General features: G+C 57.7%; 119 protein-coding genes, 1 tRNA gene and 1 pseudogene (2 of these 121 running past the window's edge). 47 read left to right on the top strand and 74 right to left on the bottom strand.

The window, feature by feature from the left end:
- A protein-coding gene (gene queA, locus AC8GFP_RS09935) for a tRNA preQ1(34) S-adenosylmethionine ribosyltransferase-isomerase QueA (RefSeq protein WP_506612973.1) crosses the window boundary here: on the top strand, nt 1–1,058 show its 3' portion. 58 nt of this gene lie to the left of the window's left edge; 1,058 of the gene's 1,116 nt are visible here — the last part of the coding sequence; the start codon falls outside the window, past its left edge; the stop codon is at nt 1,056–1,058.
- Here the strand turns inward: queA and AC8GFP_RS09940 are convergent.
- Together AC8GFP_RS09940 and AC8GFP_RS09945 are read right to left on the bottom strand one after the other, a co-directional pair.
- Complete coding sequence (locus AC8GFP_RS09940; protein ID WP_506612732.1) at nt 1,028–1,402, bottom strand: type II toxin-antitoxin system VapC family toxin; 375 nt, start codon at nt 1,400–1,402, stop codon at nt 1,028–1,030. The genes queA and AC8GFP_RS09940 overlap by 31 nt on opposite strands.
- On the bottom strand, nt 1,399–1,623 hold the full coding sequence (locus AC8GFP_RS09945) for an AbrB/MazE/SpoVT family DNA-binding domain-containing protein (RefSeq protein WP_506612734.1): 225 nt from the start codon (nt 1,621–1,623) through the stop codon (nt 1,399–1,401). Before AC8GFP_RS09945 ends, AC8GFP_RS09940 begins: the two co-directional genes overlap by 4 nt.
- 114 nt (nt 1,624–1,737) lie before the next feature.
- Here AC8GFP_RS09945 and tgt point away from each other — a divergent pair, with 114 nt between their 5' ends.
- Nucleotides 1,738–2,904: a tRNA guanosine(34) transglycosylase Tgt gene (gene tgt, locus AC8GFP_RS09950; RefSeq protein ID WP_506612736.1), complete on the top strand. Its 1,167-nt coding sequence runs from the start codon at nt 1,738–1,740 to the stop codon at nt 2,902–2,904.
- Between the two features lie 33 nt (nt 2,905–2,937).
- Here the strand turns inward: tgt and AC8GFP_RS09955 are convergent, their stop codons facing one another.
- The 15 genes from AC8GFP_RS09955 to AC8GFP_RS10025 all read right to left on the bottom strand — a co-directional run bounded on the left by AC8GFP_RS09955 (nt 2,938) and on the right by AC8GFP_RS10025 (nt 13,708).
- On the bottom strand, nt 2,938–3,201 hold the full coding sequence (locus AC8GFP_RS09955) for a Txe/YoeB family addiction module toxin (RefSeq protein ID WP_506612738.1): 264 nt from the start codon (nt 3,199–3,201) through the stop codon (nt 2,938–2,940).
- Nucleotides 3,198–3,443: a type II toxin-antitoxin system Phd/YefM family antitoxin gene (locus tag AC8GFP_RS09960; RefSeq protein ID WP_506612740.1), complete on the bottom strand. Its 246-nt coding sequence runs from the start codon at nt 3,441–3,443 to the stop codon at nt 3,198–3,200. Before AC8GFP_RS09960 ends, AC8GFP_RS09955 begins: the two co-directional genes overlap by 4 nt.
- A gap of 73 nt (nt 3,444–3,516) precedes the next feature.
- Nucleotides 3,517–4,776, bottom strand: coding sequence for an FIST signal transduction protein (locus AC8GFP_RS09965; RefSeq protein ID WP_506612741.1), 1,260 nt, complete (start codon nt 4,774–4,776; stop codon nt 3,517–3,519).
- Nucleotides 4,776–5,342 (bottom strand): PhaM family polyhydroxyalkanoate granule multifunctional regulatory protein, encoded by a 567-nt coding sequence (locus tag AC8GFP_RS09970; protein ID WP_506612743.1) that lies wholly within the window; start codon nt 5,340–5,342, stop codon nt 4,776–4,778. The genes AC8GFP_RS09965 and AC8GFP_RS09970 overlap by 1 nt, the downstream gene beginning before the upstream one ends.
- A 9-nt stretch (nt 5,343–5,351) precedes the next feature.
- On the bottom strand, nt 5,352–5,822 hold the full coding sequence (locus AC8GFP_RS09975; RefSeq protein WP_506612745.1) for a copper chaperone PCu(A)C: 471 nt from the start codon (nt 5,820–5,822) through the stop codon (nt 5,352–5,354).
- An 11-nt stretch (nt 5,823–5,833) separates the two neighbouring features.
- The gene (locus AC8GFP_RS09980; protein WP_506612747.1) at nt 5,834–6,247 is read right to left on the bottom strand and encodes an ExbD/TolR family protein; all 414 of its coding nucleotides are present in this window, start codon (nt 6,245–6,247) and stop codon (nt 5,834–5,836) included.
- A 3-nt stretch (nt 6,248–6,250) separates the two neighbouring features.
- Nucleotides 6,251–6,940 carry a MotA/TolQ/ExbB proton channel family protein gene (locus AC8GFP_RS09985; RefSeq protein ID WP_506612749.1) on the bottom strand — a complete coding sequence of 230 codons (690 nt, stop codon included), beginning with the start codon at nt 6,938–6,940 and terminating at the stop codon, nt 6,251–6,253.
- A 9-nt stretch (nt 6,941–6,949) separates the two neighbouring features.
- The gene (locus tag AC8GFP_RS09990; RefSeq protein ID WP_506612751.1) at nt 6,950–7,618 is read right to left on the bottom strand and encodes an energy transducer TonB; all 669 of its coding nucleotides are present in this window, start codon (nt 7,616–7,618) and stop codon (nt 6,950–6,952) included.
- Nucleotides 7,619–7,651: 33 nt separating this feature from the next.
- Entirely contained in the window at nt 7,652–9,202 is a 1,551-nt protein-coding gene (locus AC8GFP_RS09995) for a PepSY domain-containing protein (RefSeq protein WP_506612753.1), read from the bottom strand.
- Nucleotides 9,199–11,316: a TonB-dependent receptor family protein gene (locus tag AC8GFP_RS10000; RefSeq protein ID WP_506612755.1), complete on the bottom strand. Its 2,118-nt coding sequence runs from the start codon at nt 11,314–11,316 to the stop codon at nt 9,199–9,201. Before AC8GFP_RS10000 ends, AC8GFP_RS09995 begins: the two co-directional genes overlap by 4 nt.
- A gap of 9 nt (nt 11,317–11,325) precedes the next feature.
- Nucleotides 11,326–11,475: a hypothetical protein gene (locus tag AC8GFP_RS10005; protein WP_506612757.1), complete on the bottom strand. Its 150-nt coding sequence runs from the start codon at nt 11,473–11,475 to the stop codon at nt 11,326–11,328.
- A 90-nt stretch (nt 11,476–11,565) separates the two neighbouring features.
- Nucleotides 11,566–11,988, bottom strand: coding sequence for a DUF2946 family protein (locus AC8GFP_RS10010; RefSeq protein WP_506612759.1), 423 nt, complete (start codon nt 11,986–11,988; stop codon nt 11,566–11,568).
- Nucleotides 11,933–12,463: a copper uptake system-associated protein gene (locus AC8GFP_RS10015; protein ID WP_506612761.1), complete on the bottom strand. Its 531-nt coding sequence runs from the start codon at nt 12,461–12,463 to the stop codon at nt 11,933–11,935. Before AC8GFP_RS10015 ends, AC8GFP_RS10010 begins: the two co-directional genes overlap by 56 nt.
- Nucleotides 12,464–12,528: 65 nt before the next feature.
- On the bottom strand, nt 12,529–12,879 hold the full coding sequence (locus tag AC8GFP_RS10020) for a DUF2946 family protein (RefSeq protein WP_506612763.1): 351 nt from the start codon (nt 12,877–12,879) through the stop codon (nt 12,529–12,531).
- A gap of 22 nt (nt 12,880–12,901) precedes the next feature.
- Nucleotides 12,902–13,708, bottom strand: coding sequence for an enoyl-CoA hydratase/isomerase family protein (locus tag AC8GFP_RS10025; RefSeq protein ID WP_506612765.1), 807 nt, complete (start codon nt 13,706–13,708; stop codon nt 12,902–12,904).
- 137 nt (nt 13,709–13,845) lie between these two features.
- On the opposite strand from AC8GFP_RS10025, the gene AC8GFP_RS10030 reads away from it, so the two are divergent.
- Together AC8GFP_RS10030 and AC8GFP_RS10035 are read left to right on the top strand one after the other, a co-directional pair.
- Nucleotides 13,846–14,214 (top strand): TraR/DksA family transcriptional regulator, encoded by a 369-nt coding sequence (locus tag AC8GFP_RS10030; protein ID WP_506612767.1) that lies wholly within the window; start codon nt 13,846–13,848, stop codon nt 14,212–14,214.
- A 17-nt stretch (nt 14,215–14,231) separates the two neighbouring features.
- Complete coding sequence (locus AC8GFP_RS10035) at nt 14,232–14,606, top strand: hypothetical protein (protein WP_506612768.1); 375 nt, start codon at nt 14,232–14,234, stop codon at nt 14,604–14,606.
- A 78-nt stretch (nt 14,607–14,684) separates the two neighbouring features.
- Here AC8GFP_RS10035 and AC8GFP_RS10040 read toward each other — a convergent pair whose 3' ends face one another.
- The gene (locus tag AC8GFP_RS10040; RefSeq protein ID WP_506612770.1) at nt 14,685–15,695 is read right to left on the bottom strand and encodes a fumarylacetoacetate hydrolase family protein; all 1,011 of its coding nucleotides are present in this window, start codon (nt 15,693–15,695) and stop codon (nt 14,685–14,687) included.
- Between AC8GFP_RS10040 and AC8GFP_RS10045 the strand changes: the two genes are divergently transcribed.
- Complete coding sequence (locus AC8GFP_RS10045) at nt 15,694–16,878, top strand: DUF3108 domain-containing protein (RefSeq protein WP_506612771.1); 1,185 nt, start codon at nt 15,694–15,696, stop codon at nt 16,876–16,878. The two genes, AC8GFP_RS10040 and AC8GFP_RS10045, sit on opposite strands and share 2 nt — an antisense overlap.
- A 13-nt stretch (nt 16,879–16,891) precedes the next feature.
- Here the strand turns inward: AC8GFP_RS10045 and aptA are convergent, their stop codons facing one another.
- The gene (gene aptA / locus AC8GFP_RS10050) at nt 16,892–18,226 is read right to left on the bottom strand and encodes an omega-aminotransferase AptA (RefSeq protein ID WP_506612773.1); all 1,335 of its coding nucleotides are present in this window, start codon (nt 18,224–18,226) and stop codon (nt 16,892–16,894) included.
- A 216-nt stretch (nt 18,227–18,442) separates the two neighbouring features.
- Between aptA and AC8GFP_RS10055 the strand changes: the two genes are divergently transcribed.
- Both AC8GFP_RS10055 and AC8GFP_RS10060 read left to right on the top strand, forming a co-directional pair.
- The gene (locus tag AC8GFP_RS10055; protein ID WP_506612775.1) at nt 18,443–20,014 is read left to right on the top strand and encodes a response regulator; all 1,572 of its coding nucleotides are present in this window, start codon (nt 18,443–18,445) and stop codon (nt 20,012–20,014) included.
- Nucleotides 20,015–20,059: 45 nt separating this feature from the next.
- Nucleotides 20,060–21,553 (top strand): FAD-linked oxidase C-terminal domain-containing protein, encoded by a 1,494-nt coding sequence (locus tag AC8GFP_RS10060; protein WP_506612777.1) that lies wholly within the window; start codon nt 20,060–20,062, stop codon nt 21,551–21,553.
- Between the two features lie 7 nt (nt 21,554–21,560).
- On the opposite strand, the gene AC8GFP_RS10065 is transcribed toward AC8GFP_RS10060, so the two are convergent.
- Nucleotides 21,561–22,250 carry a YggS family pyridoxal phosphate-dependent enzyme gene (locus AC8GFP_RS10065; RefSeq protein WP_506612779.1) on the bottom strand — a complete coding sequence of 230 codons (690 nt, stop codon included), beginning with the start codon at nt 22,248–22,250 and terminating at the stop codon, nt 21,561–21,563.
- A gap of 25 nt (nt 22,251–22,275) precedes the next feature.
- On the opposite strand from AC8GFP_RS10065, the gene AC8GFP_RS10070 reads away from it, so the two are divergent.
- Together AC8GFP_RS10070 and AC8GFP_RS10075 are read left to right on the top strand one after the other, a co-directional pair.
- Nucleotides 22,276–23,340, top strand: coding sequence for a type IV pilus twitching motility protein PilT (locus AC8GFP_RS10070; protein ID WP_506612781.1), 1,065 nt, complete (start codon nt 22,276–22,278; stop codon nt 23,338–23,340).
- Between the two features lie 57 nt (nt 23,341–23,397).
- Nucleotides 23,398–24,303 (top strand): NAD(P)-dependent oxidoreductase, encoded by a 906-nt coding sequence (locus tag AC8GFP_RS10075; protein ID WP_506612783.1) that lies wholly within the window; start codon nt 23,398–23,400, stop codon nt 24,301–24,303.
- Between the two features lie 47 nt (nt 24,304–24,350).
- Here the strand turns inward: AC8GFP_RS10075 and AC8GFP_RS10080 are convergent, their stop codons facing one another.
- Genes AC8GFP_RS10080 through AC8GFP_RS10090 form a run of 3 tightly spaced genes read right to left on the bottom strand, consistent with a single transcriptional unit; the run spans nt 24,351 to nt 26,031 of the window.
- On the bottom strand, nt 24,351–25,001 hold the full coding sequence (locus AC8GFP_RS10080) for a BON domain-containing protein (protein ID WP_506612785.1): 651 nt from the start codon (nt 24,999–25,001) through the stop codon (nt 24,351–24,353).
- A complete protein-coding gene (locus tag AC8GFP_RS10085; RefSeq protein WP_506612787.1) occupies nt 24,998–25,597 on the bottom strand; it encodes a phosphoheptose isomerase in 600 nt (199 codons plus the stop codon). Before AC8GFP_RS10085 ends, AC8GFP_RS10080 begins: the two co-directional genes overlap by 4 nt.
- Before the next feature lie 53 nt (nt 25,598–25,650).
- Nucleotides 25,651–26,031: a YraN family protein gene (locus AC8GFP_RS10090; protein ID WP_506612789.1), complete on the bottom strand. Its 381-nt coding sequence runs from the start codon at nt 26,029–26,031 to the stop codon at nt 25,651–25,653.
- Between AC8GFP_RS10090 and rsmI the strand changes: the two genes are divergently transcribed.
- Entirely contained in the window at nt 26,031–26,939 is a 909-nt protein-coding gene (gene rsmI, locus AC8GFP_RS10095) for a 16S rRNA (cytidine(1402)-2'-O)-methyltransferase (protein WP_506612791.1), read from the top strand. The genes AC8GFP_RS10090 and rsmI overlap by 1 nt on opposite strands.
- Before the next feature lie 18 nt (nt 26,940–26,957).
- Here the strand turns inward: rsmI and AC8GFP_RS10100 are convergent, their stop codons facing one another.
- The 11 genes from AC8GFP_RS10100 to AC8GFP_RS10150 all read right to left on the bottom strand — a co-directional run bounded on the left by AC8GFP_RS10100 (nt 26,958) and on the right by AC8GFP_RS10150 (nt 37,391).
- Nucleotides 26,958–27,905, bottom strand: a complete 948-nt coding sequence (locus AC8GFP_RS10100) for a D-2-hydroxyacid dehydrogenase (protein WP_506612793.1) — start codon at nt 27,903–27,905, stop codon at nt 26,958–26,960.
- The gene (locus AC8GFP_RS10105) at nt 27,862–29,115 is read right to left on the bottom strand and encodes an aminotransferase class V-fold PLP-dependent enzyme (protein ID WP_506612795.1); all 1,254 of its coding nucleotides are present in this window, start codon (nt 29,113–29,115) and stop codon (nt 27,862–27,864) included. Before AC8GFP_RS10105 ends, AC8GFP_RS10100 begins: the two co-directional genes overlap by 44 nt.
- A gap of 60 nt (nt 29,116–29,175) precedes the next feature.
- Entirely contained in the window at nt 29,176–30,471 is a 1,296-nt protein-coding gene (gene glyA / locus AC8GFP_RS10110) for a serine hydroxymethyltransferase (protein WP_506612797.1), read from the bottom strand.
- A 38-nt stretch (nt 30,472–30,509) separates the two neighbouring features.
- Nucleotides 30,510–31,547, bottom strand: a complete 1,038-nt coding sequence (gene fba, locus AC8GFP_RS10115; RefSeq protein ID WP_506612799.1) for a class II fructose-bisphosphate aldolase — start codon at nt 31,545–31,547, stop codon at nt 30,510–30,512.
- A 32-nt stretch (nt 31,548–31,579) separates the two neighbouring features.
- Nucleotides 31,580–32,452 (bottom strand): phosphoribulokinase, encoded by an 873-nt coding sequence (locus tag AC8GFP_RS10120; RefSeq protein WP_506612801.1) that lies wholly within the window; start codon nt 32,450–32,452, stop codon nt 31,580–31,582.
- Between the two features lie 22 nt (nt 32,453–32,474).
- Nucleotides 32,475–33,569, bottom strand: coding sequence for a class 1 fructose-bisphosphatase (locus tag AC8GFP_RS10125; protein ID WP_506612803.1), 1,095 nt, complete (start codon nt 33,567–33,569; stop codon nt 32,475–32,477).
- A 14-nt stretch (nt 33,570–33,583) separates the two neighbouring features.
- Entirely contained in the window at nt 33,584–34,297 is a 714-nt protein-coding gene (locus tag AC8GFP_RS10130; RefSeq protein WP_506612975.1) for an HAD-IA family hydrolase, read from the bottom strand.
- Between the two features lie 5 nt (nt 34,298–34,302).
- Nucleotides 34,303–35,271 carry a CbbX protein gene (gene cbbX / locus AC8GFP_RS10135; RefSeq protein ID WP_506612805.1) on the bottom strand — a complete coding sequence of 323 codons (969 nt, stop codon included), beginning with the start codon at nt 35,269–35,271 and terminating at the stop codon, nt 34,303–34,305.
- Between the two features lie 19 nt (nt 35,272–35,290).
- Nucleotides 35,291–35,731: a ribulose bisphosphate carboxylase small subunit gene (locus AC8GFP_RS10140; protein ID WP_506612807.1), complete on the bottom strand. Its 441-nt coding sequence runs from the start codon at nt 35,729–35,731 to the stop codon at nt 35,291–35,293.
- An 18-nt stretch (nt 35,732–35,749) separates the two neighbouring features.
- Nucleotides 35,750–37,207 (bottom strand): form I ribulose bisphosphate carboxylase large subunit, encoded by a 1,458-nt coding sequence (locus tag AC8GFP_RS10145; RefSeq protein WP_506612808.1) that lies wholly within the window; start codon nt 37,205–37,207, stop codon nt 35,750–35,752.
- A 61-nt stretch (nt 37,208–37,268) separates the two neighbouring features.
- A complete protein-coding gene (locus tag AC8GFP_RS10150; protein ID WP_506612985.1) occupies nt 37,269–37,391 on the bottom strand; it encodes a hypothetical protein in 123 nt (40 codons plus the stop codon).
- On the opposite strand from AC8GFP_RS10150, the gene AC8GFP_RS10155 reads away from it, so the two are divergent.
- Complete coding sequence (locus tag AC8GFP_RS10155; protein WP_506612977.1) at nt 37,335–38,240, top strand: LysR family transcriptional regulator; 906 nt, start codon at nt 37,335–37,337, stop codon at nt 38,238–38,240. The genes AC8GFP_RS10150 and AC8GFP_RS10155 overlap by 57 nt on opposite strands.
- Here the strand turns inward: AC8GFP_RS10155 and AC8GFP_RS10160 are convergent.
- Nucleotides 38,241–38,316: transfer RNA gene (locus tag AC8GFP_RS10160), tRNA-Arg, on the bottom strand. It lies immediately after the preceding gene.
- Nucleotides 38,317–38,436: 120 nt separating this feature from the next.
- On the opposite strand from AC8GFP_RS10160, the gene AC8GFP_RS10165 reads away from it, so the two are divergent.
- A complete protein-coding gene (locus tag AC8GFP_RS10165; protein ID WP_506612810.1) occupies nt 38,437–38,943 on the top strand; it encodes a c-type cytochrome in 507 nt (168 codons plus the stop codon).
- Here AC8GFP_RS10165 and AC8GFP_RS10170 read toward each other — a convergent pair.
- From AC8GFP_RS10170 to AC8GFP_RS10220, 11 genes are read right to left on the bottom strand one after another with little or no spacing between them, the layout of a single operon-like run.
- Nucleotides 38,936–39,469: a DUF2946 family protein gene (locus AC8GFP_RS10170; protein WP_506612812.1), complete on the bottom strand. Its 534-nt coding sequence runs from the start codon at nt 39,467–39,469 to the stop codon at nt 38,936–38,938. The genes AC8GFP_RS10165 and AC8GFP_RS10170 overlap by 8 nt on opposite strands.
- Before the next feature lie 3 nt (nt 39,470–39,472).
- The gene (locus AC8GFP_RS10175; RefSeq protein ID WP_506612814.1) at nt 39,473–39,925 is read right to left on the bottom strand and encodes a YybH family protein; all 453 of its coding nucleotides are present in this window, start codon (nt 39,923–39,925) and stop codon (nt 39,473–39,475) included.
- A complete protein-coding gene (locus AC8GFP_RS10180; RefSeq protein ID WP_506612816.1) occupies nt 39,926–40,342 on the bottom strand; it encodes a F0F1 ATP synthase subunit epsilon in 417 nt (138 codons plus the stop codon).
- A 38-nt stretch (nt 40,343–40,380) separates the two neighbouring features.
- Complete coding sequence (gene atpD, locus AC8GFP_RS10185) at nt 40,381–41,802, bottom strand: F0F1 ATP synthase subunit beta (RefSeq protein ID WP_506612818.1); 1,422 nt, start codon at nt 41,800–41,802, stop codon at nt 40,381–40,383.
- Between the two features lie 27 nt (nt 41,803–41,829).
- Nucleotides 41,830–42,705, bottom strand: coding sequence for a F0F1 ATP synthase subunit gamma (gene atpG / locus AC8GFP_RS10190; RefSeq protein ID WP_506612820.1), 876 nt, complete (start codon nt 42,703–42,705; stop codon nt 41,830–41,832).
- Between the two features lie 27 nt (nt 42,706–42,732).
- A complete protein-coding gene (gene atpA / locus AC8GFP_RS10195; RefSeq protein ID WP_506612822.1) occupies nt 42,733–44,271 on the bottom strand; it encodes a F0F1 ATP synthase subunit alpha in 1,539 nt (512 codons plus the stop codon).
- A 49-nt stretch (nt 44,272–44,320) separates the two neighbouring features.
- On the bottom strand, nt 44,321–44,851 hold the full coding sequence (locus tag AC8GFP_RS10200; protein WP_506612824.1) for a F0F1 ATP synthase subunit delta: 531 nt from the start codon (nt 44,849–44,851) through the stop codon (nt 44,321–44,323).
- 9 nt (nt 44,852–44,860) lie between these two features.
- Nucleotides 44,861–45,331 (bottom strand): F0F1 ATP synthase subunit B, encoded by a 471-nt coding sequence (locus AC8GFP_RS10205; RefSeq protein ID WP_506612826.1) that lies wholly within the window; start codon nt 45,329–45,331, stop codon nt 44,861–44,863.
- 31 nt (nt 45,332–45,362) lie between these two features.
- Complete coding sequence (gene atpE / locus AC8GFP_RS10210; protein WP_506612828.1) at nt 45,363–45,611, bottom strand: F0F1 ATP synthase subunit C; 249 nt, start codon at nt 45,609–45,611, stop codon at nt 45,363–45,365.
- A 46-nt stretch (nt 45,612–45,657) separates the two neighbouring features.
- Nucleotides 45,658–46,506 (bottom strand): F0F1 ATP synthase subunit A, encoded by an 849-nt coding sequence (atpB, locus tag AC8GFP_RS10215; protein WP_506612830.1) that lies wholly within the window; start codon nt 46,504–46,506, stop codon nt 45,658–45,660.
- A gap of 10 nt (nt 46,507–46,516) precedes the next feature.
- On the bottom strand, nt 46,517–47,032 hold the full coding sequence (locus AC8GFP_RS10220; RefSeq protein ID WP_506612832.1) for an ATP synthase subunit I: 516 nt from the start codon (nt 47,030–47,032) through the stop codon (nt 46,517–46,519).
- An 84-nt stretch (nt 47,033–47,116) separates the two neighbouring features.
- Here AC8GFP_RS10220 and AC8GFP_RS10225 point away from each other — a divergent pair, with 84 nt between their 5' ends.
- The 4 genes from AC8GFP_RS10225 to AC8GFP_RS10240 are packed head-to-tail and all read left to right on the top strand — an operon-like array spanning nt 47,117 to nt 50,279.
- Nucleotides 47,117–47,395 carry an HP0495 family protein gene (locus tag AC8GFP_RS10225; protein WP_506612834.1) on the top strand — a complete coding sequence of 93 codons (279 nt, stop codon included), beginning with the start codon at nt 47,117–47,119 and terminating at the stop codon, nt 47,393–47,395.
- Between the two features lie 59 nt (nt 47,396–47,454).
- Nucleotides 47,455–48,087, top strand: a complete 633-nt coding sequence (lipB, locus tag AC8GFP_RS10230) for a lipoyl(octanoyl) transferase LipB (protein WP_506612979.1) — start codon at nt 47,455–47,457, stop codon at nt 48,085–48,087.
- 24 nt (nt 48,088–48,111) lie between these two features.
- The gene (gene lipA, locus AC8GFP_RS10235; RefSeq protein ID WP_506612836.1) at nt 48,112–49,092 is read left to right on the top strand and encodes a lipoyl synthase; all 981 of its coding nucleotides are present in this window, start codon (nt 48,112–48,114) and stop codon (nt 49,090–49,092) included.
- Entirely contained in the window at nt 49,089–50,279 is a 1,191-nt protein-coding gene (locus AC8GFP_RS10240) for an MFS transporter (RefSeq protein ID WP_506612838.1), read from the top strand. Before lipA ends, AC8GFP_RS10240 begins: the two co-directional genes overlap by 4 nt.
- A 77-nt stretch (nt 50,280–50,356) precedes the next feature.
- Here the strand turns inward: AC8GFP_RS10240 and AC8GFP_RS10245 are convergent, their stop codons facing one another.
- The gene (locus AC8GFP_RS10245) at nt 50,357–53,956 is read right to left on the bottom strand and encodes an indolepyruvate ferredoxin oxidoreductase family protein (RefSeq protein ID WP_506612840.1); all 3,600 of its coding nucleotides are present in this window, start codon (nt 53,954–53,956) and stop codon (nt 50,357–50,359) included.
- Nucleotides 53,957–54,047: 91 nt separating this feature from the next.
- On the bottom strand, nt 54,048–54,740 hold the full coding sequence (gene pyrE / locus AC8GFP_RS10250; protein WP_506612843.1) for an orotate phosphoribosyltransferase: 693 nt from the start codon (nt 54,738–54,740) through the stop codon (nt 54,048–54,050).
- Between pyrE and AC8GFP_RS10255 the strand changes: the two genes are divergently transcribed.
- From AC8GFP_RS10255 to AC8GFP_RS10265, 3 genes are read left to right on the top strand one after another with little or no spacing between them, the layout of a single operon-like run.
- Nucleotides 54,739–55,548 (top strand): exodeoxyribonuclease III, encoded by an 810-nt coding sequence (locus tag AC8GFP_RS10255; RefSeq protein WP_506612981.1) that lies wholly within the window; start codon nt 54,739–54,741, stop codon nt 55,546–55,548. The genes pyrE and AC8GFP_RS10255 overlap by 2 nt on opposite strands.
- A 29-nt stretch (nt 55,549–55,577) precedes the next feature.
- A complete protein-coding gene (gene arfB, locus AC8GFP_RS10260) occupies nt 55,578–55,985 on the top strand; it encodes an alternative ribosome rescue aminoacyl-tRNA hydrolase ArfB (protein ID WP_506612845.1) in 408 nt (135 codons plus the stop codon).
- Between the two features lie 47 nt (nt 55,986–56,032).
- A complete protein-coding gene (locus tag AC8GFP_RS10265) occupies nt 56,033–57,466 on the top strand; it encodes a flavin-containing monooxygenase (protein WP_506612847.1) in 1,434 nt (477 codons plus the stop codon).
- A gap of 20 nt (nt 57,467–57,486) precedes the next feature.
- Here the strand turns inward: AC8GFP_RS10265 and AC8GFP_RS10270 are convergent, their stop codons facing one another.
- The 3 genes from AC8GFP_RS10270 to AC8GFP_RS10280 all read right to left on the bottom strand — a co-directional run bounded on the left by AC8GFP_RS10270 (nt 57,487) and on the right by AC8GFP_RS10280 (nt 59,236).
- A complete protein-coding gene (locus tag AC8GFP_RS10270) occupies nt 57,487–57,810 on the bottom strand; it encodes a type II toxin-antitoxin system PemK/MazF family toxin (RefSeq protein ID WP_506612849.1) in 324 nt (107 codons plus the stop codon).
- A complete protein-coding gene (locus tag AC8GFP_RS10275; RefSeq protein WP_506612851.1) occupies nt 57,804–58,058 on the bottom strand; it encodes an AbrB/MazE/SpoVT family DNA-binding domain-containing protein in 255 nt (84 codons plus the stop codon). Before AC8GFP_RS10275 ends, AC8GFP_RS10270 begins: the two co-directional genes overlap by 7 nt.
- Nucleotides 58,059–58,597: 539 nt before the next feature.
- Nucleotides 58,598–59,236, bottom strand: coding sequence for a hypothetical protein (locus AC8GFP_RS10280; protein WP_506612853.1), 639 nt, complete (start codon nt 59,234–59,236; stop codon nt 58,598–58,600).
- 153 nt (nt 59,237–59,389) lie between these two features.
- On the opposite strand from AC8GFP_RS10280, the gene AC8GFP_RS10285 reads away from it, so the two are divergent.
- Together AC8GFP_RS10285 and AC8GFP_RS10290 are read left to right on the top strand one after the other, a co-directional pair.
- Nucleotides 59,390–59,650 carry a hypothetical protein gene (locus tag AC8GFP_RS10285; protein ID WP_506612855.1) on the top strand — a complete coding sequence of 87 codons (261 nt, stop codon included), beginning with the start codon at nt 59,390–59,392 and terminating at the stop codon, nt 59,648–59,650.
- 43 nt (nt 59,651–59,693) lie between these two features.
- Nucleotides 59,694–60,332 carry an MBL fold metallo-hydrolase gene (locus AC8GFP_RS10290; RefSeq protein WP_506612856.1) on the top strand — a complete coding sequence of 213 codons (639 nt, stop codon included), beginning with the start codon at nt 59,694–59,696 and terminating at the stop codon, nt 60,330–60,332.
- A 19-nt stretch (nt 60,333–60,351) separates the two neighbouring features.
- Here AC8GFP_RS10290 and AC8GFP_RS10295 read toward each other — a convergent pair whose 3' ends face one another.
- The 3 genes from AC8GFP_RS10295 to AC8GFP_RS10305 form a co-directional block, all read right to left on the bottom strand.
- Entirely contained in the window at nt 60,352–60,780 is a 429-nt protein-coding gene (locus tag AC8GFP_RS10295; protein ID WP_506612858.1) for a TA system VapC family ribonuclease toxin, read from the bottom strand.
- Nucleotides 60,780–61,046, bottom strand: a complete 267-nt coding sequence (locus AC8GFP_RS10300; protein WP_506612860.1) for a CopG family transcriptional regulator — start codon at nt 61,044–61,046, stop codon at nt 60,780–60,782. The genes AC8GFP_RS10295 and AC8GFP_RS10300 overlap by 1 nt, the downstream gene beginning before the upstream one ends.
- 73 nt (nt 61,047–61,119) lie before the next feature.
- Nucleotides 61,120–61,950 carry a M48 family metallopeptidase gene (locus AC8GFP_RS10305; protein ID WP_506612861.1) on the bottom strand — a complete coding sequence of 277 codons (831 nt, stop codon included), beginning with the start codon at nt 61,948–61,950 and terminating at the stop codon, nt 61,120–61,122.
- Nucleotides 61,951–61,985: 35 nt separating this feature from the next.
- Here AC8GFP_RS10305 and AC8GFP_RS10310 point away from each other — a divergent pair, with 35 nt between their 5' ends.
- Nucleotides 61,986–63,317, top strand: coding sequence for an AmpG family muropeptide MFS transporter (locus AC8GFP_RS10310; RefSeq protein WP_506612862.1), 1,332 nt, complete (start codon nt 61,986–61,988; stop codon nt 63,315–63,317).
- 56 nt (nt 63,318–63,373) lie between these two features.
- Here AC8GFP_RS10310 and AC8GFP_RS10315 read toward each other — a convergent pair whose 3' ends face one another.
- Nucleotides 63,374–64,993, bottom strand: coding sequence for a hypothetical protein (locus tag AC8GFP_RS10315; protein WP_506612863.1), 1,620 nt, complete (start codon nt 64,991–64,993; stop codon nt 63,374–63,376).
- 97 nt (nt 64,994–65,090) lie between these two features.
- On the opposite strand from AC8GFP_RS10315, the gene AC8GFP_RS10320 reads away from it, so the two are divergent.
- Complete coding sequence (locus AC8GFP_RS10320) at nt 65,091–66,080, top strand: NAD(P)H-dependent flavin oxidoreductase (RefSeq protein WP_506612865.1); 990 nt, start codon at nt 65,091–65,093, stop codon at nt 66,078–66,080.
- Between the two features lie 239 nt (nt 66,081–66,319).
- On the opposite strand, the gene AC8GFP_RS10325 is transcribed toward AC8GFP_RS10320, so the two are convergent.
- The gene (locus AC8GFP_RS10325) at nt 66,320–67,375 is read right to left on the bottom strand and encodes a homocysteine S-methyltransferase family protein (RefSeq protein WP_506612867.1); all 1,056 of its coding nucleotides are present in this window, start codon (nt 67,373–67,375) and stop codon (nt 66,320–66,322) included.
- A 93-nt stretch (nt 67,376–67,468) separates the two neighbouring features.
- Between AC8GFP_RS10325 and AC8GFP_RS10330 the strand changes: the two genes are divergently transcribed.
- From AC8GFP_RS10330 to AC8GFP_RS10340, 3 genes are all read left to right on the top strand, one after another.
- On the top strand, nt 67,469–67,606 hold the full coding sequence (locus AC8GFP_RS10330; protein ID WP_506612869.1) for a hypothetical protein: 138 nt from the start codon (nt 67,469–67,471) through the stop codon (nt 67,604–67,606).
- 117 nt (nt 67,607–67,723) lie between these two features.
- Complete coding sequence (locus AC8GFP_RS10335) at nt 67,724–69,574, top strand: phosphoenolpyruvate carboxykinase (GTP) (protein WP_506612871.1); 1,851 nt, start codon at nt 67,724–67,726, stop codon at nt 69,572–69,574.
- 18 nt (nt 69,575–69,592) lie between these two features.
- Nucleotides 69,593–71,203 (top strand): class I adenylate-forming enzyme family protein, encoded by a 1,611-nt coding sequence (locus tag AC8GFP_RS10340; protein WP_506612873.1) that lies wholly within the window; start codon nt 69,593–69,595, stop codon nt 71,201–71,203.
- A 29-nt stretch (nt 71,204–71,232) separates the two neighbouring features.
- Here the strand turns inward: AC8GFP_RS10340 and rsmA are convergent, their stop codons facing one another.
- The 3 genes from rsmA to AC8GFP_RS10355 are packed head-to-tail and all read right to left on the bottom strand — an operon-like array spanning nt 71,233 to nt 75,925.
- Nucleotides 71,233–72,006, bottom strand: coding sequence for a 16S rRNA (adenine(1518)-N(6)/adenine(1519)-N(6))-dimethyltransferase RsmA (rsmA, locus tag AC8GFP_RS10345; RefSeq protein ID WP_506612874.1), 774 nt, complete (start codon nt 72,004–72,006; stop codon nt 71,233–71,235).
- A gap of 12 nt (nt 72,007–72,018) precedes the next feature.
- Entirely contained in the window at nt 72,019–73,431 is a 1,413-nt protein-coding gene (locus tag AC8GFP_RS10350; RefSeq protein ID WP_506612876.1) for a peptidylprolyl isomerase, read from the bottom strand.
- Nucleotides 73,424–75,925, bottom strand: coding sequence for an LPS-assembly protein LptD (locus tag AC8GFP_RS10355; RefSeq protein ID WP_506612878.1), 2,502 nt, complete (start codon nt 75,923–75,925; stop codon nt 73,424–73,426). The genes AC8GFP_RS10350 and AC8GFP_RS10355 overlap by 8 nt, the downstream gene beginning before the upstream one ends.
- Nucleotides 75,926–75,975: 50 nt before the next feature.
- On the opposite strand from AC8GFP_RS10355, the gene AC8GFP_RS10360 reads away from it, so the two are divergent.
- Both AC8GFP_RS10360 and AC8GFP_RS10365 read left to right on the top strand, forming a co-directional pair.
- Nucleotides 75,976–77,094 carry an aminoglycoside phosphotransferase family protein gene (locus AC8GFP_RS10360; protein WP_506612880.1) on the top strand — a complete coding sequence of 373 codons (1,119 nt, stop codon included), beginning with the start codon at nt 75,976–75,978 and terminating at the stop codon, nt 77,092–77,094.
- Nucleotides 77,091–77,819, top strand: a complete 729-nt coding sequence (locus tag AC8GFP_RS10365) for a 16S rRNA (uracil(1498)-N(3))-methyltransferase (RefSeq protein ID WP_506612883.1) — start codon at nt 77,091–77,093, stop codon at nt 77,817–77,819. Before AC8GFP_RS10360 ends, AC8GFP_RS10365 begins: the two co-directional genes overlap by 4 nt.
- Nucleotides 77,820–77,867: 48 nt before the next feature.
- On the opposite strand, the gene AC8GFP_RS10370 is transcribed toward AC8GFP_RS10365, so the two are convergent.
- From AC8GFP_RS10370 to metX, 3 genes are read right to left on the bottom strand one after another with little or no spacing between them, the layout of a single operon-like run.
- Nucleotides 77,868–78,734 carry an alpha/beta hydrolase gene (locus AC8GFP_RS10370; RefSeq protein ID WP_506612885.1) on the bottom strand — a complete coding sequence of 289 codons (867 nt, stop codon included), beginning with the start codon at nt 78,732–78,734 and terminating at the stop codon, nt 77,868–77,870.
- Between the two features lie 7 nt (nt 78,735–78,741).
- Nucleotides 78,742–79,329, bottom strand: coding sequence for a methionine biosynthesis protein MetW (gene metW / locus AC8GFP_RS10375; RefSeq protein WP_506612887.1), 588 nt, complete (start codon nt 79,327–79,329; stop codon nt 78,742–78,744).
- Nucleotides 79,326–80,456 carry a homoserine O-succinyltransferase MetX gene (metX, locus tag AC8GFP_RS10380; protein WP_506612889.1) on the bottom strand — a complete coding sequence of 377 codons (1,131 nt, stop codon included), beginning with the start codon at nt 80,454–80,456 and terminating at the stop codon, nt 79,326–79,328. The genes metW and metX overlap by 4 nt, the downstream gene beginning before the upstream one ends.
- Before the next feature lie 358 nt (nt 80,457–80,814).
- Between metX and AC8GFP_RS10385 the strand changes: the two genes are divergently transcribed.
- Together AC8GFP_RS10385 and rbp are read left to right on the top strand one after the other, a co-directional pair.
- A complete protein-coding gene (locus AC8GFP_RS10385; protein ID WP_506612891.1) occupies nt 80,815–82,017 on the top strand; it encodes an ammonium transporter in 1,203 nt (400 codons plus the stop codon).
- A 211-nt stretch (nt 82,018–82,228) separates the two neighbouring features.
- Nucleotides 82,229–82,642 (top strand): annotated as a pseudogene (gene rbp, locus AC8GFP_RS10390) (RNA-binding regulator); the annotation flags it as partial.
- 54 nt (nt 82,643–82,696) lie between these two features.
- Here the strand turns inward: rbp and lptC are convergent.
- The 8 genes from lptC to rpmH are packed head-to-tail and all read right to left on the bottom strand — an operon-like array spanning nt 82,697 to nt 88,763.
- Nucleotides 82,697–83,320, bottom strand: a complete 624-nt coding sequence (lptC, locus tag AC8GFP_RS10395; protein ID WP_506612893.1) for an LPS export ABC transporter periplasmic protein LptC — start codon at nt 83,318–83,320, stop codon at nt 82,697–82,699.
- Nucleotides 83,321–83,337: 17 nt separating this feature from the next.
- Complete coding sequence (locus AC8GFP_RS10400) at nt 83,338–83,868, bottom strand: KdsC family phosphatase (RefSeq protein ID WP_506612895.1); 531 nt, start codon at nt 83,866–83,868, stop codon at nt 83,338–83,340.
- A 5-nt stretch (nt 83,869–83,873) separates the two neighbouring features.
- Complete coding sequence (locus tag AC8GFP_RS10405; RefSeq protein ID WP_506612897.1) at nt 83,874–84,863, bottom strand: KpsF/GutQ family sugar-phosphate isomerase; 990 nt, start codon at nt 84,861–84,863, stop codon at nt 83,874–83,876.
- A 29-nt stretch (nt 84,864–84,892) separates the two neighbouring features.
- Complete coding sequence (mnmE, locus tag AC8GFP_RS10410) at nt 84,893–86,302, bottom strand: tRNA uridine-5-carboxymethylaminomethyl(34) synthesis GTPase MnmE (RefSeq protein WP_506612899.1); 1,410 nt, start codon at nt 86,300–86,302, stop codon at nt 84,893–84,895.
- 25 nt (nt 86,303–86,327) lie between these two features.
- Complete coding sequence (gene yidC / locus AC8GFP_RS10415) at nt 86,328–87,989, bottom strand: membrane protein insertase YidC (RefSeq protein WP_506612901.1); 1,662 nt, start codon at nt 87,987–87,989, stop codon at nt 86,328–86,330.
- The gene (gene yidD, locus AC8GFP_RS10420; protein ID WP_506612903.1) at nt 87,986–88,270 is read right to left on the bottom strand and encodes a membrane protein insertion efficiency factor YidD; all 285 of its coding nucleotides are present in this window, start codon (nt 88,268–88,270) and stop codon (nt 87,986–87,988) included. The genes yidC and yidD overlap by 4 nt, the downstream gene beginning before the upstream one ends.
- Nucleotides 88,267–88,611, bottom strand: coding sequence for a ribonuclease P protein component (locus AC8GFP_RS10425; protein WP_506612905.1), 345 nt, complete (start codon nt 88,609–88,611; stop codon nt 88,267–88,269). Before AC8GFP_RS10425 ends, yidD begins: the two co-directional genes overlap by 4 nt.
- A gap of 17 nt (nt 88,612–88,628) precedes the next feature.
- A complete protein-coding gene (rpmH, locus tag AC8GFP_RS10430) occupies nt 88,629–88,763 on the bottom strand; it encodes a 50S ribosomal protein L34 (protein WP_005798102.1) in 135 nt (44 codons plus the stop codon).
- 211 nt (nt 88,764–88,974) lie between these two features.
- Between rpmH and dnaA the strand changes: the two genes are divergently transcribed.
- The 3 genes from dnaA (at nt 88,975) to gyrB (ending at nt 94,357) form a co-directional block, all read left to right on the top strand.
- The gene (gene dnaA, locus AC8GFP_RS10435) at nt 88,975–90,372 is read left to right on the top strand and encodes a chromosomal replication initiator protein DnaA (protein WP_506612908.1); all 1,398 of its coding nucleotides are present in this window, start codon (nt 88,975–88,977) and stop codon (nt 90,370–90,372) included.
- Nucleotides 90,373–90,615: 243 nt separating this feature from the next.
- Nucleotides 90,616–91,722, top strand: a complete 1,107-nt coding sequence (dnaN, locus tag AC8GFP_RS10440) for a DNA polymerase III subunit beta (RefSeq protein ID WP_506612910.1) — start codon at nt 90,616–90,618, stop codon at nt 91,720–91,722.
- A 55-nt stretch (nt 91,723–91,777) separates the two neighbouring features.
- Entirely contained in the window at nt 91,778–94,357 is a 2,580-nt protein-coding gene (gene gyrB, locus AC8GFP_RS10445; RefSeq protein WP_506612912.1) for a DNA topoisomerase (ATP-hydrolyzing) subunit B, read from the top strand.
- Between the two features lie 59 nt (nt 94,358–94,416).
- Here the strand turns inward: gyrB and AC8GFP_RS10450 are convergent, their stop codons facing one another.
- Entirely contained in the window at nt 94,417–95,184 is a 768-nt protein-coding gene (locus tag AC8GFP_RS10450; RefSeq protein ID WP_506612914.1) for a class II aldolase/adducin family protein, read from the bottom strand.
- 96 nt (nt 95,185–95,280) lie between these two features.
- Here AC8GFP_RS10450 and mnmG point away from each other — a divergent pair, with 96 nt between their 5' ends.
- The 10 genes from mnmG (at nt 95,281) to AC8GFP_RS10500 (ending at nt 105,344) form a co-directional block, all read left to right on the top strand.
- A complete protein-coding gene (gene mnmG, locus AC8GFP_RS10455) occupies nt 95,281–97,239 on the top strand; it encodes a tRNA uridine-5-carboxymethylaminomethyl(34) synthesis enzyme MnmG (protein ID WP_506612915.1) in 1,959 nt (652 codons plus the stop codon).
- A complete protein-coding gene (rsmG, locus tag AC8GFP_RS10460) occupies nt 97,236–97,874 on the top strand; it encodes a 16S rRNA (guanine(527)-N(7))-methyltransferase RsmG (RefSeq protein ID WP_506612917.1) in 639 nt (212 codons plus the stop codon). The genes mnmG and rsmG overlap by 4 nt, the downstream gene beginning before the upstream one ends.
- A 442-nt stretch (nt 97,875–98,316) precedes the next feature.
- On the top strand, nt 98,317–98,931 hold the full coding sequence (locus AC8GFP_RS10465) for a LysE family translocator (RefSeq protein WP_506612919.1): 615 nt from the start codon (nt 98,317–98,319) through the stop codon (nt 98,929–98,931).
- A 6-nt stretch (nt 98,932–98,937) separates the two neighbouring features.
- Complete coding sequence (locus AC8GFP_RS10470) at nt 98,938–99,735, top strand: ParA family protein (protein ID WP_506612921.1); 798 nt, start codon at nt 98,938–98,940, stop codon at nt 99,733–99,735.
- A gap of 33 nt (nt 99,736–99,768) precedes the next feature.
- A complete protein-coding gene (locus tag AC8GFP_RS10475; protein WP_506612923.1) occupies nt 99,769–100,680 on the top strand; it encodes a ParB/RepB/Spo0J family partition protein in 912 nt (303 codons plus the stop codon).
- A gap of 113 nt (nt 100,681–100,793) precedes the next feature.
- The gene (locus AC8GFP_RS10480) at nt 100,794–102,095 is read left to right on the top strand and encodes an ABC transporter substrate-binding protein (RefSeq protein WP_506612925.1); all 1,302 of its coding nucleotides are present in this window, start codon (nt 100,794–100,796) and stop codon (nt 102,093–102,095) included.
- A 30-nt stretch (nt 102,096–102,125) separates the two neighbouring features.
- The gene (locus AC8GFP_RS10485) at nt 102,126–103,022 is read left to right on the top strand and encodes a branched-chain amino acid ABC transporter permease (protein WP_506612927.1); all 897 of its coding nucleotides are present in this window, start codon (nt 102,126–102,128) and stop codon (nt 103,020–103,022) included.
- Between the two features lie 3 nt (nt 103,023–103,025).
- On the top strand, nt 103,026–103,964 hold the full coding sequence (locus AC8GFP_RS10490; RefSeq protein WP_506612929.1) for a branched-chain amino acid ABC transporter permease: 939 nt from the start codon (nt 103,026–103,028) through the stop codon (nt 103,962–103,964).
- Nucleotides 103,961–104,710 carry an ABC transporter ATP-binding protein gene (locus tag AC8GFP_RS10495; protein WP_506612931.1) on the top strand — a complete coding sequence of 250 codons (750 nt, stop codon included), beginning with the start codon at nt 103,961–103,963 and terminating at the stop codon, nt 104,708–104,710. The genes AC8GFP_RS10490 and AC8GFP_RS10495 overlap by 4 nt, the downstream gene beginning before the upstream one ends.
- Nucleotides 104,703–105,344 (top strand): ABC transporter ATP-binding protein, encoded by a 642-nt coding sequence (locus tag AC8GFP_RS10500; protein WP_506612933.1) that lies wholly within the window; start codon nt 104,703–104,705, stop codon nt 105,342–105,344. Before AC8GFP_RS10495 ends, AC8GFP_RS10500 begins: the two co-directional genes overlap by 8 nt.
- Before the next feature lie 206 nt (nt 105,345–105,550).
- On the opposite strand, the gene AC8GFP_RS10505 is transcribed toward AC8GFP_RS10500, so the two are convergent.
- Nucleotides 105,551–106,978 (bottom strand): FAD-binding oxidoreductase, encoded by a 1,428-nt coding sequence (locus AC8GFP_RS10505; protein WP_506612935.1) that lies wholly within the window; start codon nt 106,976–106,978, stop codon nt 105,551–105,553.
- 225 nt (nt 106,979–107,203) lie between these two features.
- Here AC8GFP_RS10505 and AC8GFP_RS10510 point away from each other — a divergent pair, with 225 nt between their 5' ends.
- The 3 genes from AC8GFP_RS10510 to AC8GFP_RS10520 are packed head-to-tail and all read left to right on the top strand — an operon-like array spanning nt 107,204 to nt 108,372.
- Nucleotides 107,204–107,419 (top strand): antitoxin MazE family protein, encoded by a 216-nt coding sequence (locus tag AC8GFP_RS10510; protein WP_506612937.1) that lies wholly within the window; start codon nt 107,204–107,206, stop codon nt 107,417–107,419.
- Nucleotides 107,416–107,739 carry a type II toxin-antitoxin system PemK/MazF family toxin gene (locus tag AC8GFP_RS10515; protein ID WP_506612939.1) on the top strand — a complete coding sequence of 108 codons (324 nt, stop codon included), beginning with the start codon at nt 107,416–107,418 and terminating at the stop codon, nt 107,737–107,739. The genes AC8GFP_RS10510 and AC8GFP_RS10515 overlap by 4 nt, the downstream gene beginning before the upstream one ends.
- Nucleotides 107,740–107,796: 57 nt before the next feature.
- Complete coding sequence (locus tag AC8GFP_RS10520; protein WP_506612941.1) at nt 107,797–108,372, top strand: cob(I)yrinic acid a,c-diamide adenosyltransferase; 576 nt, start codon at nt 107,797–107,799, stop codon at nt 108,370–108,372.
- Here AC8GFP_RS10520 and AC8GFP_RS10525 read toward each other — a convergent pair.
- Both AC8GFP_RS10525 and AC8GFP_RS10530 read right to left on the bottom strand, forming a co-directional pair.
- Nucleotides 108,369–108,989 (bottom strand): chalcone isomerase family protein, encoded by a 621-nt coding sequence (locus AC8GFP_RS10525; protein WP_506612942.1) that lies wholly within the window; start codon nt 108,987–108,989, stop codon nt 108,369–108,371. The two genes, AC8GFP_RS10520 and AC8GFP_RS10525, sit on opposite strands and share 4 nt — an antisense overlap.
- Entirely contained in the window at nt 108,986–109,423 is a 438-nt protein-coding gene (locus AC8GFP_RS10530) for a hotdog fold thioesterase (protein ID WP_506612944.1), read from the bottom strand. The genes AC8GFP_RS10525 and AC8GFP_RS10530 overlap by 4 nt, the downstream gene beginning before the upstream one ends.
- Nucleotides 109,424–109,505: 82 nt before the next feature.
- Here AC8GFP_RS10530 and AC8GFP_RS10535 point away from each other — a divergent pair, with 82 nt between their 5' ends.
- Nucleotides 109,506–109,554, top strand: the beginning of a protein-coding gene (locus AC8GFP_RS10535; RefSeq protein ID WP_506612946.1) for an acetoacetate--CoA ligase. Its footprint extends 2,036 nt past the window's final position; the window shows 49 of its 2,085 coding nt (coding positions 1–49); its start codon is at nt 109,506–109,508; the stop codon falls past the right edge of the window.

Consider the following 109,554-nt stretch of genomic DNA (forward strand, 5'->3'; position numbering starts at 1 on the left):
CCCCTGAACTGATCGCCCAAACGCCGGCACCCGAGCGCAGTGCCTCGCGTTTGCTGGATGGACGCAGCAACAATTTCACCGACCGCAGCTTCAAAGATTTGCCCGACTTGCTGCAACCCGGCGACCTGCTGGTGTTCAACGACACGCAAGTGGTGCCAGCGCGATTGTTTGGCGAAAAACCCAGTGGCGGTCAACTGGAGCTGTTGGTCGAGCGGGTGCTGCCCGACACCGATGACGCCGCACACCAGGTGGTGGCGCACATGAAGGTCAGCAAAAAACCGCCGGTGGGCACGGTGCTGCAGATGTTCAACCAAGCGGGCACCGCCCCTGTTTTTGAAGCCACCTTGCTGGGCCGTTGGCCGCATGAGGATGGACCTTTGTTTCGGTTCAGCTTCAGCGCCGAGCCTTTGGGCTTGATGCGCGAACACGGCCACGTGCCGCTGCCGCCCTACATTGCACGGGACAAACACAGCATGAACCCCGAGGACGTGGCGCGTTACCAAACCGTGTTTGCCAAACACCCCGGCGCGGCTGCAGCTCCGACCGCAGCGCTCCATTTTGACCAAGCCTTGCTTGATGCTTTGCAAGCCATGGGGGTGCATCGCGCCAGCGTGACTTTGCATGTGGGCGCAGGCACGTTTTCGCCGGTGAAAACCGAGAACTTGAGCGAGCACCAGATGCACAGCGAGTGGTACAGCATTCCCCCTGAAACACTGCAAGCCATCACCGACTGCCGAGCACGTGGCGGCCGTGTGGTGGCAGTGGGCACCACCACGGTTCGCACCCTGGAGAGTTGGGCGATATCAGGGCAAACCGAGGGTGACACCACCATCTTCATCACGCCCGGTTTTGGGTTCAAGGTGGTGGACCTGCTCATCACCAATTTCCACTTGCCCAAAAGCAGTTTGTTGATGTTGGTGGCGGCCTTCGCGGGCTTTGAACCCATGCACGCGCTGTACCAACACGCCATTTCACAGGGCTATCGTTTCTTCAGCTATGGCGACGCCATGCTGCTGAGCCGACAAGCTCAGGGTTTGGGTACATACGCCACGCCCTGAAGTCCTTGGTAATCCGCATCCTGCGTCCACAACGTGGCTTGCTGTGCAATGGCCATGGCGTACATGGCTGCATCGGCCATCGCAAGTTGGTGTTTTAAGGACAACTCGGCGGCGGCAATGGCCATGGCATCGTCGAAATGGATGATGGGAACGCGGCGCATCAAGTTCAAGCAGGTGTCGCGCAAGTCTGTGGGCAGTTTGCGTGACAACAACCGATGAACTTCGTACAGATTGATGCTGGTGACCAACAAATGGGCTTGGTTTTCGATGATGGGTTTGAATTGGGGACCGTTTGGACCCGCCAAAAAAAACTCAATCCAGCCAGAGGCATCGACCATGTTCATGCGTGATCCTTGTCGGGTTCTTTGGATGGCTCGATGTCACCCAAGTCGTAGCCTTTGAGGATGCCGTAATAAGCGCTCATCGGGAGCAAAGGCGTGATCACAATTTCTTTGCCCCGCACTTCAAACTGAATAGGTGAGCCCGGCTCTATGCCCAGCTGGGTCCGCATGGCCGCAGGCAAAGTGACCTGTCCTTTGCTTGAAACAACTGCATTGCTTGACATATTCAGTCTCCTTTACTTTTTAACATTAGTAAAGCAAATTTTAAAGTAAAGAATTCGAAGTGTCTATGCACCGATGCCCTTCTGATGTTATCTGGGGGCACTTAAACTGCCCCAATGCTGACATTCGATCTGATCAAAACCGAAGGCCTGGCCCGCCGTGGCCGCCTGACCCTGAACCATGGCGTGGTGCAAACGCCGATCTTCATGCCGGTGGGCACCTACGGCACGGTCAAAGGCGTGATGCCGCGCAGCCTGCATGACATGGGTGCGCAAATCATTTTGGGCAATACCTTTCACCTGTGGATGCGCCCCGGCCTGGACGTGATGCAAAGCTTTGGCGGCTTGCACGGTTTTGAGCAGTGGCACAAACCCATCCTCACCGACTCGGGTGGCTTTCAGGTGTGGAGCTTGGGCGCGATGCGCAAAATCACCGAAGAAGGCGTGACCTTTGCCTCGCCAGTGAACGGCGACAAGCTGTTCATGTCGCCCGAGGTGAGCATGCAGATTCAAACCACGCTCAACAGCGACATCGTGATGCAGCTCGATGAATGCACCCCTTATGAAACCAACGGCCACATCACCACCGAGGCCGAAGCCGCCAAGTCGATGGAAATGAGCCGCCGCTGGGCGGTGCGCAGCCAAAATGAATTCGCCCGCTTGAACAACCCGAACGCCTTGTTTGGCATCGTGCAAGGCGGCATGTTTCCCCAACTGCGCCAAGCATCTTTAGAGGCGTTGGTGGCCATGGATTTCCCAGGCTACGCGATAGGCGGCGTCAGTGTGGGCGAGCCCAAAGACCAAATGCTGGAGATCATGGCGCACACGCCGCACCGCCTGCCCGCGCACAAACCGCGCTACCTGATGGGCGTGGGCACGCCGGAAGATTTGGTGGAAGGCGTGCGCTGCGGCGTGGACATGCTCGACTGCGTGATGCCCACCCGCAACGCCCGCAACGGCACGCTGTTCTCCCGCTACGGCGACTTGAAACTGCGCAACGCCCGCCACAAAACCGACCACCAGCCGATCGACCCAAGCTGCACTTGTTATGCGTGTGCGGGCAACTCAGGCGTGAGCTGGAACGACGGTGGGCGCGAAGGTTTCAGCCGCGCTTACATGCACCACCTGGACCGCTGCGGCGAAATGCTGGGGCCCATGCTGGCCACTATCCACAACCTGCACTACTACCTGAACCTGATGCAAGAAGTGCGTGATGCGCTGGACGCGGGCAACTTTGCCGGTATGGCGGCGAGGTTCAAAGGGGACAGGGCGCTGGGCGTTTGACCATTGGCGTTCTCGCTGCTTTCAAGCGGTGGGCTAGTCGTAATGCGTCCACATGCGCAAAACTCGCACGGTGCGCTCTGAGGACAACACCTGGTAGACCAATCGGTGTTGAATGTTGATGCGGCGTGAATAGGCGGCTGCCAAATCACCCACCAATTTTTCAAACGGCGGCGGATTTTGAAACGGGTCTACTGCCAAGATGTCCAACAAAGCCTGTGCTTTGGGTTTGAGCCCTGCTGCTGAAAGTTTGGGTGCGTCTTTCAATGCATGTTTGGCAAACACCACTTGCCAGCTCACCAGTCCAATTCCTTGGCGCTTTCATCCAAGGGCTCGGCCATGCCTTCATGGATGGATTCGCGCATGCCTGGCACCGACAACAAGTGCAATGTCGCTTGGATGGCTTGCCAATCTTCGGCAGCAACCAAGACAGAATCACTCCGCTTGCCGGTGATCAGAATGGGCTCGTGCGTGTCCGCCGCCTGGTCCATCAAGCGGTACAAGTTGGCTCGCGCCTCGCTGGCTGTGAGTACCGTGGTCATCTTGCTTCCTTTCAACGAGGGCAAATGGTACGTTGTTTCGTACGTTCATGCAACTATTTTGGAATAGCTGAGTTCAATCCCCCGTGAACACCGTCAACACCCCCGTGTACCCATACACCTGTTGGTTTGCAATTTCGCCAGCCGCGAAAAACCCCACCAAGGGCACGTCGCCCAAAGCGCGTTGGATGATCTGCAACTCGGCGCTGGGTGCGCCAAAGTGCGGGCCGCCGCGCCCGGTGCAGCTCACATAAATCGCACCAGCGATGCGTTGGCCCGCTTGGCTCACATGGTTCAGCAGATCAGGCGCGCCCATGGCCTCCAGGCTCACTTCTTCGGGCTCCAAGCTTTCACGGATTTCAGTGGCGATGCGAAGCAAATCAGCCTTGGCCGCTTTCGCGTCGCGTTGGCAAAACGCCAAATGCATGCCGGGCTCTACCCAGTGCGCGATGGCCACACCGTGGCGCACCGGGTCCAAGCCAATGATGTGGCGCACCATCACCGCGTCGTCCAAGCCGCCGGTGGGGCGCAGCGTCGGCGTGTGGGGCAAGGACAGGCCGACCAAGGTTTGGCGCACCTTGTCCACGGCCGAGCGCGGGTCGTCGATGGGCACGTTCAGGTCATGCATCAAGGCGTACAGCGCAGGTGCGCCGTCGAGCTTGTAGATCACATGGTCATTGGCTTCGGTGATTTCACGCACCTCGCCCAAGGGTTTGCAGCCTTGCGTCACCCGCGTGAGCATTTGCACCTCGGGTGCAAACGCCACGCCACTCAGGCCCCCTGAATAAACCCCATGGCCTCGGCCCGTGGCGGGTGGTGTGCGTTCACCACCGCGTGCAAATTGCAAGGCCTCGGTGCGGCTTGACGCCAAGCCGCCAAACACAAACCCGCCTGCGGTACTGCGTGCCAAGTCTTCAATCAATTCGCTCAGTTCAGGCGTGTGCGCGTCGGCATGCACCAAGGCGGTTTGCGCTACAAAGCCGCTTGCCAAGGCTTGCCCCAAGGGGGCCTGCCCGCTGAACACCCGGAATTGGCTGCTCGGGATGTCGCACAGCATGACGGCCAAGGCAGGTTCGTCGAAATACTCGACGTTGTTGGAAGAAATGCCCACACCGACAGTGCCCGACCAATGCTCCACTTGGGGCAAGGCCAGCGCCACATGATCCAAGATGTCTTGCGCATGACGCGCCAAATGGTCGGTGATGTAGATCAGGCCCAGGCTGGGTGCATCGGCATAAGCCGGGTTGTGCATGTGGGCACGCAGTTGCGCCAGCACCATGTCAGCTGCCATTTCCCAATGTGGATGGGTGGCGTGGCCGTAGGGAAACAGTTTCATCAACGCGCGGTTTTGCGAGCAGCCTTTTTCGCGGGCGCTTTTTTAGCAGGTGCTTTTTGAGCAGCCGTTTTGGGGGCAGTTTTGCGGGCGGATTTGGGGGCCGCAGGCGCAGCAGCTTGCATGTGTGCGGCGTGTTTTTGCATGTCGTTCACAGCTTGCGCGGCAATGCTTTGAAACTGCTGGCTGATGGCGCCCCACCATTGCATCGGATCCACCATGGGCGCGGCTTCTTTGGCGTTGGCCCTATCAGCCTTGGGTGCTTGTCCGGTCATGGCGGCGGCCACATCGGCCATGCCGACATTCATGCTTTGCAGTGTGGACAAGGTCATGCGCTGCACTTCCATGGCCTGGATGGTGGCGCTCAAGGCTTTGGCGTTTTGATCCAGCCAAAACTGCACCGACTTCAACTCTTGAATGCGCTTGTCCAGCTCTTCGGGGTCCAACGTTGGCGTGACCCATTGGGAGGCCGAGGGCATGCTGGCCGCCGGATTGGCCTGTGCAAACTTCTTCAAAAAATCAAAGCCGGGCAAGAAATTGTCGAAGCTGAAAGCAGGTTGGCTGGCCATGGGCGTCTTTCAATGGTTGTGGTGTTCGCCGCTTTTGTGTTTGTCGGCGCCGCCCATGGGTGACTTCTTGGCCACCGCATGAACTTCTTGCTGGGTTTTAACACCAGCAGCGTCTTCGAACATCAAGGTGACCACCACATGGCTGCCTTCAGCCACCGGCGCTTTCAGGTCCATCAGCATCACGTGGTAGCTGCCAGGCTTCAAAGACACGGTTTGACCGGCTGGCAAATCCAGCGCTTTGATGGACTGCATTTTCATGACGTCCTTGTCCATTTTCATTTCATGCACTTGCGCGACAGGCGTCAACTCAGACTTGACGCCGACCAATCGTGTGGCTTTCTTGGCGGTCAGGTTCATGAAAACGCCGGTGGCTTTTTGGCCTTTGCCGGTGGCGCGGGCCCAGGGGTCGGTGACGTCGACTTGGGCGTGGGCCGAAGCGGCTGCGAGCAAGCAAATTGCGGTGATCAGTTGTTTCAACATGGTTGTCTCCTTCAGGGTGATGTGCGTTCAGTGATGAATCCAATTTGCGTCATGCCAGCGCGTTGCGCCGCAGCCATGGCTTGCGCCACGCGTTCGTAACGCACGGCTCTGTCGCCGCGAATATGCAGGGGCGCTTGCGGTTTTTTCTGTGCCTCGGCTTGCAACAGGCTGTTCAACTTGGCCTCGTCCACAGCCTCGTCGTTCCAGAAGTACTTGCCTTCGGCGTCCACCGTCAATCGGATGGTTTGCGGTTTGGCGTCTTGCGGTTGGTTACTGGCGCGGGGCAACTCGATGTTGACCGCGTGCTTCATGACCGGGATGGTGATGATGAAGATGATCAGCAAGACCAACATGATGTCCACGAAGGGTGTCATGTTGATTTCGTGCATCACCTCATCGTTGTCGTCTTGGGTGCCGAAGGCCATGGCTTACCCCTTGGCTTTGACACGCGAGCCGGTGATCAGCAGCGCGTGCAGATCGTGGGCAAAGCGGTTCATGCGGGTGATGATGAACTTGTTGCCGCGCACCAAGGCGTTGTAGCCCAGCACCGCGGGAATGGCCACCGCCAAACCCAGCGCCGTCATGATCAGGGCTTCGCCAATCGGCCCCGCCACTTTGTCGATGGTGGCCTGTCCCGCCATGCCAATTTGCATGAGCGCGTGGTAGATGCCCCAAACCGTGCCAAACAAACCGACAAACGGCGATGTGGAGCCCACCGACGCCAAGATGGCCAAGCCCGATTGCAAATTGGCGGTGGCATCATCAATCGCGTTTTGCAAACCACGCGTGACCCAATCGCTGGTGTCGAGCTCTTTCAACAACTCGGGTTGACCGCTGCCGGTTTTCAAATGCGCCAAGGCTTCTTGACCACGCAAGGCCAATGCCCTGAAAGGGTTGCCTTCTTCGTTGCCCAAGGCTTGCAGGCCACCGGCCACATTGGCACTGTGCCAAAACGCCTCCACACGTGCGGCTTGTTTTTGCGCTGAAAACAAATTCAGCGACTTCAAGATGATGACGATCCACGAAGCCAGCGACATGACCAACAGCAGCAGCGCCACAAAGCGGGTGACAGCGTCACCCTCGGTCCATAAATTGATGAGTCCAAATTCGTTGTTCATGACTGCTCTTTATTCCAAAGTGAATTGAATCGGTACTTGGTACCACATGGCTTCTGCCACACCGCCGCGTTTGCCAGGCACATAGCGCCAGCGCATGGCCGCGTCCAGGGCCGATTTGTCCAAGCGCTCAAAGCCGCTGCTGGTGACCAACTCGACCTTTTGTGGAGCGCCGTCAGCGCCAATCAAGACTTTCAGCACCACCTTGCCTTGCTCGCCCAAACGTTTGCTCATGCGCGGGTAATCGGGTGGTGGATTGTGCAGGTAGTCGGCCTTGGAGGAAGGCAATTCCACCTTGGCAGGTGCTGCAGGCGGTGGCGGCGGTGCGGGGGGAGGCGGGGCAGGTGCAGCGGCGGGCACCACCGGCGTGGTAACGGACGCCGTGGGTGCGGCCAACACAGCAGGTGGCTCGGGCGTGGCCGGTGCGGGCGGCTGGGGTGTGGGCGGTGGCGTCAACACCGGTTGCGGCGTTTTCGGCGGCGGCGTCAGCTTGGGCGGCTCGGGCGGCTTCACCGGCTCGGGGGGTTTGGGCGGGGGCGGCGGCGGCTCGGCTTGGCTGATGGCCATGACCGGCACCACGACTTCCACCACGCGTTGCAACAAACCCGTGTGCATCGCCCACAGCGCGGCGATGTGAAACAACACAACGCTGGAGACGATGACGGAAGTGCGGGAATTCATGGGTTGGCGATGCAAACGAAGCTTTGAATTCTCTCACCTTGCATTCGCCGCGTCTGGGCGCAGGCCCGATGCCCTGGCCGACCAAGCCATGCGCAAGCCCAAGCCGCCAAACATCAGCAAGATGGCCATGACGAACAAAGAAACGACGCCGTTGTGGACATTTCTGCCGAACATGCCCAGAAAGTTCCATTTGTGCAAATAACTGAAGCTCCAACGCTCGGCTTTGGCCGCGTTCGGGCTGATGTCGGCCAACACCCCGGTCGCGGTGTCGACAAACACACTCGCGTTCACCGGGGCCCCATAGTCCAAGCGCCAAACCGGCACGCGCTTATTGCGAAAGTCGTATTCGGGGCCAAAGCGCGTCACCACCTCGGCCGATTGAATCGCCGTGCGGGAGACGCCGGAAAACCGCTCGCCCAGTTGCAGCGCCAATTCCCGGTCGCCACCTGGCCACACCTCGCCAGTCCCGGCCATCAGGTAAAGCGGTTCACCCAGCGGGGTTTTGCCCTCAAACCGCGCCTTGCGTATGTCTTCGGGGCTGGTGGGTGGCTTGTCTTGTGGCTTGGCCAGGCTGAGGCGGTACATCCACTGATCGCTGCCATTGCTGCGCACCAGGCTCAGGCCCTGCACATTCAGGTCTTTTGTCATCTGATTCCACTGGCGTTCCAGCGCGAAGTCCATCTGGTCCACTTTCATGGGTGCCGACAGCCGCAAATTGGACGGTGGCTTGGGTCCCGCGTTTTGCAACAAATGCCACAAACCACTGATGGCAAGCAAGATCAAGGGCAGGCTCAACACATAGGCCGCCCCTCGGTGCCAATGCTTGACACCTGGGGCTTTGTGTTTGCGCCGCACACCCACGAGCAGACCCACACCCGCCAAGGCTGTCACCAACAAGGCACTGAGCAACAAACCCAATAACAGCACCCGCAGGGATTCGCTGATCTGACCCAACCATGCGCCGCTGTGGACATGTCTGAACAGGTTTTGCAACTGGCTTTTGAGGCGGTTGTTCACTCCGGCCAACACGCTGGTCTCGGTGTAAACAAAGGCCACGGTGTCGTCCGCGTTGTCAAAGGCCACCCGGTAGACAGGCAGCAGGCGATTGACCGAGGGGTATTCGTCGGTGAAGTCGCTGAGCCGGCGCACTTCTTTCACAGGCGCTTCGGGCCAGCCCATGTAGTGACGCGCCAAGTAAAGCGCTTGCAAGTGGTCGTGGTCTTTCAATTCCAGGCCATCGGTCAAGCGGAAATACCGACGCACTTGCGTGGCTTCTTGGGTGACTTGCAGCAGGTTGTCGTCCTCACCCACCACGATGCGCACCATGCTGACCTCGTCGATCTGCGCTTGTCGCAGGATCTCCGCCATCGGCTTCATGCCTTGCAACTGCAATGGCCGTTGTGGCGCTTGAAACACCTTTTGTTGCGGCCCAAACAAACTCAGGTAGGTGTGGATCAAACCCGATGTACACCACAAGACCAAGACCACGCCCGCCACCCACGCCAGTCGCCTGTGCCAACGCATGGCTTGGGCTTGCCAAGACATGCGTTTCGCTGTGGCTTGTGAGGAAGGGGTGCTGGTCATTTCATGCTCCAGGTCAGTCCCACCATGTAGCTGCGGGGTGCGCCAGGTGAGTAGGTGTTTTGGGTGTTGGGTTTGAAAGCACCGCTCTTGTATGAACTGGAAGCACTGACTGCGTAGCGTTTGTCTTCGATGTTTCGAATTTGCGCCCATAACTCCAAACTGCTGAAAATTTGGTGTGTGGCGTTCAAATTCCACAAAGTATGACCGTCATAACTCACGGTGTTGAGGTTGTTCATCCAATAGCGGCTTTGGTGCACCATGCCCAGTGACAAGCGTGAAACAGGTGTGACTTTCCAGCCAACTTGGGCATTCACCGTGTGGTTGGGTGCTTGGGGCATGGTTTTGCCAGAATAATTCTCAGTTGAACTCAGGATGTAGCTCACATAGGTGTGCTTGGCGAAGGAGGAGCTGATGAACCAATCCCAATCTGCCAATTGCTGACTGAGGGCCAGCTCCAACCCTTGACTGCGGGTCTTGCCTGCATTGCGGTTTTCGCTGTTGCCGGGCGAAATCGTGTAAGACACGATGGTGTTTTCACCGTTGAGTTGGTAGAGCGCCGAATCCAATCGAATGCCATTGGCAAACAGACTCCTCCAGCCCAATTCGGTGTTTGCATAAGTCGCTGGTGTCAATTCAGGCACGGCACTCTTGCCATACAGCTGGCTCACCTCGGGCGGCGTGAATCCACGACTGACATTGCCGTACACACTGCTGGCAGAACTCAGCGCGTAAGTCGCCCCCAACTTGGGGCTGAACTTGGCAAAGCTGCGCACCTCATTGGCGGCTCCAAAATCGGCACCTGGCGTCAAATTGTTTTTGAAGTCGTAGGAAATGCTGTCATAGCGACCACCTGCCACCAAACGCCAATCTGGGGCCGGGGAGAATTCCCATTGCGCAAACAAGGCATCGTTGGCAATGCCCGCGCCGTAATCCCTCACCCCCCTTGGGTTGGCGGTGTTGTTCAGCACATTACCGGTGTAGCGACCCGCCGCGTCTTTAGTCACCAACAAGTTGTCAGACACATAGTCGTTTTGACTGCGGTCGATGTAAACACCCGACACCAGACGTGCATTCAACCAGCCCAGTTCTTGCACATGCTTGACGTCCAGACCGATCGATTCCACATGGTTGTTGTTGATGGTGCCATTGATCACCCCTACCGCTGGGCAGGTTGTGCCTGACACCTCGGTGCAGGTGGATATGGTGTAGCTCGGCGTCTGTCCATGGTCGTTGTTGCGCACAAAGGCTGTCACGGTGGTCACGCCATTGGCCGTGGTCTCGCCTTCCCAAGCCAGGTTGGCGCGGGTGGTTTTGTCTTTGCGCCAGGTGAAGGTGTTGATGCTTTTGCCGGGGTTGCTGCGGTAATCGTTTTCAAACACGCTGCCGGTCATGTCAGACACCAGGTTGGTATGAACCAAGGTGGCTTTCAGCCAAGAAGACAAGCCCAGGTTGTAGTCGCCGCGCAGGGTCAGCGAGTCTTTTTTGCCACCGCTGTAGGTTTGCCAATTGTCATGCTCACGGTAAGAGCTGTAATGCGAAAAGCGCAGGCCCAAGTCACCCCATGTGTTGCTGGCACCCGAGTCCAACCTTGAATAGCCCTGAATGGCGTCCCCTCGCAGGCCCAGATAGCCTGTGGGCGTGCGTGATGGCTCCAAAGTCAAAAAGTTCACCGCGCCGCCCACGGCATTGCTGCCATACAGCGAAGAAGCTGCACCCTTGACCACTTCGACGCCACCAGACCCGTTCATATTGGTTTCATTCAGGGCGTTGTGATTGAAAACGCCCAAGGGCCTGATGGGGATGCCATCTTCCAGGTACTGGTACACCGCATTGGTGCTGATGGGCTGGCGAATGCCCATGCTGTGCTGCTCATTGCCCAGGTCGTTCCAAAACACACCAGGAATGCGGTTGATGATCTCGCCCACGCTCTTGGCCTTGTCGGCATTCCATGTTTCCTGGGAAACAGAACCAATAGACACAGGCGTTTCGCTCAGCTTGGTTTCTGCTCGCGAACCCGAAACCACCACCTCTTGCAAGCTGGAAGATTCGGCTTGTGCCAAGACAGAGCCTGTCGACAAACCCAGCATGGCCATCATGATTGAACGTTTCAACATGCGTGCCCCTTAGATGGTTTTAGACAATGACATTGGCGGCTCTGGGCGCTCTAGCGCACCTTGCACATAACCAATGGCCCATGCGGTCCAACAGGACGCAAAAATCAAACAGGGCAACAAGCCACGAACCAAACCTCGAAGTGAAAAATAACGGGACATGATTTCCTCTCTTGCACACATGGCGTGTGCGAACCTAAAACTTTGAAATGAGTGCCTGAACCCAGGTTCAGGCGAGCTGCTAGTGAAGATTCAAAGTGCGGGCGGGCCGCGAGAAGGCAGCGGTGGAGCGGTGGCCAACGCGATGTGCGCCGCTGCAATCGGTTGCAGGGCATGGGACAAGGGAGAAGGTTTCACCACTTGCAGGGCAAGCGGTGCAGGCGGGAAAGCCACGGACAGGCACAAGGCGCAGTCCATGGCGCTGCTGCTTGGGGCTTCGTCGCCGCCATCACTGGCCACCAGTTTCATGACGCCGCCGCTGGAACACACCACGTCGATGGACTTGGGCGAGACCAGCGGTGAAGCCATGGCCACACCCAGCGCCAAAGCAAACCACACCAACAAGAAGCGGGTGAGTTGGCGGGCGTGACGCAGGGTGTGCAACAGGGGTTTCACGCGATCAATGTTGGCCGTGCTGGGCAGGCTTGTGATGGCCTTGGCCGTGACCATCGCCATGCGCGGTGTTGGGCTCGATCTTCAACTCGCCTTGAAACAGTGCAAGTTGCTTGAGCTGGGCTTTGCTCAATTTGGCTTCGGCGGATTGCACCTTGGCCGCCAAGCTTTGTGCGGCAGCCTCGCCCATGCCGGTTTGCGCCAGCACTTTGGCGTCGCGCAAGCCGTCACCGCCGCACACCGTGATGGTCCATTTGTCTTTTTCCTTGACCAACAGTGCGCGACCGCCTTTGTTGGCCTGCATCCATCCCGCCAAGGCATGGTGTCCATCGACCACCACGGGATGCACTTTCAGCGGCGCATCGGGGCGGTCAAATTGCGCTTTCATGACATGGGTGATCTGCTGAGCGTCGCCGTGTGCATGGTGTTTCGATTCGTTGGACCAGGACTGAGTACTGAAAGCAATCAGCAGAACCGACAGCAAACGAGCGAATAACAGGGATGAATGGGGGGGGAAGCAAGGGATGATGGAGCGCATAACAATCTCTGACAAACAAAATCAAAACCACCAACATCTGGGTTGGCAGACGGTTCAAGGGATGGTCAGAGCGCGGGCGGGCCGCGAGAAGGCAGCGGCGGCGCGGTGGCCGACGCGATGTGCGCCGCTGCAATCGGTTGCAGGGCATGGGACAGGGGAGAGGGTTTCACCACTTGCAGGGCAAGCGGTGCGGGTGGGAAGGCCAGGGACATGCACAAGGGGCAGTCCATGGCGCTGCTGCTTGGCGCTTCATCCCCGTCATCGCTGGCCACGAGTTTCATGACGCCGCCGCTGGAACACACCAAGTCGATGGACTTGGGCGACACCAGTGGCGAGGCCATGGCCACGCCCAGCGCCAAAGCAAACCACACCAGCACGAAGCGGGTGAGTTGGCGGGACTGACGCAGGGTTTGCATGGCGGTCATTCTAAACAGCGTTTCAGCCGAAGTTGGGCGGACGCTTGGCTTTGATGGAGGCCACGCCTTCGCGCACATCCGGCCCAGCGAAGCCCATGAACTCCAGCGCCAGCGAGGCGTCAAAGGCCGGACCGGCTTGGCGCAACCAATTGTTCAAAGCGTATTTGGTCCAGCGGATGGCGCTTTGGCTGCCATGGGCCAAACGGTCGGCCACCTCGTAGGCCTTGTCCAACAACTGCGCGTCTTCTACGCACAAAGACACCAGGCCAATGCGCTCAGCTTCTTCGCCGCTGACCGCGTCGCACAGCAACAGGTAGTACTTGGACTTGGCCATGCCGCACAACAGCGGCCAAATGATGGCGGCATGGTCCCCCGCGGCCACGCCCAAGCGGGTGTGGCCATCCATGATCTTGGCGCTTTTGCCCACAATGGAAATATCTGACAGCAAGCCAGCCACCAGGCCTGCCCCCACCGCCGGGCCGTGCATGGCACTGACGATGGGTTTGTCGCAGTTGATGACGTTGTAGACCAGGTCGCGGGCTTCTTTCCAAACGCGGGTGCGGACCTCGAAGTTGTCGGCCATGTCTTGCACCAGCGCCATGTCGCCGCCGCCCGAGAAGCCCAAACCCTCGCCGCGCAACACCGCGCAGCGCACGCTGTCGTCACGGCCCACATCGCGCCACACCTCGCACAAATCTGCGTGGCCTTCGTGACCTGCCGTGGGCAACTTGCCGTTCAAGGCCTTCATTTGAATGTCGAGCACGCTGTCGTTGGGGCCACGGCGGGTGATGGACAGGCTTTGGTAAACGCTGTAGTCAATGGTTTTCATGGGGGGATGCTCTGAGATGAAGTTGCCCAAGATTGTGCCTGCTGCCCACACTGGACTGCTGCTTTGTTGACCAAGGTCAAGCTTGCACGCCTTGGGGCGGCGCAAGATCAAGCCGTGACAAACAAACAGGTGGATTGATGGACGCCCTCGCAGCACAACCCTTTAAAGCGCAATTAGAGCAAGCACGCGAGGCACTGTTGGCGCAAATCGCCGAACAACGCGGTGGGCGCATCAGCCGTGCTGAAGAGGCCAGCGATCACTTTGACAACAGCCATGACGACCGCGGCCAAATCAACACCGCCCGAGACTTGGAGTTCGCCGTGAACGAGCATGAAACCGCGGAACTGCTGGCCATTGAAGAGGCCTTGAAACGCATCCAAACCGGTGCGTATGGGTACTGCCTTGATTGCGGAGCGCCTATTGCCCAAGACCGCTTGCATGCCGCGCTGCACACCTTGCGCTGCCTGATGTGCCAAACCCATTTTGAGAAACAACACCCCGCCTGATTTTTGAAAGGATCACCATGTCTACGTTTCACGCCGTTGTTTGGATCGACCATGCGCAAGCCCATGTGCTGATGTTCGACCGCGAGCATGTGCAAGCCGAGCGCATCAAGTCGCGCAACACGCACAGCCACCAGGGCAAGCACGCCGACACCAAGTCTTACTTTGCCGCCATCAGCCATGAATTGGCAGGCGTCCATGAAGTGCTCTTGACCGGCCCGGGCACCGCCCGCACCGAGTTCCGCACCTGGTGTGAAGAACATGCCAAGGGTTGCGCACACGCCATCATCGACAGTGTTCCAAGCGACCACCCCACCGATCCTCAGCTGGTGGCCATGGGCCGAAAGTACTTCATGAAGTTTGACAAGATGGCGGCCGACCCCAGCCTTTTGTGAATCTAGACAGCCAAGAAAAAAGGCCGCTGTTGCGGCCTTTTTTTGGGTGTCGCTTAAAGCGGCCTTGTTGTGTGTGGGTCAATGCGCCAGCTGCGCGATGGTTTGATCGATGGCACCAAAAACGCTTTGGCCGTCTTTGCCCTTCATCTCGATGCGGATGGTGTCGCCAAACTGCATGAAGTCGGTGCTGGCCTTGCCATCCAAAATGGTTTCGATGGCGCGTTTTTCGGCGATGCAGCTGTAGCCCTTGGGCCAGTCTTTTTGCCCTTTGACTTCCACGGCTTTGTTGCTGACCGTGCCGCTGCCAATCACGCTGCCAGCACGCACATTGCGGGTTTTGCACAAATGCGCAATCAGCTGACCAAAGTGAAACGTCATCTCGGGGCCTGCGTCGCACATGCCCACGCGTTTGCCATTCCAGTCCACCCGCATCGTCAGGTGCAAACGGCCATGGTCCCAAGCCTCGCCCAGTTCATCAATGGTGACGGCCACCGGGCTGAACGCCGTGGCTGGTTTGCTTTGCACAAAGCCAAAGTTTTTCGCCAACTCGTCGGGCACCAAACGGCGCAACGACACATCATTGGCCAGCATCACCAAGCGGATGCCTTCCAAGGCTTCATCGGGCGTGGCTTGCATCGGCACGTCGGCGGTGACCACAGCAATCTCGGCTTCAAAGTCGATGCCGTGGTCGGTGGTGACACACACCACGTCGTCGCAAGCGCCCAAAAAATCATCGCTGCCGCCTTGGTACATCAGCGGGTCGGTGTAGTAGTTGGACGGCACCTCGGAGTTGCGCGAGGCCCGCACCAACTCGACATGGTTCATGTAGGCCGAGCCATCGGCCCATTGGTATGCCCGGGGCAATGGTGCCATGCACATCTTGGGGTCGAAGGGAAAGGCGTGACGGGCGCGACCTTGGTTCAAGGTTTGCGACAGGTCTTGCAACTGCGGCGAGATAAAGTTCCAGTCATCCAGCAACTGCTGCATTTGGCTGGCGATGCCGCTCGCATAATGGGCGATGCTCAAGTCGCGCGACACCACCACCAGTTGTCCATCGCGTGATCCGTCTTTGTAAGTGGCTAATTTCATGCAAGCATTCTATCCATCGCCCCCTCGACACACCCTGGCGCTCGTGCTGTTGGGTGTGTTGGTGTTGCTGTTGCATGGTGTGGGTTTGCATGGCTTGTCATCAGCTTGGCCGGGGCTGAAACCAGCAGCCACACCTGTGCGGGTGCAGCTGCAAATGGCGGCCCAGGCGCCGACATTGACACCGCGTGTGACTGAGCCAACACCTGCTCGACGCGCCAGCAAACCACGCCCAGCCGCATCTTCTGCCCCAAGCACCACGGCCGTGCTGGACACGCCTGCCACACCAGAAGCGTCGAAGGAAGCCGCCCCGGCCGCACCTGTTGAGGCGCCACAGCCAGACGTTGTGGCTGGCGCTCAAGACAACTCGGCTCAAGCCGAGGACAACGCAGCTGCAGGCACAGACAACGCGGCCACTGCGCCCATGACTGAGCCCCCTGTCACTGAAAAAACAGCCACGCCGCCCTTGCCGCCTGTCTCTTCCTCAGACACCACGGCGGCACAAACGACGGCATCAAGCTCGAATGCTTGGTTGAGCCAAGCGGTGTTTTTGTGGCCCGCACCCAGCAAATTGTGGTTTGAAGTGGTGGGTCAGAGCAAGGGCATTCGCTACAGCGCTGACGGCGACATCGTTTGGCAACACGATGGGTCCAACTACCAGATGCGCCAAGAAGTGCGGCACATGTTGTTGGGCTCGCGCAGCCAAACCAGCGTGGGTGTGCTGAGCCTGCAAGGCCTCCAGCCTTTGCGCTTTGGCGACAAGTACAAGCAAGAAAGGGCAGTTCATTTTGAGCGAGATAAACAACGTATCAGCTTCAGCAGCAACGCCCCTTCGCAGACTCTGCAAGATGGTGCTCAAGACCGCTTGAGTGTGTTGGCCCAATTGGCCAGCCTGATGGCAGGCAGCCCCCATTTGAGGCAAGCGGGGCAAGCCTTGCAACTCCAAGTGGCAGCCCCGCGCTCGGCCGATGTGTGGTCTTTTGTGGTGGAAAAGCAAGAGAGCTTGAAGTTGCCCATCGGCAGTTTGCCCACCTTGAAGCTCAGCCGCATGCCTTTGCTAACGCATGACCAAACCGTTGAAATATGGCTGTCGCCCAGCCACGGCTACTTGCCCGCCAAGGTGCGGATTTCGCAAAGCAACGGCGACGTGTTGGAGCAACTGTTGCGCAAAGTGGAAACGCCCTGAGCGTCTGGTTTTTTCAGGCGTGGCGTTTGATAGACGCCGCCAAGGTGTCCACCATTTGCGCGATTTGCGCTGGGGTGACCACAAACGCCGGTGCCAACACCATGTTGTCACCGGCCGAGCGCACCAACACGCCGTGGGCCAAGCAGTCCAGAAAAATCTCAAACGCTTTTTTGCCCGGTGCAGCGGGGTCGGCGGCCAACTCCACGGCAGCGGCCATGCCGAAACTGCGGATGCTCACCACACCAGGCAAGCCACGGATGGCGGCATGCACGGCCTCACCCAACTGCGGCCCCGTCTGGCTGGCACGGGCGAACAAGTCTTCTTCGCGGAACCAATCCAGGGTGGCCACCGCAGCGGCACACGCCACAGGGTGACCGGAGTAGGTGTAGCCGTGTGAAAACTCGATGGCATGGGCTGGTGCATCGGTGTTCATCATGGCCGCGTGAATGCCATCGCGACAAATCACGCCACCCAAGGGGATGACGCCATTGGTGACCCCTTTGGCAAAAGTGATCATGTCGGGCACCACGCCGAACAAATTGGCTGCAAACGGGGCGCCCACGCGACCAAAGCCGGTGATGACTTCATCGAACACCAACAGGATGCCGTGCTTGTCGCAAATTTGGCGCAAGCGTTGCAAATAGCCTTGGGGTGGGATGTACCAACCGGCGCTGCCAGCCACGGGCTCGACAAAGATGGCCGCCACATTGCTAGGGTCGTGCAAGGGCAGGATGCGTTGCTCCAAATCCAGCAAAGGGTCTTCTGCCCACACCGGCAGCTCGTTTTGCACATAAGCGTGGTGCACGGGGTCGTGGATAAAGCGCATGTGATCGACGCGCGACAGCATGGCCGCGCCAAACACTTTGCGGTTCCCCGGGATGCCGCCAATGCTCATGCCGCCCAAGCCCACCCCGTGGTAGCCGCGCTCGCGACCGATGAACACCTGTCGGTGGCCCTGACCACGGGCACGGTGGTAGGCCAGTGCCAGTTTCATGGCCGTGTCTGCTGCTTCCGAGCCGGAACTGCAAAACAACACTTTGTTCAGATCGCCAGGGGCGAGTTCGGCGATGCGTTGCGCGGCTTCAAACGCGCGGTCGGTGCCAAATTGAAAAGCCGTGGCGTAGTCCAAGCGGCCCAGTTGCTGGTGAATGGCTTCGTTGATGGGCTTGACGTTGTGGCCCGCCACCACGCACCACAGGCTGGAAATACCGTCCAACACCTGTTGGCCCTGCTGGGTGGTGAAGTGCATGCCATCGGCACCCACCATGACGCGCGGCGCTTGGTGGAACTGACGATTCGGGGTGAAGGGCAGCCAAAGATGGTCCATCGAAACGGGGGTTGGGTGCATGAAATCGCTCCTTGGGTGATGTGATTCAGTTTAGCGGTGTGCTCATTTGATTCAGTGAAGTCATGAAATTTTGAGAAAAACAACAAATAACCTAATATAATTAAAAATAAACTTGCGATACATCTTTATTCAACTAAACTGAATTCTATCCTATGCTATAGCGTGTGCTTTTGAACTCATTTTTCAGTCCTCTTTGCCCATGCCCCCTTCCTCATCATGACCACACGCCACACCCCAACACCGGTTGATGCTTGCTTGAAAAAATGGCGACTGATTTGGCGTGTCAGCGCGCTCGCCATGGTGGCAGGCTTGCTGATTTTTGGCTATGGGGCCCAGCCCTTGCTCATGCTCGGTGTCGGCCTGGCAGGCACGGCAGCTATGTGGTTGGCCCTGAGCCAATTGGAAAAACCCAAGGCGCCTTTGTCTATCAAAGACAAATACGACCATTGGCAGGCCGAGTTGCAACAGGTGCAGACCGAGTTGAAAGGCGCACAATTTTTGGTGGGCAAGTACCAGCAACAAATCGAACAACTGCGCCAAGAACTGCACACCGCACAACGGCAGCCCGCACCGCCTGCCCCAGCCGCACCGTTGTCATCGACCCCACCAGCAGCACCCGCCGTATCGGCCCACATTCAATCCGAGCAAGCCTTGCAACGCCAGTTTTTGGCCACCTTGAACCACGAAATCCGCACACCGATGAATGGCTTGGTGGGGATGACCCAAATGGCCTTGCAAACCGAATTGACGGCACAGCAACGCGAGTTCATTGGCCTGGCCCATGAGTCGGCCAAGCACCTGATGAACACGATCAACGATGTGCTGGATTTCTCCAAAATCCAAGCGGGCCACCTGAGCTTGGACATGCGCCCCTGCCACCCCGTGGATGTGATGCACCAAACGCTACGCAGTTTTTATCCGCAAGCCGGTGCCAAAGGCCTGACGCTTTACTACGAGGATCTGCCCAACACCGCGCCCGCCATGCTGATGGACCCGCTGCGTTTGCGCCAAGTGCTGAGCAACCTGATTGGCAACGCCATCAAATTCACCCACCAAGGTTTTGTGCAAACCAGCATGCACCTTAGCCCCGGCGACCGCCCTGGCGTTTGGTTGCTGTCTTTTGTGGTGCAAGACTCGGGCGTGGGCTTTGAGCAGGACCAAGTAGAGGCGCTCTTCCAAGCATTCCAAAAGGGCGACCAACCCACCAGCCCCTTCAGCGGCACCGGCTTGGGTCTGGCCATCACACGGTCATTGGTGCATTTGATGGGCGGTCACATCGAGGTGGAGTCCAGGCCCAATCTGGGCTCCACCTTCCGCTTCACCGTGACCTGCACCCAGGCGGATGAGGCTGCCGTCATCCCCTTCAACACCTTGCCAGTGTTGACCCGCGCCAAGCAGCCTTTGCATGTGCTGGTGGCTGAAGACCACCCGATCAACATGAAGCTGATCAGCTTGTTGCTGGACCAAATGGGCCACACCTACGCACAGGCCAAGCATGGCGAAGAAGCGGTTCAGTTGTTTGAACAACAGCGCTTTGACCTGGTCTTGATGGACGTGATGATGCCGGTGATGGACGGCATGACCGCGCTGCGCCATCTGCGCCAAGCCCAAGGCGCGTCACGCACAGACACCCCGGTCATCATGGTCACGGCCTACGCCATGAGTTTCGACCGACAACGCTTTTTGGACGCCGGTGCGGACGGCTATGTGTCCAAGCCCATCGACGCCCAAGCCTTGCAAGCAGAAATCCACCGCCTATTGCCCCAATTTGTGTCGGCCGCCGCCTGAGGAGCGCTTCGTCGTACAGTAGTGGTTTTCGCCTTTGTACAAGCCATGAACGCCACCCTCGCGCCCGAGCGCCAAGCGCTGAATATCCCTAACCCCTTGGTGTTGTCTGCCTTGCGCGCCGTTTTGCCCGCCCATGCGGTGCTGTCCTCTGCCGAAAACACCACGCCCTACGAGTGCGATGGCCTGACCGCCTACCGTCAGCGCCCCCTGTGCGTGGTGCTGCCCGAAACCTACGAACAGATTCAAGCCGTGCTGCGCACCTGCCACCAACTGGGTGTGCCGGTGGTGGCCCGTGGCGCAGGCACCGGTTTGTCAGGTGGTGCCATGCCGCACCCCCAAGGCGTCACGCTGTCCTTGGCCAAATTCAACAAGATTTTGAAAATGGATTTGCACAGCCGAACCGCCGTGGTGCAGTGCGGTGTGCGCAACCTGGCCATCAGCGAAGCCGCTGCGCCCTTGGGGCTTTATTACGCGCCCGATCCTTCCAGCCAAATCGCTTGCACCATCGGTGGCAATGTGGCGGAAAACTCCGGCGGCGTGCATTGCTTGAAATACGGCCTGACCTTGCACAACGTGCTCAAGGTCAAGGGTTTCACCATGGACGGTGAGCCAATTGAATTTGGCGGCGACGCCTTAGATGCCCCGGGTTTGGACCTGCTGCCGTTGGTGGTGGGCTCGGAGGGCATGTTGGCCGTCACCACCGAAGTGACGGTCAAACTCACGCCCAAGCCGCAATTGGCCCGTTGCATCATGGCCAGCTTTGACGACCTGCGCAAAGCCGGTGACGCCGTGGCCGCCGTGATTGCCGCTGGCATCATCCCAGCTGGCTTGGAGATGATGGACAAGCCCATGACGGCTGCTGTTGAAGACTTTGTGCATGCGGGCTACGACTTGAATGCCGAAGCGATTCTGCTGTGCGAGAGCGACGGCACGCCTGAAGAGGTGGAAGAAGAAATTGGCCGCATGAGTGCGGTGCTGCAACGCTGTGGCGCCACAGCCATTGCCGTCAGCCGTGACGAAGCCGAACGCTTGAAATTTTGGAGCGGCCGCAAAAATGCGTTTCCTGCCTCTGGTCGCATCAGCCCCGACTACATGTGCATGGACTCGACCATCCCGCGCAAACGCTTGGCCGATATTTTGTTGGCGATTGCCGAGATGGAAAAAAAATACGGGCTGCGTTGCGCCAATGTGTTTCACGCCGGCGACGGCAATTTGCACCCGCTCATCTTGTTTGATGCAAACGACCCCGACCAACTGCACCGCTGCGAACTCTTTGGCGCAGATATTTTGGAAACCAGCGTGGCCATGGGCGGCACCGTCACCGGCGAACACGGCGTGGGCGTGGAAAAACTCAACTCCATGTGCGTGCAGTTTTCAGCCGCCGAGAACGAACAAATGTTTGGCGTGAAACGCGCCTTCGATCCGCAAGGTCTGCTCAACCCCGGCAAGGTGATTCCCACCCTGCAACGCTGCGCCGAGTACGGCAAGATGTTGGTGCGTGGCGGGCAAATCAGCCACCCCGACTTGCCGCGCTTTTAAACCCAAACTACCTCGCCCCAAACACCGCCGTACCCACCCGCACCATCGTGCTGCCAGCTTGCACCGCAGCCTCCAAATCGGCACTCATGCCCATGGACAAGGTGTCGAACTGGGGCAAGGCCAAGGCAGCTTTCAATTCATCAAACAAGTGTTTGGCTTGTTGATGCACAGCCAACTGCACATCAAAAGTTTCTGCTGGCTCGGGGATGGTCATGAGGCCGCGCAACACCAAGCACGGCAAGACGGCCACGGCTTGGGCCAGCGCCAAAGCCTCGGTCGGCACGACGCCTGCCTTGGTGGCGCCGCCATCAATATTCACTTGCAAACACACTTGCAAAGGCGGCAACTGCGCGGGGCGTTGCTCGCTCAGGCGCTGTGCAATTTTCAAACGATCGACACTGTGCACCCAATCAAAATGCTCGGCCACGGGGCGGGTTTTGTTGCTTTGCAAGGGGCCGATGCAGTGCCAAACCAAGCCCTTCAAACCTTGGAGCACCGCGATTTTGTCGACGCCCTCTTGCACATAGTTTTCGCCAAAGTCGCACTGGCCCAAAGCCGCCACTTGCGCCACGTTGTCTGCACCAAAGGTTTTGGAGACCACCAACAACTGCACGCTGTCGGGGTTGCGGCCTGCTTGCAACGCCGCTTGTGTGATGCGTTCACGCACTGCTTGATAACGCTTGCTCAGTTCATCCATGATGGGACTGTAACAAGCCCCGACCATGCAACACGACCTGAACCACTGGCTGTCTCAAACCCTTTCCCTTGAAGCCTCCGACCTGCACCTGAGCGCGGGCTTGCCGCCCATGGTGCGGGTGCACGGTGAACTGCAAACCTTGCCTGCACCCGCCCTGACCGCGCCGCAACTCGAAGACCTCTTGTGCCAAGCTTTGCCTGACTGGTCAGAGCAAGAACCAATCACCAAGTTGACATCCCCTTTGCCAAGGAATAAAGCTTGGCCACAAGACCACGACACCGCCATCGATTGGCCAGGCTTGGGGCGTTTTCGGGTGAACGTGTTTGCACAGTCGCGCGGCTGGTCCTCGGTGTGGCGGGTCATCCCGCAGCAAGTGCCGCGCTTGGACGCCATCGGTGCGCCTGCATGTTTGACAGATTGGGCGCGTCAACCGCATGGTTTGTTGCTGGTCACAGGCGCCACCGGCTCGGGCAAGTCCACCACCTTGGCTGCCTTGGTGCACCACCTGAACACCACCCAAGCGCTGCACATCCTCACCTTGGAAGACCCGATCGAGTTTCAACACCACAGCCAACGCAGCTTGGTGCAACAGCGCAACGTGCCCGGCCACAGCGCCAGCTTTGACACGGCATTGCGGGCGGCCTTGCGACAAGACCCGGATGTGATTTTGGTGGGCGAAATGCGCGACCTGCCCACGGTGCGCCTGGCCTTGAGTGCCGCCGAAACCGGGCATTTGGTGCTGGGCACCTTGCACACCCGCAGCGCCACGCAAGCCGTCGAACGCTTGGTCGATGTGTTTCCAAGCGAAGACAAAGCCATGGTGCGTCAACAACTCAGTCTGTCGCTGTTGGGCGTGGTGACGCAAACACTTTGCAAGCGCAGCGATGCCCCAGGTCGGGTGGCGGCGCATGAAGTGCTGTACGCCACGCCCGCCGTGCGCAACCTGATCCGAGAAAGCAAAACCTCACAGCTGCCCAATGTGCTGCAAACCGGCGCGCAATTTGGCATGCAAACTTTGGCGCAGTCTTTGGCTGGCTTGGTGGCGCAAGGCCGCATCACACCCGCAGAAGCGCTGCACCACGCCACATAAGCTGCCGCAGCTGGTTGGGCCATTAAGATGCGTGGCTTCCCCGTTTGAAAGCAGTTCATGGCACGCACAAACACCAAAACTTACGAAGCCTCTACCCCCACCAAAGTCGCCTTCATTGGCCTGGGCGTCATGGGTTACCCGATGGCCGGTCACTTGGCATTGGCAGGACACCATGTCACGGTGTACAACCGCAACCCCGCCAAAGCCGCCGACTGGTGCGCGGAGTTTCCCAACCAAGCCAGTGCGCCCACCCCACGTCAAGCCGCTCAAGGCGCCGACATGGTGTTTTGCTGCGTCGGCAACGATGACGATTTGCGCGCTGTCATGCTGGGCGCCGATGGTGCCTTGGCTGGCATGAAAGCAAGTGCGGTGTTGGTGGACCACACGACAGCTTCGGCCAAGGTGGCGCGTGAATTGTTTGCAGCGGCCAAAGCGCTGGGCGTGCATTTTGTCGATGCCCCGGTGTCTGGTGGCGAAGCCGGTGCCATCAATGGCATGTTGACGGTGATGTGCGGTGGTGAGGCGGCAGCGTTTGAGCGCATGAAGCCCGTGGCCATGGCCTTCTCCAAGGCGGTCACCTTGATGGGTGAGAGTGGCGCAGGCCAACTCACCAAAATGGTCAACCAAATTTGCATCGCCGGACTGCTGCAAGGTTTGAGCGAAGGCATGGCCTTTGGCATGAAAGCCGGTCTGAACATGGAGCAGGTATTGGACGTGATTGGCAAGGGCGCAGCACAAAGCTGGCAAATGGACAACCGCGGCAAAACCATGGTGGCCGACAAATTCGACTTTGGTTTTGCGGTGGATTGGATGCGCAAAGACTTGGGGCTGGTCATGGATGAGGCCAAGCGCAACGGTGCAAGGGTGCCTGTCACCGCCTTGGTGGACCAGTTTTATGCCGATGTGCAAGCCGCCGGTGGGAACCGATTGGACACCTCCAGCCTGGTCAAGCGGCTGCGCTGAAACGACAAAGCCACCCGCAGGTGGCTTTGGTTTGAACCCTGTCAGTTTCAGCTTTTGGGTTTGCTGCTGTCCGCTGGCTTTTCCGGCGGTGGCGGTGGCGGCAACAGGTTGCGCAACTCTTCTTCGGTGATGATGTCAAACAAGCGCACCACTTTGTTGACGCCATTCACATTGCGAATCACATTGGTGGCGCTGGAGGCTTCACGCTGGGTCACACGGCCCATCAAGTACACCGTGCCACGCTCGGTCACGACCTTGAAGGAGTTGGCAAACAAGTCCCGGCTGTCAACCAAACTGCCCTTGACCTTGGCCGTGATCAGCAAATCATTGGAGCGTTCACTCAAGGTGCTGATGGGTGTGATCGATAACTCGTTGACCACGCTGCGAACATTCTCAATTTTTTCTACCAAGCCCACCACGGTTTGACGGTCGCGCTCGCTGGCGACTTCACCCGTGAGCAAGACTTGGCGATTGAAGCTGGTGACGTTGACATGGGCCTTTTCTCCCAAGGCGTCGCGAACCCGAGCGGAGCCGCGCAGCTCGATGGTTTCATCTTCAAGCTGGGCGCCTGAGGTTCGACGGTCGCTGGCCACCAAGGCAGAACCCGCAAAGCCCGCCACCATCAATGGCGCACATGCATTCAAACTCAAGCTCAACAACAAAGCGCCGCCTATGGCGCTCACACGTTTGATTTTCATTCTGGAACCTCCTGTTCACCTAACAACTGACTGTCCACCCCATCGCATAAACAATGCAATGCCAACAGATGAACCTCCCGAATGCGCGCAGTGCGCTCGTGCGGTACGCACACATGCACATCTGTTTCGCGCAAAGTTTGACCGATTCTGCCGCCCCCCTTGCCGGTAAGCGCAATCACACACAGCTCTCGTTCGTGGGCCGCCGCAATTGCCATGAGCAAATTGCTGGCATTGCCACTGGTGGAGATGGCCAACAACACATCACCAGGTTGACCCAGCGCGCGCACCTGCTTGGCAAATATCTGGTCGAAGCTGTCGTTGTTGCCAATGGCGGTGATGATGGAGCTGTCTGTGGTGAGCGCAATCGCGCCCAACTCGGGGCGCTCACGCTCAAAATGCCCAACAAACAAAGCCGCGAAATGCTGCGCATCCGCAGCTGAACCGCCATTGCCACAGGTCAAGACCTTGCCGCCACTGGTGACACACGCCAAAAGTGCTTGCACAGCAGCTGCCAGAGGCTTGCTCAAGGATTGCGCCGCTTGATATTTCAAATCAGCACTGTCGATGAACTGTTGTTCAATGCGTTGCTCTAACATGCCATCATCATACCTTTGCCTCATGTCAAGCGCCGTCAGCAGTGCAATCAAGTTCAGACATGAAACGCCGCCTGAAGCCACTCCAAACAACCATGCTCGACCACCACCACATCAAAGCGACACGGCGGCCACTGCCGCCAGTTGCGCAAATAATGCTGGGCAGCAAACACGATCCTCTGTTGTTTGCGCCTGTTGATGCTGGCCAACGCGCCGCCATGGCGTTGGTCGGCCCGACTTCGCACCTCGACGAACACCACCGTCCCGCTGGGCTCGCGCACAATCAGGTCTATCTCGCCGCCGCCGCGACCAGGTGTGCGGTAATTGCGCACCAGCAGTTGCAATCCGCGGTCTTGCAAATAGGACAAGGCCTGGTCCTCAGCGTCATCCCCAAGCTGTTTGGTGGATCGCAACGGTGCATGTCGAAAGGTGCTCATTGAATCCTCGTTTCGAAACTGTGTTGGCTGCTGCAAATGCAGCTTGCGCCGGACAAGACCACCCGGGTAGCTGCTTGTACGTGCTGGCCACACCCATTGGCAACTTGGCCGATATCGGTTTGCGCACCCTGCATTTGTTGCAAGTTGCCGATGTGCTGGCATGCGAAGACACGCGCCATAGCCAAAGCCTGTTGCGCAACTACGGCTTGGACAAACCGAGTGGTTCCTGGATGGCCCTGCACCAACACAATGAAAACAGCGCCGCAGAGCAAGTGATTTTGCGGCTGCAACAAGGTCAACGGGTGGTCTATTTAAGTGACGCAGGTACACCGGGCATCAGCGACCCCGGGGCGCGGTTGGTGGCTTTGGTGCAAGCCGCCGGATTGCGCGTGATGCCTGTGCCAGGTGCCAGCAGCGTGACCACTGTCTTGAGTGCAAGTGGTTGTGGTGGCGATGGACAGTTCGTGTTTTTGGGTTTTTTGTCCAGCAAAGCCAGCGAGCGCCAAGCGGCGGTGCAAGCCATGGCTTCTGAGCCCCGGGCCCAAGTGTTTCTAGAGGCACCGCACCGCATTGAAGCGGTGGCCCGTGCTTTAGAGGTTTTGGGTCCAAGGCCACTGACCGTTGGTCGAGAACTGACCAAACAATTTGAAGAAATAGCTTTGCTGCCTGCCGCTGGGTTCAGCGCTTGGTTGAAGGCCTCGGCTCAGCGCAGCAAAGGTGAATTCGCTTTGGTGCTGCATCCCATGCCACAAGCGAGCAGCAGCTTGTCCGACGCTGAACGGGTGTTGGCGCTGTTGTTGTCCGAGTTGCCAGTCAAAACAGCGGTCAAGCTCGCCGCCGAGATCAGCGGCGCACCGCGCAACCGCTTGTACGAACTGGCATTGCAAAAGACCGCCGCCAAGGACTGAGTGTCCGGGGGCGACGGTTCAAACGACGCGGTTTTGCGGCGTATTGTTGACAAAGGCCTCGATGTTGTCGATGAGTTGATCGGCCAAAAATTGCATGGCTTGTTGAGATGCCCAGGCCACATGCGGCGTCAAAATGAAGTTGGGCGAACGAATCTCCAGCAAAGGGTTTCCATTGCGGGGGGGCTCCTGTGTCAAAACATCGAAACCAGCACCCGCAATCACGCCCGTTTGCAAAGCTTCTTTCAAGGCTTGTTCGTCAACCAATCCACCACGCGAAGTATTGATGAGCAAAGCGCTGCGCTTCATTTGTTTCAGCTGGGGCATGCCGATGAAGTTGCGCGAAGCAGGCGTCAAAGGGCAATGCAAAGAGATGATGTCTGATTCGGCAAACACCTGCTCGGCGGGCACAAACTCAACACCAGCAGCCTTGGGCGGCGCATGGTCTGCAAACAAAACCTTCATGCCCAAAGCACGGGCAATGTTTGCAGTGGCTTGGCCGAGGACGCCTTCACCGAAAATACCCAAGGTGCTGCCATGCAAATCACTGATCGGATAGTCAAAGAAGCAAAACTGCTCTTCTTTCTGCCAGCGCCCATGGAGGACATCGTCTCGATAGGCCATCAGGTTTCGACGCAAGGCGAAGATCAATGCAAACGCATGCTCGGGCACAGTGTGCACCGCGTAGTTGCGAATGTTCACCACGGCCACGCCGTGTTCTTGGCAGGCCTGTGTGTCAATCACGTCATAGCCTGTCGCCGCCATGGCGATCAACTTGAGATTCGGCAGTTGCGCCAGCGTTTCTCGACGAATGGGTACTTTGTTGCTGATGGCAACCGTGGCATGCTGCAAACGATCGACCACTTCATCGGGTCGGGTTTGCACATGCTCAACCCATTCGTGTGAGAAAGCTGGTTGACGCAGCTCAGCTCTTAATGATTGCCTGTCCAGAAATACGATTTTTTGCATGTTCGTCCTTGCTGATATGAGGGGCGCCCAAACTTTCAGGTGCTGCATGGCTGCGCCAGTAATTGCCTGCGGCTGCAGCGCCGCTGCCTGGCGTCACCGCCACGCCGCAATCGAGCATGGCCATTTCAGCACCATTGATGGCCGCCATCAAATGAACTTCATTCATGTCGCCCAGGTGGCCAATACGGAAAAGCTTACCAGCTACTTTAGACAGTCCACCGCCTAGCGACAAGTTGTAGCGACGGTAAGCGCGGGCAATCACTTCCGTGCCTGCAATGCCTTTCGGCAACATCACAGCAGTGACGGTATCGGAATGCCATTTGGCTTCGGCAGCACACAATTTGAGTTGCCAACCCAGGGTCACGGCAGCTCGCACACCCTCCGCCAGGTAATGGTGCCGGGCAAACACATTCTCCAAACCCTCTTCCTGAATCATCTTCATGGACTCGATCAGTCCGTACATCAATGGCAAAGCGGGTGTGTATGGAAAGTAGCCTGTGGCGTTGCTTTGCAGCATGTCTTGCAGGTCAAAGTAAGCACGCTTGAGTTGCGCCGTCTTGTGCATCGCCAAAGCTTTCTCGCTGGTGCACAAAATACCCAAACCAGCGGGCAACATCAGGCCTTTTTGCGAGCCACTGACCGCCATGTCCACGCCCCATTCGTCGAAACGAAAATCGATACAGCCTAAGGAAGAGACGCAATCGACAAACAAAAGCGCAGGATGCGCTGCATCATCCAAGGCTTCGCGCACGCCCGCGATGTCTGATGTCACGCCAGTGGCGGTTTCATTGTGACAAGCCAGCACGGCTTTGAAGCTGTGCTGTGTATCGCTTTTCAAAATGTCTGCGAACTGTTGCAAGGGCACGCCCGTGCCCCAATCGCATTCAACGATGTGCACATCCAGACCGAGGCGCTGGCACATGTCGATCCACAAATGGCTGAATTGACCAAAGCGTGCCGCCAGCACTTTGTCGCCGGGCGACAAGGTGTTGGTGAGTGCCGCCTCCCAACATCCTGTACCTGATGAAGGAAAGATGAACGGCGTGCCGTTCTTGGACCGAAAAATGTCCTTGAGCCCAGCCATGATGGTGTGGGTCAGATGCGGAAAGTTGGGTGAACGATGGTCTTCCATCGAAACCATCATGGCGCGTTGGATGCGCTCAGGCACATTGGTAGGACCGGGGACAAACAAAAAATTACGACCAGCCATAAGAACTCCCTTTGAATTTAAAAAACCACCTTTGACTAACTTAAACCGCCATTGCGTGCATCAGGGATGCAAAACACTGTCGCCATAAACGGGGAACGGCGCCACCAACTCGGCCACCTTGGTGCGCACTTTGGCGATGTGCTGAGCGTCATCAGGCGCTTCCAGCACATCGGCAATCAGGTGCGCAGTCATGCGCGCTTGCTCTTGACCAAAACCACGCGTGGTCATGGCCGGGGTGCCCAAACGGATACCACTGGTGACCATGGGTTTTTCGGGGTCGTTGGGAATACCGTTTTTGTTGCAAGTGATGTGGGCCTGGCCCAAGGCCAGCTCAGCGGCTTTGCCGGTGATGCCTTTGGCGCGCAAATCAACCAACATCACATGGCTTTCCGTACGACCACTGACAATGCGCAAGCCGCGTTCAACCAAGGTTTTGGCCAAGGTGTCTGCATTCAACAAGACCTGTTGTTGATAGGCTTTGAAGGCGGGCTGCAAGGCTTCATGAAAGGCTGTGGCCTTGCCAGCGATGACATGCATCAAGGGGCCGCCTTGCATGCCTGGGAAGACAGCGCTGTTGATTTTTTTGGCCATCTCTTCACTGTTGGTCAGGATGATGCCTCCGCGTGGGCCGCGCAAGCTCTTGTGCGTGGTGGAAGTCACGACATCGGCAAAAGGCATGGGGTTGGGATAGGCGCCACCCGCAATCAAGCCCGAATAGTGCGCCATGTCCACCATCAGGTAAGCGCCAATGCTTTTGGCCACCTGGGCAAATTTTTCCCAGTCAATCTTCAGCGAATAGGCAGAAGCACCCGCAATGATCAGCTTGGGTTTGTGGGTATGCGCCATGCGTTCCATGGCTTCGTAATCAATTTCTTCGGCAGCATTCAAGCCATAGCTCACGACATTGAACCATTTGCCACTCATGTTCAAGTGCATGCCGTGGGTCAAGTGACCGCCTTCGGCCAGGCTCATGCCCATGATCGTGTCGCCCGGTTGCAGCAAGGCCAAAAACACGGCTTGATTGGCTTGCGAACCGGAGTTGGCCTGGACGTTGGCGAACTGCGCACCATACAGCTCTTTTAAACGATCAATGCAAAGCTGCTCGACGATATCGACAAATTCACACCCGCCGTAGTAACGCTTGCCAGGGTAGCCTTCAGCATACTTGTTGGTGAGGATAGAGCCTTGCATGCGCATGACGGCAGGACTGGTGTAATTTTCAGAAGCAATCAATTCGATGTGCTGCTCCTGACGATGGGCCTCTTGCAACACAGCCGCCCACAGGTGCGGATCGCTCTGAGACACATCAGATTGGGCAGGAAAGGCCAAGAGGGCTGGGGTGACTTTGTTCAGCATGAAATTGATTCCAAAAAAATGAATGTTAAAAAAAGAGATCAGGCGTAGCGACTGGCCATGTTGTCGAGGGAAACGGGTTTGATATGGTGGGCATGGCCAGCACAGCCAAAGGCTTCAAAACGCGCCTTGCAAATACCGCGTGCGGCTTTGCGTGCAGCGATCAAGGCTTTGCGTGGATCGAATTCGCTGCGGTCTTGGGCAAACGCCTGGCGCATCGCGCCGGTCATGGCCAAACGGATGTCGGTATCGATGTTGACCTTGCGCACACCCGAGCGGATGCCGCGCTGAATTTCTTCCACCGGCACGCCATAGGTTTCTTTGATGTCGCCACCAAACTCACGGATGATGGCCAACCACTCTTGGGGCACGCTGCTAGAGCCGTGCATCACCAAATGGGTGTTGGGAATGCTGTTGTGAATGGCCACGATCTGGTCCATGGCCAAAATGTCACCCGTGGGCTTGCGGGTGAATTTGTAAGCGCCATGGCTGGTGCCAATCGCAATGGCCAGCGCATCAACGCCCGTGCGTTCGACAAAATCTTTGGCCTGCACAGGGTCGGTGAGCAGCATGTCGTGGGTCAACTTACCCACGGCTCCGATGCCGTCTTCTTCCCCGGCTTCACCGGTCTCCAATGAGCCCAAACAACCGAGTTCGCCTTCCACTGACACACCAACTGCATGGGCCATTTCACAGACACGGCGGGTGACGTCCACGTTGTAGTCGTAACTGGCGGGTGTTTTGCCGTCTTGCATCAGCGAGCCATCCATCATCACGCTGGAAAAACCGGAACGTATGGATTGCTGACAGACCGCGGGTGAGACGCCGTGGTCTTGGTGCATCACCACAGGAATATCCGGGTGCGATTCAATCGCCGCCAACACCAAATGGCGCAAGTAGGCTTCGCCCGCATACTTGCGTGCACCTGCGGAGGCTTGCAAGATGACCGGGCTGTGGGTTTCTTGCGCAGCCTCCATGATGGCCTGCACTTGCTCGAGGTTGTTGACATTGAAAGCAGGGACGCCATAGCCGTGTTCGGCGGCGTGATCTAAAACTTGGCGCAAAGAAACCAGGGCCATGAAATTCTCCAGTGAATAAAAGAGGGGTGGCCTCAGGCCTTTTTCTGCCGTTCCATCATCCGCCACACAAAGGGCGTGAAGATGAGTTGCATGGCCAGTTCCATCTTGCCGCCGGGCACCACCACGGTGTTGGCACGCGACATGAAGGAGTCGTGGATCATGTTGAGCAAATAGGGGAAGTCAATGCCCTTGGGGTTGGCAAAACGAATGACAACAAAGCTTTCATCGGGCGCGGGAATCTCGCGGGCGATGAACGGGTTCGAGGTGTCCACACAAGGCACACGCTGAAAGTTCACGTGGGTGTGGGCAAACTGTGGGCAGATGTAGTTCACATAGTCGGGCATGCGACGCAAAATGGTGTCGGTCACCGCCTCGGTGCTGTAACCGCGCTTGGATTTGTCGCGCCACAATTTTTGAATCCACTCGAGGTTGATGACCGGCACCACGCCAATCAACAAGTCGGGGTGTTGCGCAATGTTCACCTCGGGTGTGACCACCGCGCCATGCAAGCCTTCGTAAAACAGCAAGTCGGTGCCTTTGGGTACATCTTCCCAGGGGGTGAAGGTGCCTGGGTCTTGTTTGTAAGGCGCGGCTTCTTCAGAGTCGTGCAGGTATTTACGGCGCTTGCCGGTGCCAGATTCGCCATAGGTGCGAAACAAGGTTTCCAACTCCGAGAACAAGTTGGTGGTGGGACCAAAGTGGCTGAAATTGTTATTCCCCTGCTTTTCAGCCTCGGCCGCTCTTTTGCGCATTTCTAAGCGGTCGTAGCGGTGAAAGCTGTCACCCTCGATGATGGCAGCGGTGACCTTTTCACGCCGAAAAATGTTTTCAAAGGTGCGGGTCACCGAAGTGGTACCGGCACCTGACGAACCGGTGATGGCAATGATGGGGTGTTTGACAGACATGGCTCAGACTTTCAGTAATCAATCAATCGCGAAACAAGGTTCGCTCGGCAAACAGCGGCGTGTTGTGTTCTTTTTCAAGCGGTTCATGGTGGTATTGCTCAATCCGCTCTACTTCGTTTTTAGAACCAAACACCAAACCAATACGCTGATGTAAATCACTTGGCTGAACCGACAGCATCGGCTCGCGTCCCGTGCTGGCTCGGCCACCGGCCTGCTCCATGACCATGCCAATCGGGTTGGCCTCATAAAGCAAACGCAGGCGTCCCGGTTTGCTTGGATCTTTGGTGTCGCGCGGGTACATGAAAACACCGCCACGCATCAAAATGCGGTGCGCCTCGGCCACCATGGAAGCGATCCAACGCATGTTGAAGTCTTTGCCCCTTGGCCCTGATTTGCCTGCCAAACATTCATCCACATAACGCTTGATGGGTGATTCCCAGAAACGGCTGTTGGAGGCGTTGATGGCAAATTCTTGGGTGTCTTCGGGTACTTTCAAGGCTGGGTGGGTCAGCATGTACTCGCCCAAATTCGGGTCCAGTGTGAATCCCACCACGCCATTTCCCACGGTCAACACCAGCATGGTGGTGGGGCCATAAAGCGCATAGCCAGCGGCTACTTGGGTGGCACCAGTTTGCAAAAAATCTTGCGCTGTGATGTCACGGCCGCTGTCTATGGCTTCTTGCGGCGCACGCAAGACAGAAAAAATACTGCCCACCGAAACATTCACATCAATGTTGCTAGAGCCATCCAGAGGGTCAAACACCAACAGGTATTTGCCGCGAGGATGTTGCGACGGAATTTGATACGGCTCGGACATTTCCTCCGATGCCATGCCCGCCAAATGGCCGCCCCACTGGTTCATTCGAACAAACAAGTCATTGCTCAAAACATCCAGTTTCTTTTGTGTTTCACCTTGCACATTGATGGAGCCACCAGCTTCAGGCGCATGGTCACCATAAACACCACCCAATTCACCCATTGATACAGCGCGGGCAATGGCTTTGCAAGCCAAGGCCACATCCAAGATCAACGCATTGAAGTCTCCCTTGGAGTCAGGAAAGCGTCGACGCTCTTGAATCAAATACTGTGTCAAAGTGGTTCGGTAGCGCAATGGCATCTGTTCTTCCTGTCTTAAGGTTGGTTTTGCGCATGCCATGCGCGCAACTGCGCCAAGCCCACGCCATCCAAGTTGGGCATCAGCTTGGCCGCGCCCTTGAAGTCTTGGTCTGCCGTGAAACTGGTGGGTGTGATGATGGTGGCCAGGCCCGCGCCCATGGCTGCTTGCAATCCATTGTTGGAGTCTTCAAACGCCAAACAGGCTTTGGCAGGCAAGCCCAAGCGCGTCAAGGTTTGGGTGTAAACCTGAGGATGTGGTTTTTTCTTCGGCGCGGTCGAGGCGTCTTCAATCACCACAAACAGGTCTTTCCAATGGGGGCCGATGGCTCCGCGCAAGAGCACGGCAATATTGACCGGCGAGGTGGTGGTGGCAATTGCCAATCGCAATCCTTCAGCATGGGCCGCTTCAATCAAACCCAACACGCCAGGACGCAATTGAACATGGCCTTGCTGCACAGCCGCTTCGTAAGCTGCTGTTTTGATTGCGTGCAAGCGCTCAATCGTGTCATGGAGTGCACCCCCATCGATCACCTTCATGTCGGGGTGACGCTGCATCCAATAGTGCCGCATGCGTTCTTTGCCACCCGAGATTTTCAGCAACTCTGTGTACAGCGCCACATCCCAATGCCAATCCAAACCTTCTTCAGCAAAGGCTTGGTTGAAGGAGGTCATGTGAACCTGCTCGGTATCGGCCAAGGTGCCATCAACGTCAAAAATCAGGGCCTGCAAATGGCTCATGAACTTGCCTTCGTGGTTTGGAAAACGCGACTGGCCAAAATATCTTGGGCGCGTAAAGTGGACAAATCTTCTGCAGTTAACTCTTGATGGGGGTTGGCAAACAAGCGACTGGCTTGTCGCAAACGGGCACGCTCTAGCGCGTTGCGAACACTTCGGGCATTGGCAAAATGAGGTTGCTGTTTGCGCAATTGCAAATAGCGTTCAAAGGCGAGTTGGGCCTCCTCATCCAATTTGTAATTTTGGAACTCCAGCATGTGATGAGCGATTTGCGCCAACTCATCTTCAGCGTAGTCAGGGAATTCAATGTGGTGTGCAATGCGTGAATTCATGCCCGGATTGGATTGAAAAAAGGTGTCCATGCGGTCTTTGTAGCCGGCCAATATCACCACCAAATCATCGCGCTGGTTTTCCATCACTTGCAGCAATATTTCAATCGCCTCTTGGCCATAATCCCGTTCGTTTTCAGGCCGATACAAGTAGTAGGCCTCGTCAATGAAGAGCACGCCGCCCATGGCCTTTTTCAGCACTTCTTTGGTTTTGGGTGCGGTGTGGCCAATGTATTGGCCGACCAAGTCATCCCGCGTGACCGCCACCAAGTGACCGCTTCGCACATAGCCCAATTCGTGCAGAATTTGCGCCATGCGCATGGCGACGGTGGTTTTGCCCGTGCCGGGGTTGCCTGTGAAGCTCATGTGCAAGGATGGTGCTTGAGCCGCCAACCCCAGGTTCATGCGCAAGCGGTCAATCACCAGCAAAGCAGCGATGTCACGGATGCGGGTCTTCACAGGCTTTAAACCAACCAAGTCATGGTCTAAAGCGTCCATCACCTGTTGTACTTGGGTTTGAGCCATGACTTCCGCCACAGTCCGTGCACCTGTGTCATTGACAGAAGCCACAGGTGCTGCACTGGCACCCATGGCTGGCTGGGTGGTGATACCGGGCAGGTTGTAGGCAGGTGCGTTCATTGTCAAGCCTGGCTTTCAATCATTTGCCATAGCGGCTGTTTTCGGGCTTGTCCATCGGGTAGCCGTGCGTGGTGTAACGCAAACTGCGGCCCTGTACTTCCTGACGCTCTAGTCGGAAACCTGTCTCATGGGGCGGACGATGCACGATAAAGCTCATCGCCACGGACTCGATGCCACGGGTGGAATCAAATGCCATCAATCGAATGTAGTGGTTGGGGAATGTTTTGCGGCAAGTATTGACTTCCAACAAAACGCCTGCGGGGTCTTTCAAGTCAAACATGGGCATGCCAAACATGTCCCAATAGGTATTGCGCGGATGCACGTCATCGGTGTACTCAACGCTCCATGCATATCCTTTATTGAGGCCGTATTGGATTTGCATGCTGATTTCAGCATCTGTCAGGTCTGGCAAAAAGCTGAACTGGCCTTGGGTTACTTTTCCGGTTGGATTGGTCAACATGGTGTGTATTCCTTCGTTTCAAGCTACAGATGGGGTGACGGCATAGTCGCTGCTGTCGGTGGACTGGTAATTGAAGCTGATGTCACCCCAGGTATCGAGTGCTGCTTGCAAAGGCGTACAACCCTTGGCAGCATTTTTCAAAATAGTGGGGCCTTCTTCCAGGATGTTTTTACCTTCGTTGCGTGCCTTGACCATGGCCTCCAAAGCCACGCGGTTGGCCACCGCACCGGCTTGGATGCCTTGCGGGTGACCAATGGTGCCGCCACCAAACTGCAACACCACATCATCACCAAACAGGTCGATGAGTTGGTGCATTTGTCCAGCATGAATGCCGCCTGAGGCCACGGGCATCACTTTTTTCGTGTCTGCCCAATCCATGTCGAAGAACAGGCCGCGCTGCAAATCTGTTTTGGTGTGACTGTCTCGGCAAACGTTGTAGTAGCCTTGGACCGTCATGGGGTCGCCCTCGAGTTTGCCCACAGCCGTACCACAGTGCAAATGGTCACATCCAGCCAAGCGAAGCCATTTAGCGATGACGCGGAAACTCACGCCGTGGTTTTTCTGACGTGTGTAGGTGCCGTGACCGGCTCGGTGCATGTGCATGATCATGTCATTTTTTCGGCACCATTCCGCCATGGATTGAATGGCGGTATAGCCAATCACCAAATCGACCATGATGATCACGCTGCCCAAGTCGCGTGCAAATTCAGCTCGCTCATACATCTGCTCCATGGTCCCGGCGGTGACGTTCAGATAAGAGCCTTTGACCTCACCGGTGACCGCTTGCGCTTTGTTGACACCGTCCATCACATACAAGAAGCGGTCACGCCAGTGCATGAAGGGTTGTGAGTTGATGTTTTCATCATCCTTCATGAAGTCCAGTCCACCCTTGAGGCCCTCGTAAATCACGCGGCCATAGTTTCTTCCTGACAAACCCAACTTGGGTTTGGTGGTGGCACCCAACAATGGGCGTCCAAATTTGTCCAAACGCTCTCGTTCAACGATCATCCCAGTGGGCGGGCCTTTGAAGGTTTTGATGTAGGCCACTGGAATGCGGATGTCTTCCAACCGAGCGGCTTTGAGCGGCTTGAACGAAAAAACGTTGCCAATCAAAGAGGCGGTCATGTTGGCAATCGACCCTTCTTCAAACAGGATCAAGTCATAGGCGACCCAAGCAAAGTACTCGCCTGGCCGGCCAGGCACAGCCTCTACTTTGTAGGCCTTGGCGCGGTAACTGTCGCATGCACTCAAGCGATCGGTCCAGACCACGGTCCAAGTAGCGGTTGATGACTCGCCGGCCACCGCCGCTGCGGCCTCTTCCGGATCGACACCCTCTTGTGGCGTGATGCGAAACAAGCAAATGGTGTCCGTGTCAGAAGGGACATAGTCGGGCATCCAATAGCCCATTTGCTTGTATTTCAATACGCCAGCGCTGTAGCGCTTCTTGACATCGGTGATCTGGGTGCTTGCGGTCATCAAAAACTCCGTTTGGTTTGAAGATGTGAAGACTTTAAAAAAGATGGCAGAATAAGTAAATTCACATTTTCAAAGCTTTCAATTCAGCTTTTCTTATTTGAAAAACGCCACTTTCCGCCAATTGCGGATGTTCAATGCAGTCGCCAAGCACCTGAGTTTTGCCAAAGCTGCCGAGATTTTGCATGTGTCTGCGCCTGCAATCACTATGCAAATCAAGGAGTTAGAGGCAGAAGTGGGGATGCCACTGTTTGAGCGTCAAGGCCGCAAAGTGTCTTTGACCACCAGTGGCGAGTACATGCTGGTGTACACCCGCAAAATGCTCGCTTTGCTCAAAGATGCCGAAGACGCTGCCGCCCGTTTGCAGCGGATCGAGACCGGCAAACTCACGATTGGCATGGTGGACACGACCACTTATTTCATTCCCGCTCTGCTGAGCGAGTTTCTGAAACAACACGAGGGGATTGAGTTGGTGCTGAATGTGGGCAACCGGCGCGACCTGATTCAATGGCTCAGCAACAGCGAGGTGGATATTGCCATCATGGGTCGGCCCCCTTCTGAGATGTCCACCCGTTCCGAGCCTTTTGCCGCCAACCCCTTGGTGTTTGTAGCTTCGCCCAAGCATCCGCTTGCCAGCGAAAAAGGTCTTCGTGCGGAAGATTTGCGCCAGCAATCCTTCATTGTTCGCGAGCAAGGCTCTGGCACTCGAACATCGATGGAGGCTTTCTTCACACAAGCACGATTCCAGCCGCGTTTCACCATGGAGCTGCAAAGCAATGACGCCATCAAACAAGCGGTGAAAGCCAATTTAGGTTTGAGTTTTTTATCCCAACACACGATTGCCTTGGAGATCCAAGCTCAACAGTTGTGTATTTTGGATGTGCACCAAACCCCCATGGTGAGGGCCTGGAACGTGGTGCACATGATGTCCAAAATGCTTTCACCGGCAGCGGAGGCTTTTCGCTACTTTATTTTGGAGCACGCCGAAACTTATTTGGCTGATCAATTTGGCGAGCTGCGAAGCCCAAGGAATTGATGGTGCGGCTGGCGGGGATCGAACCCACGACCCTTGGCTTCGGAGGCCAATACTCTATCCACTGAGCTACAGCCGCATGCCTCTATTGTAGGTGTCGCTCTGTTCTTAGCAGCACACGCATCTTTGTCAGCCTTGTGGAAGTCATTGGATGGCTATAATTTCCCATGCTTTTTATCCCCTTTCAAAGAAAGTCATCATGAGCGATCAGCACGAAGAAGCCCACACCGGACCAGTCAAAACACCCAAGCAATTTTTAGCTGTGGTTTTCTTGTCTTTTGTTGTGCCCATTTTTGTCATCATTGGATTGGTCTACTTCATTGACGCCCAAAACAAGCCATCCGCTGGCGCTGACAACAGCAGTGAAGCGGTTGCTGCCCGCATTCAAAAGGTTGGCGCTGTACAGGTCAAAGATGCCAATCGGCCTGCAAAGACTGGTGAAGAGGTTTTCAAGGCGCAGTGTGGCGCTTGTCACCTGAGTGGTGCGGCGGGTGCGCCCAAGTTGGGCGATACGGCGGCTTGGGCGCCACGCATCAAGACGGGCTATGCTGCTTTGTTGAACTCGGCACTCAAAGGCAAAAATGCGATGGGCGCTCAAGTTGGTGGCGAACACAACGACTATGAGATCGCTCGATCTGTCGTTTACTTGGCCAATGGGAGCGGCGGCAAGTTTGCGGATCCAACACCACCTGCTGCAGCTAACTAACTGGCCCATTCCGCTGCTGCGGGCTGATGACAAAACCGTACGTGCTTGCCAGTTTGCTGGCAAGCATTTTTTTTTCTGGCCAGCGTTTATCTTCCAATGCCGTTGCCGCCAGCAAGACGTCTTGGCTGTGAACCAGACCTAAACCCTGAGGGGTGCTTAAATAAACGCGCCCCATTTCGTCCACAACACAGTGCTGCACTTGTTGGACGACATGACCCCCATCGGTGACACGCCCGTCGTCATGAATGCGCCAAACAAATGGCGCAGATGCCAACTCTACAAAGACACGCTGGGGGCCGTTTTGGAAAAACCAAGCACCGTGCTCATCATGAGTGTAGTTGCGCTGGATGAATTCAATCAGCTTGGTGTGCACCAGTTTGCTGCCTTTGACTTGGGGGAAAGGTCCCAGCGCTTGCACTGCATCGTCGCGCATGTACCAGTCGCCTCGATCGTCTAATCCCAACCAGCCGTAGCAAGCTGGCACATTCGGCCATTTGCGCATCGCTTGATGGACCAAGTCGTCCATGTTTCAGTGCAAAACTGAAGGCAAAGATTCAATGTGCGCCAGCATTTCTTGCTGTGTGCCCGGGCTGGCGTGGTGCGCAACCATGCGCCAACCTTGCGGGGTCCGCATGTAAATATTGGTGGCAACCACATAGGCCACAGCATCGCCCTCAGGTGTGTGCAGCTCAATGCGCTCCACCAGGTTGTGCATGGCACTGGTGATGGATTCCACTTTGCGCACATGCTCTGGGTGTGCGTTGATGACACCGTTGGCAAACATGGTGTCAAAAGAATTGCGTATGCTTTCAGCCCCCAACAAACGAGGACCGCCGGGATGCACACAAACAATGTCGTCTTCGTCAGCCCAACAGGCCATCAGGCGAGTGACATCGCCGGTTCGCAAGGCTTCGTAAAAGGCCGCTTCAATTTCATCGGCCGTGCCGCCGATGGTGGCTGCTTGAAGCTTGGCCTTGGGCAATTATTTTTTACTTCGGTATTTGCGCAACGCGGCCAATTGCGCAGCAAACACGTACAGCTCCGCTTGAGCGGCTGCCAAGTCCACATCAGATTTGGCGTTTTTGAGGTGTTCCTCCGCCGCCTTTTTGGCGGCATTGGCACGCTCTTCGTCCAAGTCGGCGCCGCGCACTGCGGTGTCAGACAAGACGGTCACACCATTGGGCTGGATCTCCAAAATACCGCCAGCGACAAACACAAACTCTTCTTCACCGTCGGGTTTTTGGATGCGCACCGAACCGGCTTTGATGCGCGAGATCAGCGGTGTGTGGCGGGGATAAATACCAAGTTCACCAACTTCACCTGGCAATGCCACGAAAGTGGCCTCGCCCGAGTAAATCAGTTCTTCGGCACTGACCACATCAACTTGCATGGTTTTCATGGGGTTTCCTTGTCAGGTGCGTTGGCTGCCAACCTGCATCAAATTTTCTTGGCTTTTTCGATGGCCTCGTCGATGGTGCCCACCATGTAGAACGCTTGTTCTGGCATGTGATCGCATTCGCCAGCCACAATCATCTTGAAGCCGCGGATGGTTTCAGACAAGGTGACGTACTTACCAGGTGAACCGGTGAACACCTCTGCCACGTGGAAAGGCTGGCTCAGGAAACGCTGGATTTTCCGAGCGCGGGCCACAGCCAATTTGTCTTCTGGGGCCAATTCGTCCATGCCCAAAATGGCAATGATGTCGCGCAATTCTTTGTAGCGCTGCAAGGTCCCTTGAACCGCACGAGCGGTTTCATAGTGGTCGGTGCCAACCACCAAGGGATCGAGCTGTCGACTGGTGGAATCCAAAGGGTCCACCGCAGGATAGATACCCAGAGAAGCAATATCACGAGACAACACCACGGTGGAGTCCAAGTGGGCGAAGGTGGTGGCAGGCGACGGATCGGTCAAGTCATCGGCTGGCACGTAAACGGCTTGGATAGACGTGATAGAGCCGACTTTGGTGGAGGTGATCCGCTCTTGTAAACGACCCATTTCTTCGGCGAGGGTTGGTTGGTAGCCCACAGCAGAAGGCATGCGACCCAACAGCGCGGACACTTCGGTACCGGCCAAGGTGTAACGGTAGATGTTGTCCACGAAGAACAGCACATCTTTGCCTTCGTCGCGGAAGGATTCGGCGATGGTCAAGCCAGTCAGCGCCACGCGCAAACGGTTGCCGGGGGGCTCGTTCATCTGACCGTAAACCATGGCCACTTTGGATTCTTCCAAGTTTGCCAAGTTCACCACGCCTGAGTCGGCCATCTCGTGATAGAAGTCATTGCCTTCACGGGTACGTTCACCCACACCAGCAAACACCGACAAACCGCTGTGCGCCTTGGCGATGTTGTTGATCAGTTCCATCATGTTCACGGTTTTGCCCACACCCGCGCCACCGAACAAACCGACCTTGCCGCCTTTGGCGAAGGGACAGACCAAGTCAATCACCTTGATGCCGGTTTCCAGCAGTTCTTGAGAAGGGCTGAGTTCGTCGTAAGCCGGAGCTTTGCGGTGGATCGAGGCTGTTTGGGTTTGGTCAACGGGACCACGTTCGTCGATGGGTGAACCCAACACGTCCATGATGCGGCCCAGCGTGGCTTTACCCACCGGCACAGTGATGGCCGCACCGGTGTTGGTGACCATCAAGCCGCGGCGCAAGCCGTCAGAGGTGCCCAAAGCAATGGTGCGCACGATACCGTCACCCAACTGCTGTTGCACTTCCAAGGTCAAAGCTGAACCTTCGAGTTTGAGCGCGTCATAGATGCGGGGCATGTGATCGCGAGGAAACTCCACGTCCACCACGGCGCCAATACATTGGACGATTTTTCCTTGAATACCTGCGTTGGTCATTGCCTGAGCCATGTTGATTTGCTCCAAAAATAAATAGGGTTACACCGCCGCTGCACCGGCCACGATTTCGGACAATTCCTTCGTGATCGCTGCTTGACGGGTTTTGTTGTAAATGAGTTTGAGTTCGCCAATGACATTGCCTGCGTTGTCCGTGGCTGCCTTCATGGCCACCATGCGGGCAGATTGTTCAGAGGCCATGTTTTCAGCCACAGCTTGATAGACCAAGGACTCGATGTACAACTCGAGCAAATCGTCAATCACCGAGGGTGCATCGGGTTCGTACAAGTAGTCCCATGCGTAGCTGCCTGCAGCCCGTGTTTCGGCTTGCATCTTGTGATCCGACAAGGGCAGCAATTGCTCGATGACCGGCTCTTGCTTCATGGTGTTGATGAACTTGGTGTAGCACAGGTACACCGCATCTAGTTTGCCTTCCGTGTAAGCATCCATCATGACCTTGACGGCACCAATGAGTTTTTCCAGATGCGGCTTGTCACCCAATTGGGTGACTTGCGCCAACACGGGTGCGCCCACACGGTTTAAAAAACCCAAGCCTTTGTTGCCAATGGCCACCGTTTGGGGGGTGGCGCCAGCGGATTGGAGGTCTTTGAAACGATGGGTCAGGGCACGCAAAATATTGGTGTTCATGCCACCGCACAATCCTTTGTCGGTGGTCACCACGATGTAGCCCGTGGCTTTGGCATCGTGGATTTTCATGAACGGGTGAACATACTCGGGGTTGGCTTGCCCTAAATGGCTGGCGATGTTGCGCACCTTTTCGCTGTAAGGACGCGCCGCACGCATGCGCTCTTGCGCCTTGCGCATTTTGGACGCCGCCACCATTTCCATGGCCTTGGTGATCTTCTTGGTGTTTTCCACCGATTTGATCTTGCCGCGTATTTCCTTGCCTACTGCCATGAAGTGCTCCTTGCTGCTTGATGGCGTTTAAACAAAGGACTTTTTGAAGGCTTCAATGGCCTTCACCAAATCAGCTTCAGCATCTTTGTCCATGGCTTTGTCTTTTTCCATTTTGGCCAACAAGGCTGCGCACTTGTCTTTCAAATGATGGTGCAAGCCAGCTTCAAAATGCAGCACTTGGTTGACTTCGATGTCATCCAAGAAGCCTTTATTGGCGGCATACAAAGTAGCGGCCATCAAGCTGATGGGCAGCGGGCTGTATTGGGGCTGCTTCAACAATTCAGTCACGCGAGCGCCACGATCCAGCTGCTTGCGGGTGGCCTCATCCAAGTCGGATGCGAACTGCGCAAACGCGGCCAATTCGCGGTATTGGGCCAAGTCGGTACGAATACCACCTGACAGGCTCTTCACCAGCTTGGTTTGTGCTGCACCACCAACACGTGAGACTGAAATACCAGCATTGATGGCTGGCCTGACACCTGCATTGAACAACGAGGTTTCCAAGAAGATTTGACCGTCGGTGATGGAGATCACGTTGGTGGGCACGAAGGCCGACACGTCACCCGCCTGGGTTTCAATGATGGGCAGCGCTGTGAGTGAGCCAGTTTTGCCTTTGACTTCACCTTTGGTGAAAGCTTCTACATAGTCGGCGTTCACGCGGGCTGCACGCTCGAGCAAACGGCTGTGCAAATAAAACACGTCACCGGGGTAGGCTTCGCGGCCTGGTGGACGGCGCAACAACAAAGATACTTGACGGTAAGCCACCGCTTGCTTGGACAAATCGTCATACACAATCAGTGCGTCTTGACCGCGGTCGCGAAAGTACTCGCCCATGGTGCAACCTGAATAGGCCGACACATACTGCATCGCGGCTGATTCAGAGGCCGAGGCAGCCACCACGATGGTGTAGTCCATGGCGCCGGCTTTTTCCAAAGAACGCACCACGTTTTTGATAGACGAGGCCTTTTGACCAATGGCCACATAAATACAGGTCATGTGCTGACCTTTTTGATTGATGATGGCGTCAATCGCAACAGCGGTTTTTCCGGTCTGACGGTCACCAATGATCAATTCGCGCTGACCACGGCCCACTGGCACCATGGAGTCGATCGACTTCAAGCCAGTTTGCATAGGCTGGTCCACAGACTGACGGGCAATCACACCAGGAGCGACTTTTTCAATCACGTCGGTCATCTTGGCGTTGATCGGACCTTTGCCGTCGATGGGATGACCCAAAGCGTTGACCACGCGGCCAATCAGTTCGGGGCCCACAGGCACTTCCAAAATACGGCCGGTGCATTTGACCGTGTCGCCTTCAGAGATGTGCTCGTACTCACCCAAAATCACCGCGCCGACAGAGTCGCGCTCGAGGTTCAGCGCCAGGCCGAAGGTGTTGTTGGGGAACTCAAGCATCTCGCCTTGCATCACATCGGACAAACCATGGATGCGGCAAATACCATCGGTCACGGAAATCACGGTGCCTTGGTTGCGCACATTCGTGTTGCCGCTTGAACCCTCGATGCGGGTTTTGATGAGTTGAGAAATTTCTGCGGGATTGAGTTGCATGACTCTTTCCTTCTTCCTATGTGAGGCCAACGTGCATGAGCGGGATTGCTCAGGCTGTCAGCGCGACTTTCATTTGTTCCAAACGGGCTTTGACGGAGGTGTCGAGCACCTCGTCGCCGACCACCACACGTACGCCCCCAATGAGCTCGGGCTCAAGAGCCACTTGCACAGTGAGTTTGCTGCCAAAGCGTTTTTCAATCACTTTGGTCAAATCGTCAAGGGCAGCGCCCTCGATGGGAAATGCACTGTGCACCACCGCTTGGCGCACGCCTGTCAAAGCGTCCACCAACACATGAAAGTGACGGGCAATTTCAGGCAAGACCGCCAAGCGTCCGTTGTCAACCAAGATGGCGAGAAGGTTCACCGCTGCTGCTGACAAAGATTTGGGGCCGACTTGGGCGATCAAATCCAATACTTGGGCATGGGTGACTTTGGGGTCATGGGCGTATTGCAGCAAACCAGGGTCTGCAGCAACCACCGCCAAATCATCCAGCCATTCTGCAGCTTTGGCGGCATCGGCCTTGACCACCTGAAACAAAGCTTCAGCGTAAGGGCGGGCAATGGTAGCGAGTTCAGCCATGTTGCGTCCTCAAAGTTCCGACTTCAATCTGCCCAACAAGTCGGCATGCACACTGGCATTGACTTCTTTGCGCAGAATTTGCTCGGCCCCTTTGATGGCCAACACCGCCACGTGGTCACGCAGCCCTTCCTTGGCCTTGAGCAAGGCTTGCTCGGATTCAAGGTGAGCGGCAGCGATGATTTTGTTCGCCTCTTCCGTCGCTTTGTGCTTGGCCTCTTCGATGATGATGGCCGCCCTGTGCTCAGCGTCCGCGATGCGGGCTGCTGCATCATTGCGGTTTTTCGCCAACTCGACTTCAACATGCTTGTGCGCGTTGGTCAGTTCGATTTGGGCGTGCTCAGCGGCTTTCAAGCCATGGGCAATTTTTTCGGCGCGTTCATCCAAAGCGGTTGCGATGGGCGGCCACACGAATTTCATCGTGAACCACACCAAAATGGCAAAAACAATGGCTTGAACGAACAGGGTTGCGTTGATGCTCACGTCAACACCTCTCTAAGGGTTGTGGCAAGAATTACTTCAAGACGAAGGGATTGGCGAAAGCAAACATCATGGCGATACCAACGCCAATCAAGAAAGCCGCGTCAATCAAACCTGCCAGCAAAAACATTTTGGTTTGCAATTCGTTCATCAATTCGGGCTGACGAGCAGCAGCTTCAAGGTATTTGCTACCCATGATGCCAATACCAATACAAGCACCAATGGCGCCCAAGCCAATGATCAGACCTGAGGCCAGTGCGACTAAACCAAGTACGTGTTCCATGAGAAGCTCCTAAGCAAGATGATGGAAGGTTGAAAAAAACGAGAAATCAATGCGCGTCGTGTGCTTGCCCGATGTAGACCAAGGTCAACATCATGAAAATAAAGGCTTGCAACGCGACGATCAAGATGTGGAAGATGGCCCAGATGGAGCCGGCAATGATGTGGCCAATGGGCAACAAAATGCCCGTCAAACTCATGGCCGCTGCGCCACCCATCAATGCGATCAGCATGAAGATGAGTTCGCCAGCATACATGTTGCCAAACAGTCGCATGCCGTGGGACACGGTTTTAGCGACAAATTCAATCATTTGGAAACCAAAATTGATGGGCCACAGTATCGGGTGGGCGCCAAAAGGGGCTGTGGTGAGTTCGTGGAACCAACCGCCCAAGCCTTTGATTTTGACGTTGTAAAACAAACAAATCAGCAGCACCGAGCAAGACAAACCCAAGGTGGTGGACAAATCGGCGGTGGGCACCACACGGAAATAATGGATGCTGTGGCTCAAGCCCGTCCAAGCAAAAATTTGGTGGAACAAATCGACCGGCAAAAAGTCCATGCTGTTGAGCAGGAAAACCCAAACAAACACGGTGAGCGCCAAGGGAGACACCAGCTTGCGGCTTTCAGCGTTGTGCACAATGCCACGCGCCTGGGTATCGACCATTTCAAACAGAATTTCAACCGCGGCTTGGAAACGGCCGGGGACACCAGAAGTGGCTGCACGGGCGGCGCGCCACAGGAAAAAACTACCGACTGCGCCCAACAACACAGACCAGAAAATCGAATCAATGTTCACAACCGAGAAATCAATCACGCCACCCATGGGCTTGCTTTGCAAGTGGGTCAGGTGGTGACCGATGTACTCCCCAGCGGTGAGCGTCTTGACGGGTTCCGACATGTTCAACTCTTTACAAAGTGGTGGTTGGATTGGACTTTAAGGGGGACTTGCCCCAAATCAGCGCCAACCAATACACCTTCATCGTCACAATCAAGCCTGCCAACAAGGCAGGCCAACTCAAATCTTCAATCAATCGCGGCGCCAACACCATCAGCAACACGGTCAGGGCCATCTTGACGCCTTGCCATACGGCAAAACTCAGGGCAGCCGTGAAAGCATTGACCGATGCCGTCCGGGATTTCAGCCCCCGGGCAAACAAAGCCGCAGGAAGCACCACCGACAGTGCGCCATAGATCAAGGACACAAACAGCGACCACTGGCCGAACCAGAGAAACACTGCAATGGCCAACACCAAGGCCGTCAACAACTGCACCACCAACACCCACCACACCGATAACTTCGGCTGGTTTTGTCGCCAAGCTTGGGCTTCTTCGGCCGAAAAAGTGTGAAACTCCTCTTCCGCCGAATCCTCCAAACCAGACGATGAACGCTGGCCGCTGACTGAGTTGGACAATGTCTTGTTCATCCTTGACAAGCCTTTTCAGTGCAGCAAAGCCTGCTATTGTAGGGGAAGTTACTGACACTTTTCGAATATGGTTAATTCCTGCGCATGAACGCCACACCACCCAGCAAAGACAGCCTGATTGACTATCCCTGCGATTTCCCCATCAAGGTCATGGGTTTGAAGGTGGAGGGTTACATCGACGCCATGAGTTATGTGGTCCGCCAATTCGATCCGGATTGGACAGAAGACCGACTGGAAACCCGGGAAAGCGCTGGTGGCAAGTACCTCAGCCTGACCTTCACCGTGCGCGCCACCAGCCGCGAGCAACTCGACGAGCTGTACCGCACCCTGAGCAGCCACCCGATGGCCAAAGTGGTACTTTAGTGAGCGATTTTTTGTTGCGCTCTTGGGGGCCGGTGGCTTTTGAAACCAGCTACCAAGCCATGCAAGACTTCACGGCCGCCCGCGCAGCCGACACCCCGGATGAACTTTGGCTGTGTGAGCACCCACCTGTGTTCACCTTGGGTCTGGCGGGACAGGATGCGCACCTGCTGGCCCCGGGCGAAATCCCGGTGCTGGCCACCAACCGAGGCGGACAAGTCACCTTCCACGGTCCGGGTCAGGTGGTGGCGTATCCGCTGGTGGACTTGAAGCGGGCGGGCTATTTCGTGAAAGAGTATGTGCACCGGATTGAAGAAGCTGTCTTGAAAACCCTGCTGCACTTCAACGTGACGGGTCACCGGGTGGCGGGCGCACCGGGTATTTATGTGCGCACCCTCGACCCGCACAACCACAGTCCCCTGCCGCAACGCCCACAACAACATGCCGCCAAGACCGCGCCCGATTTCACCGGCGTGGCCAAAATCGCCGCTTTGGGCGTGAAGGTCTCGCGCCACTGCACCTACCATGGCGTGGCCTTGAACGTGCACATGGATTTATCACCCTTTGAGCGCATCAACCCTTGTGGTTATGCAGGTTTGCAAACCACCGATCTTTTTACAATGGGTGTCGATGTCAGCTGGCAAGAAGCGGCTGATGTGCTGAGCCACAAGCTTGTCACCTACCTCACGCCCTGACACGGCCTCTTCAAAGCTCACGCCATGACCACTGCGACCGACCTGCCTACACCGCCCGCTTACGACCCCAGCGCCAAGCAAAAGTCTGCCTCCAAGGTCTCGCGCATCCCGATCAAGGTCGAGCACACCGGTGAGGTGCTGAAAAAACCAGATTGGATTCGCGTCAAAGCCGGTTCGCCGAATTCACGCTTTTATGAAATCAAAGACATCTTGCGTGCCAACAAGCTGGTGACGGTGTGCGAAGAAGCCAGTTGCCCCAACATCGGCGAATGCTTTGGCAAGGGCACGGCCACCTTCATGATCATGGGGGACAAATGCACTCGGCGCTGCCCGTTTTGCGATGTCGGCCACGGCCGCCCCGACCCGCTGGATGTGAACGAGCCCGCCAACTTGGCCAAAACCATCGCTGCTTTGAAGCTGCAGTATGTGGTGATCACCAGCGTGGACCGCGACGACTTGCGCGATGGCGGCGCTGGGCATTTCGTGGCATGCATCCAGCAAACCCGCGCCTTGTCGCCCCACACCCAAATTGAGGTGCTGGTGCCCGACTTCCGTGGCCGCGACGACCGCGCCCTGAGCATCTTGCAAGCTGCTCCGCCGGACGTGATGAACCACAACCTGGAAACCGTGCCGCGTTTGTACAAAGAAGCGCGCCCGGGCAGTGACTACGCCTTCAGCCTGAACCTGCTGAAAAAATTCAAAGCCCTGTTCCCTCATGTGCCCACCAAAAGCGGCTTGATGGTGGGCTTGGGCGAAACCGACGAAGAAATATTGGCGGTGATGCAAGACATGCGAGCCCATGACATCGACAGGCTGACCATCGGCCAATATTTGGCGCCCAGTGGTCACCACCTGCCAGTGCGCCGCTATGTGCATCCCGACACCTTCAAGATTTTCGAAGCCAAGGCCCGCGAGATGGGCTTTCAGCACGCCGCCGTGGGCGCCATGGTGCGCTCCAGCTACCACGCCGATCAGCAAGCCCACGCCGCCCTATCGGCCCCATGACCGCCGCCCGCCCAGCCATCCCACGTGGCATCTGGGTGCTGGGCTTTGTCAGCATGCTGATGGACATCTCCTCGGAGATGGTGCACAGCTTGCTGCCCATGTTCCTGGTGGGTTCTTTGGGTGTGTCAGTGCTGGTGGTCGGTTTGATCGAAGGCTTGGCCGAGGCCACCGCGCTCATTGTCAAAGTTTTTTCGGGCAGCCTGAGTGACTACCTGGGCAAGCGCAAGGGTTTGGCCGTGCTGGGCTACGCGCTTGGCGCTTTGAGCAAACCCTTGTTTGCCCTCTCGTCTGGCGCGGGTTTGGTCATCACGGCACGTTTGATCGACCGCGTGGGCAAGGGCATCCGTGGTGCGCCACGTGACGCACTGGTGGCTGACATCGCGCCACCCGAGGTGCGCGGTGCGGCGTTTGGCCTGCGTCAATCGTTGGACACCGTGGGTGCTTTCACCGGACCGCTGTTGGCCGTCGGCCTCATGCTCTTGTGGGCCAACGACTTTCGCGCCGTGTTTTGGGTGGCGGTCATTCCGGGCTTGCTCAGTGTGTTGCTGCTGATGGTTGGCGTGACCGAGCCCGAGCGACATGCCAACGCGCCCCGAACCAACCCGATCAACCGGGCCAACATGCGCCGCTTGAGCGCGGCCTACTGGTGGGTGGTGGGCATTGGCGCGGTGTTCACCTTGGCGCGTTTCAGCGAGGCTTTTTTGGTGCTGCGTGCGCAACAACTGGGTGTGGCCATGGCCTGGGTGCCGCTGGTGATGGTGGCCATGAACTTGGTGTATGCCGCCAGCGCTTACCCGTTTGGTTGGTTGTCGGACCGCGTCAGCCACAGCCGTTTGCTGGTGGCTGGCCTGTTGGTGTTGATCTTGGCCGACGCCGTGTTGGCTGTCAGCACCGACTGGGTGAGCCTGTTGATCGGCGTGGCCTTGTGGGGCGTGCACATGGGCATGACGCAAGGCTTGTTGGCCACCATGGTGGCCGACACCGCACCCGCTGATTTGCGCGGCACCGCCTTTGGCCTGTTCAACCTGGTCAGTGGCGTGGCCATGCTGGTGGCCAGTGTTGTGGCAGGATGGCTTTGGGAAACGCAGGGCGCGTCGTTCACGTTTGTGGGCGGCGGCGTGTTTGCGGTGTTGGCCTTGCTGGTGCTTGGTCTGCGCCCTTCTGATGACAACAAAGGCAGTGCATGAACACCGATGACTTGAGCGACTGGATTCACGACCACGTGTTTGACGAAAGCAGTGAAACCGCCAAGCGTTGACCGCGATTAAGCCGCTTTCTTACCAGCCGCTTGCACGGAGGCACGCCACGCCTGCGTCAAGCCTTCCCACTGCGCCCGCGCGGCTTGCAAATGCCGCGCTTTCACATGGCCGTAGCCTTTGATTTTTTCGGGGATGCGGGCGATTTCCAGCGCCAGCGCTTGCCGCTGTGGGTCGTAGTCGCGCAGCACCTCGTTGATGCTGGCCATGTACTCGTCCACCAAGGCGCGTTCTTCGCGGCGCTCCTCGGTGTAGCCAAACACATCGAACACACCGCCGCGTAAAAACTTCAAACGCGACAGCAGTTTGAAGCCCCACAGCATGGACGGGCCAAAGGCTTGTTTCACCAATTCGCCTTTGTCGTTTTTCTTCGCGATCAAGGGCGGGGCCAGGTGGTAGTTCAGGGTGTAGTTGCCCTCGAACTGCTCGGCAATGCGCTTTAAAAATGCAGGGTCGGCATGCAAACGCGCCACCTCGTATTCGTCTTTGTAGGCCATCAGCTTGTACAAATTGCGTGCCACGGCTTCTGTCACCAGGTTCGACGACTTGTCTTGCACACGTTGCACAAAGTCGGTGTAACGCTGGGCATAGGCCGCGTTTTGGTAAGCGCTCAGCCATTCGCTGCGCTGTTGAATGACGGTGTTCAAGTGCGGCTTGGCCTTGAACTGCATCACTTGGCTGGGGCGCATCAATTGCTCAACCCGGGGCATGTCGTGGGCGCACCAACGGCCCCACAAAAACGCCTTCAAATTCGACTCGACCTGCACGGCATTGAGTTCGATGGCGCGTGACATGGCGGCTTCACTCAACGGAATCCAGCCGCGCTGCCAGGCGTAGCCCAAGACCATCGGGTTGATGTAGATGCTGTCGCCCAGCAATTGGGTCGCCACGCGGTTGGCGTCAAACGCGCCCAAGTTGTTCGCCTCGCCGCCCAGCGCCAACAGGATGTCGGCCACGCAGTTGTCGCTGGGGTTGGCCCATGCGCCGTTTTTCACAAAAGCGGCGGTGGGTGTGCCTTGGCCGTTGATGGCCACGCGGGTGCGGCCTGGGCGCATCCGCAACATGGTTTCTTTGCCTGCGCTCACGATCGGGTCGCAGCCCAGCACCAAGTCGGCCGCGGCGGTGGACACGCGGGTGGTTTGAATGTCGGACTGCTGCTGCGCGATCAACACATGGCTCCAAGTGGCGCCACCTTTTTGTGCCAAGCCCGCAGCATCTTGGGTGACGATCCCTAAGCCTTCCAAATGCGCGGCCATGCCCAGCAACTGACCGATGGTGATGACACCGGTGCCGCCCACACCTGCGACCACGATGCCGTAGCCGCCGGGGTAGACGCCACGGCTGAGCGAGGGCAATTCAGGCGATGGCAGTGCGCCCAAGTCTTGGGGTTGCGGCATACCGCTCTTGTTTTGCTGACGCCGCTTGCCGCCTTTGACCGAAACGAAGCTGGGGCAAAACCCTTTGACACAGCTTTGGTCTTTGTTGCAAGTGCTTTGGTTGATGCTGCGCTTGCGGCCAAGCTCGGTTTCCAAAGGCTCCACGCTCAGGCAATTGCTTTGGGCGCTGCAGTCGCCGCAGCCTTCACACACCGCTTCATTGATGATGACGTTGACCGCGGGGTCCACCATGGTGCCGCGCTTGCGGCGACGGCGTTTTTCAGTGGCACAGGTTTGGTCGTAAATGATGACGGTGCAGCCCAAGATGCTGCGCATGGTGCGCTGCACCCGGTCCAGCTCATCGCGGTGTTCGATGGCCACGCCCTCGGGCAAACCCAACGCGCCGCCGGGAATGCCGTTTTGGCCGACCGCCGCGTATTTCTCGGGTTCGTCGGTGACGATGACGATGTGCTTGGCGCCTTCGGCCCGCATGCTTTGCGCGATTTGAATCACGCTGTGCCCTTCGGCACGCTCGCCCACGGGTTGGCCGCCGGTCATGGCCACGGCATCGTTGTACAAAATTTTGTAGGTGATGTTGACACCCGCTGCCACGCTTTGGCGCACCGCCAGCAAGCCGCTGTGAAAGTAGGTGCCGTCGCCGATGTTGGCAAAAATATGTTGGTCGTTGCTGAACGGTTGCTGACCGACCCAAGGCACGCCCTCGCCGCCCATTTGGGTGAAGCCCACGGTGCTGCGGTCCATCCACAAGCTCATGAAATGGCAGCCAATGCCAGCCATGGCGCGTGAGCCTTCGGGCACACGGGTGCTGGTGTTGTGCGGGCAGCCCGAGCAAAACCAGGGCTGCCGATCGGCCTGGACTTCCAACACGTTCATGGCTTGTTGCTTGGCTTCCAACACCGCCAACTGCGCATCAATGCGGGCCGTGGTGTCGCTGTCGATGCCGATTTTTTTCAAGCGCTTGGCAATCGCTTGGGCGATGAGGGCGGGTGACAAATCGGCATTGGCACGCAAGAGCACATGGTCGATCGGGTTGATTCCGGTCCACTCGCCGCCTGCGTCACCCTCAACCTGATCGAACTTGCCCAACACGCGCGGGCGCACGCCATCGGGCCAGTTGTACAGCTCTTCTTTGAGTTGGTATTCGATGAGTTGGCGCTTTTCTTCCACCACCACGATTTCTTGCAAACCGCGGGCAAATTCCCGGGTGCCGTGGGATTCCAGCGGCCAGACCACACCGACCTTGTGCACCCGAATACCGATGCGCTTGCAGGTGGCGTCGTCCAAACCGAGGTCGAGCAAGGCTTGGCGTGTGTCGTTGTAAGCCTTGCCACTGGCCATGAGACCGATGCGGTCGTGCGGACCTTGGATGACGGTGCGGTTGAGTTTGTTGGCGCGGATATAGGCCAGCGCGGCGTACCACTTGTAATTGAACAATCGGGCTTCTTGGCTCAGCGCGTCGTCCGGCCAGCGGATGTGCACACCACCTACAGGCATCTCGAACTCGGGGATGACGATGTCCAAACCATCTGGATCGATCATCACCGTGGCACTGGACTCGACCACCTCTTGAATGGTTTTCATGCCAGCCCAAATACCGGCAAAGCGGCTCATGGCCAAGCCGTGCAAACCGTAGTCGAGCACATCTTGCACCGACGCTGGGAAGAACACGGGCAGGCCGCAGGCCTTGAAAATGTGGTCGCTTTGATGCGCTGCAGTGCTGCTTTTGGACACATGGTCGTCACCGGCCACAGCCAAGACACCGCCCCAAGGCGTGGTGCCCGCCATGTTGGCGTGTTTGAACACGTCCGAGGTGCGGTCCACGCCCGGGCCTTTGCCATACCAAATGCCAAACACGCCGTCGAATTTGTTGTTGCCGGGGGGCGCAAAACCGAGTTGCTGCGTACCCCACAAAGCGGTGGCCGCCAGTTCTTCATTGACACCGGGTTGGAACACGATGTGCTGGGCTTGCAAATACTTGCGGGCGCTCCACAGCGCTTGGTCGTAACTGCCCAAAGGCGAGCCACGGTAGCCACTGATGAAGCCGGCGGTGTTTTTGCCTTGGGCGGCGTCGCGTTGGCGCTGCAACATGGGCAAGCGCACCAGTGCCTGCACCCCGCTCATGAAGGCGCGGCCGTGCTCTAACGCGTATTTGTCGTCCAACTGGACGGTTTCCAGCGCTTGGCGAATGTGTTCGGGCAGGGGGGCGTTCATACGGGGTCTCCAACAGCAACTGACAGCCGGCCCAGTTTAGGGCTTGGCCATGAAATTTGACAGCGGGTTTGTCCCGCAGTTGACGAGGACTTTAGGCCACGCCGTAACGGTCGCGGTAAGCCTGCACTTGCGCCAGATGCGCCGTGGTGTCGGGGCCTGTCGAAGATTGCAAATAGCCCAGCAGGTCGGTGAGTTGCGCCACGGCACAGACTTTCAAGCCGAGCTGTTCACGCACGTACTGCACCGCGCTGTGCGCCACATCCCGCACCTGGCCGTCCACCACCTCGGTGGCCATTTCCTGGCGGTCCAAGGCAATCGCCACCCCATACGCCTGGGCACCAGCAGCTTGGATGAGCGAAATGGATTCACGCACCGCCGTGCCCGCACTCATCACATCGTCCACGATCAAGACCCGGCCCCTCAAGGGTGCGCCGACCAAGCTGCCGCCCTCGCCATGGTCTTTGGCTTCCTTGCGGTTGTAGGCAAACGGCAGGTTGCGCCCCAAACGGGCCAACTCGATGGCGACCGCCGCGCCCAAAGGGATGCCTTTGTAAGCGGGGCCAAAAATCATGTCGAACTGCAAGTCGCTTTGCAGGAGTTTTTGCGCGTAAAAGGCGGCCAAACGGCTGAGCTTGGCGCCGTCGTCAAACAAGCCTGCGTTGAAAAAATAAGGGGACATGCGCCCGGCTTTGGTCTTGAAGCTGCCAAATTTCAAGACCCCCGATTCCAGCGAGAATTGAATGAATTCTTGCGCCAAGGTGTTTGGCGTGTCTTGCACCGACATGGGGGATTCCTTGTTCAAACTCACCAGCCTCAACCTCAACGGCATCCGTTCTGCCAGCAGCAAAGGCCTTGAAAACTGGCTGGAAAAAGCCAAGCCGGATTGTATGTGTGTGCAAGAAATCAAAGCCCAAGCGCCCGACTTGGCGGGCAAATTCGAGGTCTTGGCGGGTTTGAACGGCTACTTTCACTGCGCCGAGAAAAAAGGCTATTCGGGGGTGGGCATCTACACCCGGCATGCGCCCAGCGCCGTCATTGAAGGCTTTGACGGCGGCGAGTTTGACGCCGAGGGCCGCTGTCTGGAGCTGCGCTTTGACACACCGAAACGCAAATTGTCCTTGCTCAGCGTGTACTTTCCAAGCGGGTCTTCCGGCCCCGAGCGGCAAGAAGCCAAATACCGCTTTTTAGACGCGATCGAGCCGCACCTGATGGCTTTGAAAAAGAAACGCGAGTTCATTTTGTGTGGCGACGTGAACATCGCGCACCAGGAAAAGGACTTGAAGAACTGGCGCAGCAACCAGAAAAATTCGGGCTTCTTGCCCGAGGAGCGGGCTTGGATGACACGCTTGACCACCGAGGGCGACGTGGTGGATGTGTACCGGCAACTGCACCCTGACACCACCGATGCTTGCTACACTTGGTGGAGCAACCGGGGCCAGGCCTATGCCAACAACGTGGGTTGGCGGCTGGACTACCACCTGGCGACACCTGCTTTGGCGGCGTTGGCCAAGCAGGTGTCCATTTACAAGGACGAGAAGTTTTCAGACCACGCGCCGGTCACCGTGGTCTATGAGCCCTCATTGCTGGGTTGAAGCTTCAGACCGTCTCGCGCACCCTCATCATGTCCAGCACCGCCATCCTCATACCGGAACACGAGATCGAATTCACCGCGATCCGGGCCCAAGGTGCGGGCGGGCAAAACGTCAACAAAGTCTCCAGTGCGGTGCACCTGCGGTTTGATATTCGCGCGTCTTCGTTGCCGGATGCGGTGAAAGAAAAACTCTTGGCCACCTCAGACCAGCGCATCACCAGCGAAGGCGTGATCGTCATCAAAGCGCAAACCACGCGCAGCCAAGATAAAAACCGCGCTGAAGCCATTGAACGTCTGCACGACATGGTGTCCATCGCCGCCAAACCGGTCAAGCCTCGCCGCGCCACACGCCCCACGCTGAGCTCGCAACGCAAACGCGTGGACAGCAAGGTGTTGCGCGGGCAAACCAAAGCCACGCGTGGCAAAGTGATCGACTGAACCATGCACACCCCTTTGGCTTTCGTTGCTTTGACAGGAGGCTTCTTGTGTTGGATGTCTTGATCATTGGCGCGGGCTTGTCCGGCATCGGGGCCGCTCGCCATTTGCAAAACAAGTGCCCTGAGAAAACCTGGCGCATTTGGGAAGCCCGCGCACAAATGGGTGGCACCTGGGATTTGTTCCGCTACCCCGGCGTGCGCTCCGACTCGGACATGCTGACGCTGGGATATGCGTTCAAACCTTGGGTGGGCACGCAAACCATGGCCGATGGCGGCTCCATCCTGAGCTACATCCAAGACGCGGCGCATGAAACCGGTGTGGCTGCGCAGATCCACTACGGCCATAAAGTCACCCACGCTGCATGGTCCAGCCTGGACGCTTGTTGGACCTTGACCGCCGTGCTGGCCAATGGCGACACCGTGCAACAACGCGCCCGCTTTGTGCATTTGTGCGGCGGTTATTACAGCTATGAACGCGGTCACCAGCCGGTGTTTGCGCAGCAAGACGACTTCAAGGGCGCGCTGGTGTATCCCCAGTTTTGGCCAGCAGGCTTGAGCCATGCAAACAAACGCGTGGTGGTGATTGGCAGCGGGGCCACCGCCGTCACGCTGGTTCCCGCCATGGCGCAAAGCGCGGCCCACGTGACCATGTTGCAGCGCTCGCCCTCGTATGTGGTGAGCCTGCCCAGCCAAGACCCGCTGCCCATGCTGCTTGGGCGCTGGCTGCCCAAGGCTTGGGCGCACACCATTGCCCGCTGGAAAAATATTGTGCAAGGCATGGCGTATTTCCAATTGGCGCGACAACAACCCGCCTTCTTGAAAAAGTATTTGGTGGGCATGGTGCGCCAAGCCTTGGGGCCGGGGTTTGATGTGCGAACGCATTTCACGCCGCGCTACAACCCGTGGACGCAACGGGTCTGCGCCTTGCCCGATGGTGATTTGTTCAAAGCGCTGAAAGCGGGTCGTGCCAGTGTGGTGACCGACCACATCACGCATTTCACACCGGATGGTGTGGCGCTGCAAAGCGGGCAGGTGCTGGCGGCAGACATGGTGGTGGTGGCCACCGGCTTGCAACTCAATGTCTTGGGTGATGTGGCGTTTGCCGTGGACGGCGTGCCGTTTGAACCCGGCCAAGCTTTCAGCTACAAGGGCTGCATGTTGTCAGGCTTGCCCAATGTCGCGGCAACCTTTGGTTACTCGAACGCCTCTTGGACCTTGAAAGCCGATTTGATCGCTGGCTTTGTCTGCCGACTGCTCAAGCACATGGATCAACACGCTTACAGCGAAGTGCGGCCGACACCAGCGCGGCCGATGAAACCGCAACCCTTCATGGACTTCAGCTCGGGCTATGTGACGCGCAGCATCGACCAACTGCCCAAGCAAGGCGACCACGGCCCCTGGCGGGTTCCGCAAAACTACTTGCTGGACCTTTGGGGCTTGCGCTTGGCGTCGCTGAAAGATGGCGTTTTGAGTTTCAAATGACACCCGAACGATGGCCGTGGTCAATATTCGGCAAACAAGGCTTGCAAGGTTTGCAACACTTTCCCCAAAGTCTTTGGTGATACTTGTCCCAATTTCTTCGTGAGCCGCTGTTTGTCGACGGTACGGATTTGGTCTAAGACGATCAAGCCTTTGGTGCCCGCATGCGACACCGGCACACGAAATGGTGCAGCAAACCCTTTTGAAGTCATGGGGGCCACCATCACGGTTCGAAGATGCGCATTCAATTCAGGGGGCGATACCACCACGCATGGCCGTGATTTTTTGATTTCGGTGCCCACAGTGGGGTCCAGGTTCACCAACCAGATGTCACCTCGCTTCACCAAGTCAGCTCCCCATCGTCGGCATTGCCAAACTCACCCATCAGCAAGTCATCCTCGCCATGGCTTGCCAATTCAGCAGCAGCCTCAGCCCATCCTTCGCGCAACGGTTTGCTGGGTTTGCGCAATACGATCGAGCCGTTTTCAATCAACACGAAGGCGGTGGCTTCACCTTCCAAGCCAGCCTGCGCCAGCAAGGGCTTGGGAAGCACGATGCCTTTGCTGTTACCAATGTTGCGAATGGCGATTTCCATTGAATTCTCCTGTTGCAACAATGTTAAATTCGCGGCCAATCCATGTCAACCATTCGACACTGTCTGTTTGACTTCTTAAGCGACTTGGCCTTCCTCCAAACCACTCGGGATAGCGCGAGGGTCTGACCATCAGCGAACGCGAGTAACTCAATACTTTGGATCAAGAGAGTCGGGAATTGCCTTTAGCCAATGAATCAATTGACCTGCCGACAAGCCATGCGCCCAAGCCACCAACGACACAGAACATACTGTTTCATTGGACTGTTTCATAATTTTAAGCTTCTGCTCGTTTATCCAGCATATTTGGCGCTGAACACTGGTTACCATTTACACCCGGCTGGGTATTAATGAAGACATAGTAATTTCCATAGTCTTATTCCTAATTTAAGAAATATCGATGTGACTTTGTTTTAGGGGGCCTACTCAGTCAGGGACATTCGCACCGTTTCTTGATAGCTCTTGAAAACCTCCGCTCTGTCAGTTAAGCTTTTTAAATACTAGCTGAGATATCGCTTTTTACCGCATCCTGGATATTTATTTTAAAAAACTATGGCTTTTTGAGCTGTGCTATTTGCAACATCTAATCTCAAAACCATATGACCAAAACCTGCGTGAGTAAAATAAAACAAGCTCATTGTTCTATTTTGGTTACAGGAATCTATGCCATTCAAAACCACATCCTTCATCAACGTATTTGTTGGTATATTTGTTGTGAGGGTGCATAAATATGTTGGGGGATTATCTGTTACGTAGTATGACTGATAAATTGCAACTACTGAACCATTGGGATTGATTGTTAAGCTTTTAGCTCCGCTGACGTAAGAACCAACATATTTACTTAACATTTCATCACCAACTGGATTGTAAGTAAATGACATACGCATATCATGTTTTGCCAAATTGTAATTAGCCTGAGTATGATTTAAAATTTTCTTAGTAATAACGCCTCCATTCGCCCCATTTAGATATGCCGAATAAAGTGACGAGGCTAGAGGGTCAACTCCCACAGTAGAGTTTAGAGACAATATTGAGCCGCTTGCGGAGCCACTGCCTGAAAAATAGCCGCCGGCGAAATCATTACCGATATACATTTGGAAATTCCCAAGCCGATTACTTGCAAAGTAAGCTTCACTTTGATTCCCATTTACAGACCTTCGCCCATTCCACCAGCCATACATGAATTGTGTAGGGTCACTTTGACTGAATGTGCAGTTAGCAACTTGTGATGTTATACAAGCAACTGACGACGAAGGCGGTGATGAATCCTCCCCGCCACCCCCGCCGCAGGCGGAAACAAATATGATGGATATGGTCAATAAAACCTTTTGCATTTGGCCAAGCTGGTTGTTTATAAAATGTTAGTTTACAATATATATGAATTAGTAATTACTATTATTGCTAGTGGTAAACCCTTTCTCCATTTGTTTGCCTTTGGTTTGGTGGTTCTTAGCCAACATCATCAATCGCTGTTCTCCCTCCACCAAAAGCTTGAAGCAGGGCGGCTGTCAGGGGGACACGTCAACACCACCCAAAATTACCGGTTTGTGCCAGTATCAGTTGCTATAGAAAATTTGGGGAATGCTGAACCATGACCTCAAGTTCTAAACATTTTTATCAAGCCCTTGCCTGAACACCATGCTCCACTACGAAACCATCCCCGTCACGCCCTTTCAACAAAACTGCTCTGTGGTCTGGGAGGACGAGGGCATGACAGCGGCCATCATCGACCCGGGTGGTGACTTGGATTTATTGCAAAGTGCTTGCAAGCAACTCGGCGTGACGCTGGTGGCCATCTGGATCACCCATGCGCACTTGGACCATGCGGGAGCCACCGCCGATTTGGCCGAAAGCTTGAACCTGCCCATCATCGGTCCGCACCCCGGCGATCAGTTTTGGATTGATGGTTTGAAAGAGGCCGCTGAGAGTTATGGTTTCCCACCGGCACGACCCTTCAAACCGACACGCTGGTTGGCCGATGGCGACACGGTCACCTTGGGCCAGCACACTTTGCACGTGCGGCACTGCCCCGGCCACACGCCCGGCCATGTGGTGTTTTATTCGGCCGAATTGAAACGTGCCTTTGTCGGCGATGTGCTGTTTGCCGGCAGCATTGGTCGCACCGATTTCCCGCAAGGCAACCACCAAGACCTGCTCGACAGCATCACTCAGCGCTTGTGGCCGATGGGCGACGACACGGTGTTCATTCCTGGTCACGGGCCTGAGAGCACCTTTGGCCGCGAGAGGCGCAGCAACCCCTATGTGGGTGGTACCTGAGACCGACACCGCGCACTGCTCACACCAACACGCGTAAATGTCGTGCGTCTGCCCTCAAGGCCCAAGAGACGGCAATTTTTTGATCCAGCGTCACCAAACATCCTTGGTTTTTCACAGCCAGGGCCACCAGGTAGGCATCGGTGATGTCCGAAGGGCGCATGACTTGGCCCCAGTTGATACCGTTTGTGTCCAAGGGGTGAATGTCGTCTGCCCAAAACACGTGCATCGGATGTTGCACGGCTTCCTGCAAGCCTTGCACCACCGAGTGCATGGGCAAACGATTGGGGTATTGGGGCTGCGACAAGATGCGAATGCAGCAATTGAGGGTGATGGGGCAACTGGCCCAGCCGTCTGCGAGTGATTGAAACCAGGTGGTGGCCAAGCGGTGGTGCACATGGTTGGCGTCCAGCAAGGCGATCAACACACTGGTGTCCAACAAGGCCCGCATCAATCGCCCAGTTCGTCGCGGATGGCACGCACCATGTCGGCGGTGACGATGTTCTGCCCCGACAAGACGAGAGGTTTGAAACCGTGAACTGCGGGCGCTTCCTTCACCGTCAGCGCCTCTTGACGGGACGCCGGGTCGGCCAAGCCGCTTTGAATGGCGCGGCGCATGGTGTCCGAAATGATTCGCCCGGCCGTGGTTTGACCCGCTTTGGCCAAGGCCTTGGCCGCGGCCAGCACATCATCATCCAAGTCTAAGGTGGTTCGCATGGCCCAAGTGTATCTGATGCAAACGCATCAGATGCGCAGTTTCATACTTGACTTTCAGGGGTGGGTGGGAGATTCAAGACGATTTGGCCCGCTCATACAGCGGGTTCACTTTGGGCAAGTTGGCTTCGATGTCTTTGATGCGGGTGTTGCCCGAGGGGTGGGTGCTGAGCCACTGCGGCGGTGCGCCTTTGTTGGCAGCGCTCATTTTTTGCCACAGGCTGACGCCAGCACGCGGGTTGTAGCCAGCGCGAGCGGCCAGCTCCATGCCCACCAAGTCGGCTTCGCTTTCGTCTTCGCGGCTGAACTTGAGCGACAGCAGTTGGGCGCCTTGCTGCGCCACGGCGTCGGTGACCCGCGCATCGATGCCCAAAAAACCAGCAATCAGGGCGCCGCCCAAACGCGACAAGCCATTGGTGGCCATGCTCTTGCCCATGCGCTCGCGGGCGTGTTCGCGCAGGGCGTGGGCGATTTCATGGCCCATCACCATCGCCACTTCGTCGTCGGTCAGTTCAAGCTTGGTGAGGATGCCGCTGTAAAAAGCGATCTTGCCCCCGGGCATGCAAAACGCGTTGATTTGCGTCGAGCCCAATAAATTCACTTCCCATTTCCAATCGCGGGCGCGCGGGTTCCACTCGTAGCTGAACGGGATGATTTTGTTGGCGATGGCACGCAAGCGAATCACTTGCGGATGGTCGTCACCGGCCAAGGCCTCTTTCTCGTCGGCCTGCTTCATCATTTGGCCGTACTGCATTTGCGCCGAGTTTTCCACCTCGCCAGCAGGCACCAACTTGGCGAACTTGGAAGTGCTGCCCACTTCCACGCCGTCACGCGCCAAGGCGTCGAAAGCAAACAGGCCAGCCGCACAACCGGCACAGGAATGAAGAAAAGCGCGTTTGGTTTGCATGGGGCTGGTGTTCCAGAGGGTCGCACAATAAGGGCATGAACGATAACCCAACTCAGCCCCGTTTGTCCTTGCGTTGGCAAGACACCCTGTTGATTTACCTGAGCCCCACCAGTTTGCGCATGTTGGCTTTGGGGTTTTCGGCGGGTTTGCCACTTTTACTGGTGTTGGGCACCTTGAGTTTTCGTTTGCGCGAGGCAGGCATCGACCGCGCCACCATCGGTTTCTTGAGTTGGGTCGGTTTGGCCTACGGCTTCAAATGGGTGTGGGCGCCGCTGGTCGACCGCCTGTCGATTCCTGTGTTGACGCCGTTGTTGGGTCGTCGCCGCAGTTGGTTGTTGCTCGCGCAAGTGTCGATTGTGTTGGGCCTGTTGGGCATGGCCGCGGCCAACCCGCAAGACGCGCTCACGCCCTTGGTCGGTTTTGCGCTGTTGGTGGCGTTCGGGTCGGCCACGCAAGACATTGCGCTGGACGCCTTTCGGATTGAATCCGCCTCGGCCCGCTTGCAAGCGGTGCTGGCGGCGAGCTACCAAACCGGCTACCGCTTGGCCATGATTTGGGCCGGCGCCGGTGTGTTTTGGATCGCCGCCAAAGCCGAGGTGGGCGGCTTGCCTGTTGGCACCTACCAAGACGGTGCCTGGGCCTGGGCCTACACCGTGATGGCGATCTCGATGGCCGTGGGCATGGCCACCGTGTTGTTATCCAAAGAACCGGCGGCGGTGGACTTGCCGCCCGCACACAACCTGCGCCAATGGCTGCAAGTGGCGGTGCTGGCACCCTTTGCCGAGTTCATTCGGCGCTACCGTTGGCACGCCGTGTTGTTGCTGGCGCTGATTGGCACTTACCGCATCAGCGACATCGTCATGGGCATCATGGCCAATCCGTTTTACGTGGACATGGGTTACAGCAAAGAAGAGGTGGCCACCGTCACCAAGCTGTACGGCGTGGTGATGACCTTGGTCGGCGCGTTCCTGGGCGGCGTGATGGTGCTGCGCTTGGGCGTGATGCGGGTGCTGATGTGGGGCGCGGTCATGAGCGCGGCCACCAACTTGCTGTTCGCGTGGTTGGCCGGACATGGCCACGATGTGGTCGCGTTGATCGCCGTGGTGTCGGCTGACAACCTGAGCAGCGGCATCGCCTCGGCCGCTTTCATTGCGTACTTGTCGTCGCTGACCAATGTGCAGTACTCGGCCACGCAATACGCTTTGTTCAGCTCGCTCATGCTGCTGCTGCCGAAGTTTTTGGCCGGGTTTTCAGGCGTGGCGGTGGACGCTGGCGGCTATGCCAGTTTCTTTGTCGGCACCGCTTTGATGGGGCTGCCGGTGTTGCTGCTGGTGTGGTTGGCCAGCAGGTTTCACCAACCTGCGTGAGCCCGATGGCGTTTGTACCGCCATAAGGCTCACGTTAGCCTGCCAAACCGCCAGTCTCAATTCGGCTTGATTTTGTAAATCCCGTTGTCGCGGTCCGCACTGAAATACACCGTACCGTCAGCCGCCACGGCCACGCCGGTGGTGAGGTAAGGCGGGGGCAGGCCGGGGCCAGCTTCAAAGCCAATTGGCAAGTCGCTGGCAATCACGCGTTTGCTGCCGTTGGCCGGGTCCACTTCGGTGAGTTGGCGCTTGGCGGCTTCGGCCACGATCAGCTTGCCGCCAGGGGTTTGCGCCAAACCTTCAGGGCCCGCCAAACCTTCGGCCACGGTGCGCATGCTCCAGTTGCTGGTGTCCACGCGCAGCAAGCGGCCAGCCAATTCGGTGATGTAGACCGCGCCGTCTTGGCCCAAGATCATTTGCGTGGGGCCTTGCAAGCCGGTGACGACTTGTTTTTTGTCATGCAGGTCTGGTCCGCTGAGTTGCGTCAGTGCGCCCGCCGCCAATTCCAGCGCCAGCACCGTGCCATTGGGCAATTGCACCGCGTCCATGGGCGCGGCCAAGCCGTGCGCCATGGCCTTGCTGCTGTTGTCTTTGCGGCTCAAGAGCTGCACCGTGCCGGTGAACCAGCTCGACAGCACATAGTGGTCTTTGGACAGGGTGACGGCGAAGGGGTACTCGATGGCGTCGCCGTGCATGCGGGCCACGTCGCTCAATTGGCCGCTGGCCAAGTCCACCGAGCGCAGGCCAAACAAATGCGCCACGTGCAGGGTTTTGCCATCCTCGGACAGCTTCAGGCCGCCGGGCGCGGCCATGCCGCCCTTGGTGATTTGGCGGGCGCTGCCGTTGCTGGGGTTGATTTGTTGCACGCCGTTGTCGACCATGTTGGAGACGAAGATGTTGTCTTGTTTGTCCAGCGCCAGGTTGTCGATGCCGGTGGCCAACTGCGCGACTTTGCTGCGCTTGCCGTCGGCTGGGTTGATCTTGAACAGCTCGCCGGTCTTGGTGTCGATCGCCCAGATGTTGCCCTTGCTGTCGTAGTTGGCGGCGGCGGGCACCTTGAATTCGCTGTTGATGACTTTGATCTCGCCATCGGCGGGGTTGAGCTTGACGATTTGTCCCTTGAACCACAGGGGCGCCACGATCCAACCGTCGGGGCCCACCTCAAAACCGTTGAAGCCGCCCAGGTCTTTTTTGATCAAGCGCGGGGCGGCCGCGCCGGTGACATCGAGCTCCCACAGGGCGTCGCCCAAGAACACCTGAGACGCATACAGCTTGCCACTCTTTTGGTCGAAAGAAATCGAATTCACGCCGGGCAGGTCTTTGGCAATCACGCGGATGGGTGCGCCATCGTTGTCGCGGATGCGCACCACGCCTTGCAAAAACGAGGTCCAGGCCATCTCGCCCTTGGGGCCGATGGCGATGTCATCGGCTTGGCCTTGCGGCGCATCCACCAAGATGCTGCCTTTGCCAGTTTGCTGGTCCACCTGGGTGATGGACATGCCGACCACGCTGCCGCCCAGCAAGCGACCTTGCTTGTCCACCGCTAAGCCGTGCACGCCTTTGAAGTTGGACGGCGGCACCACCACCTGCGGCTTGCCATAGGTTTGCGCCTGCACCGCGCCAGTGAGGAGCAGGGCGGCGAGGGCGACGGCTTTGACATTGAACAAGGAAGGCATGGGCGAAGTCTCCAGAAATGGTTTTGTTTGTCTTTTCAATGTAGGCGGCAAGCCAGCCCCCAGAGCCCATCGTTTACCCGCATCCATAATCGCCGTCATGCACACCCGCTTCACAACCGCCTTTGGCCTGTCCACGCCGCTCGCCTTGGCGCCCATGGCGCTGGCCGCGGGCGGTGCGCTGGCCGCCGCTTGCGCCAACGCCGGGGCCTTGGGCTTGCTGGGCGGGGGCTATGGCGACCTGTCCTGGGTGCAGCGCGAACACGCTTTGGCTTTGAGCCTGCTGCCCGAGGCCGCGCCGCGCTTGGGCTGTGGCTTCATCACCTGGAAATTGGATGAAGACGCCAGCGCCTTGGACTGGTTGCTGGACCAGGCGCACACACCCGCTGCGTTGATGCTGTCTTTTGGCGACCCGCGCCCCTATGCCGCGCGATTGGCGGCGCGTGGTGTGCCGCTCATTTGCCAAATTCAACAAGTGGCGCAACTGGATGACTGCTTGGAGGCCGGTGCTGCCGTGGTGGTGGCGCAAGGCGCGGAGGCCGGTGGCCACGGCATGAACGCCTTGAACGGGCGCAGCACCTTCAGCCTGGTGCCCGAGTTGGCCGATGCCTTGGCGGTGCGCTCGCCTGGCACCTTGTTGTTGGCCGCCGGTGGCGTGGCCGACGGCCGGGGCTTGGCAGCAGCTCGGATGCTTGGCGCGGATGGCGTGTTGCTGGGCAGCCGTTTGTGGGCCAGCGCGGAAAGTTTGGCCTCAGCTGGCGCGGTGAACGCGGCCCTGGCAGCCAGCGGCGACGACACCGCCCGAAGCCCAGTGTTTGATGTGTTGCGGCGCAAACACTGGCCTGCGCCCTACGACTTTCGGGCGCTGCGCAATGGTCTTCACCGGCAGTGGGAGGGGCGCCTAGACGCGCTTCGGACCGCGCCAGACGCTGCACGTGCCGACTATGACGCGGGTGTGGCGGCGGGCGACTTTGACCGCGCCCATGTGACGGTGGGCGAGGCGGTGGGGCTCATGCACGACGCGCCGCCCGCGGCCGAGCTGATTCGGCGGATCACGGCGCAGGCGGCTGGTTTGCGCTGGCCTGATTAATTGGGGTCAGATTCCAATTTTTCTCAAAAAATGGTCCCCAGGCCGTGCGGCTTTAGGTGGTTTTTGGGCATGCCTAAAAAGCCTTGTTTTGAGGGGGTGGTCAGCAGGAACGGGGCTTTCAGGCGTTTTTATGATACATAAATTCAAAGTTTTGCCGTTTTCTTGTATCACTCCCCAAACAATTGGAATCTGACCCCAATTACCTGTGGTCGGCAAGCCAGCGTAGCTTCCCGGCCACTTCAGGCATGAAACAGCCTTGGCCGCAAAGGCCCCACCGCCTCCCCAATGGCCGCGATGTGCTCGGGCGTGGTGCCGCAGCAGCCACCCACGATGTTGACCAAGCCCTCGGCGGCGAACTCGTGCAGCAAGCGGCTGGTCACCTCCGGCGTCTCGTCAAAACCGGTGTCGCTCATCGGGTTGGGCAAACCGGCGTTCGGGTAGCAGCTGATGAAGGTGTCACCGGCCACCTTGGCCAGCTCTTGGATGTAAGGGCGCATCAGCGCCGCGCCCAAGGCGCAGTTCAGACCCACCGCCAACGGTTGGGCATGGCGCACGCTGTGCCAAAACGCGGTCACGGTTTGGCCGCTCAGGATGCGCCCAGAGGCGTCGGTCACGGTGCCGCTGATGATGAGTGGCAGCCGCTCGCCGCTGGCTTCGAAATACTCGTCGATGGCAAACAGCGCCGCCTTGGCGTTCAAGGTGTCGAAGATGGTTTCCAGCAGCAGCGCGTCCACGCCACCTTCCACCAGCGCTTGCACTTGCTCGAAATAGGCCTGGCGCAGTTCCTCGAAATTCACATTGCGGGCGCCGGGGTCGTTCACGTCCGGGCTGATGCTGGCGGTTTTGGGGGTGGGGCCCAAAGCGCCCAAAGCGAAGCGCGGTTTGTCGGGTGTGCTGAATTTGTCGCAGGCCGCGCGGGCAATCTGCGCCGAGGCGCGGTTCATTTCAATGGCCAAGTCGGCCATGTCGTAATCGCCCTGGGCGATGGTGGTGGCGCCAAAGGTGTTGGTTTCCACCATGTCGGCGCCAGCGGCCAAATAACCTTCGTGGATATCGCGGATCACGTCCGGGCGGGTCAGGCTGAGCAACTCGTTGTTGCCTTTGACGTCCTTGGGGAAGTCGGCAAAGCGGGCGCCCACGCTGCCCGGTCCGCTGTAGCCCTCGCCCCGGTACTGATCTTCGCTCAGTTTGAAGCGCTGAATCATCGTGCCCATGGCGCCGTCTAGGATGGCAATGCGCTGTTGCAAGATGCCAGGCAGGGCCTGGCCACGGGTGTATTTGGGGGTGTTGGGCATGGTCACCAAGGAGACGGGGGAGGGAGGGGCATCATAAGGTTTCGGTCAGGTGGGGTGTTTTAGAATGGGTCTTCTTTTGTTTCAGGTGACACCATGTCCGACAACCAACACCCCGCCGACACCCCCGAAGACGTCGTTGAATCGATTGTCCCTTACATGCCCTATGTGCTGCCCATCGGGGGCGGCATCCTGATCTTTTTGCTGGCCTTCATCGCCGTCTTCATGGGCTGACCGCCCCAGTCCTTGCCTTGCTCTGAGCGCCAGCCTCTTGGCGCTTTTTTTATTGCTTTTGCACAAACACTTGCCAAAGGTGTTTGCGCTGAATCAATTGAAGCTTAGGAGACAGCAATGACCACCACCGCCCATGCAGGCGCGGGGCTCACCGCCCCATCGTTCGTGAAAAATAAAAAACTCATCGCCTGGGTCGCCGACATGGTGGCCTTGTGCAAACCAGCTGCCGTGCACTGGTGCGACGGCAGCCAAGCCGAGTACCAACAACTTTGCCAAGCACTGGTGAATGCAGGCACCTTCAAAAAACTCAACCCGGCCAAGCGCCCCAACTCCTTCCTCGCTTGCTCCGACCCGTCAGACGTGGCGCGGGTGGAAGACCGCACTTACATCTGCTCGACTCAGAAAGAAAACGCGGGACCCACCAACAACTGGATGGACCCGGCCGAGATGCGCCAAACCCTGCAACCGCTGTTTGACGGCTGCATGGCCGGTCGCACCATGTACGTGGTGCCGTTTTCCATGGGCCCCTTGGGCAGCCCGATCGCCCACATCGGCATCGAGCTGTCCGACAGCGCCTATGTGGCGGTCAACATGAAGATCATGACCCGCATGGGCCAAGCCGTGTACGAGGTGTTGGGCGAGCACGGCGAATTCGTGCCCTGCGTGCACACCGTGGGTGCGCCTTTGAAAGCAGGCGACAAAGACGTGCGCTGGCCGTGCAACAAAACCAAGTACATCGTGCATTACCCCGAGACCCGCGAAATCTGGTCTTACGGCTCGGGCTACGGCGGCAATGCGCTGTTGGGCAAAAAATGCTTTGCGCTGCGCATCGCCTCCAACATGGGCCGCGACCAAGGCTGGTTGGCCGAACACATGCTGATTCTGGGCGTGACCAACCCCGAGGGCAAAAAATACCACGTGGCCGCCGCGTTCCCAAGCGCCTGTGGCAAAACCAATTTCGCCATGCTGATCCCGCCTGCGGGCATGCCGGGCTGGAAAGTCACCACCATCGGTGACGACATCGCTTGGATCAAACCAGGTGCCGATGGCCGCCTGCGTGCCATCAACCCCGAGGCCGGTTACTTTGGCGTGGCCCCGGGCACCAACACCTTGACCAACCCCAATTGCATGGCCAGCTTGCACCAAGACGTGATCTTCACCAACGTGGCCCTGACCGACGACGGCGATGTCTGGTGGGAAGGCATGAGCGACGCGCCCGCGCACTGCATCGACTGGCAAGGCCAAGACTGGACACCCGCCATCGCCAAAGAAACCGGCGCCAAAGCCGCGCACCCGAACGCCCGTTTCACGGTGGCCGCGACCAACAACCCGGCGCTGGACAGCGCCTGGGACGACCCCGCGGGCGTCACCATCGACGCCTTCATTTTTGGCGGCCGCAGATCAACCACCGTGCCCTTGGTCACCGAAGCCCGCAACTGGGTGGAAGGCGTCTACATGGCCGCCACCATGGGCTCGGAAACCACGGCCGCTGCCGCTGGCCAACAAGGCGTGGTGCGCCGCGACCCCTTCGCCATGCTGCCCTTCATGGGCTACAACATGAGCGACTATTTCCAACACTGGTTGAAGCTGGGTAAGCAATTGCAAGCCAGCGGTGCCAAGTTGCCGGCCATTTACTGTGTCAACTGGTTCCGCAAAGACGAAGACGGCAAGTTTGTCTGGCCCGGTTATGGCGAAAACATGCGTGTTTTGAAGTGGATGATCGACCGCATTGAAGGTGGCGCAACAGGCGCTGAAAACGTCTTCGGCATCAGCCCCAATTACAACGAGTTGAACTGGACGGGCCTGAGCTTCAGCGCCGAGCAGTTCAACACCGTGACGCACGTGGACAAGGCCGCTTGGGTGCAAGAGTTGAAATTGCACGAAGAGCTGTTCCAGCAACTCGCACACCACTTGCCGCCCGAGTTGCCCGCCACCAAAGCCGCCATCGCCCAGCGCTTGGCGGCTTGACGCTGACGGCCAGCTGCCATGACACTTTCCAAAATGCACTGGCCGACCCTGTCCACCGAGACGCATTTCCAGCGCCAGTTGCGCTGCTTCACGCCGCGTCCGCGCAGCCTGCATGCCCTGCTGGCGAATGCCGTGGCGAGCAACCCGCAGGGCACGGCGCTGGTCTGCAACGACACGCGCCTGAGCTACCTCGCACTCGACCAGCTGGTGGGCCGATTGGCGGCAGGCTGGCAAACGCTGGGCCTGCAAGCCGGGGACCGCGTGGCGCTGCTGCTGAGCAACCGCATCGAGTTCGTGCTGTGCCTGCTGGCCGCCACCCGCTTGGGCGCGATCACCGTGCCCTTGAGCGTGAGAGAACAAACGCCCGGCCTGCACTACATGCTCGAGCATTGCGGAGCCCGGCTGTTGGTACATGACGCCGAGTTGCAGGCTGTCTTGCCTGCAAAAAGCAGCCTGCCGGGTTTGCAATGGCGTGTGAGTTTTGACGGCTGCCCCGACGCGCTGGACTTCGACAGCCTGTTGGCGGAGGCGCCCCTGACGCATACCGCGCCAGTGCAAGAAGAAGACACGGTGGTGATTTTGTACACCTCGGGCACCACCGGTCGGCCCAAGGGCGCGATGCTGAGCCACTTCGGCGTGGTGCATTCCTGCATGCATTTCCAAGTCGGCATGGGGCTGGGGCCCCAGGATTGCAGCATCGCCGCGGTGCCGCTGAGCCATGTCACCGGCCTGGTGGCGCTGGTCACCACCATGCTGCACGCCGCTGGCAAATTGGTCATCCTGCCTGCCTTCAAAGCGCCTTTGTTTTTGGACTTGGCGGTGCGCGAGCGCATGACGCACAGCCTGATGGTGCCGGCCATGTACAACCTGTGCCTGCTGCAAGACTCGTTCGCCACGCTCAACCTCAGCGCTTGGCGCGTGGGGGCTTATGGTGGCGCACCGATGCCCGTGGCCAGCATCGACGCGCTGGCGCAGAAGCTGCCGCAGTTGGTGCTGATGAACTGCTATGGCGCGACCGAAACCACCTCGCCCGCGACCATGATGCCGCCGGGCGAAACGGCGACCCACAATGACACCGTGGGCCTGCCCGTGCCCTGCGCCGAGATGAAAGTGGTGGACGACGATGGCCACGAGCTGCCAGCTGGTTCGATGGGCGAAATTTGGATCAAAGGCCCGATGGTGGTGGCCGGTTACTGGCACAACCCCGAGGCCACGGCGAAAGAATTTGTCGATGGGTTTTGGAAGTCGGGCGACATGGGCAGCATCGACGCCGAGGGCTATGTGCGCATCCTCGACCGCAAAAAAGACATGCTCAACCGAGGCGGCTACAAAATTTATTGCATCGAGGTGGAAAACACTTTGTATGAACACCCGGCCGTGGCCGAATGCGCCATCGTCGCCAAGCCCTGCCCGGTGTTGGGCGAGCGGGTCCATGCCTTTGTGTCGCTGCGCCACGACGCCACCGGCGACGAGCTGAGCGCCTTTTGCAGCAGCCGCTTGTCGCGCGAAAAAGTGCCCGAGAGTTTCACGCTCAGCCACACGCCCTTGCCGCGCAACGCCAATGGCAAATTGATGAAGCGCGAGATGCGCGAGACCTTGCTGAAAGACTTGGCCAGCGGCGCCGCGTAAACCCGCTCAAGCCTCATTTCAAGAACGCTTCAGGCCTTGGTGGTCAGCGCCTGCGTAAGCGCCACATACTCCGCCACCGCCACTTCTTCGGCGCGGCGTTTCACATCAAACACGCCGCTGAAAGCCCGGGCCTCTAGCCATTGGCCCAAGGTGTGGCGCAGCAGTTTGCGGCGCTGACTGAACGCCACTTGCACCAACTCGCTCAACAGCTTGAGCTGCACGTCGGCGGGTTGCGGCCAAGGCGTCATGCGCACCACGGCGCTGTCGACGCGCGGCGGCGGGTCGAAGGCTTGTGGCCCGACCAACAAGACCATCTCCATGTCGTAACGCCATTGCAGCATCACGCTCAAGCGGCCGTAGTTGGCGGTGGAAGGTGCTGCCACCATGCGCTCGACCACTTCTTTTTGCAGCATGAAATGCTGGTCTTTCACCACCGCCACATGGTCGAGCAGGTGAAACAAAATGGGTGTGGAGATGTTGTAGGGCAGGTTGCCGACCACGCGCATCTGCTGGGTTTGCAAAGAGGCCGCCAGCGCGGTGAAGTCCACGTTCAAAACATCGGCTTCGGTCACAGAGAGCTGCGGGTGCTGGCGCAAACGCAGGGCCAAATCGCGGTCGAGTTCAATCACGTTCAAGTGGCCCAGTCGCTCCACCAAAGGCTGTGTCATGGCGGCCAATCCGGGGCCGATTTCCACCATGGCGTCACCAGGCTGGGGCGCGATGGCTTGCAGGATCTGGTCGATGACCGCGCCGTCGGTCAGAAAGTGCTGGCCAAATCGCTTTCGCGCATGATGCTGCGCCATCAGGCGGTGCGCTTATTGCGGCGTTTCACGGTATTCCACATAAGCGCGGCCGCGCACTTCGCGCTCCCAGTTTTTGTAGGCCTCGTCAAACTTGCGCTCGCGCAACACGTTGCGGGCCAAGTTTTGCTGGTCTCGCACGCTCAAAGGCGCTTCGCGGCGCTCCAGCACCTGAATCAGGTGCACACCAAAGCGCGACACCAAGGGATCGCCCACTTGGCCGGGCGCGAGCTTGGCCATGGCGGCCTCGAACTCGGGCACCATCATGCCGGGGTTGGCCCAGCCGAGATCGCCGCCTTGGTTGGCAGAGCCGTCTTGCGAATGGTCACGCGCCAAATCTTCAAACTTGGCCAAACCGGTTTCCACCTGTTTGCGGTAGCTGGCCAGTTTGGCGCGGGCCGCGTCTTGGCTGAGCTGGCCGCCCGGGCGCAACAAAATATGCCGAGCCCGGGTTTGGGTGACGGTCGATGGCAAATCGCCTGCATTGCGCCGCTCGATGAGTTTGAGCAAATGAAAGCCTGCACCAGAGCGCACCGGGCCGGTGACCTCGCCCACCGCCAAACCCTTGACCGCATCGGCAAACAAGCTGGGGTAGCGATCGGGGCTGCGCAAGCCCAGCTGACCGCCGTTGTTGCGGTCGGGGGCCTGTGAAAACTGCGCGGCGAGCTTGCCAAAGTCTTGGCCCGCCTTGGCTTTTTTCAACAAGTCATCGGCCTTGGTGAGCAACTGCGCCACTTCATCACCGTTGGCTTTTTCGGGCACGGCTATCAAGATGTGGGCGATGTGGATATCGGCAGGTTTGCCAACATTGGCCTGGCTTTGTTCGCGCAAAAACGCGTCCACTTCAAAGTCTTGGATCTTGATGCGCCCGCTCACCTCGCGCTCGCGCACCCGCTGCAACATGATTTGGCGGCGGATTTGGCTGCGGTACTGTTCCCAGGACACGCCTTGCTCTTTCAACCGCTGGCGCATGTCATCGACGCTGATTTGGTTGCGCTGCGCCGTGCTGGCCAAGGCTTGCTCGAGTTCATCGGGTGGCACTTGGATACCGGCTTGCCGTGCCACATTCAGTTGGGCGGTTTCATCAATCAAGGTTTCCAAGGCTTCGAGCAACAAGGCGCTGCGGTTCATTTTGGCGGCGGACGGGTCGGCCAAGGACACCAAGCGGTTCACCTCGAGGTTGGTGATCGGCTCGTTGTCAACCACGGCAACGATGAAATCCAGGGCCTTGGGCGCGGCGGCGTCCAGGGTGATGGTGGACAAGGCGGCGGCGGGGTTGCGCACGCTCAAGCCGCTGCTGGACTTGGCGGGCACGGGTTGCGAGGGCTTGAGGGTTTGCGCCCAGGCCCCGGGACTGAGCCAACAGCTCAGGACCAAGGCACCCCAAAAGGTGTGTTTCAAAGTGGCTTGCAAGCGGCGTTCATTCATATTGACCAAATCGGCTGGGTGTGAATTTCAAGGGTTCGCGCAGATTTTGATAGCGCGAGATATTGTCTTTGACCGAGGACAAGGCGCCCACGCCCAAACGGGAAAAATCATTCAGTTCCAATTGGAACATCAAGCGGGTGGTGGAGCTGTCCTGTGAAATTTGGGTGCGGGTCAGGGCATAACGTGCCACCCAGCAGCCAGCGTCGAATTCAAAGCCCAGCAAGGACTCCATCAAACGCTGTTCTTTCATGCTGTAGTTCAAGCGGCCCAAGGTGTACCAGCGGTTCTCACCCAAACCCTTGCCTTGCTGGGCATCCACGCCAAAGTCGGCCCACAAATCATTGACCGGCCATTGCCAAGACAGGTCCACCGTTTCCGAAGAATCGCGCTGAAACCGATAAGAGGCCGTGACGGTGCGGTAGCTGGTCGGGCTGAAACGCGCCCCCAGCGATGATTTTTCAGACAGCTTCAATTCTTGGTTGTACTGCACCATGCTGTCCAAGGACAAGCGCGGCGTCAGGTACAGGCTGGCACCGCCCAAGATGTCGCTGAAGGTGCCTGAAACAGGGGCATCCCTGGGTGTCAACAACACCCGTTGATCGCTCAAGCGCAGCCGCTGCGCAACACCAAACCGCGCCCCCTCGGCACCGGTGTCGGGGTTGATCAAGCGCGAGGTGGCACCCATGGTGAAGGTGTGGCTGTCCGAGATGCGGTCGGCGCCAGAAAACGCGTTCTCGGTGAACACGGTGGCGAAGTTGAAGTCATTGAAACCGGTGTCGTAATTGGGCAAGTCGTTTTGATCCCGGTACAAGGTGTGCACGTAAAACGCCCGGGGCTCCAGGGTTTGGGTCCAATTGCTGCCAAACAAACTGGTGCGCCGCTCCAGCACCGCGCCGGTGTCCAAGCTGAAGGTGGGCACGGCCACACCCTCGGACAAACTGGGTTGGCGGCGGTCGCCATAAATCCCGCTGTAATTGTTTTCATACTGGTACTGCCGCGCTTGCAACATCAGCTTGGGCGTCAAGTACCCATAGGGCACCAAGATGGGCCGCGCCAACTGGTTGTGCACCACGATGCGGGCGGCATTCGGTTGGTAGCAGTAAGCGCTGCCTGGGTTGTAAGTGCAATAGGTGGAACGGTCCACCGTGAATCGGGTCAGCTCACCGGCCAGGTTCCAATCGAAGCCGCCGGGTAAATCGGCACGCAAATAATTGGCATTGAGTTGTGGCATGCGGTCAAACGGCGAGGCAATAGACGCCGCGGGGTCCGGGTCTTGCATGGTTTGCCACTGCAACACGCTCACCCCTGTGGTGAGTGTGCCGCGGGCCCAGGTCATGTTGGCAGAGTTGGGCAAGATGCGTTGCGCCAGCGGGTCGCCGGTGGTCGAAGCGAAGTCCCGCCAGTAGTTGTAATCGCTGACCCTGTTCACCGTGAAGCCAAACCCAATCGGTTGACTCAGATCGCCCCAACCCACATGGCTGTGGCTGAAGCCCCAGCGGGCTTGGTCGCGCAAATCGTCCATCGGCATCAACTCCAGGCGCGAGGTGCCTTGGAACGGCGGCAAGGGCAAGGGCCGCTCCATGTACCTGAATTCGTTGCTGAATTTCACGCCGCGCTGGGTCATGGGCGTGGCCGTGATGGTCAGGTCGCGATTCGGGGCCAGGTTCAGGTAATAGGGCAGGCTCATTTCCACCCCACCCAAACTGTCCACGCCAAACACCGGCGGCAAAAACCCCGACTTGCGCTCCTCGGTCAATGGAAAGCTGACGCTGGGCGCCGCCAAAATCGGTGCGCCTAAAAAGCGCAACACCGCGTTCTTCGCCACGCCTTCGTTTTTGTCGATGTCAAAACTGATTTGTTCGGCGTTCATCATCCACGCTGGAAACCAAGAGGGTCCGGGTTGGCGGGTGCAGGTGGTGTAGGTGGCTTTTTTGGCAACGGATCGCTTCTCATCGATGAAGTCCATTCGCTCGGCACGACCATGACCCGTGCCCCGCAGTATTTGAAACTGTGGCTTCAACACAAAGCCGCTCATGGCGTCTATCTCCAAGTCCAGGTAACTGCCTTGGTAACGGGTGCCGCCCCGGTTCATGTGCACTTGGCCGCTGGCTTGCACCCGGTCATTGACTTGGTCATAGTCCAGGCGGTCGGCGCGAATCAAGGTGTCGCCTCGTCGCAGCACCACACTGCCTTGCAATTGCACAGCCAAATCCGAACGGCCTTGCACCTGGTCGCTTTGCACATAGGTCGGCAGTTGTTCTTTGTCCGCTGGCGTGAGGTTTTCAGTCAGGCCGCTGCTGAGTTTGAGTTGCAGTTTGGGCGCCACCTTCGTGCTCAAGGGCAACACCGGCACCGTGCTTGGGGGGTCCTCCAAGCTTTGCAGCTGCTCGGTGCTTTGCAACTGCGGCCCGGTTTGCGCCAAAGCCTGTGCCGCCCAAAGACAAGCCCATGGCAGCAAGCCAGCAAGCATCGACAAGGGGGAAGGCATGCGCATGGGGAACGGAATCGCTGGCGAAAGCGCTGTTTGTAGAATTTGGATTATCCATGAGCACCTCCCACCCCACCCCGGCCTCTGCGCTGTCGCCCCAAGCCGCGGTTGCCGCCTTGGGCTGGTCTGACGCGCCACGCGGCCAAGCTTTCACCGATTGGCTGTTGGCCATCGCCCCTGCGCACGGCTTGAACCCCGCTTCGGTGCGGGTCGCATCGGCGGACGCGAGTTTTCGCCGCTACTTTCGGGTGGAGGGCACTCCAGGCACATTCATCCTGATGGACGCGCCACCCGACAAAGAAAACGCGCAGCCGTTTGTCACCATCGCCAAGCTGATGACCGATGCTGGCCTGCTGGCGCCGCAGGTGTTGGCCTGGGACCCGCCCCGGGGCTTCATGCTGCTGGACGACTTGGGTGCGCACACCATGATGCAGGTGCTGGCCGAGGCTGAACTGCCCCAACGGCAAGCCTTGTTTTTGCAAGCTGTTGATGCCTTGGTGCTGTGGCAACAAGCCTCCAAGCCCCATGTGCTGCCCCCCTATGACGAGGCCTTGTTGCGCCGCGAACTGCAACTCTTCCCCGATTGGTACGTGGCCCAGCACAAACAAATCACACTGAGTGACGCCCAGCAACAAAGCCTGCACACCGTGTTTGACCGCTTGGTGGCCCACAACTTGGCGGCGCCCCAGGTGTTTGTGCACCGCGACTTCATGCCGCGCAACCTGATGGTGTCGGACAACAGCGCCGAACATCGTTTGGGCGTGCTGGATTTTCAAGATGCGGTCTATGGCCCCATCACCTACGACATCGCCAGCTTGATGCGCGACGCCTTTGCCAGCTGGGACGAAGACTTTTGCTTGGACATCACGGTTCGCTATTGGGAAAAAGCCCGCGCTTTAGGCCTCATGAACCATGCAGACTGGCACGCCGATTTCGGCGCGTTTTACCGCGCTGTGGAGTGGATGGGCTTGCAGCGGCACCTGAAAGTGGCCGGTATCTTTGCGCGGCTGACGCTGCGCGACGGCAAGCCGAAATACCTGGCCGACACGCCGCGCTTCATCGGCTACATGCGGGCCACCGCCAGCCGCTACCGCGAACTGACACCCCTGCTGCGTTTGCTCGATCAGATTGAAGGCGAGCAAGCCGTCAGCGGCTATGCGTTTGGCCGCGTGTGAGCAACCGACTCCCACGCATCCACGCGGCTTGTGACTTGCCAGTCGGCGCCAGCTTGCAACTGCCCGATGACGCCGCCCGCCATGTGCAGGTGCTGCGCATGCAGCCTGGCGACAAGCTGTGTTTGTTCAACGGTTTGGGCGGCAGCCACACGGCCCGCGTGGTGCACATGGGCAAGCACAGCGTGGACGTCGAGGTGTTGTCGCACGAGACCGACGAACGCGAAGCTGTGTGCGCAACCCACATCGCCTTGGGCATGCCCGCCAACGAGCGCATGGATTGGTTGGTGGAAAAAGCCACCGAACTGGGTGTGGCACACCTCACGCCCTTGAGCACCCAACACACGGTGCTGCGCCTGAGCGGCGAACGCGCCTTGAAGCGCCAAGCACATTGGCAAGGCATTGCGCAAGCCGCGTGTGCGCAGTCTGGGCGCAACCGGTTGCCGCAGATTGACGCACCGGTGTCGCTGGCTGATTGGTTGAAATCATTGCCCGAGACCGCTGACCACCCACGCGTGTTGTTGTCGTTTCAAGCCGGTGCGCAAGATTGGCGCAGCCTGTGGGCCACGCCACCGTCCAAGCTCACGCTGTTGAGTGGGCCGGAAGGGGGTTTGAGTGCTGAAGAAGAAGCCTGGGCCTTGGCCAAAGGCTTTGTGCCGGTGCAGTTGGGGGCGAGGGTGTTGCGCGCCGAAACCGCACCCTTGGCGGTGTTGGCCCAATTGCTTTGAGAACTCGCCCCGGCGGCCTGCGATGGACCTGATCGGCCTCAAGCGCGATCAAGCCTTGGCAAAACGCTGATCCAACCAGGTGCTCAGCTTGTTGAACACCAGGTGCTTTTCCGGATCGTTGAAGATCTCGTGGTACATCACGTTGAAACACTGGGTCTGCAAAAACTGCGGCGAGGCTGCTGCTGCAAAGTCAACGCTTCCCTGCGGATTCACCAAACGGTCTTGACCGGCATAAAGCAAGAGTGATGGTGTGCGCCATTGCGCAGCGTCTTGCACCGCCTTGGCGCCTTCGTCCATGATCCAAGCGGCCAAGCCCGCTGCGATGCGGTCGTGCACCAGTTTGTCTTCGCGGTAAGCCCGCACCACTTGCGCGTCACGCGCCAACCAAGGCAGTTGCAAGCCATTGGCCACGCGCAAATGGGGAAAGAATTTCGGGATGGTGGCCAACAGCAGTTTTTGCACTGCGTTGGTGAAGGCGGCAAACGCTGGGGCACTCAACACGGCGGCGTCTGCAGTGCACGCCTGCTGACCCAAGGCACGCGCCACCACCAAACCGCCCATGCTGTGACCCAGAATGACCAAGGGCTCCGTGCGGGGTTTGTGGTGCTGGATATCGGCCACAACAGCCGCTAAATCTTCCACCAGTTGGTTGGGCGTGGCGACATCGCCGCGCTCGCCGCTGGACAGGCCATGGCCGACATGGTCGTAGCCCTGCACCGCATAACCGGCACTTTGCAAGGCAAAGGCCACATGGTTGTAGCGGCCCATGTGTTCGCCCAAGCCGTGCACCAACAACACCTGGGCTTTGGCGGGCAGTTCGGGGGAGGGCCAGTGGTAACGCGCCAAGGTGTGGTCGCCACACAGCCAGTCGCTGGTGGTGGCATGGAAAGCGTGATGGGCAGCAATGGTGGACATGAATTCTTCAGGGTTGATCAGCGCTCAATTGAAACACAGCCGTGGCGGCCCGCGCATTCGGCCACCAACGCACTTGGCCAAACTCTTGCAAACCGAAGGCGTCTTGAATCCGCAAATTGTTTTTTTCGGCCAAGGCGCGAAAGTCCGAAAACGTACCCACCCGGATGTTGGGCGTGTCATACCACTGGTAGGGCAGTTTTTTGGTGACCGGCATGTGGCCTTGCAACACACTCAGGCGATTGGGCCAATGCGCAAAATTCGGGAAGGTGACGACACCCATGCGGCCCACCCGCACGGTTTCGCGCAGCATGGTTTCGGCATTGCGCAAATGCTGCAAGGTGTCGATTTGCAAGACCACATCAAAACTTTGGTCTCCAAACAGCGCCAAGCCCTGGTCCAGGTTGAGTTGAATCACCTGCACACCGCGCTGCACACAGGCCAAGACATTGGCGTCGTCAATTTCTACGCCATAACCGGTGCAGCCATGCTGCGCTTGCAAGTGGGCCAACAGCTCGCCATTGCCGCAACCCAAGTCAAGCACCCGGCTGCCATACGGCACCATGCGGGTCACCGCGTCTTTCAGCACCTTGTTCATGCGTGGGCCTCCAAGCTGATGCGCTCGAAATAGGCACGCACCAGCGACAAATAGCGCGGGTCGTCCAACAAGAAGGCGTCGTGGCCATGCGGCGCATCGATTTCGGCATAACTCACATCGCGTTGGTTGGCCACCAGCGCTTGCACCATTTCACGGCTGCGGGCGGGGGCAAAACGCCAATCGGTGGTGAAACTCACCAACAAAAACTGCGCAGTGGCACGGGCCAAGGCCTGGGTCAGGTTGTGCGCATGTGCTTTGGCCGGGTCGAAATAATCCAGCGCCCGGGTGATGAGCAAATAGGTGTTGGCGTCAAAGTACTCGCTGAACTTGTCGCCTTGGTGCCGCAAATAACTCTCGATTTGAAATTCAATCTCTTGCGTGCTGTATTTCAAAACATCGCCGCTTTGCAACATGCGGCCAAACTTGGTGTTCATCACGTCGTCACTCAGGTAGGTGATGTGGCCCAACATGCGGGCGATGCGCAAACCGCGTTTGGGCACCACGCCGTGTTCGTAGAAATGACCGCCATGAAAGTCGGGGTCGGTGGCGATGGCGCGACGCGCCACTTCATTGAATGCAATGTTCTCGGCGTTCAAATTGGGCGCACTGGCAATCACCACCGCATGGCGCAGTTTTTCGGGGTATTGCAGGCTCCAACTCAGGGCCTGCATGCCGCCCAAGCTGCCACCCATGACAGCCGCCAGTTGCGTGATGCCCAAGGCCTCGACCAAACGGGCTTGTGCATCCACCCAGTCTTCCACGGTCACCACCGGAAAGTCGGCACCATAAATGCGGCCCGTGTCGGGGTTGGTGTGCATCGGTCCGGTGGAGCCAAAACACGAGCCCAGGTTGTTCACGCCAATCACAAAAAAACGGTTGGTGTCCACCGGTTTGCCTGGCCCAATCATGTTGTCCCACCAGCCCTCGCTTTTGGCTTGACCCGCATAACTGCCCGCCACATGGTGCGAGGCGTTCAAGGCGTGGCAAATCAGCACCGCGTTGCTGCGCTCGGCGTTCAAACTGCCGTAGGTTTCATAGCTCAGCTGGTAGTCGCGCAAGCTGCCGCCGCCTTGCAGCGGCAGGGCTTGGCTGAACGACATGGATTGGGGCGTGACGGTGAATGACATCCAAAAAAAATCCGGCATCGCTAAAAACGCGGCCGGATCGACGGACGTCTTTAGCAGTATTTGTTAATGCGCCCGCAAGCTGATTCAAATCGGCGCTGTCTTTGAAGTTTAACGAATATTCGAAGGGCTCTTTCTCAGCCTCGCTTCTTGGCAAAACTTGAAACGCTTTGGATGCCCCTGATTAGGCATGGAAGCCAACAAACCTCTTTGCCGCTGAAATGTGCCCAAACACCCTCTCTTGGCCCGATTTTCAAGCAAACCTGATGTCATTTGGTGCGCTAATTGCTTTGAAATGGTGCGCAACCATGTTTGCGCCTTTTTTTGCACCAAAAACAAACATCTATCCCCAGGAGGTCACATGGATGCACTGAAACAGGGCGCGGACGCATTGTTCATCTTGCTTGGCGCCATCATGGTTTTGGCCATGCACGCAGGTTTCGCCTTTCTCGAACTCGGCACGGTTCGCAAAAAGAACCAGGTGAATGCCTTGGTCAAAATCTTGGCCGACTTCAGCGTTTCAACCGTGGCGTATTTCGTGGTGGGCTACAGCGTGGCTTATGGCACGACGTTTTTCGTCGATGCGACCACCTTGGCAGACCGCAACGGCTATGACCTGGTGAAGTTCTTCTTCTTGCTCACCTTTGCCGCCGCCATTCCCGCCATCGTCTCTGGCGGCATCGCCGAACGTGCTCGCTTTTACCCGCAACTGTTTGCAACCGCTGTCATCGTCGGCTTTATCTACCCCTTCTTCGAAGGCATCGTCTGGAACCAGCACTTCGGTTTCCAGGCGTGGCTGAAAGCGACCACGGGCGCCGAGTTCCATGATTTCGCCGGCTCGGTGGTGGTGCATGCGGTCGGCGGCTGGATTGCCTTGCCCGCCGTGTTGTTGCTGGGCGCACGCGCCAACCGCTATAAAAAAGACGGTGCTGTTTCGGCCCACCCGCCTTCCAGCATTCCTTTCCTGGCCTTGGGCGCTTGGGTGTTGTGTGTCGGTTGGTTTGGTTTCAATGTGATGAGCGCCCAAACCATCGACAAGGTTTCAGGCCTGGTGGCGGTCAACAGCCTGATGGCCATGGTGGGCGGCACGCTCACCGCGCTTTGGCTGGGCAAGAACGACCCGGGCTTTGTGCACAACGGCCCGTTGGCGGGTTTGGTGGCGGTTTGTGCTGGCTCGGACCTGATGCACCCGCTGGGCGCTTTGGTGGTCGGCGGCGTGGCCGGTGCTTTGTTTGTGTTCATGTTCACTTGGACGCAAAACAAATGGAAGGTCGATGACGTGTTGGGCGTGTGGCCCTTGCATGGTTTGTGCGGCACCTGGGGCGGCATCGCTGCCGGTTTGTTTGGCAGCACCAGCTTGGGTGGCTTGGGCGGCGTGAGCTTCACCGCGCAACTGCTGGGCACCTTGCTTGGCATCGTTTGGGCCGTGCTGTGCTCGGTTGTCTTGTATGGTTTGCTGAAATTTTTTGTTGGCCTTCGCCTGAGCCAAGAAGAAGAGTTTGAAGGCGCGGATTTGAGCATCCACAAAATCAATTCCAGCCCAGATCGCGAGACGAGTTGGTGAGATATGTGGTTTTTTTGCGGGTTTTCACAACCAAGTGAGGATAAATACTTGGTTTTGAACCAGTTTTCTGTTTCATAATGGTCCAGACTGCATGTATTCACAGGGTGAACAGGCAGTGTGTGGGTGATCGGCTAGTTTCGCTTCTTGGCTTTCGTGGACAGGTGCAATCGGGACTCCATCGCTTTTTTATTTGTTTTTATGGAGTCCCTGAATGGGCAACAAACTGTACGTTGGCAACCTGCCGTATTCCGTGCGCGATGGCGACTTGGAACAATCTTTTGGTCAATTTGGCACCGTCACCAGCGCCAAAGTCATGATGGAACGCGACACGGGTCGCTCCAAAGGCTTTGGTTTTGTCGAGATGGGCAGTGACGCTGAGGCGCAAGCCGCCATCAGCGGCATGAATGGCCAACCCCTGGGTGGTCGCAGCCTCGTTGTGAACGAAGCGCGTCCCATGGAACCGCGTCCTCCCCGCAGTGGCGGCGGTGGCTACGGCGGCGGCGGTGGTGGTGGCGGCGGTTACGGCGGCGGCGGCGGTGGTGGTCGTCGTGAAGGCGGCGGCGGCTACGGTGGCGGCGGTGGTGGTGGTCGACGCGAAGGCGGCGGCGGCTACGGCGGCGGTGGTCGCAACGAGTACTGATCTGCCCCGATCAACAAAGGCCTCTTCGGAGGCCTTTTTTTATTCCTCTTTGTTCGGATGCAACACCGCTTTGACGCGGCCTGTCATGCCCAACACTTGGTTCAAATTGTCCGCATGCATGCTGTTGGCCTTGAAACTGTTGTCACCTCTTTTGATCTCAACGGGAAGATCGGTTTGAACCACATCGGTGTTGGCGAACAAATGCAAAAACTCGCTGCGCATCTCGAATGCTTGCGGCGCATCTTCTGAGGGTTCTCGGTAAATCAGGGCCTTGCCCATCAGCTGCACCTCTGAGCCATCTTCATTGGCCAAGGCTTGGTTGGCAGTGGCCGAAGTCACACGTCCTTGTTTGTAGATCAATACCTTTGGCTGTTCAACCAAGGTGGTCAGCGTTTGCGGTGAATGCACCGCCGACACACCTGTCATCGACGACTTCAATTGCCCTTGCAAATCATAAATTTTCAAGGTGAAGCCCCGAATATCGTAATCAGCTTCTTGGGTTGGTACCTTGACTGCAGGCAGTGGGTCCGTGGCGGGCGTGCTGCGCACCAACCAGACGGACCACAACAAGCCAGCGATCAACAACAACATCGGCAACCATGCAAAGACATGGTTGCCAACTTGGCGCAGCCGCTGCCAAGGCGTCACAACCGTTCGGGCCATGGGCAAGCTGTTGAGATTCACAACACAACCTGGTTCAGCAGTGCTGCGTAATCGCCGCGTGCTTGCAGCAACAAATCACACACTTCGCGCACCGCACCATGCCCCGCTGGCGCTTGGGTGACCCAATGCACCCGCGACAACACCTCGCGGTGCGCATTGGGCGGCGCACAGGCCAAGGCGCTGGGCAAGAGCATGGGCAGGTCGGGCCAATCGTCGCCCATGGCCGCTGTTTGCGCCCACGACAAGCCCAAGTTTTGCAAAGCGGAATGTGCGGCACTGTGCTTGTCTTCCACGCCGAAATGCGCATGCTGAATGTTGAGCGCGTTCAAGCGCACCCGCAGCGCGGCGCTGTCGCGCCCCGTGATGATGACAGGCTCCACGCCTGCGCGTTGCAACAACTTCAAGCCGTGGCCATCCAAGGTGTTGAAACGTTTGCTGGTTTCGCCGTTTTCTGTGAAATACAAACCGCCATCGGTGAGGACGCCATCGACATCCAACAACAAGACGCGAATGTCCTTGGCGCGTTGCAAGATTGCAGGCGGAAACATGTCCATCAAATCACCTTGGCCCGCATCAGATCGTTGCTGTTGACGAAGCCGCAGAGTTGGTTTTGCGCGTTCACCACCAACACACTGGTGATGCGTTTGAGCTCCATCAATTCCGCAGCTTCAGCCGCCAACGCGCTGTCTTTGATGGTGCTGGGTTGCGGGTGCATCACATCGCCGGCAGTGAGTTGGCGCAGGTCTTGGCCTTTTTCAATCAAGCGACGCAAGTCGCCATCGGTGAAGATGCCCAACACATGGCCTTGCGCATCCACCACGGCCGAGGCGCCCATGCCCTTGTGGCTCATCTCGCGCATCAGCTCGCTGAAAGTCGCCTGAGGCAACACGCCGGGCACAGCATCCCCGTGGCGCATCACATCGCTCACATGCGTGAGTAAACGCCTGCCCAAACTGCCGCCGGGGTGTGAACGCGCAAAGTCGTCGGCTTTGAAACCACGTGCATCCAAAATCGCCACCGCCAAGGCGTCGCCCAGCGCCAATTGCGCCGTGGTGCTGGCCGTCGGCGCCAAGTTCATGGGGCAGGCTTCTTTGTCCACGCTGCTGTCGAGCACATAGGTGGCGTGTTGTGCCAATGTGGATTGGGTGTTGCCGGTGATGGCCACCAACACCATGCCTTGTCTTTTGATGATGGGCAAAATAGCCGAGAGTTCTTCGCTTTCGCCACTGTTGGACAGGGCCATCACCAAATCATCCCGGGTCACCATGCCGAGGTCCCCATGGCTGGCTTCAGCAGGGTGCACAAAAAAGGCGGGGGTGCCGGTAGAGGCCAAGGTGGCGGCAATCTTGCGCCCAATGTGGCCGCTTTTGCCCATGCCCATGACAACGACTCGGCCACGCACCGACAACACCGCTTGAACCGTTTGTATGAAAGATTCGCCCAAGCGTTGCTGCATCTTGAGCACCGCCTCGGCTTCGATGGCCAAGGTTTGTCGCCCCAGGTTCAGCAGATGCGTTTGTTGTTCGGCGTTCAAAGGCTTCATGTTTTCTATTATGCGATCAGTGGCTGGTGTTATTTGCCAATGCAAAAGTTGGAAAAAATGTCACCCAACAAGTCGTCTGCGCTGAATTCACCGGTCAGGCTGGACAAACTTTGTTGGGCCAATCGGCATTCTTCGGCCAACAAATCCAATGCTGGCCTGGGGTTGTCCAACAGCCGCGTCGCCGCCTGCAGATGTTGCAACACCACCGCCAAGGCTTCCAAATGACGCACTCGCGCTGTGAACACGCCGTCTTGGGCGCCGGTTTGCCAACCCGCCAACTGCAAGATTTTGGTGCGCAATGCATCCAACCCCATGCCCTTTTGAGCTGATATTTGCACAGCTTGGCTGCGCGTGGTGGTTCTCAGCATGTCGCATTTGTTGTCGACCAGCAGCAAACTGGTGTGCTTGGGCAGCAAGGCCTCGATGTCTTGCTGCAGTTGCGCTTGTTGCTGGTGGTAGGCCTCATCTGTTCGCGCCACATCATTGAGCAATACAACGATGTCAGCTTGTTTGATTTGGGCCCAGGCGCGTTCCATGCCGATTTGTTCCACTTCATCGGCTTGTGCATGGTCGCGCAAACCAGCGGTGTCCAACACATGGATGGGCACGCCTTCAATCTGAATCGACTGGCTCAGCACATCACGGGTGGTCCCAGCAATCGGCGTCACGATGGCCAACTCGGCACCCGCCAAGGCGTTGAGCAAAGAGCTTTTACCCGCATTGGGTTGCCCAGCGATGACCAGCTTCAAGCCGTCCCGCAACAAGGCGCCTTGCTTGGCATGGGCAGCCAAAGCCGCCGTGTTGGTCAACAGGGTTTGCAGTTGCTGTGCGACTTGCATCTCGTGGATGAAATCCAAGTCTTCTTCCGGAAAGTCCAAACAGGCTTCGATCTGCACCCGCAAATGCACGAGTGCGTTTTTCAATGCCTGGACTTGATCCGAGAACGCGCCTTGCATGGAGCGCCCGGCGCTGCGCACCGCCGCTTCGGTGTTGGCATCGATCAAATCGGCCACCGCTTCGGCTTGCGCCAAATCGAGCTTTTGGTTCAGGTAGGCCCGCTGCGTGAATTCACCGGCTTGGGCCATGCGCAAGCGCGGTAGCCAGTGCTTGCCGTCAAGATTGGTTGATTGCGCCAAAGAGAGGCATCGCGCCATCACCATGTGCATGACCACGGTGCCGCCATGGCCCTGCAACTCCAACACATCTTCACCGGTGTAACTGTTGGGCGCTGGGAAATAAAGTGCCAAAACCTGGTCCAAGGCCTGACCTTGGTCATCTTTCAACATCAGCAAATGAGCATGACGCGGCAGCAAAGTTTGCTGACACAAGGCCTGTGCGTAGGCTTTCAGGTCCTGGCCGCTGATGCGCACCACGCCCACCGCTCCTCGCCCAGAGGCGGTGGCGATCGCCATGATCGGGTCATCACGATGAGCCAGCATGTTTGCGTCTCATGTGAGGGAAGTCTTACTTGTGCAAACCCAGCTGCTTGTTGATCATCCATTGTTGGGCAATCGACAAGATGTTGTTGGTCAACCAGTAAAGCACCAAGCCCGCTGGAAAGAAAAAGAACATCACGCCAAAGGCCACGGGCATGAACCACATCAATTTGGCTTGAATGGGGTCTGGCGGTGTGGGGTTGAGCCAGGTTTGGAAAACAGAGGTGACCGTCATCAAAACCGGCAAGATGAACCAGGGGTCGGGTGCGGCCAAATCCGAGATCCATCCAATCCACGGCGCGTTTCTCATTTCCACCGATGACAACAAGACCCAATACAGCGCAATGAAAAATGGGATTTGTACCAGGATAGGCAAACAACCGCCCAGCGGGTTGACCTTTTCTTCTCGGTAGATTTTCATCATCTCCGTTTGCATTTGTTGCGGGTTGTCTTTCAGACGTTCGCGCATTTCCATGATTTTTGGATTGATGGCTTTCATTTTGCCCATGCTTCTATAGGCTTGTGCATTCAACCAGTAAAAAGCGGCCTTTAAAACCACGACCAAGGCCACAATCGACCAACCCCAGTTGTTGATCAAGCGATTCAACTCATACAGCAGCCAGTAGAGAGGTTTTGACAAGATGGTGAGCCATCCATAGTCTTTCACCAGCTCCAAGCCAACATAGGTGGCTTCGAGAATTTTTTCTTCTTGGGGACCCGCAAACAAGCGGGCCGTGTGGCTGAGTTTGTCGCCCGGGCCGATGCTGGCCAAAGGCGCGACCATGCCCACAGCATACAAGTTGGTGTCTATCTTGCGGGCGAAGTTGGTGCGGTTTTGTGCATCATCCAGCAGCCATGCTGAGGCAAAGTAATGCTGCACCATGGCCACATAGCCTTGGCTGGTTTGCTTCTCAAAATCAGCTTCGCCTTTTTCAATGTCCTCAAAATCTACTTTTTGATATTTCTTTTCGTTGGTGAAAACAGCCGGGCCGGTGAAGGTGGAATAAAAAGCAGACTCTCCCTCAAGCTTGTTGCCATCGCGCACCAATTGGACATAAAGCTGCGGGCTGATGGCAGCGGCGGAATTGTTGGTGATGTCATGCTGCAGCTTCAGGACATAGCTGCCGCGCGTGAGCGTGTAGGTTTTGACCAAAGACACATCACCAGCGTCTAGCGACTGGAACTGGAACGTCAGCTGATCTTCACCCTCCTTGAGCGCGGTGGGGCCAGAAAAACGCATTGCTGATTTGTGTGTCGGCCAAGCTTCAGAAGAGGTGCTGCCAATCAGCCCGGTTTGTCCCAAGTAAACCCGCTCTTTGCTGTCGTCAAACAGCACCACGTTCTGGCCGGGCCGCAGGATATCCGCATGCTTTAACAATTCAGCGCGCAGCAAACTGCCGCCTTGCGTGTCAAACGTCAACTTCAACACATCGGTGCTGATTTCGACACGCTCGCTCTTGATGGTGTTGCTGCTGTTGTTGTCAGGCTGGGGCACGGCCGTGTTGTTGGCAACAGCGGGCGGTGTTGCGGCATCGCTGGAGGTTGCAGCGGCTGGTGCAGTTTGCGTCGCTTTTGTTGGGCTGGGCATGAACATGGGTTTTCTGCCATGGCTGATCTCCCATTGGTCCCACAACAGTGCCAGTGAAAAGATAAAGACCAACCAAAGGATGATGCGGCGAATTTCGTTCATGGCGACGTTGTTTCTGAAGAAGACGGGGGTGTCGTCGGGCCTTTGAACCATGACGACTTGAACAGGGTGGCTGGCACGGGGTCGTGTCCACCAGCACACCAAGGATGACAACGCAAGAGGCGTCGAAGAGTGAGGTAGCCACCGCTGGCAGCGCCATGCTGTTGCAGCGCGCCAATGGCATACAAGGAACAGGTTGGCTCAAAGCGGCAAGAGGAGCCCAGCCAGGGGCTGAGCAACAAGCGATAGGCTTTGACCAAGGCGATCAAGATGGCACGCATCATGTTTGCGCCACTTGTGCAAACAATTGCTGCAGCTCTTCGCGCAAGGCTTGTTTGAGGCGAACGGAGGTTGCGCTCTTGAAGAATTGGCGGTCGAATTCTTTGCGCAAACGAACCACATGCGCAGCTGTCGAGGGGTTGGTTCTCATGAACGCAGTTGCATAGATTTGACGTTTGATGGTGTTGCGCGTGACCGCTCTTTTGGCGAGCCGCTTGGGCACAACCGCGCCAATGCGCGGGTTGTCGACGTTCACCTGCTGATGCAATGCGAAATGCACCGTTCTGGCGGCAACGCCGGTTGCCATGACCGCATCAAAATCCGAACGATGCGTGATTTTTTCCACGCCGCCGGTCAATGGGTTTAGACGGCCAGGCGTTTGCGGCCTTTGGCGCGGCGTGCGTTGATCACGGCGCGGCCTCCGCGGGTTTTCATGCGGACCAAAAAGCCATGGGTGCGCGCACGGCGCGTTTTGGAGGGCTGGTAAGTGCGTTTCATCTTTATCTCTGCTTGAAATGGGGAAACCGTAGATTATCCCTATTTTTCAAGCCCTTGTCCGGTTAACAGCTTGTCATTTCTAATTTGTGATCGCCATTTTCACGCGCCGACCTGCGTTTTTTCAATTCTGTGGATAAATTTTTGATAAAGTACCCCAAATGCGCCTTCAAATCAAATCTATCCACAGTTTAATCTGGTCTGCGAGCAAGACATGGATCTGAGCCCCGAGCACACTGACGCCGGGCAAGCTTTGTGGCAGACCTGCATCGATCAATTGGCGCAAGAATTGCCCCAGCAGCAATTCAATACCTGGATCAAACCGCTGCAAGCGATTGTTTCGGAAGACTTTGCCAAGGTCAGCGTGGTGGTGGGCAACCGTTTCAAACTGGATTGGATTCGCGCCCAATACGCCAGCAGGATTTCCGCGCTTTTGTCCCAGCTGTATGGTCAAAACATCCAGCTCGATTTCATCTTGGCGGCCAAAGAACCTCCGCCACGTCAGGCTTTCAGCCGTTCTGCGCAAGAAACCGAAGAGATGAGTCTTGGTTTTGCCCCTGCGGCCATGGCTGACAATGGCCTCAATGGTTTCAAGAACCGCCTCAACAGCAGCCTGTGCTTTGACACGCTGGTTGAAGGCACTGCCAACCGGATGGCCCGTGCGGCAGCCATGCATGTGGCCAATGTGCCTGGCCAGCTTTACAACCCCTTGTTTATCTATGGCGGTGTGGGTCTGGGTAAAACCCATTTGATGCATGCTGTTGGCAACCAACTGCTGCAAAACAGGCCCGATGCCAAGGTTTTATACATTCATGCCGAACAATTTGTTTCGGATGTGGTTAAGGCTTATCAACGCAAAACTTTTGACGAGTTCAAGCACCATTACCACTCACTTGACTTGCTGCTGATCGATGATGTTCAGTTTTTTGCCAATAAAGACCGAACACAGGAAGAGTTTTTCAATGCTTTCGAAGCACTTTTAGCCAAGAAGTCACATATAGTGATGACCAGCGACACGTATCCAAAGGGTTTGGCTGACATCCATGAACGCTTGGTCTCCCGGTTTGATTCTGGGCTCACGGTGGCGATTGAACCCCCGGAGTTGGAAATGCGGGTGGCCATTCTGATCAACAAAGCCCGTTCTGAGGGCTCGGAAATGCCCGAAGAAGTGGCCTTTTTCGTGGCTAAAAACGTGCGCTCTAATGTGCGCGAGCTCGAAGGCGCATTGCGTAAAATTTTGGCCTATTCGCGCTTCAACCAAAAAGAAGTGTCCATTCAATTGGCCCGAGACGCTTTGCGCGACTTGTTGTCCATCCAGAACCGCCAAATTTCAGTTGAAAATATCCAAAAAACCGTGGCCGACTATTACAAAATCAAAGTCGCCGACATGTATTCCAAGAAACGCCCCGCCTCGATTGCCCGTCCTCGTCAAATTGCCATGTACCTGGCCAAAGAACTCACGCAAAAAAGCCTGCCCGAAATCGGTGAATTGTTTGGCGGCCGTGACCACACCACGGTGCTGCATGCGGTGCGCAAAATTTCTGCTGAGCGGCAAACTGTCAGTGAACTCAACCAGCAACTCCATGTGCTGGAACAAACACTGAAAGGATAAAGAATGCTTTTGTGTGGTCCAAACCCTGTGTATTGTTCTGGCACAAGCCATGACTTATCCACATGGACGGCCTGTTTTCCAAAGTTGTTCATATCCAAGCCGCTGCAATCTGCTGGCTTACAAACAATGTTTGGCAGGCCCCAAGTTGTTGAAATCACAGTAGAAAATAGCCTTGTCCACAGAAGTTGGTCTTGCTTATCTACTACCACTATTGAAATATAAAGAAATGAAGAAGAGGATGACATGATTGTCTTGAAAGCCACCCAAGAGCACATTCTGGCCGCGTTGCAGTCCGTTGCAGGCATCGTCGAGCGTCGCCACACTTTGCCGATCTTGGCCAATGTGATGATTCGCAAAACGGGCGGTGATTTGCAATTGACCACCAGCGACCTGGAAATTCAAATCCGCACCGAAGCTTCTTTGGGTGGTGACAGCGGAAGTTTCAGCACCACTGTCGGTGCGCGCAAACTCATTGATATTTTGCGTTCGATGCCGGCTGATCAAACCGTGAGTTTGGAGTCGAGCCAAAACAAGTTGTTGCTCAAAAGTGGCAAAAGTCGTTTCACGTTGCAGACCTTGCCCGCCGAAGATTTCCCTTTGGTGCAAGAGTCCACCAGCTTTGGCCCCGTGTTCAGTATTCCGCAAAAAACGCTGAAAACCTTGTTGCAACAAATTTCGTTTTCCATGGCGGTGCACGACATCCGCTACTACCTGAACGGTATTTTGTTTGTCGCCGAAGGCAAGCAACTCAGCTTGGTGGCCACTGATGGGCATCGCTTGGCCTTCACATCGGCCACGTTGGAAGTTGAAGTACCTAAGCAGGAAGTTATTTTGCCGCGCAAAACCGTGTTGGAGTTGCTGCGTTTGTTGTCCGACAAAGAAGGCGATATTCAAATGCAATTCGCCAGCAACCAAGCGCGGTTCACGTTCGATGGCAAAGAATTTGTCACCAAGTTGGTCGAGGGCAAGTTCCCCGACTACAACCGCGTCATCCCCAAGAGCCATAAAAACACCATCACCCTGGGACGCACGGCCTTGCTCGCCACACTGCAACGCACAGCGATTCTCACCAGCGACAAGTTCAAAGGTGTGCGCATCAACCTCGAACCCGGGTTGTTGCGCGTGGCCTCCAGCAACGCCGAGCAAGAGGAAGCGGTGGATGAGATTGAAATCGACTATGCCGGTGACAACATTGAAATTGGTTTCAATGTCACCTACTTGATCGATGTGTTGACCAACATGACGGACGACATGGTTCGCATGGACCTGGCCGATTCCAACAGCTCGGTGTTGGTCACGATTCCAGACAATGCCTTCTTCAAATACGTTGTCATGCCCATGCGCATTTAATGCACGTTTTTTTGTTTCCCCTTGATGTGAGTTTTCGTGCTTTCGCGCGTGATGAATGGTGACTATGAGTAACAGCAACACTGAACCCCAAGACGACGCAACGCCTGCAGCCGGAGCGGACCAAGCCTACGGTGAGAGTTCGATTCAGATCTTGGAGGGTTTGGAAGCGGTCCGCAAACGCCCGGGCATGTATATCGGCGACACCTCGGACGGCACCGGTTTGCACCATTTGGTGTTTGAGGTGGTGGACAACTCGATTGACGAAGCGCTGGCTGGTCATTGCGACGACATCGTGGTCACCATCCATTCCGACAATTCCATCAGCGTCACCGACAACGGCCGCGGTATTCCTACCGGCGTGAAGATGGACGACAAGCACGAGCCCAAGCGCAGTGCCTCCGAAATTGCGCTCACCGAACTGCACGCGGGCGGCAAGTTCAACCAAAACAGCTACAAGGTTTCCGGTGGTTTGCACGGCGTGGGTGTGTCGTGCGTGAATGCGCTCTCCAAGTGGTTGCGCCTGGTGGTGCGACGCGATGGCAAGGTGCACACCATCGAGTTTGCCAAAGGCTTTGTGCAAAACCGCTTGATTGACGTGGTGGATGGTGTTGAAGTGTCGCCCATGCGCATCACCGGCGACACCGACAAGCGCGGCACCGAAGTGCATTTCTTGCCCGACACCGACATCTTCACCTCAAACCATGATTTTCATTATGAAATCCTGAGCAAGCGCTTGCGCGAACTGAGCTACCTGAACAACGGTGTGCGCATCCGCTTGATGGACGAGCGCACCGGCAAGAACGACGACTACTCGGGCGCAGGCGGTGTGGCGGGTTTTGTGCAGTTCATCAACTCGGGCAAGAAAATTTTGCACCCGAACGCGTTTTACGCCGAAGGCGAGCGCCCTGCCGAAACCTATGGCGGTATTCCTGGCACCCACATTGGTGTGGAAGTGGCCATGCAGTGGAACGACGGCTACAACGAGAGCGTGCTGTGCTTCACCAACAACATCCCACAACGTGATGGTGGCACCCACCTGACCGGCCTGCGTGCCGCGATGACGCGTGTCATCAACAAATACATTGAAGAGCACGACCTGGCGAAAAAAGCCAAGGTGGAAGTGACCGGCGACGACATGCGCGAGGGGCTGTGTTGCGTGTTGTCGGTGAAAGTGCCCGAGCCAAAATTCTCGAGCCAAACCAAAGACAAGCTGGTGTCCAGCGAAGTACGCGCCCCAGTGGAAGACATTGTGGGCAAGGTCTTGGGCGACTATTTGCAAGAGCGCCCGAATGACGCCAAGATGATTTGCGGCAAGATCATTGATGCTGCGCGGGCGCGTGAAGCGGCCCGCAAAGCGCGTGAGATGACGCGCCGCAAAGGCGTGCTCGATGGCATGGGCCTGCCTGGCAAGCTGGCCGATTGCCAAGAAAAAGACCCGGCCCTGTGCGAGATTTACATCGTCGAGGGTGACTCGGCGGGTGGTTCGGCCAAGCAAGGGCGTGACCGCAAATTCCAAGCCATTTTGCCGTTGCGCGGCAAAATTTTGAACGTGGAAAAAGCGCGTTACGAAAAGCTTTTGACCAGCAATGAAATTCTCACACTCATCACCGCACTGGGCACGGGCATTGGCAAGGTGAGCGCCGAGTCGGGCAAGTCGGGCACAGACGATTTCAACATCGACAAACTGCGCTACCACCGCATCATCATCATGACCGATGCCGACGTGGACGGCGCCCACATCCGCACCCTGTTGCTCACTTTCTTCTACCGTCAAATGCCCGAGTTGGTTGAGCGCGGTCACATCTACATCGCGCAACCACCTTTGTACAAAGTGAAGGTGGGCAAAGAAGAGCAGTACATCAAAGACCAACTCGCCTTGGACTTGTTCCTCTTGAAAGTCGCTTTGAAGGATGCCACGCTGCACACCGGTGGCAGCAACCCGCAGACACTCACGGGCGAGACTTTGGCCGAGCTGGCCCGCAAACACCAGTTGGCCGAAGCGGTCATCTCGCGCCTGAGCAGCATCATGGACGCCGAGGCTTTGCGTGGCATGGCCGATGGTGTTTCTTTGAACTTGGACAGCTTAGAGCAAGCCCAAGCATCGGCGGCTGCGCTGCAAGTCAAATTGCGCGAGTTGGGCAGCGGCTCGGAAGTGGCCGCCGAGTTTGATGTGCGCACCGACAAACCGATTCTGCGTTTGAGCCGCCACCACCATGGCAATGTGAAGAGCAGCGTCATCACCCAAGACTTTGTGCACGGCGCCGACTACGCGGCACTGGCCGAAGCGGCCAACACCTTTCGAGGATTGCTGGGCGAGGGTGCACGTGTCGAGCGTGGTGAAGGCGAGCGTCGCAAAGAAGAGCGCGTCTCTGATTTCCGCCAAGCCATGAAGTGGTTGATCGTGCAAGCCGAAAACGCCACCGCGCGTCAGCGCTACAAAGGCTTGGGCGAGATGAACCCCGAGCAACTGTGGGAAACCACCATGGACCCAGCGGTGCGTCGTTTGCTGCGCGTGCAAATTGACGATGCGATCGAAGCCGACCGCGTCTTCACCATGCTGATGGGTGACGAGGTCGAGCCACGGCGCATCTTCATCGAGAGCAACGCGCTGCGCGCGGCCAACATCGACGTCTGATCAAGCGGCCATTGGCAGGGCGCCTCGCATCAAGTCGCCCGGTCTTGGCGCCAAGCTGATCAGGTGCGGTAGCTGCTGTCGGTGCGATCGAGTTTGCGAATCAGGGCAGGCCACGCAATGCCTGCGCCTTGACCGGCGGTGGCGGTTTTCATCACCTCGGCCATGTTGTCCGTGATGCTGCTTGGGATCATGACCAAAGGGCCGCAGGCTTGCGCGGCGATTTGAATTTGGCACGCCGATTCGAAGATGTACATGTTCAAGAAAGCGTCGGTCGCGCTCTTGCCGGTGGTCAGCAAGCCATGGTTGCGCAGAATCAAATATTTCTTTTCGCCCAAGTCGGCTTGCAAGCGCGGAATCTCGTCGCCACGCAAAGCCAACCCTTCATAGTCGTGGTAGGCCACGTTGTTCACCACAAAGGTGGATTGCTGGCTGATGGGCAACAAGCCGGATTCAAGCGCGCTGACGGCCACACCGGCTTTGGTGTGGGTGTGCATCACGCAATGGGCGTCGTGGCGCACCGCGTGGATGGCGCTGTGGATGGTGAAACCCGCGGGGTTCACAGGGAATTCGGTGGGCAGGAGTTTGTTGCAGTCCATGTCGATTTTCACCAAGCTGGACGCGGTGATTTCATCGAACATCAAACCATAGGGGTTGATCAAGAACTGCGCTTGGCCACCGGTGATGCTGTCGGGCAAACGCAGGCTGATGTGGGTGAACACCAAATCGCTCCAGCCGTACATGGCCACCAAGCGGTAGGCGGCGGCGAGCTCGCAGCGCAGCGTCCATTCTTCTTCACTCACCAGTTCTTTCATGGAAGGGATGTGCATTGTGGTCTCCGGGTTTTTTGAAATGTTGGTATGGATTGTGTCACTGTCTGCGCAACAGGTGTGCCACTTAAAATGTGCGGTTTACAAAGGCGACTGATGCTTTACCCCGAGCAGTTTGATGTGATTGTGGTTGGCGGCGGCCATGCTGGCACCGAAGCGGCGCTGGCAAGCGCCCGCATGGGCTGCCGCACCCTGCTGCTGAGCCACAACATCGAGACGCTGGGGCAGATGAGTTGCAACCCATCCATTGGCGGCATTGGCAAAGGCCATTTGGTGAGAGAGGTGGATGCTTTGGGCGGTGCTATGGCGCTGGCTACGGATGCGGCGGGCATTCAATTTCGCATCCTGAACCGCTCCAAGGGCCCCGCAGTGCGGGCCACCCGCGCCCAGGCGGATCGGATTTTGTACAAAGCCGCCATCCGGCATCAACTCGAAAACCAACCGAACCTCTGGTTGTTTCAGCAGGCGGTGGACGACTTGATGATCGAAGGCTCAAGGGTGGCGGGCGCTGTCACGCAAGTGGGTGTGCGCTTCGTTGCCAAGGCGGTTGTATTAACGGCGGGTACATTTTTGGACGGCAAGATCCATGTGGGCTTGCAAAACCACTCGGCTGGTCGTGCAGGCGACCCGCCCGCGGTGCGCTTGTCGGCGCGTTTGAAAGAACTGAAGCTGCCGCAAGGCCGCCTGAAAACTGGCACGCCACCACGCTTGGACGGGCGCACCATCGACTTCAGCCAATGCCTGGAACAACCGGGGGACGGCATGCCTGGCGGTGAATCGCCCGAGATGCCGGTGTTCAGTTTTCGCGGCCACCGTGAGATGCACCCGCAGCAAATGGCCTGCTGGATCACCCACACCAACGAACGCACCCACGACATCATCCGCTCAGGTTTTGACCGCAGCCCGATGTTCACTGGCCAAATCGAAGGGGTGGGGCCGCGCTATTGCCCGAGTGTGGAAGACAAGGTCAACCGCTTTGCCGACAAAGCCAGCCACCAAATTTTCCTGGAACCCGAGGGCCTGACCACCCACGAGTACTACCCCAACGGCATATCCACCAGCCTGCCGTTTGACGTGCAGTACGACTTGGTGCGCTCCATGAAGGGTTTGGAAAACGCCCACATCTTGCGCCCGGGCTACGCCATCGAGTACGACTATTTCGACCCGCGCGAACTCAAGCGCAGCTTCGAAACCAAACAAATCGACGGGCTGTTTTTCGCCGGGCAAATCAATGGCACCACCGGCTATGAAGAAGCGGCCGCCCAAGGTTTGTACGCTGGCCTGAATGCGGCATTGCAAGTGCGTGGTCAAGAAGCTTGGACACCGGGGCGGGACCAAGCCTACCTTGGCGTGTTGGTGGATGACTTGGTCAGCCAAGGCGTGATCGAGCCCTACCGCATGTTCACCAGCCGCGCCGAGTTTCGGCTGCAATTGCGCGAGGACAATGCCGACGCCCGCCTGACCGACAAAGGGCGCGAGCTGGGCTTGGTGGGCGACGCCCAGTGGGACAGCTTCTGCCGAAAACGGGATGCTGTTTCACGTGAAACACAGCGCTTGGCGGCCACCTGGGTCAGCCCGGCCAATTTGGCGGCGACCGAATCCGAGCGGGTCTTGGGCAAGGCCATCAGCCATGAACACAGCTTGGCTGATTTGCTGCGCCGCCCGGATGTGAGCTATGACGCCCTGATGAGCCTGGATGGTGGGCGCTTTGCCAGCTTTGACTTGGCCGCGCTGGACGATGTTTCACGTGAAACAGTGATCGAGCAGGTGGACATCGCCGCCAAGTACTCGGGCTACATCGACCGCCAGCGCGAGGAGGTGGCCCGCGCCGCCCACTATGAACAACTGCCGTTGCCGCCCAGCCTGGACTACCTGGCGATTCCAGCCCTCAGCATCGAGGTGCGGCAAAAGCTGGACAAGCACCGGCCCGAAACCCTGGGCCAAGCGTCGCGCATTTCGGGCGTCACCCCAGCGGCCATTTCCTTGTTGCTGATCCATTTGCGGCGTGCTCGCTATGGCGGTTTTGCCCCTGAAAAAACCGAGGCGTCGGTGTGAGCCACCCGTTGGCGGGGGCGCTTTCTGAGGGCTTGAACCAACTCGGCCTGGCCTTGAGCCCGGCGCAGCAGCAACAACTCTTGGACTATCTGGACCTGCTGGGCAAGTGGAACAAGGTCTACAACCTCACTGCCGTGCGCGACCCGGCGCAAATGCTGACCCAACATCTGCTGGATTGTTTGGCCGTGGTGCAACCCTTGAAAGCGCGGCTGCCCGCGCTGCAAACCGTGCTGGACGTGGGCGCGGGCGGCGGCCTGCCAGCAGTGGTCTTGGCCGTGGCCTGCCCGCAGTGGCAAGTGAGCGCGGTGGACACCGTGGCCAAAAAAGCGGCATTCATTCAGACCGCGGCGCACAGCTTGGGCCTGCACAATTTGCGCGGCATCCATGCGCGGGTGGAGGATTTGGCCGAGTGCTATGACCTGGTCTGTTCCCGCGCGTTTGCTTCCTTGGCCGACTTCACAACTTGGTCCGCTGCAGCCTTGAAGCCGGGCGGTGTCTGGATGGCGATGAAGGGCAGGGTGCCGGATGAAGAGCTCGCCGCGCTGCCACCGGGTTTGCGGGTTGACGAGGTGCAGCTGTTGCAGGTGCCGGGCTTGGAGGCGCAGCGATGTGTGGTGTGGATGCGGCAGGCCTAGTTATTGGGGTCATGAACAATTGGGGTTAGATTCCAATTAATTCACATCGGTCAAGCAGAGGTGGTTTTTGGAGGCCGCCAGAACCCCTTATTTTGAGGGGGTGGTCAGCAGGGACGGGGCTCGCGGGCGGTTTGATGATACATAAATTCAACGATTTGCCGAAATCTTGTATCACCTGCCAACCAAGAAATACGGTTCATAGCCGCACGGCCTGGGGGTCAGAGCCTGATCAATTCACGGCGACTTGCCCGCCGCGCTGGGCTCAAACGCCGCTCACCGCAGCAAAGCTGCAACGTTCGCTACGCAGCCGACCCACCATGTTCTGCAAGCTAAAGAATAATTGGAATCTGACCCCAATTGTTCGGCAGATGTTTCACGTGAAACAGCCCGCCGACAGCCGCCGCAGTTACACTCTGCTCCCCCTGCACACCACAAGGCCCCCATGTTTGGCATTTCCGACTACCCGACCTTCGTCGGTGCAGTCATCATCTTTTTGGCGATCCCCGGCCCCGGCAACCTGGCTTTGCTGACCTCGACCGCGCAAGCCGGGCTGCGCGGCGGGCTGGTCGCGGCCTTGGGCATCATGGCCGGTGACCAGTTGCTGATGTGGGCGGCGGTCGCGGGTTTGTCGGCGCTGCTGTTGGCCAGCCCGATGTGGTTCGGCGTCATCCAATGGCTGGGTGCGCTCTATTTAGCCTACCTGGGCGTGCGCATGGTCACGGCCAAACCAGGCGACGCGCCGCTCTTAGACATGTCCTCGGGCCGGTTTTTCCGCCAATCGTTTTTCATCACCTTGCTCAACCCCAAAGCAATCGTGTTTTATATGGCGTTTTTCCCGCTGTTTGTCGATAGCCAGCAGCCGCCCACGTTGCTGACCTTTGGTGTCATGGCCGTCACCATCGCCGCACTCACGTTTTTGTACAGTCTGGTGCTCACCGTGTTGGCCAGCCGTTTGCGCAGCCGCATGCAGCGGCATCCCTGGCTCGGGCCGTGGTTGCAAAAACTCGCTGGCGTGGTCTTGGTCGGCTTTGGCCTGCGTCTCATTTTTCAGAAGTAAACAAACATGACGAAAATCTTTTGTGTCGCCAATCAAAAAGGTGGGGTCGGCAAAACCACCACCACGATCAACCTGGCCGCGGCCTTGGCCGCCATCGGCCAGCGCGTCTTGATGGTCGACCTGGACCCGCAGGGCAATGCCACCATGGGCTCGGGCGTGGACAAGCGCCAACTCAAGCACTCGGTGTATGACGTGCTGCTGGGTGAGACCGACATCGCGCAGGCCCGTACCCCCAGTGTGTGGGGCGAAGCTGCTGCCAAGCCGGGCCTGGCCACCTACCATGTGCTGGGTGCGAACCGGGATTTGGCCGGTGCCGAGGTCGAGTTGGTGAACCTGGAGTTGCGCGAAAAACGTTTGAAAGCGGCACTGGTCAAAGTGAACAACGATTACGACGTGGTGCTGATCGATTGCCCGCCGTCGCTCTCCATGCTGACCTTGAACGGCCTGTGCGCAGCGCATGGCGTGATCGTGCCGATGCAGTGCGAGTATTTCGCCTTGGAAGGCCTGACCGACTTGGTCAACACCATCAAACAGGTGCATGCCAACCTGAACAACGACTTGAAAATCATCGGCCTGTTGCGCGTCATGTTCGACCCGCGCATCACCTTGCAACAACAGGTGAGCGATCAACTGAAGTCCCACTTTGGCGACAAGGTGTTCAACACCCTGATTCCCCGCAACGTGCGTTTGGCCGAAGCGCCCAGCTACGGTTTGCCCGGCGTGGTGTTTGATCCGGCCGCCAAAGGCAGCCAGGCCTTCATCGACTTCGCCAAAGAACTCACCGAACGATTCAAAAACTTTTAATGACAGCGGCTGAGCCGCTTTGAAGAGAACCCCATGGCAACCAAAAAAATCAAAGGCTTGGGCCGCGGCCTGGAAGCATTGCTTGGCCCCACAGCCAATGAATCTGTGCAATTGGCCGAGAGTGAGCGCCCTCCTGCCACCTTGAGCCTGGACCAAATGGTGGCCGGTATCTACCAGCCGCGCACCCGCATGGACGAGGGCGCGTTGTACGAACTCGCCGAAAGCATCAAGGCGCAAGGCGTGATGCAACCGATTTTGGTGCGCCTGTTGGCCAGCGGCGAGAACGCTGGCAAGTACGAAATCATCGCCGGTGAGCGGCGTTTCCGTGCCTCCAAACTCGCCGGTTTGAGCGAGGTGCCGGTGCTGGTGCGCGACGTGCCCGATCAAGCCGCCGCCGCCATGGCGCTGATTGAAAACATGCAGCGCGAAGACCTGAACCCGCTGGAAGAAGCGCAGGGCATGCAGCGCCTGATCAAGGAATTTGGCCTGACCCACGAGCAAGCCGCGCAGGCGGTGGGCCGCTCGCGCAGTGCCGCCAGCAATTTGCTGCGCCTCTTGAACTTGGCCGAGCCGGTGCAAACCATGCTGATGGCGGGCGACCTCGACATGGGCCATGCACGCGCCTTGCTGAGCCTGGACCGGGCCGCGCAAATCACCGCGGCGAACCAAATCGCGGCGAAAAAAATGTCGGTGCGCGAGGCCGAAAGTTTGGTGAAAAAAATCGGCGCCGATTTTTCTTTGGTGACGCAAAAACCCAAAAAAGAAAAAGCCCGCGACTTGAAACGCTTGGAAGAAGAGTTGTCCGACTTGCTGACCGCCCAAGTGGAAATCCGTGTGAAAAAACAAGTCAAGCGCCATGGCCGCGTCGAGCAAATGGGCGAGATCGCCATCGACTTTGGTTCGCTCGACGCCTTGAATGGCTTGATCGAGAAATTGCGCGGCTAGTGTTTACACCGCCCAAGCCCGCAGGCGGCGCGGGGTATCCTTACAGCTTGTAAAGTTGGCGGCTTGCCAGCCAACCGTTTGCACCAGACCATCGCTATTCAGGAGCTTTTTTCATGAACTTTCCCGCTCGTCGTTTTTGGCGTCACAGCGCCGCCGTGCTGGCCTTGGGCCTCATGGGCAGCGTGGGCCACGCCCAAGAAACCTTCAAGATCGGTATCGTCAGCTTTTTATCGGGCCAAGCGGCAGAGAGTTTTGGCATTCCTGCGGTCAACGGTGCCAAGGTCTTGATCGAAGCCTTCAACAAAGGCCAGGCGCCCGCCCCCTACAACAAGCCAGGCATTGGCGGCATGCCCATCGAAGTCGTGTATGTGGACGAGGCCGGTGGTGCGACCAAACAAGTGCAAGAGTTGCGCAACTTGTATGAGCGCGAGAAAGTGGATGTGGTGGTCGGCTATGTGGGCTCGGGCGACTGCTTGGCGGTGGCCCCCGTGGCTGAAGAGCTGAAAAAATTCCTCATTCTCTATGACTGCGGCACACCGCGTATTTTCGAAGACAACAACTTTCGCTATGTGTTTCGCACGGCGGCCCATGCCACCATGGACAACGTGGCCTTGGCGCGGTACTTGAAAGCCCGCAAAGTGCCAGTGAAAAACTTCAACCTGATCAACCAAGACTACGCTTGGGGTCAAGACTCCCGCAAAGACTTTATTTTGTCCATGGCTAATCTCTATCCGGACGCCAAGTCCGGGGTGGACCAGTTGCCCAAGTTTGGCGCGGGCCAATACGGCACCGAAATTTCAGCCCTGATGTCCAAGCCCGCAGACCTGACCCACTCCAGTTTGTGGGGCGGCGACTTGCAAGCCTTCATCTTGCAAGCCGGACCACGCGGCTTGTTCAAAAAATCACAAGTCGTGTTGAGCGCTGGTGACCATGTGTTGCCCGGTTTGGGCCAGAAAATGCCCGACGGCACCATCTTGGGTGCGCGCGGTGCTTATGGTTTGATGGCCCCACCTTCACCCCTGAACACCTGGTGGTGGGACACCTACAGCAAGGCCTACAACGTTTACCCGGTGCAAGCCCCCTACCGCATGGCGCAAGCCCTCATGGGCTTGAAGCTCGCCGCTGAAAAAGCCATGGCGCAAAACAACGGAAAAAAGCCCAGCACCGAAATGCTGGCTGCTTCTTTGCGTGGTAGCGAATGGATGTCACCGGCCGGCAAAATCCGCATGGCGCTCTCCAATGGCCAACAAGCCATCCAAGACGCGGCGATTGGCCGCACCAAATGGAATGAACAGAAAAAAATGGTCCTGCTCGAAGACATCCAACGCTTTGACGCCGAATGCGTGAACCCGCCGCTGAATGTGAAATCCGAAGACTGGTTGAAGTCGGGTTTTGCCGGTGCCAAGTGCAAATAAGCAGCCACAACTCCAACTGATCATCTCTTTATGCAACTTGCATTGACGATTTTGGTGGATGGCCTGAGCTATGCCTCCTGGCTGTTCATCGTGGCTTTGGGCCTCACGCTGGTGTTTGGCGTGCTCAAAATTTTGAACATCGCGCACGGCAGTTTTTACGCGCTGGGGGCCTATATGGCCGCTTCAGCCGTGGCCTTGGCCACCGACTGGAACCTGCCGCCGTATTTCTCCTTGCTGGCCATGTTGTTGGCCGCGGTGGTGTTGGCTGCTTTGGTCGCGCCCCTCACCGAGCGCGGCTTGCTGCGGTTTTTTTACGGCCGGGATGAAGTGCTGTTGGTGCTGGTCACCTACGCCATGTTCCTGATGTTGGAAGACATCACCAAACTGATTTGGGGCGCCAACCCCTACTACGTGTCCGAACCCTATGCCCTGTTTGGCAACATCGACATGGGCAGCCAAAGCTATGTGGGTTACGACCTGCTGCTGGTGGCCTTGGCGGTGTTGGTCGGTGGCCTGGTTTGGTGGGGCTTGAACCGCACCCGTTTTGGCAAGATCGTGACCGCCGTCATCCACAGCTCCGAAATCGCCTCCAGCATGGGCATCAAGGTGTCGCGTGTTTACATGGTGGCCTTCGCCATTGGCATCTTTTTGGCGGCACTCGGCGGCGCGTTCACCGCGCCCATGATCTCGGTGCAACCGGGCGTGTCGGTCGGCGTCATCATCATCTCGTTTGCGGTGGTCATCATCGGCGGCTTGGGCAGCATCGAAGGTGCGGCCATTGGTGCGCTCATCGTCGGCTTGGCCCGCGCCATGGCGGTGCACCTGATGCCAGTGGCCGAGTTGTTTTCAGTCTATGTGGTCATGGCACTGGTCTTGATGTTCAGACCAGAAGGCTTGTTCCAGCGCATCCAAGCCCGAAAGATTTAAGCCATGGGCAAACTCTTGTTCACTGCATTGGTGGTCTTGCTCGGCTGTTTGGGCGCAGGTTTTTTCCTGCCCAAGTGGCTGCAGTTCATGTTGACCATGGCGATGGCCAATGGTTTGGTGTCGCTGGGCTTGGTCATCTTGATGCGCGGCGGTGTCGTGGCCTTTGGTCAAGGCCTGATGGCGGCTTTGGGCGGCTACACCGCGGCCTTGGTGTTTGAGCATTTCCAATGGACCGACGCGCTGCTGTTGCCCTTGTTGGGGGGTGTCTGCGCCATGCTGATCACTGCCCCGTTTGCGCCCTTGTTGGCGCGGTACCGTGGCATCTTTTTCTCCATGCTCACCTTGGCGCTCTCCATGGTCGGTTATGGCATTTTGGTGAAAACAGAATCCTTGGGCGGCTCCGATGGCATCAACATGGGCCGCGTCACGTTGCTGGGCCAAGCGCTCCCGGATGCGGCGGTCAGCTACACCTTGCTGGCGGTCACCCTGTGTTTTGCTGCCGTGTCGCTGGTTTGGGCGAAGGTGTTTTTCGCTTCCACGCGGGGCTTGGTCACACGCGCCATCCGCGACAACGAATTGCGGGTCGAGTACATGGGCGGGTCGGTGGCGCAAACCATGGCCATCAATTTTGTCGTGGCCGCGTTTTTGGCGGGCATGGGCGGCGCCTTGGCTGTGATGGCGCTGGGCCACATCGACCCCAACTTCAGCTACTGGACCACCTCGGGTGAGTATGTGTTTGTCGCCATCTTGGCGGGCAGCCACAGTGTTTTGGCCGTCATGTTGTCGTCGGCGGTGTTGGAGGTGGTGCGCTCGTTTTCCAGCGCTTATTTCCCCACCACTTGGCAGTTCGCACTCGGTTTGTTTTTGCTCTTGGTGATCCGCTTTTTGCCGCAAGGCCTGGGCTCGCTGTGGCGCAGCAAATCGCCGGAGGACGCCTCATGAGCTGGCTGCTGAGTGCACAAGGCGTGCAAAAAAAGTTTGGCGCGGTGGTCGCGGCCCAAGACCTGGACATCAACATCCAAGCGGGTGAACGCATCAGCCTGATTGGCAGCAACGGCGCGGGCAAAACCACCTTTGTGAACATGATCACCGGCTACATCCAACCCGACGCCGGACAAATTGCCTTGGATGGGCACAACATCATTGGCATGACGCCGCGCGACATCACCCGCTTGGGTGTGGCGCGGTCGTTTCAAATTCCACAGCTTTACGCCAGCATGAGTGTGCTGGACAACATGTTGGTCGCGCAAACCACGCACGACAACCAACTCTCTTGGTGGCGGCCCGCGCACAGCGCGGCCTCACGCGATCGCGCCGAGGCCGTGTTGCAACGCTTCAATTTGCTGATACATCGCCATCGCTTGGTGGCCGAGTTGCCAGGCGGTGTGCGCAAGTTGGTGGACATCGCCTTGGCCATGATGGGCTCGCCCAAACTCTTGTTGCTGGACGAGCCCACCAGCGGTGTGGCGGCCGAAGAAAAGTTCCCAATGATGGACACGGTGATGCAGGCCCTGGAGGGTCAAGCCCTCACCGCTTTGTTTGTCGAGCACGACATGGACATCGTCAGCCGCTATTGCCAACGCGTGATTGCTTTTTACAGTGGCCGCATCATTGCCGACGATGTGCCCTCGGTGGCGCTGGCCAATGCCGATGTGCGCCGTTACGTCACAGGTGAACGCGATGCTTGAGTTGCAAGATCTGCATGTGGACATTGCCTCGGCCCAAGTGCTGCGTGGCTTTTCCATGCAAGTGCCCACCGGCCACATGGTGGGTTTGGTCGGGCGCAATGGCGCGGGCAAAACCAGCACCCTGCGCAGCATCATGGGGCACTTGCCGTTGCGCCAAGGGCAAATTCATTTTGATGGCCAACCGTTGAGCGCCTTGCCGCCCGAGGCCCGCGCTGGTTTGGGCATCGGCTACATGCCGGAAGACCGTGGCTTGGTGCCCGAGCTCACGGTCGAAGAAAACATGCTCATCCCTTTGTGGGTCAGCAAAACCTTGCAGCTGCAAGAGCGCATGAACTTTGTCTACCAAGTGCTGCCCGAGCTGCAAGACATGGCGCAGCGTCGTGCCTTGTTGCTCTCGGGCGGTCAGCAAAAACTGGTGGCGCTGGGTCGGGCTTTGGCGGTGGGTACGCGTTTGTTGTTGTTGGACGAGCCCTTTGAAGGCGTGGCCCCGGCCTTGTCCATGCGTATTTCTGAGGTGTTGCACCAACTCAAGGGCGCTGATTTGTCGGTGCTGATCTCGCAGTCCGACTTGAACCACTCCAGTGGTTTGCTTGACAGTACTGTTGTCATTGAACGCGGTGCCAATGGTGTTTGAACGCTGTTTTCCATGAGCGCTTAGTGTTGGGGCTGTCGCCGGCCGCTCACCGCCGCAAGCGGAAACGTTCGCTACGCCAGCGACAAACCACCGCACAGTGAGATCGCCGACCCCAGCAAGGCTCACCGGCCGCTCACCGCCGCAAGCGGCAACGTTCGCTACGCCAGCGACCTTGGCTGGGGTCGGCTGGTTTTAGTGCGAGCGGTTTAGTACAAGAACACTTTGCCGGGGTTCATGATGTTCTTCGGGTCCAAGGCGTGTTTGATGCTGCGCATCATGTTCACCGCACCCGCGCCGGTTTCGGCGACCAAGAAATCCATTTTGTGCAAACCAATGCCGTGCTCGCCGGTGCAGGTGCCTTCCAAAGCCAGGGCACGTGCCACCAACTTGTGGTTGAGTTCCTCGGCGGTGGCGCGTTCATCGGCGCTGTCGGGGTCGATCAGATAACCAAAGTGGAAATTGCCATCGCCCACGTGGCCGACCAAGAAATACGGGATGCCGGAGGCGTCGACTTCGGCCACTGAATCGAGCAAGCAATCGGCCAAGCGCGAGATGGGCACGCAGGTGTCGGTGCTGATGGCGCGGCAACCCGGGCGGCTTTGGATACCGGCAAAGTAGGTGTTGTGCCGCGCGGTCCACAAGCGGGTGCGCTCTTCGGGCGTGGTGGCCCATTCAAACGCATGGCCCGCATGGTCGGCGGCAATCTCTTGCACGGTTTCGGCCTGCTCTTTCACGCTGGCGGGTGAGCCGTGGAACTCCATCAGCAGCATGGGTTGTTCGGGCAAGCTCAGCTTTGAATAGTTGTTCACCATGCGAACCGCGTTCGCATCAATCAACTCTACGCGGGCAATCGGGATGCCCATTTGGATGATTTGAATCGTGGTGCGCACCGCCGCTTCGATGCTGGGGAAGGAGCAGGTGGCCGCCGACACCGCTTCAGGCAGTGGGTAAAGCTTCAACGTGACTTCGGTGATCACGCCCAAGGTGCCTTCGCTGCCCACCATCAAACGCGTCAGGTCGTAACCCGCCGAGGACTTGCGGGCGCGGGTGCCGGTGCGTATCAATTCACCGCTGGCGGTGACGACTTCCAGACCCAGCACGTTTTCACGCATGGTGCCGTAGCGCACCGCGTTCGTGCCGCTGGCGCGGGTCGCGCTCATGCCGCCGATGCTGGCATCAGCACCGGGGTCGATCGGGAAAAACAAGCCCGTGCTTTTGATTTCTTCGTTGAGTTGTTTGCGCGTGACGCCGGGTTGCACGGTCACGGTCAGGTCTTCAGCGTTGATGGCCAAAACCTTGTTCATGCGGGACACGTCGATGCTGATGCCGCCTTGCACCGCCAGCAAATGGCCTTCCAAAGAAGAGCCGACACCAAAGGGAATCACCGGCACATCGTGCGCTGCGGCCAGGGCCACCGCTTTAGATACATCGGCTGTGCTTTCAGCAAACACCACCGCTGCGGGCGGGGGCACCGTGGTGTAGGCGGACTCGTCACGGCCATGCTGTTCGCGCACCACCAAGGCGGTGGAGCAACGCTCAGCAAAGTGCTGCTTCAAAGCATCCAGCAAGGCTTGCGGCACCTCGCGTTGGGTGACGGTGGGCATCAGGTGCTGGGCGGTGCTGGGTGCGTTCATGGCAAGTCTCCTAGAAGGCGCATTCTAGGAACAAAATTCAATATCACAGGGTCTTGAGGGTGACATTCGGCCTGCACCAGCCATTTGGCGTCTGTTCAAACACAGACACGCTGAATTGGACAAGCCCATTTCAGCGGACTGATGGTGCGTGATCCATTCACCAAGGCCTTGAACAAACAGCGCAGTTGATTTAGCATGTTTCATGTAACAAATCAGGAGCCCACCATGACCGCTTCCAGCGCCTCCAGGGTGCAAAAACACCGCGATGCCTTGCGCGCCAATGGCTTGCGGCCGGTGCAAATTTGGGTGCCCGATACCCGCAACGCCGCATTCGCCCAAGAGTGCCAGCGTCAATCGCGCTTATTGGCGAAAGACCCGCACGAGGCGCAAGCCATCGCTTGGGCCGAAGCCGCTGCCGCATTGACCCCAGGCTGGGTGTGAAGCGCGGCGATGTCATCACGGTCGCATTGCAGGGCGATTTTGGCAAGCCCCGCCCCGCGCTGGTCATTCAATCGGATTTGTTTCAAGACCACCCCAGCATCACGTTATTGCCCATCACCAGCGAGCCGGTGGACACGCCTTTGTTTCGCCTGAATCTGCCTGCCAATACGCGCAACGGTTTGCGAAAAGACTCGCAAATCATGGTGGACAAATCGCAAACCGTGTCGCGTGCCCGCTTGGGGCCAGTGCTTGGGCACTTGAGCCGCGAAGAAATGCAATACGTCGATCGCGCGCTCGCGGTGTTTTTAGGGGTGATCTGAGGCGGCGACAGGGGTTCGCTGGTGCCTGAGAGAATGCCGCATCAACAGGAAAAACACATGGGCAACCGACTCACACAAATCGCCACCCGCACCGGCGACGACGGCACCACCGGCTTGGGCGACAACCGCCGGGTCAGCAAAAACAGTTTGCGTGTCCACGCCATGGGCGAGGTGGACGAACTCAATTCCCACATCGGCGTGCTGCTGTGTGAAGCCATGCCCGACGGTGTGCGCAGCTTGCTGGTGGAAGTGCAGCACCAGTTGTTCAACTTGGGTGGCGAGCTGAGCATTCCTGGCTTTGAATTGCTCAAAGCCGACGCGGTGTTGGCCCTGGACCACGCCTTGGCCGACCACAACGCCGCCTTGCCCAAGCTGCAAGAGTTCATTCTGCCGGCGGGCAGCCGCGCGGCTTCATTGGCCCATGTTTGCCGCACCGTGGCCCGTCGCGCCGAACGCGCGGTGGTGGCGCTGGGCGCGGAAGAGGCGCTGAACGACACGCCGCGTCAGTATTTGAACCGCTTGTCCGACCTGATGTTTGTGCTGGCGCGGGTGCTCAACCGCATGGATGGCGGGGACGATGTGTATTGGAAAAGCGAGCGCATGGCTTCTGGGGCGGCCGAAGGCCCAATTTAAGGCTTGCTGCCAATCAAGGCTTCGCGCAAAGTCGGGGCGGAGGTTTTGGGCGACAGCCAGATACCGAAAAAAAGCCGCGCAAATTCGGCATCGGCGATTTCACCCACAGGCTTTCCGTTGTGCCAAAACGCAGCGGATTGACCCACGCGGTGCACGCCAAGCAAGCGGTCGCCTTTGCGCACATTTGGAAAAACCCGCTGCATTTCTTTCATCCATGTTTGCTCTTGCGCCTTGCCAAAGCTTGCCAAGCCGCGCATTTCCTGCACAGTGCGTTTGGCAATGTCTTGCCCGGAAAAATCCCGCAGGTAGCGCAACTCCAAGGCCAAGCTTTGGTTCTCAGAGAAGGCGGGATTGAAATCAGGCGCGGTCCACAAGCTGGCGTCATACACATCAAAGCCCCAAAGCGAAAAACGCGATTGGGCTCGAAACACCAGCGCTTGGTCCAGCTTGTTCAGGTCGGCTGGCAAGGACGGCGTCCCTTGGATGCTCGCGGGTTGTGGGGTGTTGGCCCGGGCCCCGGGGGTCGTCAAGAACAAGTAGCCAACAACCAAACCCCAGGCCAGCAGCCAACCAAGGGCAGGTGCACGGCGCAAGGGCATGACCAAGTCAGGGGTCATGCGGTGTCCCTTGAACGTGGCGCCAACACCGACATGGTCAGGCGCGACACGCAGCTGATGCGGCCTTCGTCATCCGTCATGTCGATCTGCCAGACCTGGGTGCTGCGCCCGATGTGCACGGGCCGCGCGATGCCCGTGACCCAACCGCTGGCCACACCGCGGATGTGGTTGGCGTTGATGTCCAAACCCACGGCACGGTGATCCACCGGGCAAGAGTAAAAAGCGCCGCAAGAACCCAGGGTTTCGGCCAAAACCACGCTGGCACCACCATGGATCACGCCATACGGTTGGCGGGTGCGGTGGTCCACCGGCAGGCGCCCGCGAATGAAATCGGGGCCAACTTCGAGAAACTCCATGCCCAGGCTTTCGCAGGCCGTTTGGTAATGGCTTTCGGTGAGGATTTGAATGCTGATGGGTTTGGTCCAAATGGCCATGGGGTCGCCTGTGAAAAATCAGTCCGCATCTTAGGGGCAACGCGCAGGTGCAGGGCCTGGCAAGACTGATAACCTCAACAACATGAACGTCTCCCACCCCCACCCCCCTTTTGTGCCGCAACTCCGCCTTT

Origin of the sequence: Limnohabitans simekii (SeqCode) (assembly GCF_965234735.1) — a bacterium.
GTDB classification, from domain to species: domain Bacteria; phylum Pseudomonadota; class Gammaproteobacteria; order Burkholderiales; family Burkholderiaceae_C; genus Limnohabitans; species Limnohabitans simekii.

Bases quoted from the DNA above. Each gene is read 5' to 3' on its own strand.
- AC8GFP_RS09940 (WP_506612732.1), bottom strand. From the start codon at position 1,402: ATGAACATGGTCGATGCCTCTGGCTGGATTGAGTTTTTTTTGGCGGGT.
- AC8GFP_RS09945 (WP_506612734.1), bottom strand. From the start codon at position 1,623: ATGTCAAGCAATGCAGTTGTTTCAAGCAAAGGACAGGTCACTTTGCCT.
- tgt (WP_506612736.1), top strand. From the start codon at position 1,738: ATGCTGACATTCGATCTGATCAAAACCGAAGGCCTGGCCCGCCGTGGC.
- AC8GFP_RS09960 (WP_506612740.1), bottom strand. From the start codon at position 3,443: ATGACCACGGTACTCACAGCCAGCGAGGCGCGAGCCAACTTGTACCGC.
- AC8GFP_RS09965 (WP_506612741.1), bottom strand. From the start codon at position 4,776: ATGAAACTGTTTCCCTACGGCCACGCCACCCATCCACATTGGGAAATG.
- AC8GFP_RS09970 (WP_506612743.1), bottom strand. From the start codon at position 5,342: ATGGCCAGCCAACCTGCTTTCAGCTTCGACAATTTCTTGCCCGGCTTT.
- AC8GFP_RS09975 (WP_506612745.1), bottom strand. From the start codon at position 5,822: ATGTTGAAACAACTGATCACCGCAATTTGCTTGCTCGCAGCCGCTTCG.
- AC8GFP_RS09980 (WP_506612747.1), bottom strand. From the start codon at position 6,247: ATGGCCTTCGGCACCCAAGACGACAACGATGAGGTGATGCACGAAATC.
- AC8GFP_RS09985 (WP_506612749.1), bottom strand. From the start codon at position 6,940: ATGAACAACGAATTTGGACTCATCAATTTATGGACCGAGGGTGACGCT.
- AC8GFP_RS09990 (WP_506612751.1), bottom strand. From the start codon at position 7,618: ATGAATTCCCGCACTTCCGTCATCGTCTCCAGCGTTGTGTTGTTTCAC.
- AC8GFP_RS09995 (WP_506612753.1), bottom strand. From the start codon at position 9,202: ATGACCAGCACCCCTTCCTCACAAGCCACAGCGAAACGCATGTCTTGG.
- AC8GFP_RS10000 (WP_506612755.1), bottom strand. From the start codon at position 11,316: ATGTTGAAACGTTCAATCATGATGGCCATGCTGGGTTTGTCGACAGGC.
- AC8GFP_RS10005 (WP_506612757.1), bottom strand. From the start codon at position 11,475: ATGTCCCGTTATTTTTCACTTCGAGGTTTGGTTCGTGGCTTGTTGCCC.
- AC8GFP_RS10010 (WP_506612759.1), bottom strand. From the start codon at position 11,988: ATGGCGATGGTCACGGCCAAGGCCATCACAAGCCTGCCCAGCACGGCC.
- AC8GFP_RS10015 (WP_506612761.1), bottom strand. From the start codon at position 12,463: ATGCGCTCCATCATCCCTTGCTTCCCCCCCCATTCATCCCTGTTATTC.
- AC8GFP_RS10020 (WP_506612763.1), bottom strand. From the start codon at position 12,879: ATGCAAACCCTGCGTCAGTCCCGCCAACTCACCCGCTTCGTGCTGGTG.
- AC8GFP_RS10025 (WP_506612765.1), bottom strand. From the start codon at position 13,708: ATGAAAACCATTGACTACAGCGTTTACCAAAGCCTGTCCATCACCCGC.
- AC8GFP_RS10030 (WP_506612767.1), top strand. From the start codon at position 13,846: ATGGACGCCCTCGCAGCACAACCCTTTAAAGCGCAATTAGAGCAAGCA.
- AC8GFP_RS10035 (WP_506612768.1), top strand. From the start codon at position 14,232: ATGTCTACGTTTCACGCCGTTGTTTGGATCGACCATGCGCAAGCCCAT.
- AC8GFP_RS10045 (WP_506612771.1), top strand. From the start codon at position 15,694: ATGCAAGCATTCTATCCATCGCCCCCTCGACACACCCTGGCGCTCGTG.
- AC8GFP_RS10040 (WP_506612770.1), bottom strand. From the start codon at position 15,695: ATGAAATTAGCCACTTACAAAGACGGATCACGCGATGGACAACTGGTG.
- aptA (WP_506612773.1), bottom strand. From the start codon at position 18,226: ATGCACCCAACCCCCGTTTCGATGGACCATCTTTGGCTGCCCTTCACC.
- AC8GFP_RS10055 (WP_506612775.1), top strand. From the start codon at position 18,443: ATGACCACACGCCACACCCCAACACCGGTTGATGCTTGCTTGAAAAAA.
- AC8GFP_RS10060 (WP_506612777.1), top strand. From the start codon at position 20,060: ATGAACGCCACCCTCGCGCCCGAGCGCCAAGCGCTGAATATCCCTAAC.
- AC8GFP_RS10065 (WP_506612779.1), bottom strand. From the start codon at position 22,250: ATGGATGAACTGAGCAAGCGTTATCAAGCAGTGCGTGAACGCATCACA.
- AC8GFP_RS10070 (WP_506612781.1), top strand. From the start codon at position 22,276: ATGCAACACGACCTGAACCACTGGCTGTCTCAAACCCTTTCCCTTGAA.
- AC8GFP_RS10075 (WP_506612783.1), top strand. From the start codon at position 23,398: ATGGCACGCACAAACACCAAAACTTACGAAGCCTCTACCCCCACCAAA.
- AC8GFP_RS10080 (WP_506612785.1), bottom strand. From the start codon at position 25,001: ATGAAAATCAAACGTGTGAGCGCCATAGGCGGCGCTTTGTTGTTGAGC.
- AC8GFP_RS10085 (WP_506612787.1), bottom strand. From the start codon at position 25,597: ATGTTAGAGCAACGCATTGAACAACAGTTCATCGACAGTGCTGATTTG.
- AC8GFP_RS10090 (WP_506612789.1), bottom strand. From the start codon at position 26,031: ATGAGCACCTTTCGACATGCACCGTTGCGATCCACCAAACAGCTTGGG.
- AC8GFP_RS10100 (WP_506612793.1), bottom strand. From the start codon at position 27,905: ATGCAAAAAATCGTATTTCTGGACAGGCAATCATTAAGAGCTGAGCTG.
- AC8GFP_RS10105 (WP_506612795.1), bottom strand. From the start codon at position 29,115: ATGGCTGGTCGTAATTTTTTGTTTGTCCCCGGTCCTACCAATGTGCCT.
- glyA (WP_506612797.1), bottom strand. From the start codon at position 30,471: ATGCTGAACAAAGTCACCCCAGCCCTCTTGGCCTTTCCTGCCCAATCT.
- fba (WP_506612799.1), bottom strand. From the start codon at position 31,547: ATGGCCCTGGTTTCTTTGCGCCAAGTTTTAGATCACGCCGCCGAACAC.
- AC8GFP_RS10120 (WP_506612801.1), bottom strand. From the start codon at position 32,452: ATGTCTGTCAAACACCCCATCATTGCCATCACCGGTTCGTCAGGTGCC.
- AC8GFP_RS10125 (WP_506612803.1), bottom strand. From the start codon at position 33,569: ATGCCATTGCGCTACCGAACCACTTTGACACAGTATTTGATTCAAGAG.
- cbbX (WP_506612805.1), bottom strand. From the start codon at position 35,271: ATGAACGCACCTGCCTACAACCTGCCCGGTATCACCACCCAGCCAGCC.
- AC8GFP_RS10140 (WP_506612807.1), bottom strand. From the start codon at position 35,731: ATGTTGACCAATCCAACCGGAAAAGTAACCCAAGGCCAGTTCAGCTTT.
- AC8GFP_RS10145 (WP_506612808.1), bottom strand. From the start codon at position 37,207: ATGACCGCAAGCACCCAGATCACCGATGTCAAGAAGCGCTACAGCGCT.
- AC8GFP_RS10155 (WP_506612977.1), top strand. From the start codon at position 37,335: ATGTTCAATGCAGTCGCCAAGCACCTGAGTTTTGCCAAAGCTGCCGAG.
- AC8GFP_RS10150 (WP_506612985.1), bottom strand. From the start codon at position 37,391: ATGCAAAATCTCGGCAGCTTTGGCAAAACTCAGGTGCTTGGCGACTGC.
- AC8GFP_RS10165 (WP_506612810.1), top strand. From the start codon at position 38,437: ATGAGCGATCAGCACGAAGAAGCCCACACCGGACCAGTCAAAACACCC.
- AC8GFP_RS10170 (WP_506612812.1), bottom strand. From the start codon at position 39,469: ATGGACGACTTGGTCCATCAAGCGATGCGCAAATGGCCGAATGTGCCA.
- AC8GFP_RS10180 (WP_506612816.1), bottom strand. From the start codon at position 40,342: ATGAAAACCATGCAAGTTGATGTGGTCAGTGCCGAAGAACTGATTTAC.
- atpD (WP_506612818.1), bottom strand. From the start codon at position 41,802: ATGGCTCAGGCAATGACCAACGCAGGTATTCAAGGAAAAATCGTCCAA.
- atpG (WP_506612820.1), bottom strand. From the start codon at position 42,705: ATGGCAGTAGGCAAGGAAATACGCGGCAAGATCAAATCGGTGGAAAAC.
- atpA (WP_506612822.1), bottom strand. From the start codon at position 44,271: ATGCAACTCAATCCCGCAGAAATTTCTCAACTCATCAAAACCCGCATC.
- AC8GFP_RS10200 (WP_506612824.1), bottom strand. From the start codon at position 44,851: ATGGCTGAACTCGCTACCATTGCCCGCCCTTACGCTGAAGCTTTGTTT.
- atpE (WP_506612828.1), bottom strand. From the start codon at position 45,611: ATGGAACACGTACTTGGTTTAGTCGCACTGGCCTCAGGTCTGATCATT.
- atpB (WP_506612830.1), bottom strand. From the start codon at position 46,506: ATGTCGGAACCCGTCAAGACGCTCACCGCTGGGGAGTACATCGGTCAC.
- AC8GFP_RS10220 (WP_506612832.1), bottom strand. From the start codon at position 47,032: ATGAACAAGACATTGTCCAACTCAGTCAGCGGCCAGCGTTCATCGTCT.
- AC8GFP_RS10225 (WP_506612834.1), top strand. From the start codon at position 47,117: ATGAACGCCACACCACCCAGCAAAGACAGCCTGATTGACTATCCCTGC.
- lipB (WP_506612979.1), top strand. From the start codon at position 47,455: ATGCAAGACTTCACGGCCGCCCGCGCAGCCGACACCCCGGATGAACTT.
- lipA (WP_506612836.1), top strand. From the start codon at position 48,112: ATGACCACTGCGACCGACCTGCCTACACCGCCCGCTTACGACCCCAGC.
- AC8GFP_RS10240 (WP_506612838.1), top strand. From the start codon at position 49,089: ATGACCGCCGCCCGCCCAGCCATCCCACGTGGCATCTGGGTGCTGGGC.
- AC8GFP_RS10245 (WP_506612840.1), bottom strand. From the start codon at position 53,956: ATGAACGCCCCCCTGCCCGAACACATTCGCCAAGCGCTGGAAACCGTC.
- AC8GFP_RS10255 (WP_506612981.1), top strand. From the start codon at position 54,739: ATGGGGGATTCCTTGTTCAAACTCACCAGCCTCAACCTCAACGGCATC.
- pyrE (WP_506612843.1), bottom strand. From the start codon at position 54,740: ATGTCGGTGCAAGACACGCCAAACACCTTGGCGCAAGAATTCATTCAA.
- arfB (WP_506612845.1), top strand. From the start codon at position 55,578: ATGTCCAGCACCGCCATCCTCATACCGGAACACGAGATCGAATTCACC.
- AC8GFP_RS10275 (WP_506612851.1), bottom strand. From the start codon at position 58,058: ATGGAAATCGCCATTCGCAACATTGGTAACAGCAAAGGCATCGTGCTT.
- AC8GFP_RS10280 (WP_506612853.1), bottom strand. From the start codon at position 59,236: ATGTATGGCTGGTGGAATGGGCGAAGGTCTGTAAATGGGAATCAAAGT.
- AC8GFP_RS10290 (WP_506612856.1), top strand. From the start codon at position 59,694: ATGCTCCACTACGAAACCATCCCCGTCACGCCCTTTCAACAAAACTGC.
- AC8GFP_RS10295 (WP_506612858.1), bottom strand. From the start codon at position 60,780: ATGCGGGCCTTGTTGGACACCAGTGTGTTGATCGCCTTGCTGGACGCC.
- AC8GFP_RS10300 (WP_506612860.1), bottom strand. From the start codon at position 61,046: ATGCGAACCACCTTAGACTTGGATGATGATGTGCTGGCCGCGGCCAAG.
- AC8GFP_RS10305 (WP_506612861.1), bottom strand. From the start codon at position 61,950: ATGCAAACCAAACGCGCTTTTCTTCATTCCTGTGCCGGTTGTGCGGCT.
- AC8GFP_RS10310 (WP_506612862.1), top strand. From the start codon at position 61,986: ATGAACGATAACCCAACTCAGCCCCGTTTGTCCTTGCGTTGGCAAGAC.
- AC8GFP_RS10315 (WP_506612863.1), bottom strand. From the start codon at position 64,993: ATGCCTTCCTTGTTCAATGTCAAAGCCGTCGCCCTCGCCGCCCTGCTC.
- AC8GFP_RS10320 (WP_506612865.1), top strand. From the start codon at position 65,091: ATGCACACCCGCTTCACAACCGCCTTTGGCCTGTCCACGCCGCTCGCC.
- AC8GFP_RS10325 (WP_506612867.1), bottom strand. From the start codon at position 67,375: ATGCCCAACACCCCCAAATACACCCGTGGCCAGGCCCTGCCTGGCATC.
- AC8GFP_RS10330 (WP_506612869.1), top strand. From the start codon at position 67,469: ATGTCCGACAACCAACACCCCGCCGACACCCCCGAAGACGTCGTTGAA.
- AC8GFP_RS10335 (WP_506612871.1), top strand. From the start codon at position 67,724: ATGACCACCACCGCCCATGCAGGCGCGGGGCTCACCGCCCCATCGTTC.
- AC8GFP_RS10340 (WP_506612873.1), top strand. From the start codon at position 69,593: ATGACACTTTCCAAAATGCACTGGCCGACCCTGTCCACCGAGACGCAT.
- rsmA (WP_506612874.1), bottom strand. From the start codon at position 72,006: ATGGCGCAGCATCATGCGCGAAAGCGATTTGGCCAGCACTTTCTGACC.
- AC8GFP_RS10350 (WP_506612876.1), bottom strand. From the start codon at position 73,431: ATGAATGAACGCCGCTTGCAAGCCACTTTGAAACACACCTTTTGGGGT.
- AC8GFP_RS10355 (WP_506612878.1), bottom strand. From the start codon at position 75,925: ATGCGCATGCCTTCCCCCTTGTCGATGCTTGCTGGCTTGCTGCCATGG.
- AC8GFP_RS10360 (WP_506612880.1), top strand. From the start codon at position 75,976: ATGAGCACCTCCCACCCCACCCCGGCCTCTGCGCTGTCGCCCCAAGCC.
- AC8GFP_RS10370 (WP_506612885.1), bottom strand. From the start codon at position 78,734: ATGTCCACCATTGCTGCCCATCACGCTTTCCATGCCACCACCAGCGAC.
- metW (WP_506612887.1), bottom strand. From the start codon at position 79,329: ATGAACAAGGTGCTGAAAGACGCGGTGACCCGCATGGTGCCGTATGGC.
- metX (WP_506612889.1), bottom strand. From the start codon at position 80,456: ATGTCATTCACCGTCACGCCCCAATCCATGTCGTTCAGCCAAGCCCTG.
- AC8GFP_RS10385 (WP_506612891.1), top strand. From the start codon at position 80,815: ATGGATGCACTGAAACAGGGCGCGGACGCATTGTTCATCTTGCTTGGC.
- lptC (WP_506612893.1), bottom strand. From the start codon at position 83,320: ATGGCCCGAACGGTTGTGACGCCTTGGCAGCGGCTGCGCCAAGTTGGC.
- AC8GFP_RS10400 (WP_506612895.1), bottom strand. From the start codon at position 83,868: ATGTTTCCGCCTGCAATCTTGCAACGCGCCAAGGACATTCGCGTCTTG.
- AC8GFP_RS10405 (WP_506612897.1), bottom strand. From the start codon at position 84,863: ATGAAGCCTTTGAACGCCGAACAACAAACGCATCTGCTGAACCTGGGG.
- mnmE (WP_506612899.1), bottom strand. From the start codon at position 86,302: ATGCTGGCTCATCGTGATGACCCGATCATGGCGATCGCCACCGCCTCT.
- yidC (WP_506612901.1), bottom strand. From the start codon at position 87,989: ATGAACGAAATTCGCCGCATCATCCTTTGGTTGGTCTTTATCTTTTCA.
- yidD (WP_506612903.1), bottom strand. From the start codon at position 88,270: ATGATGCGTGCCATCTTGATCGCCTTGGTCAAAGCCTATCGCTTGTTG.
- rpmH (WP_005798102.1), bottom strand. From the start codon at position 88,763: ATGAAACGCACTTACCAGCCCTCCAAAACGCGCCGTGCGCGCACCCAT.
- dnaA (WP_506612908.1), top strand. From the start codon at position 88,975: ATGGATCTGAGCCCCGAGCACACTGACGCCGGGCAAGCTTTGTGGCAG.
- dnaN (WP_506612910.1), top strand. From the start codon at position 90,616: ATGATTGTCTTGAAAGCCACCCAAGAGCACATTCTGGCCGCGTTGCAG.
- gyrB (WP_506612912.1), top strand. From the start codon at position 91,778: ATGGTGACTATGAGTAACAGCAACACTGAACCCCAAGACGACGCAACG.
- AC8GFP_RS10450 (WP_506612914.1), bottom strand. From the start codon at position 95,184: ATGCACATCCCTTCCATGAAAGAACTGGTGAGTGAAGAAGAATGGACG.
- mnmG (WP_506612915.1), top strand. From the start codon at position 95,281: ATGCTTTACCCCGAGCAGTTTGATGTGATTGTGGTTGGCGGCGGCCAT.
- AC8GFP_RS10465 (WP_506612919.1), top strand. From the start codon at position 98,317: ATGTTTGGCATTTCCGACTACCCGACCTTCGTCGGTGCAGTCATCATC.
- AC8GFP_RS10470 (WP_506612921.1), top strand. From the start codon at position 98,938: ATGACGAAAATCTTTTGTGTCGCCAATCAAAAAGGTGGGGTCGGCAAA.
- AC8GFP_RS10475 (WP_506612923.1), top strand. From the start codon at position 99,769: ATGGCAACCAAAAAAATCAAAGGCTTGGGCCGCGGCCTGGAAGCATTG.
- AC8GFP_RS10480 (WP_506612925.1), top strand. From the start codon at position 100,794: ATGAACTTTCCCGCTCGTCGTTTTTGGCGTCACAGCGCCGCCGTGCTG.
- AC8GFP_RS10485 (WP_506612927.1), top strand. From the start codon at position 102,126: ATGCAACTTGCATTGACGATTTTGGTGGATGGCCTGAGCTATGCCTCC.
- AC8GFP_RS10490 (WP_506612929.1), top strand. From the start codon at position 103,026: ATGGGCAAACTCTTGTTCACTGCATTGGTGGTCTTGCTCGGCTGTTTG.
- AC8GFP_RS10495 (WP_506612931.1), top strand. From the start codon at position 103,961: ATGAGCTGGCTGCTGAGTGCACAAGGCGTGCAAAAAAAGTTTGGCGCG.
- AC8GFP_RS10500 (WP_506612933.1), top strand. From the start codon at position 104,703: ATGCTTGAGTTGCAAGATCTGCATGTGGACATTGCCTCGGCCCAAGTG.
- AC8GFP_RS10505 (WP_506612935.1), bottom strand. From the start codon at position 106,978: ATGAACGCACCCAGCACCGCCCAGCACCTGATGCCCACCGTCACCCAA.
- AC8GFP_RS10510 (WP_506612937.1), top strand. From the start codon at position 107,204: ATGACCGCTTCCAGCGCCTCCAGGGTGCAAAAACACCGCGATGCCTTG.
- AC8GFP_RS10520 (WP_506612941.1), top strand. From the start codon at position 107,797: ATGGGCAACCGACTCACACAAATCGCCACCCGCACCGGCGACGACGGC.
- AC8GFP_RS10525 (WP_506612942.1), bottom strand. From the start codon at position 108,989: ATGACCCCTGACTTGGTCATGCCCTTGCGCCGTGCACCTGCCCTTGGT.
- AC8GFP_RS10530 (WP_506612944.1), bottom strand. From the start codon at position 109,423: ATGGCCATTTGGACCAAACCCATCAGCATTCAAATCCTCACCGAAAGC.